Origin of the sequence: Streptomyces sp. R302 (assembly GCF_012927245.1) — a bacterium.
In the GTDB taxonomy this organism is placed as follows: Bacteria; Actinomycetota; Actinomycetes; order Streptomycetales; family Streptomycetaceae; genus Streptomyces.
In genome coordinates this window covers 338,581-453,923 of sequence record NZ_JABBGE010000001.1, presented here as the reverse complement: position 1 = coordinate 453,923, position 115,343 = coordinate 338,581, and the positions used below count along the sequence as shown (strand labels likewise).

Genomic DNA, 115,343 nt, shown 5'->3' with positions numbered 1-115,343 from the left:
GTCGTCGCCGATGTCGTCGGGCTCGTAGGTGGGGCCGACGGGGTCGCGGCCCTCGTCGTAGAGGTCGTCGTCGCCGGCGGCCCGGAGGGCGCGGGTGCGGGCGGATTCGGCCTCGGCGCGGGCCTGGGCCGAGGCGAGGAGGCGTTCGACGGCCGTGGGCTCGTGGAGGGTGGCGGCCCGGACGAACTCCTCGTCCAGGACCACGTCCCAGCGGCCCTCGGCGGCGCCTCCGCGCTCGTCGTCGGGCTCCCAGCCGTTCGGGGACGGCCTGTCCCCCACGTCGTCCGGCACGGATTCAGAGTAGACCGGGGATGTGGTTTTGGGCAGGGAGGATGCGAAGTCTCCCCGCCCGTACCTAAAGGCCGAAAGGAGGGATGCGGGGTGGTGTCACCGGATGTGACCGTCGCCGGTCACGATGTACTTGGTGGAGGTGAGCTCCGGAAGGCCCATGGGGCCGCGGGCGTGGAGCTTCTGGGTGGAGATGCCGATCTCCGCGCCGAAGCCGAACTGTCCGCCGTCCGTGAAGCGGGTGGAGGCGTTCACGGCGACCGTGGTGGAGTCGACCAGTTGGGTGAAGCGGCGGGCGGCGGCCTGCGAGGTGGTGACGATGGCCTCGGTGTGGCCGGAGGTCCACGCGCGGATGTGCTCGACGGCCTTGTCGAGGGAGTCGACGACGGCGGCGGCGATGTCGTAGGAGAGGTACTCGGTCTCCCAGTCCTCGGTGGTGGCCGGGACGACGGTGGCCTTGGTGCCTTCGGCGTGGGCGAGGACCCGCTCGTCGGCGTGGACGGTGACGCCGGCCTCGGCGAGGGCGTCGAGGGCGCGGGGCAGGAAGGCGGCGGCGACGTCCTGGTGGACGAGGAGGGTCTCGGCGGCGTTGCAGACGCTGACCCGATGGGCCTTGGAGTTGATCAGGATGTCGACGGCCATGTCGAGGTCGGCCTCGGCGTCGACGTAGACATGGCAGTTGCCGGTGCCGGTCTCGATGACGGGGACGGTGGACTCCTCGACGACCGTGCGGATGAGGGAGGCGCCGCCGCGCGGGATGAGGACGTCGACGAGGCCGCGGGCGCGCATCAGCTCGCGGACGGAGTCGCGGGACTCGCCGGGGACGAGCTGGATCGCGTCGGCGGGCAGGCCGGCGCCGTCGACGGCGTCGCGGAGGACGGCGACCAGAGCGGTGTTGGAGGCGTACGCGGAGGAGGAGCCGCGGAGCAGGACCGCGTTGCCGGCCTTGAGGCAGAGGGCGGCGGCGTCGACCGTGACGTTGGGGCGGGCCTCGTAGATGATGCCGACGACGCCGAGCGGGACGCGGACCTGGCGGAGGTCGAGGCCGTTGGGGAGGGTCGAGCCGCGGACGACCTCGCCGACCGGGTCGGGCAGGGCGGCGACGTGGCGGACGTCGGCGGCGATGGCGAGGATCCGCTCGGGGGTGAGGGTGAGCCGGTCGACGATCGACTCGCTGGTGCCGGCCTCGCGGGCCTTGGCGATGTCCTCGGCGTTGGCCTCGACGATCTCCGCGGTGCGGGCTTCGAGGGCGTCCGCGATGGCGAGGAGGGCCGCGTCCTTGGCCGCGCGCGGCAGTGGCGCGATCTGTGCGGCGGCGCCGCGGGCCCGGTGGGCGGCCCGGGTGACCGGGGTGAGGTCGTCGAGGGGCGTGAGCGAGGTCATGCCCGCAGGGTACTGGTACGGGCGGGTCGACCCCGTACGTACGACGGGCGCATCCCGCAGTGCGAGACGCGCCCGTGCCACCGTACGGACCTCGGTGGCCCGGCCCGTCAGGACCCGGGCCCCCGGCGGGTCAGTAGGGGTGGACTCCGACCGGGGCGGCGGGCGGCGGGCCGTAGCCCTCCGCGATCCGCTGGTGGTAGGTCTCCCGGTCGATGACCTCCAGGCCGACGATCTCCCACGGCGGGAGCTTCGCGGTCTGCCGGTGCTCGCCCCAGAGCCGGAGGGCGACGGCGGCCGCGTCGTGCAGGTCGCGGGCCTCCTCCCAGTACCGGATCTCGGCGTGGTCGTTGGCGTACCGGCTGGTCAGCAGGAAGGGGTGGTCGTGGGCGAGCTGTTCGAGCCCGCGCCGTACCTCCTTCAGCGGTGACTCGACGCCGGACACGCTGAGCGTGACGTGCCACAGCTTGGACAGCGGGCGCTCCCGCGCGCCGCCGTCGCCTGTGTCCGTCCCGGCTGCTGTGCTCCTGCCCTCCGTGGCCCTGTCCCGTGCCGCGTCGAAGTCGGCTCCGGCCTCGACACTCGTCAGGGCGCGTTCGGCCGTCCCGCGGGCCATGGCCCCTGGGCGCGCTCGTCTCACCGGCGGCCTCCTGTGTGATGCGTGTGCTGCTGTACCCCGCGTTGTTCGTTGCCCCCGAGACAAAGTTGACCAGCCCGAGCCGCCGCATGGGGCGGTTTTGGTAAAGGTCCCTTCCGGATGGCAGGAGTTTCAGCCGTTTCGGCGGCACTTTCGCAAGGGCTTCCGGACCCGTTTCCGGCCGGATGTCCGTTCGATCCTGGCGGGATCCGGCCTGGGGCCTGTCCGGATCCGGTGCGGCTCCGGTCCGGTTCCGGCCAGGGCCGGGCCCGGTGGGGGCCGCTCGGCGGCCGGTCGGGGCACGTGACGGCGCGGTGGCCGCCCGGCTCAGCCCAGGACGACGAGGTCGTCGCGGTGGACGACCTCGCGCTCGTACTCGGGGCCGAGTTCCCTGGCGAGTTCGTGCGTGGAACGGCCCAGCATCCGGGGGAGCTCCTTGGCGTCGAAGTTGACGAGGCCGCGGGCGACGGGGTGGCCGGCGGCGTCGCGGAGCTCGACCGGGTCCCCGGCGACGAAGTCGCCCTCGACGGTGGCGATGCCGGCGGCGAGCAGCGACTTCTTGCCCTCGACGACGGCCCGGACGGCGCCGTCGTCGAGCCCGAGGGAGCCCTGCGGGGTGGAGGCGTGGGCGAGCCAGAGGAGGCGGTCGGCGGAGCGGCGGCCGGTGCGCCGGAAGCAGGTGCCGGTGTCGCGGCCGGCGAGGGCGTCGGCGGCGCGGCTGGCGGAGGTGAGGACGACGGGGATGCCGGCGGCGGCGGCGATCCGGGCGGCCTCCACCTTGGTGACCATGCCGCCGGTGCCGACGCCCGCCTTGCCCGCGGAGCCGATCTCGACGTGGGCGATGTCCTGCGGGCCCGCCACCTCGGCGATCCGGGAGGTGCCGGGCCTGGCCGGGTCGCCGTCGTAGAGGCCGTCGACGTCCGAGAGGAGGACGAGGAGGTCGGCGCGGACGAGGTGGGCGACGAGGGCGGCGAGCCGGTCGTTGTCGCCGAAGCGGATCTCGTCGGTGGCGACGGTGTCGTTCTCGTTGACGACCGGCAGCGCGCCCATGGCGAGGAGCTGGTCGAGGGTGCGGTAGGCGTTGCGGTAGTGGGCGCGGCGGCTGGTGTCGTCGGTGGTGAGCAGCACCTGGCCGACGCGGACGCCGTAGCGGGCGAAGGAGGCGGTGTACCGGGCGACGAGGAGGCCCTGGCCGACGCTGGCGGCGGCCTGCTGGCGCGCCAGGTCCTTGGGCCGGCGGGTGAGGCCGAGCGGGGCGAGACCCGCGGCGATGGCACCGGAGGAGACCAGGACGATCTCCTTCTCGCCGCCGCTGCGGACCTTGGCGAGGACGTCGACGAGGGCGTCGACCCGGTCGGCGTCGAGGCCGCCCGCGGCGGTGGTGAGGGAGGAGGAGCCGACCTTGACGACGATCCGGCGCGCCTCGGTGACGAAGGGACGGGTGACCGTCGAGGTGGGCCGCGGGCTCGGGGACTGCGGGGTCACGTCCTGTCGGTTCAGGTTCATGTCCTGCTGCACCGCCGCCATATCCGTCGCCACCTGCGCCGTCCTCACTCGCTGTTCTGGCGCCGTGCGCTCCCGGCACGGTCGCGAGGGGCAATCTACGCGAGCCGGGACGCCTGCCGCTCCTCCGTTTCGCCCTCCGGACCAGCGCTCTGCAGTGCGGGGCCCCGGCTGACAAGAATCCGGCGGGAGATCACGTACGTGAAGGGGATGGCGACGACGGCGGCCACGAGTGGCGCGATCCGGTCGTCCATTCCGGCCCAGGCGACGAGCGCGTACAGGCCGGCGCTCTGCACCACGTAGTTGGTGACGTTGGTGAGGGGGAAGAGGGCGAACTTCTTCCAGGTGGGACGGGTGCGGTAGGTGAAGTACGTGTTGAGGAAGAAGGAGCCCACCATGCTGAGCAGGAAGGCGAGGGTGTACGCGGCGAAGTACGGCATCCAGGGGTGGAGCAGCAGGTAGCAGCCGAAGAAGGTGCCGGTGTTGATCCCGCCCACCACGCCGAAGCGGATGATCTGGCCGAGCTGGTCTCGCATGGGCCCATCAGATCGCCGTGAGATGAACGGGGCATGCCCGGCGGGCGACGCCCGCACGACGAACGGCCCCCTCGCACGAGGGGGCCGTCCACGAGGTCGTGCAGTTCCTAGGTCGTGCAGGTCCTAGGTCAGGCAGATCCTAGGTCGTGCAGGTCCAAGGTCGGGCAGGTCCTAGACGGCGGCGCCGCGGCGGGCGGTCCAGCCGGCCCAGGCGGAGTCGATCATGTCGCGGACGTCGTGCCGCGCCTTCCAGCCCAGCTCGGCGGCGATGCGGTCGGCGGAGGCGACGACGCGGGCCGGGTCGCCGGGGCGGCGCGGCGTGACGACGGGCTCGGTGGCGTGCCCGGTGATCTCGTTGATCAGCTCGACCATCTCGGTGACGGAGACGCCCTCGCCGCGGCCGATGTTGACGGTGAGGTCGCGCGGCTCGCCGGCCCCGGCCCACTCGGCGAGCTTGCGGGCGGCGACGAGGTGGGCGTCCGCGAGGTCCTCGACGTGGATGTAGTCGCGGACGCAGGTGCCGTCCGGGGTGGCGTAGTCGTCGCCGAAGATCCGGGGCGCCTCGTCGGCGTCGAGCCGCTCGAAGACCATCGGCACCAGGTTGAAGACCCCGGTGTCGGCGAGCTCGGGGGCGGCCGCGCCGGCCACGTTGAAGTACCGCAGGCAGGCGGTGGCGATGCCGTGCGCCTTGCCGGTGGCGCGGACCAGCCACTCGCCGGCGAGCTTGGTCTCGCCGTACGGGCTGAGCGGCAGGCAGGGGGTCTCCTCGGTGACGAGGTCGACGTCCGGCATGCCGTACACGGAGGCGGAGGAGGAGAAGAGGAAGCTGCGCACGCCCGCGGCGGCGACCGCCTCCAGGATGACGGTGAGCCCGACGACGTTCTCGCGGTAGTAGTGCAGCGGCAGCTCGACGGACTCGCCGACCTGCTTCTTCCCGGCGAGGTGGACGACGCCGGTGATGCCGTGCTCGGCGAGCGTCCGGTCGAGCAGCTCGCGGTCGAGGACGGAGCCGACCACCAGCGGCACGCCCTCGGGAAGCCGGTGTGCGTACCCCGTGGAGAGGTCGTCCAGGACCACGACCCGCTCGCCCGCCGCCGTCAGCGCCCGAACCACATGCGCGCCGATGTACCCGGCACCGCCGGTGATCAGAAAGGTCATGCTCGACCACACCCCTCGTCCGCCACTGTCCGTCACTGTCCGCGACGTCCCGCCGCCGTACGCGCGCTCCGCCACCGTACGCCGTCGTCCGCCGCGCTCCGCCGCCGTCCGCCGCGTGGTGCCCACGCACCGGCACCCCACCGTACCGACTGGGCCGGGCGGCCGGGTCCCACCGCTCCGAAGGGGCGTCGGGTCACGCGTCATACTGGACGAGTCCATTCTTCCGTCCGGTCCCGTTCAAGGAGTCGACCGCAGTGCGAAATCCCGAGGCACCCAGGCTGCTTGGGGTCTACCGCCGAGCCGTACCGGAACGTGTGAGGCGGGCCATCGTTTCGCAGGTCGACGCCGACATGCGCCGCCGGGTGAAGATGCGCATCGCCAGCGGCACCGCGGCCGCCGAGCGGCGCCGCGGCGGCCGTCTCGCCAAGCGTTACGGGGCCTACACCGCCGGCGCCGACCGTGCCGTGATCACGGTGGGCAAGGAGCCGAAGGTGGCGCTCGTCGCCGAGGGCATCACCCCGCTCCGGGCCCGCCGGGCCAATCTGGAGACCGTCCTCGCGGCGCTCGCCGGCGCCGGCGTCGAACACTTCGCCGTCCGCGGCCAGTCGGACACCGCCGCCGCCGTGGCCGTCCGCGCGGAGGACCGCACCGCCGTCCTCGCCGCCCTGGCGGAGGCCTGCAAGGCCCTGCCCGGCTACGTGACGCCGCTCAGCGCCAACGGCCCCGTCACCCGCGCCTCCGAGCCCGGCTTCGAGCCGTCGACCTGGCAGCGGCTGCGCAACTCCCCCGTCCTGCGCCTCACCTGGTACCACACGGACCCGACCCACCAGCTGACGCTCGGCGACACCTACGGCTGCGACGTCGAGTTCTGGACGCTGGAGGAGGGCGAGCTGACCGCGCCCCGCGCCGGGCGGATCGCCACGGCGCTGCCGCCGGCCGGGGAGATCGTCCCGGTCCCGGAGCCGTACTTCACCAGCCTCGCGCCCCGGGCGACCGAGGGCGCCCCGCTCGTCCCCGCCCGCGCGGAGACGGCCGTCGTCCCGACCGAAGAGGTCACCTTCCCGATCGACGTCGTCTACACCTGGGTGGACGGCTCCGACCCGGCCTGGCTGCGGCAGCGCGCCGAGTTCTCCGGCGAGGGCTACCACGCGGAGGCGGCGAACGCCGCCCGCTACCTGAGCCGCGACGAGCTCCGCTACTCGCTGCGCTCGCTCCACATGTACGCCCCCTGGGTGCGGAACATCTACCTGGTGACCGCCGACCAGGTCCCGGAGTGGCTGGACACCGACCGGCCGGGCATCCAGGTCGTGTCCCACAAGGACGTCTTCCGCTCCCCCGACCTGCTGCCGACCTTCAACTCGCACGCGATCGAGTCGCAGCTGCACCACATCGAGGGGCTCTCGGAGCACTTCCTCTACTTCAACGACGACGTGATGCTCGGGAACGAGGTGACGCCCGGCGACTTCTTCCACGCCAACGGCATCACCAAGTTCTTCCCCTCGCCCGCGCTGGTGCCGCTCGGCGAGCGGACCGTCGACGACCCGCCGGTGGCCGCCGCCGGCAAGAACAACCGCCGCCTGATCCAGGAGCGGTACGGCGCGGTGCTCGTCCAGAAGATGAAGCACATGCCGCATCCGCTGAGCCGGACCGTGCTGACCGAGATCGAGACGGAGTTCGCCGCCGAGTACCGCCACACGGAGGCGAGCAGGTTCCGTAGCATCGACGACATCTCCATCTCGTCCTCGCTGCACCACTACTACGCCTTCCACACCGGCCGCGCGGTCCCCTCCCAGCTGCCGTACTCCTATCTGGACCTGACCCACCCGTGGACGGAGACCCGGCTCGGCCGCCTCCTCGCCAACCGGGACAAGACGGTCTTCTGCGTCAACGACACGGTGTCCACGGAGCAGGAGGTGGGCGAGCAGAAGGACCTGATCACCCCCTTCCTGGAGGCGTACTTCCCGGTCCCGAGCCCGTACGAGAAGTAGCGCGCACACGAGAGAGGGGCGCCCGGACCCTGAGGTCCGGGCGCCCCTCTCTCATAGGCCCGTAGGCCCGTAGGCCGTGGGCCCGTGGGCGTCAGTCGCGCTCGTACGGGGAGCGGACCGGGAAGTACGCCTCCAGGAACGCCCGCAGCACGCGGTCCCGCTCGTCCAGCGGGACCTCCGCCTCGGCCGACTCGCCGATGCAGATGACGTCCCGGTGGCGCGCGGCGAGCAGCCGGCTGAGCGCCACGTGGTGCTTGTAGTCGCCGATGTTGACGTACGCGGCGGAGATGCTGCCCGGCGCGCCCTTGGCCGTCAGATAGGCGAAGTGGTGGTGGAGCGACGAGGTGATCGACAGGTCGGTCCGGCCGCGGAACGGCGTGGCCGCCGTGAGGGAGGTCTGCTCGGGCCAGCGCTCGGCGATCGCCTCCAGGACGCTGCGGCGCAGCGGGTGCGGCGTGTGGAGGAAGCCGTGCGTGGCGACCCGGCCGAACTCCTCCTCCAGGAGCGCCTGGTTGTTCTTCGCGGCGACGAAGTAGCCCTCGGTCTCCTCGGTGACCTCGCCCGGCGGCACGGCGGTCGGCGACCGGAAGAAGAGCGAATTGCCGTTCGACTGGAAGAACTTGCTCGGGGCCAGCGGACGTGCGAAGAACACGTCGTCGTTGACGTAGAGGAAGTGCTCCGAGAGCCCCTCGATGCGGTGCAGCTGGGACTCGATCGCGTGCGAGTTGAAGGTCGGCAGCCAGGACGGGTCGGCGAAGAGCTCCCGGTGGCTGACCACCTGGATGTCCGGGTGCTCGGTGTTCAGCCACTCCGGCACCTGGTCGTCCGTCACCAGGAAGACCTTGCGGATCCAGGGGGCGTGCGTGGCGAGCGAGCGGAGCGAGTAGCGGAGCTCGTCGCGGTTGCGGAAGCGGACGTCACCGGACTGGGCGTCGTCGGTGGCGAGTCCGGCGGCCTGGCGGGCCGCGTCGCGCTTCTCGCGCCAGGCCGGGTCGGTGTCGTCGACCCAGGTGTAGACGGCGTCGATCGGGAAGTCGACGTCCCACATCAGGCGCTTGGTCAGGACCTCCAGGGTCGGGTACGCGCGACCGCCGACGGAGATCCGGGCGGTGCCGTCGAGCGAGGGCAGGCGCGGGCCGACCAGGGTGGTGCCGCGGGGCGCGGTGAACCAGTGCGGCTCCACGTCCTCCTGGGGCCAGAACTCGACGCTGCAGCCGTAGACCGGTCCGTACCGGAGGATGCGGCTGTCGCTGACGACCGGCTTGAAGACCCGTACGGCCGCGACCTCGGGGGCGGCCGTCAGCGTCTCGGCGAGACGCGCGCCGGGCGCGGCCCTCTTCGGCGCGACGAGCTCGGCGTACACGGGCTTGCCGTGCAGCTCGGTGCCGAGGGCGCGCAGCGCCCGCTCGCGGTCGGTGTCCTTGACGGCGAGGCGGTGGCTGACGGTCGCCGGGTCGTGCAGCAGGACGTAGGGGACGTCGTGGCGTTCGAGGGCCTCGGCGCTGATCTCCAGGTTGATCTCCCCTATGCGCCAGGCCGGGATGTCGTCCCGTACCTCGGCGAGACGACCGGCGGAGCGCACCAGGTTCTTGCGGTCCTGGGCCTGGAGGATGACCTCCCGCGCCTTCTGCTCGTCGGCGGAGGGGGCGAGCTTGCTGATCGGCGCGGAGACGGCGAAGCTCTTGCTCCCGCCGGCGGCGACGCGGCGGGCCGTCCGGTCGGCGCGGGCGGCGGCGCGGACCGGCTCCGGCTCGGCGCGGAGCGCGGCGAAGAGCTCGTCCCACTGGGCGGTGATGACCTCGGGCGCGAAGCGCTCGCGTGCTCCCGCACGGGCGGCGGCGCCGTAGGTGGCGCGCAGCTCGTCGTCGCCCATGAGCCGGGCCAGCGCCGCGCCCAGCGAGGCGACGTCGTCGGCGGGGACGAGCAGGCCGTCCACCTCGTGGCGGACGATCTGCGACGGGCCGGTCAGGGCGTCGTACGCGACGACCGGGACGCCGGCGGTGAAGGCCTCCAGCATGACGAGGCCGAAGGACTCGACGCGGGAGGGCATCAGGCAGATCGCGGCCTTCGCCCACTCCTCGGCCATCTGCTGGCTGCGGCCGACGAGCTCGATCCGGTCGTGCATGCCGAGGCTCTCGACGAGTCGGCGCAGGTTGACCAGCTGGGGGCCGTCGCCGAAGAGGCGCAGCCGCCAGTCCGGGAACTCGTCGGAGAGCTCGGCGAAGGCCTGCACCGCGTGGTCGAGCTGCTTCTCCGGCACCATGCGGCCGGCGACGACGATGGTCTTGCCGCCGAGGTCGGAGCGCGGCCGGTAGCCGTCGGGCATCGCGTTCGGGATGGTGGCGAGGCGGGGCGCGGAGGCGCCCAGGGACTCGGCGAACCAGTCGGTGGTCAGCTCGGTGAGCGAGACGAGGGCGTCGAGCCGCGGGGCGTGCGTCAGGAGCGGTTCGCCGGTGGCGCCGCGCAGCTGGGAGACGCGGTGCTCCTGGTGGACGGTGGCCACCGAGGAGGGGACGAGCTTCACGGCCGCGGCCATCAGGGCCGGCGTGGTCGTCACGAGGATGTCGGTGTCCAGGCCCGAGAGGGCGGCCGTCATCTCGATGTCGGAGAGCCGGTCGAACGTGGGCTCCCAGGAGGCCTCGATGAGCTCGCTGGGCAGCTTGGCGAGGGCCGCGCACTCCTCCGGGGTGAGGGAGGTCTCGCGGACCGGGCGCGGGGTGCGGCCCGTACGGTCCACGAGGTAACGGACGGGCAGGGTCTTCGCCTCCGGAAGGAAGGGCTCCTCGGCGGTCTTGAAGACGCTGAGGATCTCGACCTCGTGGCGCGGCATCAGCTGGGCGGCCTGGGTGTAGGCAGCCATCTCGGTGCCGCCCATCGCATCGCCCCAGGTGAGCAGGATGGTGATCTTCATGCGACTTCCTCTGCGCCGTGGGGGGCGCCTTCGAACGCGACGCAGGAAACGGCGAGCGCTCCGGCCGACGTGATGTAGGCATGCGCTCGGAGGAGCGTGCCGTCTTCCAGGGCGATGATCCTGAACGTGGTGCGGATCACCTGATGGCGCCGCCTCACGTCCGTGAGCCTGCGGCCGATCTTGAGGCCGGTACGCCCGTGCGCGAGCTGCATGTCCCAGCGGTACGACCGCCCGCCCGCCACCATCTCGGCCAGCGGCACGTCGAAGGTGAACGAGTCACCCTGCCACTCCAGGGGGGCCTGCACCACCGTACCGCCGCCGCGCCGGACGGCCTGGGCGGTGTAGCCGGAGCTCGGGCCCTGGCGGGCGATGAGCCGGCCGTGGACCACTATGCGGTCCCAGCGGAGGTCGAACCGGTCGAGCTCCGCCTGGTGCACGGGGGCGCGCACCTTGAGAACGGCGAAGCCGTCGACGGAACGCATGATCCGGAAGTGGGCGCCGCTGTCCGGCGAGGGCGAGACGGGGGCCGTCGGTCCGTCCGCGGTGGGAAGCGCCACGGCGCCGACACCGGCGCGCACCTCCCGCCCGTCGGCGCCGGTGAGCACCACGCCGATGCGCCAGAGGCCGCCGAAGAGGGCCATGCCGGCGCGGCCGGGGCCGTGCTCGCCGGGGGTGTCGGGGAGGTCTCCCCGGTCCGTGTACCGCAGGGCGGTGGTGGCGGTGAGGAGGCGGGTTCCGTCGCCCTGCGACTCCACGTCGAGGTCGAGCCTGAGGTGGCGTCCGGCGCGCACGAACTCCAGGTGGGCGGCGGTGACGTCGACGGCCGGAGGGGCGACGAGGGCCACGTTCAGCGTGCGTCCGCCGAGGACGGAGAAGTGCACGGCCTTCAGGGCGGGGCGGGGCCTGATGCCGCTCGCGAAGGCGGGGGCCGTCTGCAGACGCTCGACCCTGCGGCGCATGCGGACGGCGACTCGGCGGGCTCGGTTGGCGGCACCCACCGCATAGGGCAGCAGTGAGTCACTCACGACGAATCCCGCGCTTCCACTCTGGACTGACAGTCAGCGCCACATAGTGTCAAGGGGGCAGAAGCCTTGGCAAGTCACGCCTCGGCAAGCAGCGCGTGACCGCAATCACGTCGTCAAGTGAACCCTGCATGGCGTTTTTCCCCTCTCCCTCAAGGGATCCTTGCTAGTCGAACACACAGGAAGCAACGGGGAGAAATGGGACGCTGGAGTTCGTTCGCCGACGTCGCGCTGTCTCGGCGCACTCTGCTGGCCTCGACCGCCGCCGTCACGGTGGCAGGAGTCGTCAGCGGCTGTGGGGAGACGACCGCGTCCCCCGTGCACATCCCGGCCCAGGCGAGCGGTGACGCCGAAGCCCGCGCGACGGTCCGCCGGCTCGCCGCCGCGGACGCGCAGGACGGGTTCGCGGCGGTCGGGGCGCCCGCCGTGGTGCAGATCGTGGCGCACCCCGACGACGACCTGTTCTTCATGAACCCCGACGTCGTCCAGAACCTCTCCGCGGGCATACCCGTGACGTCCGTGTACATCACGGACGGCGGCTCGTTCGGGGTGAACACGGTCCCGGGCCAGCCCGCCCCCGAGCCCGACATACCCGCGTACGTCTCCTCCCGCCAGCAGGGCCTCCGCCAGGCCTACGCGCTGATGCTCGGGGCCAGGCTCTTCACCCCGTGGCAGCGTTCCGTCCTCGCCCTGCCGGGCGGCCGCACCGCCGAGGTCAACCGGCTCGAGTACGGCGGCCGGACGGCCGAACTGATCTTCCTGAACCTGCGGATGCACGCCAAGAACGGCGCCAGGACCGTCAATCTGACCCGGCTGTGGAGCACCCCGGGCGTGACGCTTCCCACCCAGCCGGCGCCGGAGTCCCCGGTGCAGCAGAAGTACACGTACACGCGCAAGGACCTCATAGAGACGCTCGTCTTCCTGCTCTCCCGGCGCAAGCCCACCCTGGTCCGCACCCTCGACCCGGACCCGGACACTCAGGTCCACGACGAGCGCCATCCGATCGGCAGCGACCAGCACGGCTTCTCCGACCACCCGGACCACACCGCCGCCGCGCTGTTCGCCTGGCGCGCGCTCGCCGACTGGGGCGGGCGGACCGGGCGCGGCACGCAGGCGCCCGTCTTCCAGACGGAGGCCTTCCGCGGGTACTACAACCAGCGCTGGCCGAAGAACCTGCCGGCGTCGACCGTCGCCCTGAAGGCGCTGTACCTCAACGCGTACGGCGGCGAGCCCTCGTGGCAGTGCGGGAACGAGTCCGGCTGCGGCGACTACGCCTTCGGCCAGGACTCGGTCCTCAGGTCCATGAAGGGCTGGGCCCGCTCCACCCACCGCCGCTACCCGAACGCCGGACCCAAGGCGGTCGCCGGGACCGGCGGCGCGCTGACCGTGTACGGCGTCCTCGGCACCCGGCTCGCGCGCTGGACCGGTGACGTGTCCGGCCGGCAGAGCCCGCCCGAGGACCTCGGCGGCGGCCCGCTCGCCCCCTCCATATCCGTGGTGCGGATGCCCGACGGCAGGGACCTGGTCTTCGCCCTGCGCTTCTCCGCCCTGGAGGGGACCGCGGGGAAGAACCTGCGCGAGATCGTGATGCTGCGGCAGCGGACGGCCGGCGGCGCCTTCGAAAGCTCCTGGGTACGCCTCGGCTCACCCGAGACCAGGTCGTGGCGGACCCGGCTGACGGGGCCCCCGACTGCCGTGCTCGGCTCCGACGGACGGGTCCACCTCTTCGCGAGGAACGGCGCCAAGGGGGTCAGCACCCGGGTGCTGCGGACCGACGGCACGTGGACGCCGTGGACGGAGCTGCCCACCGGGCGCATACAGGAGGGGCTGACGGCCGCGGTCGACGGGCGCGGGCTCGTCCACCTCTTCGGCACCTCCGCCACCTGGGTCGAGCACTGGAGCCAGCGCACCCCGTCCGGGGACCTGCGCAAGGGCACCCGGCGCTTCGCCCACCAGCCCGGTGACGTCCCCGACGCGATCACCGCGCCGGACGGCTCGGTGCTGCTCGGCTACCGGAGCGTCGCCAGCGACGAGGTCGTCATCGAGCGGCTGCCCGCGGGGCGCGCCAAGCGGTGGACGACCGTGGCGAAGCCGAAGATGGGCGGCTTCGGCCGGGTCAGCCTCGTCGACGGCCGTACGACGGCCTCCAGCGGCGGGGTCCTGGCCGTCCCCTCCGGCTCGCGGGAGGAGCTGGTGTACGACATCACCGGCGGCGGCCGCACCTCGCTCGTGGGGACCGGGGCGCCCTCGCTCACGGTCGGCACGCCGGCCACCCTCACCGTCGGCACCGCCCCCGGCACCCCGGTCTCCGTCACCCTGGGCCTCGACGGCCGCCCCCACATCACCCCCCTCCGCGACATCCGCGCCGGCTGACCCCACACACCCGAGAACCCCCGCCCGGCCAAGCCGAGCGGGGGTTCTCGCGTATGCCCCGAAAAGGGACCGCCGGACAGGCCCGGGACCCCGGGGCCGGGGACCCGGGGGCCCGGGGACCCTAGAAGGGGTCGAACTCGTCGTACTCGCGGTCCGCGTCGTCGTGCTCGGCCTGGCGGTCGCGGCGGCGCTGGGCGGCCGGGCGGGGGGCTTCGAGGCGGTGGTCCTCGCCTCGGCGGCCGAGCATCTCGGCGCCGGCCATGAGGGTGGGCTCCCAGTCGAAGACGACCGCGTTCTCGTCGGAGCCGATGGCGACGCCGTCGCCGGCGCGGGCGCCCGCCTTGAGGAGGGCGTCCTCGACGCCGAGGCGGTTGAGGCGGTCTGCGAGGTAGCCGACGGCCTCGTCGTTGTTGAAGTCGGTCTGGCGGACCCAGCGTTCGGGCTTCTCGCCGCGCACGCGGTAGACCTCTTCGTGCTCGTCGTACGTCACCGTGAAGCCGGCGTCGTCGACGGCCTTCGGGCGGATGACGATACGGGTCGCCTCCTCCACCGGCTTCGCGGCGCGGGCCTTGCCGACGATCTCGGCGAGGGCGAAGGAGAGCTCCTTCAGGCCGGTGCGGGCGACCGCGGAGACCTCGAAGACGCGGTAGCCGCGCTCCTCCAGGTCCGGGCGGATCATGTCCGCGAGGTCCTTGCCGTCCGGGATGTCGATCTTGTTGAGGACGACGATGCGCGGACGGTCGTCGAGGCCGCCGTACTGCTTCAGCTCCTCCTCGATGACGTCGAGGTCGGAGACCGGGTCGCGGTCGGATTCGAGGGTCGCCGTGTCGAGGACGTGGACCAGGACCGAGCAGCGCTCGACGTGGCGCAGGAACTCCAGACCGAGGCCGCGGCCCTGGCTGGCGCCGGGGATGAGGCCGGGGACGTCGGCGATGGTGTAGACGGTCGAGCCGGCCGTCACCACGCCGAGGTTCGGGACCAGGGTGGTGAAGGGGTAGTCCGCGATCTTCGGCTTGGCGGCCGAGAGGACGGAGATCAGCGAGGACTTGCCGGCGCTGGGGTAGCCGACGAGCGCCACGTCGGCGACGGTCTTCAGCTCCAGGACGATGTCGTCGACGTCGCCGGGCTCGCCGAGCAGCGCGAAGCCGGGGGCCTTGCGGCGCGCGGAGGACAGCGCCGCGTTGCCGAGGCCGCCGCGGCCGCCCTGCGCGGCGACGTACGTCGTGCCGTGGCCGACGAGGTCCGCGAGGACGTTCCCCTTCTTGTCGTGGACGACCGTGCCGTCGGGCACGTACAGGACGAGGTCCTGGCCGTCCTTGCCCGCGCGGTTGCCGCCCTCGCCGGGCTTGCCGTTGGTGGCCTTGCGGTGCGGCGAGTGGTGGTACTCGAGCAGGGTGGTGACCGACTGGTCGACGACCAGGGTCACGTCGCCGCCGCGACCGCCGTTGCCACCGTCCGGGCCGCCGAGCGGCTTGAACTTCTCGCGATGGACGGAGGCGCAGCCGTGGCCCCCGTTACCCGCGGCGACGTGCAGCTCGACGCGGTCCACGAAGGTGGTCATGGTTCTGTGCCTCCAGAATGCGATGTACAGAAAAGCTATGTACGGGATTGTCTATCTAGTAACACGCGAAAGGCGGACCCGCTTCCCTGCCGGGAAGTGAGGTCCGCCTCCGCAAAGCGTCCGATCAGGCGACCGGAACGATGTTCACGACCTTGCGGCCACGGAAGGTGCCGAACTGCACCGAACCGGCCTGCAGGGCGAACAGCGTGTCGTCGCCACCGCGACCGACACCCGAGCCCGGGTGGAAGTGGGTGCCGCGCTGGCGGACCAGGATCTCACCGGCGTTGACGACCTGACCGCCGAAGCGCTTCACGCCGAGCCGCTGGGCGTTGGAATCGCGACCGTTCCGGGTGGACGATGCGCCCTTCTTGTGTGCCATTGCTCAGTCCCTCTTTACTTCGCGGCCGTCGGGATGGACGTGACCTTGATCGCCGTGTACTGCTGACGGTGACCCTGGCGACGGCGGTAGCCGGTCTTGTTCTTGTAGCGCAGGATGTCGATCTTGGCGCCCTTGGTGTGGTCCACGACCTCGGCCTGGACCTTGATGCCCGCCAGGACCCACGGGTCGCTGGTCACGGCGTCGCCGTCGACGACGAGCAGGGTCGAGAGCTCGACCGTGTCGCCCGGCTTGGCGGTGGAAATCTTGTCAACCTCAACGATGTCGCCGACAGCAACCTTGTGCTGGCGACCACCGCTGCGCACGATGGCGTACACGCGGATCTCTCTCTCACTCGGTAATGGGGACCTCTGACGCCAGCCGCCCACGCACGGGGCCCGGGGGCCCACGGCGATCCGGATCGGACGAGCGGCCTCTCCCGGCGAGCGGGAGGGGGATGCTCAGAGGCGCGGCGCGCCATTGACACGCCGACGGTCTAGGTTACGGGCGCCTGCCACAGAGGGTCAAATTCGCCCGTGCGGGTGCGGACCGTCCCGGCGGGCCCCCTTCCGAGGGCCCGCCGGGACGGCTCCGGCCTCAGTCCTGGGCCGGGGCCGCGGTCTTCTTGGCCGTGGCCTTCTTGGCGGTGGTCTTCTTCGCCGCCGTCTTCTTGGCCGCCGTCTTCTTCGTGGCGGCCTTCTTGGCCGTGGCCTTCTTCGCGGTCTTCCGGGCGGCCTTCTTGGCCGCCGGGGCGGCCTCGGGCTCCTCGGCGACCGGCTCGGCGGCCGGCTCCGCCTCGGGCTCCGCGACCGGGGCGGCCGTGGCCACCACGATCTCGGCGGCCTCGGCGCCGGCGGGGGCACCGGCCGGGGCGGTGGCCTTGCGGACCACCCGGCGGCGGGCCCGCGGCGCGGCGGCCGCGGGGGCCTCCTCGACGACCGGCTCGACGACGGGCTCGGCGGCCGGGGCGGCCTCCACGACCGGCTCCGGCGCCGGTACGGCCTCCGGCTCCGCGACCGCGGCGACGGTCTCGGCCTCGGCGGCGGGCGCCTCGGACGTGGAGACGACCGGCGAGGTCACCCGGCGGGTGGCACGGCGGCGGGTACGCGGCGCGGGCGCCGTCTCCACCGTCTCCGCCACGGCCGGCTCCTCCGCGACCGGCTCGGCCACCGGGGCGGGCTCGACCGCGGGCTCCGCGATCGGGGTCGGGGCCACCGGCGCCGTCACCTTGCGGGTGACGCGGCGGCGGCCGCGGCCGCGGGTCGCGGCGGCCTCGGCCTCGGCGACGGAGCCGTACAGCTCCTCGTCCGGGGCGATCGGGACCGGCACGGCCACCGGGGCGGCCAGCTCGGCCGCGACCTCGGCCTCGGTCTCCACCGGAGCCTCGGCCTCGTGCGCCTCGTGCGCGTGCTCGTGCACGTGCTCGTCGCCGCCGCGGCCGCGCTTCTTCGAGCGCTTGCCGCCACCGCCGCCACCGTGCGTGGCCGGCTGCTCCATGTGGACGATGACGCCGCGGCCGTTGCAGTGGACGCAGGTCTCGGAGAAGGACTCCAGGAGGCCCTGGCCGACCCGCTTGCGGGTCATCTGCACCAGGCCGAGCGAGGTGACCTCGGCCACCTGGTGCTTGGTCCGGTCACGGCCCAGGCACTCCAGGAGGCGGCGGAGCACCAGGTCGCGGTTGGACTCCAGGACCATGTCGATGAAGTCGATGACGACGATGCCGCCGAGGTCGCGCAGCCGCAGCTGGCGCACGATCTCCTCGGCCGCCTCCAGGTTGTTCCTGGTGACGGTCTCCTCCAGGTTGCCGCCCTGGCCGGTGAACTTGCCGGTGTTGACGTCGACGACGATCATCGCCTCGGTCTTGTCGATCACCAGCGAGCCGCCGGACGGCAGCCAGACCTTCCGGTCGAGCGCCTTCATCAGCTGCTCGTCGATCCGGTAGGTGGCGAAGACGTCGACCTCGCTGGTCCACCGCGTCAGGCGGTCGGCCAGGTCGGGCGCGACGTGCGAGACGTAGCCGTGGATGGTCTCCCAGGCGTCGTCGCCGCTCACGATGACCTTGGAGAAGTCCTCGTTGAAGATGTCGCGGACGACCCGGACGGTCATGTCCGGCTCGCCGTAGAGCAGGCTCGGCGCGGAGGTCGAGATCTGGCTCGCCTTCTTCTGGATGTCGGCCCACTGCGCCTGCAGGCGCTCGACGTCACGGCGCAGCTCGTCCTCGCTCGCGCCCTCGGCGGCGGTGCGCACGATGACGCCCGCGTCCTCGGGGACGATCTTCTTGAGGATGGTCTTCAGCCGGGCGCGCTCGGTGTCCGGGAGCTTGCGGCTGATGCCGGTCATCGAGCCCTCGGGGACGTACACGAGGTAGCGGCCGGGCAGAGACACCTGACTTGTGAGGCGGGCGCCCTTGTGGCCGATCGGGTCCTTGGTGACCTGCACCAGGACCGACTGGCCGGACTTGAGGGCGGACTCGATGCGGCGCGGGCCGTGGCCCATGCCGAGCGCCTCGAAGTTGACCTCGCCGGCGTAGAGGACGGCGTTGCGGCCCTTGCCGATGTCGACGAAGGCGGCCTCCATCGACGGCAGCACGTTCTGGACCTTGCCCAGGTAGACGTTGCCGACGTACGAGGTGGCCTGCTCCTTGTTGACGTAGTGCTCGACGAGCACGTTGTCTTCCAGGACGCCGATCTGGGTGCGCTCGCCGTTCTGGCGGACGACCATGACGCGCTCGACGGCCTCGCGGCGGGCGAGGAACTCGGCCTCGGTGATGATCGGGACGCGGCGGCGGCCCTGCTCGCGCCCCTCGCGGCGGCGCTGCTTCTTGGCCTCCAGACGGGTGGAGCCCTTGATGGACTGCACCTCGTCGGACGGCTCGGCCTTCTCGCGGGCCGGGCGGGGCTCGCGGACCTTGACGACCGTGCGGACGCCGTCCTCTTCGGTGGTCTCGGCCTCGCCGGCGGCGTCACCGCTGCGGCGGCGACGGCGGCGACGGCGACGGGAGCTGCTGGAGCCGCCGAAGCCGGACTCGTCGTCCTCCTCGGCCTCCTCGGCGGCCTCGTCCTCGGCATGGAGCTCGTCGGACTCGTCGGTCTCCTCGGCCTCCTCCGCCTCGGCGGACTCGCCGCGGCGACGGCGACGGCCGCCACGACGGCGACGGCGGGACGGGCGGTCGCCGTACTCGTCGGCGTCCTCCGCCTCGGCCTCGGCCTCCTCCGCCTCGGCCTCGTCGGCGACGTGCTCGACCTCGGGCTCGTCGGCGACGGTCGACGGGACGGGCTCGACGGCGACGGGCTCACCCCGGCGGCGACGGCGACGGCGCGAGCCGGTCTCGGCGCGCTCGACGGGCTCGACGGCCTCGACCGTCTCGACGACGGTCTCCTCCGGCTCCTCCTCCTCGGCCTCGACCTCGGTCTCCGCGGCGACGGCGGCGGCGAACGCGGCGGTCTCCGGCGTCTGGAACATGGGCTCGGCGAAGACCGGGGCCTGGAAGACGGCGACGGCCGGGCGCTCGGCGCGGCGGCGGCGCGGGGCCTCCTCGGCCGTGGCCGGCTCGGAGGTGAACTGCGGGGAGCTGACGCGGCGGCGGCCGCGGCCACGGGTGGCGGCGGTCTCGGCGGCGGCGACGTCGGCACCGTGGGAGGCGATCTCCTCGACGGTGTCGGCGGGCAGGGCCTCACCGGAGGTCGGCGCGGCGAGCTCGGCCGCGACGTCCGGGGTGACCGTGGTCTCGGGCGCGGCGGCGCGGCGGGTGGCGCGGCGGCGGGTACGGGCCGGGGCGGCCTCGACGACCGGCTCGGCGGGCGCCTCCACGGCGGCGGGCTCCTCCACGGCGGCCTCCTCGGCCGGGGCCGTGGCGGTCACCGGCGCGGTGGCCTTACGGGTCGCACGGCGGCGGGTACGCGCCGGAGCGGCCTCGACGACCGGCTCGGCGGGCTCCTCCACGGCGACCTGCTCGGCCGGGAGCGCCTCGGCGGCGGTCTCCTCGGCGACCGGCGCGGGCGCGGCCGTCTTGCGGGTGGCGCGGCGGCGGGTGCGGGCCGGGGCGGCCTCCGGCTCGGCGGCCGGGGTCTCGGCGACCGGGGCCGGGGTGGCCTCGACGACCTCGGCGGCCTCGGCCGTCTCGCCGACGGCCGTCACCGGCGGGCCGGCGGGCCGGGAGGCGGCGCGGCGCCGGCGGCGCGGCGGCAGCTTGTCACCGGGGGCGTTGTCGTTGTTCTCGTTGGTCTCTTCGAGCATGCGGGCGGTTCTCCCGTCACGCTCCCGGGCGCCGCGTCGGATTCCGGTGGGCGGCACGGACGCGCTTCGTGCGCGGTGCCGCCGTCCGGGGCGCGGGCGCCGCACGGGAGCTGAATGTCTGGCTCGCCGGTTCCGTACGCCCGATGCGTACGGCCTGGCGAAAGTCTCCTGGTCAGTGCGCTGCCCGACCCAGGTGGCTCCCGAGTGCCAGGGCTGCGCTCGACTCCGTCCCCTACGCGGGGCCTGCCTCCGGCGCCGTCGCCGGGGCGGTCGCGGCGGCCGTGGTTGCTGCGGCCGTGACTGCCTCGCGGTCGGGCGCGAGCGGGTCGGTCACCGTGCCGGACTCCTCGTCGAAGAGCCCCTGCGCCAGCCTGGTCACCGCTGCGGGGACCGGCGGCGCCAGGTCGGCCACAGCTCGGAGACCGGACAGGACGTCGTCGGGTCGCACGGCGGGTGTCACGTGCCGAACGACCAGCCGCAGTATCGCACAGGCATCGTCGGCGGGCCTATCACCCTGGGGATCGCCCTGGGGATCGACCTGGGGATCGGCCTGGGGACGGTCCGCGACGAGCTCGGCGACGGCGGAGCGGGTGTCGAAGGTGCGGATGCCGTTCTTGGTCTTGCGCTGGACCTCGACCGTCTCGGCCGCGAGGAAGGCCTCGACGGCCTTCCGGGCGTCGTCGACGGGGACGCCGTCGAGCCGGAGCTCCCACACGGAGGCGGTGAGCCGGTCGGCGAGGCCGGAGGTGCGGGCCTCGACGGCGTCGGTGATGTCGAGGCCGGCCGGGAGGGACTCGTCGAGCAGGACCCGCAGGGTCTCCGGGTCGCGGCGCTCGGTGAGGGCGATCTCCAGGAACTCGGCCTCGGAGCCCGTACCCGTGGGGGCGGCGTTGGCGTACGACACCTTGGGGTGCGGGGTGAATCCGGCCGAGTACGCCATGGGCACCTCGGCGCGGCGCAGGGCGCGCTCGAAGGCGCGCTGGAAGTCGCGGTGGCTGGTGAACCGGAGGCGGCCGCGCTTGGTGTAGCGCAGACGGATGCGCTGCACCGCCGGTGCGGGCGGCGGGCCTTCGGGCTGTCGCTTGCCCAGTGGTTCTTCTCCTCGGTGCGGGGCGGGCGCGGGTGGCGCTCCGCCCGGAAGCTCTCGGACGTCCCGTGGGCTCCCGCCCGGATCACCCCCGCTCGGAGCGGGGAGATCTCGGGGGCGGGCGCCGCGCCGGGGACGTTCCTTGTACTACCCAGAGTACGCGCCCGGGCCACCTCGGGTTCCCCGGCGGGGTCGGCGGCGGGGACGGGGGCGGGTCGGGGGCGGGGCCGGGGGCGGTTCAGCGGGCGGAGCCGAAGAGCGCGGTCCGCATCTCGCGGGCGGCGGCGCGCACGGCCCGGGCGACGGTGGCGACGGGTCCCCACACGTACCGGCGCAGCCAGTGGCCGACGGGGGTGAGGACCACCCGGTACACCCAGGCGAGGGGCCGGCCGATCGCGTTCCACAGCACCCAGCGGATGGCGCGGCCGACGGCCCGGGAGATCGTGCCGGCGACGCGCCAGGCCCAGGCGAGGGCTGCGCCGACGACGCGGCAGACGGGGCCGAGCACGTACCGCCAGAGCCAGGTGAGCGGGGTGACGAGCAGCAGGTCGACCACCCGCCACAGGGCCTTGCCGACGGGGACCAGGACCCATTCCCACAGCCACCGGAGGGGCACGACGAGGACGTAGTGGAGCAGCCACCCGAGCGCTCGGCCGATCGGGGCGAGGACCCACTCCCACAGCCACCGGAGGGGGACGACGAGCAGGTAGTGGAGCAGCCACCCGAGCGCTCGGCCGATCGGGGCGAGGAGCCGGCGCCAGAGCTGCCGGCCGGACCAGGCGAGGGCGTCCCGGAGCAGCCGGAAGGGCAGGACGACCACGAGGGCGATGGCGCGTGCCACTCCCGTGAGGCAGCCCGGGTTTTCCGTGTTCATGCCCAGATGGACGGCGACGGCCCGGCGGAGGGTTTCCCCTCCGCCGGGCCGTCACCAAGGCGTTACCCGTGCCGGGCGCGGACTACTTCACCACGCTGAGCGGCAGCAGCTTCTTGCCGGTCGGGCCGATCTGGATGTGGGTGTCCATCTGCGGGCAGACGCCGCAGTCGAAGCACGGGGTCCAGCGGCAGTCCTCGACCTCGGTCTCGTCGAGGGCGTCCTGCCAGTCCTCCCAGAGCCAGTCCTTGTCGAGGCCGGAGTCCAGGTGGTCCCAGGGCAGGACCTCCTCGTAGGAGCGCTCGCGGGTGGTGTACCAGGCGACGTCCACGCCGTACTCGGGGAGGGTCTTCTCCGCGCACTCCATCCAGCGGTCGTACGAGAAGTGCTCGCGCCAGCCGTCGAAGCGGCCGCCGTCCTCGTAGACCGCGCGGATGACGGCGCCGATGCGGCGGTCGCCGCGGGAGAGCAGGCCCTCGACGATGCCGGGCTTGCCGTCGTGGTAGCGGAAGCCGATCGAGCGGCCGTACTTCTTGTCGCCGCGGATCTTGTCGCGGAGCTTCAGGAGGCGGGCGTCCGTCTCCTCGGCCGACAGCTGCGGGGCCCACTGGAAGGGGGTGTGCGGCTTGGGCACGAAGCCGCCGATGGAGACGGTGCAGCGGATGTCGTTCTGGCCGGAGACCTCGCGGCCCTTGGCGATGACGTTGATCGCCATGTCGGCGATCTGGAGGACGTCCTCGTCGGTCTCGGTCGGCAGGCCGCACATGAAGTACAGCTTCACCTGACGCCAGCCGTTGCCGTACGCGGTGGCGACCGTCCGGATCAGGTCCTCCTCCGAGACCATCTTGTTGATGACCTTGCGCATGCGCTCGGAGCCGCCCTCGGGGGCGAAGGTGAGACCGGAACGGCGGCCGTTGCGGGTCAGCTCGTTGGCCAGGTCGACGTTGAAGGCGTCGACGCGGGTCGAGGGGAGGGACAGGCCCACCTTGTCCTCGGTGTAGCGGTCCGCGAGGCCCTTCGCGATCTCACCGATCTCGGTGTGGTCGGCGGAGGACAGCGAGAGGAGGCCGACCTCCTCGAAGCCCGTCGCCTTGAGGCCCTTCTCGACCATCTCGCCGATGCCGGTGATGCTTCGCTCCCGCACGGGGCGCGTGATCATGCCGGCCTGGCAGAAGCGGCAGCCGCGGGTGCAGCCGCGGAAGATCTCGACGGACATGCGCTCGTGGACGGTCTCCGCGAGCGGGACGAGGGGCTGCTTGGGGTACGGCCACTCGTCGAGGTCCATGACGGTGTGCTTGGAGACGCGCCACGGCACGCCCGAGCGGTTGGGGACGACGCGGCCGATGCGGCCGTCCGGCAGGTACTCGACGTCGTAGAACGCCGGGATGTAGACCGAGCCGGTCTTGGCGAGGCGGAGGAGGACCTCCTCGCGGCCGCCCGGACGCCCCTCGGCCTTCCACCGGCGGATGATCTCGGTCATGTCGAGGACGGCCTGCTCGCCGTCGCCGATGATCGCCGCGTCGATGAAGTCCGCGATCGGCTCGGGGTTGAAGGCCGCGTGGCCGCCGGCGAGCACGATGGGGTGGTCGATCGTCCGGTCCTTGGACTCCAGCGGGATGCCCGCCAGGTCGAGGGCCGTGAGCATGTTGGTGTAGCCCAGCTCGGTGGAGAAGGACAGGCCGAACACGTCGAACGCGCCGACCGGGCGGTGGCTGTCGACCGTGAACTGCGGCACCTTGTGCTCGCGCATCAGCTCTTCGAGGTCCGGCCACACGCTGTAGGTGCGCTCGGCGAGGACGCCCTCGCGCTCGTTCAGTACCTCGTAGAGGATCATGACGCCCTGGTTGGGCAGGCCGACCTCGTACGCGTCCGGGTACATCAGCGCCCAGCGGACGTCGGCGGACTCCCACGGCTTGACCGTGGAGTTCAGCTCTCCACCGACGTACTGAATCGGCTTCTGCACGTGCGGGAGCAGAGCTTCGAGCTGCGGGAAGACAGACTCGGCAGCAGACATCTCGAACCTTCGTGAGCTGGCAGGGGGGCGACTCTCAAGCGTACCCCGGTGCTCAGCGGCTCAGCGCCGCGCGGAGATCCGGGGCCGAGGCCCGCTCCCAGACACCGGGCAGTTCCCGCTCCCGGGCCGCCGCGGCCGCTTCCTGCCGCGCGTACAGGACGCCCCAGGTGAAGGAGGGTTCGCCGGCCTCCTCCGCCTCGGCGGCGAGGTCGCGCAGGGCCCCGCGGGCGACGACGGCGTCCTGGTGGTCGCCGAGGAGGGACTGGACGGACTTCATCCTCTTGGAGAACCGTTTGGCGGGCTTGCCGAGGGTCGGTACGGCGGCGTCGGCGGCGTACCGGGCCCGTTTGGCGGCCTTGCGGGCCTCGTGGAGGGCGAGGTCGCGGTCGTGGCCGGGGGCGAGGTCGAGGGCGGGGCCGATCCGGTCGGCGAGCCGCCGGTAGTCGCGCCGGATCGCCTTCGGCAGCACCTTCTCGGCCTTCTTCCGGGCGCCCGGCCTCAGCGGCGGGTCGGCGAGGAGTCCGTCGAGGGCGTCGAGGAGGGCGAGGTGGCGGGGCGAGTCGAGGGCGTCGAGGGCGCGGCGGCGGGAGCCGGTGGAACGGGCCCGGTCCCAGGTGCGCAGCCGGCCGCGGACCGGGCCGTGGAGCTGTTCGCGGTCGAGCCCGTCGAGGGCGTCGCCGAGGCGGGCGGCGAGGACCTCCTGGTCGCGGGCGTGGCCGAGCTCGCCGGCGAGCCACTTCAGCTCGGCGCCGATCGGGTCGGTGACGTCCCGGTCGAGGACCTTGCGGTAGGTCTTGAAGGCGCTGCGCAGCCGCCGGCAGGCGACCCGGAGCTGGTGGACGGCGTCGGGCAGGTCGCGGCGGACGGCGGGGTCGAGGCGGACGAGGGCCTCGGCCTGTTCCCGTACGTACGCGAGGACGGCGGCGCGCGCCGTGCCGTCGGCGTCCGTCTCCGCGGGCCGCTCGGGTTCCAGGCCGGTCTCGCTCAGGGCGCGGGCGAGCTTGGAGGGGGCGTCGGAGGGGTGGATGCCGGCCTTCCTCAGGCGTTTCTCGACGGCGTCGAGGACGGCCGGGTCGGCGTCGTCCGCGAGCTCGACCTCGATCTCGGTCCAGGCGGCGGTGGCGTCGCCGGAGCCGCCGGCGAGGAGGCGGTCGGCGCGGACGGTGTCCACGGAGAGCTCGGCGAGGATCGTGCCGTGCCCGTCCCTGAGGTGGCGTACGTCTCGGGAGGAGCGGAGGCGGACCACGGGGATGACTCCGGCGTGGCGGACGCGGGAGCGCAGGAGCCCCGCCAGGGAGGGCGGGAGCGCCTCCGTGAGCGGGGCCCTGATCTCGTCGCGGACGCCGGCGGCGACCGGGAACTTGAGGTGCCAGCCGGCGTCCGAGCCTCCGGTGCGGCGCCGGAGGGTGAGGGAGTCGGCGGCGAGCCGGAGGCCGGCCGTGTCGTAGTAGACGGCGTCGAGTTCGGTGACGCCCTCGGCCGTCACGGACGCGACCCCGGCCGCGCGGGTGAGGTCCGGCAGCCGGGTGTCCGCGGTGGCTTCGTACTTCCGCTCGATCTCGCGCTTGGTCTCGGCCATGGATCGAATCTAGCCCCCGGGGCGGCCGGGCGTCAGGCGGTCATCGGCCGTTGCACCCGGATCGACTGGAGGAGTCCGACGGCGACCCAGACGGCGAACATGGAGGAGCCGCCGTAGGAGACGAAGGGCAGCGGGAGGCCGGCGACGGGCATGATGCCGAGGTTCATGCCGATGTTCTCGAAGGCCTGGAAGGCGAACCAGGCGATGATGCCGGCGGCGACGACGGTGCCGTACAGCTCCGTGGTCTCGCGGGCGATCCGGCAGGCCCGCCACAGGATGACGCCGAGCAGCAGCAGGATGAAGCCGGAGCCGATGAAGCCCAGCTCCTCGCCGGCGACGGTGAAGACGAAGTCGGTCTGCTGTTCGGGGACGAACTGTCCGCTGGTCTGGTGGCCGTTGAAGAGGCCGGCGCCCCTGAGGCCGCCGGAGCCGATGGCGATGCGGGCCTGGTTGGTGTTGTAGCCGACGCCGGACGGGTCGAGGTCGGGGTTGGCGAAGGCGGCGAAGCGGTTGATCTGGTACTCGTCGAGCATGCCGAGGGTGGTGACGAGGACCGCGCCGGCGATGCCGGAGCCGATGAGGCCGAGGACCCAGCGGTTGGAGGCGCCGGAGGCGAGCAGGACGCCGAGCACGATCACGATCATCACCATGACCGAGCCCAGGTCGGGCATGAGCATGATGATGCCCATGGGGAGGGCGGCGAGCACCAGGGACTTGGCGACGGTGCCGTGGTCCGGGTGGAGCTGGTCGCCGGCGTCCACCTTCGAGGCCAGCAGCATCGCCATCACCAGGATGATGGTGATCTTCACGAACTCGCTGGGCTGCAGCGAGAAGCCGCCGCCGACCACGATCCACGCGTGCGCGCCGTTGATGGTGGCGCCGAGCGGGGTGAGGACGGCGAGGATCAGCACGATCGACAGGCCGTAGAGGACCGGGACGGCCCCGCGCAGGGTGCGGTGGCCGAGCCAGACGGTGCCGATCATCAGCGCCACGCCGATGCCGGTGTTGAGCAGGTGCCGGAAGAGGAAGTAGTACGGGTCCCCGTTGTTCAGCTCGGTGCGGCCCCGGGTCGCCGACCAGACAAGCAGCGAGCCGATCAGGGAGAGCGCCAGGGCCGAGAGCAGGATCGACCAGTCGAGCCGGCGCAGCACCGAGTCGCGGGCGGTCAGCCGGGCGACGGCGCCGCGCTCGGGGGCGTAGCGGGAGACGAAGAATCTCCTCCGCTTCTTCATCGGGTCAGTCCCTCCTGTTGGCGGGCGTGCCCGCGAGCGGCGGCGGCGCGGCGCCGTTCCGCTCGGCCGGGTCGACCAGCTGGGACTTGGGGTCGTACGCCTTGATCGTCGGAGCGTCGATGGTGCCGTCGGCGTTGACCTTCGGCAGCGTCTTCTGCGGCCCGGGCAGCAGGGCGCGCTTGAGGTTCTGGTTGCCCGCGTCGTCGAGGCCGTAGAGGGCGTCGTAGATGTTGCGGACGGCGGGGCCGGAGGCGCCGGAGCCGGTGCCGCCCTGGGAGATGGTCATGACGATGGTGAAGTCGTCGGTGTAGGTCGCGAGCCAGGAGGTGGTCTGCTTGCCGTAGACCTGGGCGGTGCCGGTCTTGGCGCGCATCGGGATCTTGTCCTGGGGCCAGCCGCCGAAGCGCCAGGCGGCGGTGCCGCCGGGCTCGACGACCGAGCGCAGGCCCTTGTCGAGGTCGCGGATGGTCTTCGCGTCGACCGGCAGCTTGCCGTGGGCCTTGGGCTCGATCTCGCGGACCTGCTTGCCGTCGGGGCTGATGACCGCCTTGCCGACGGAGGGGTCGTAGAGGGTGCCGCCGTTGCTGATGGCCGCGTAGATGGTGGCCATCTGGATGGGGGTGACGAGGACGTCGCCCTGCCCGATGGCGAAGTTGATGCTGTCGTACGCCTTCAGCTGGTTGCCTTCGAGGCAGTTCTCGTAGGCGATCTGCTCGACGTAACTGCCGCCCTTCTTGCCCTGCTTGCACCAGCCGTCCTTGTTGGCCTCCCAGAACGCCTGCTTCCACTGGCGGTCGGGGATGCGGCCCTTGACCTCGTTGGGCAGGTCGACGCCGGTCTCCGAGCCGAGGCCGAAGTCGCGGGCGGTCACGTAGAACCAGTCCTTGGAGTCCTTGTTCGCCGTGATGCCGCCGTCCTTCTGCCACTCCTTGTGGCCGAGGGCGTAGAAGACGGTGTTGCAGGAGTACTTGAGGGCTTCGCCGAGGGTGATGGGGCCGTGCCCCTGGGACTCGAAGTTGGCGAAGCTGCGGCTGCCGAGGCTGTAGGAGGCGCTGCAGTTGTACTTGTCGTTGAAGTCGTAGCCGGCCCGGACGGCGGCGCTCGCGGAGATCACCTTGAAGATGGAGCCGGCCGGGGCCTGGCCCTGGATGCCGCGGTTGAGCAGCGGGTAGTTGGACTTCTTGCTGGTGAGGGCGGCGTAGTCCTTGGCGGAGATGCCGCCGATCCAGACGTTGGGGTCGTAGTCGGGCTGGGAGGCCATGGCGACGACCCGGCCGGTCTTGGTCTCCATGACGACGACGGCGCCGGAGTCGGCCTCGTACTTGCGGCCGGTGATCTTGTCGGTCTCGCCGCGGACGGTCTTCATCGCCTGCGCGAGCTCGTACTCGGCGACGGCCTGCACGCGGGCGTCGATGCTGGTGACGAGGGTGGAACCGGCCACGCCCGGGTCGGACTTGGTCTGCCCCATGACGCGCCCGAGGTTGTCGACCTCGTACCGGGTCACGCCGGCCTTGCCGCGCAGCTCCTTGTCGTAGGTGCGTTCGATGCCGGAGCGGCCGACCTGGTCGGAGCGGAGGAACGGGGAGTCGGTGTCCTTGGCCTTGGTGATCTCGTCGTCGGTGACGGGCGAGAGGTAGCCGAGCACCTGGGCGGTACGGGCCTTGCCGGGGGCCGGGTAGCGGCGGACGGCGGTGAGCTCGGCGGTGATGCCGGGGAAGTCCTCGGTGCTCTCCCGGATGGTGAGCGCCTGCTGGACGGTGGCCTCGTCGGTGACCGGGATCGGCTGGTAGGGCGAGCCGTTCCAGCAGGGCTTGGGCGTCTTGGAGTCGCAGAGCCGGATCTTGTTGGCGACGTCCTCGGGCTTCATGTTCAGGACCCCGGCGAGCCGGGTGAGCACGGCCTTGCCGTCGTCCTTCATCTTCATGAGCTCGGTGCGCGAGGCGGAGACCACGAGCCGGGTCTCGTTGTCGGCGAGCGGGACGCCGCGGGCGTCGAGGATGGAGCCGCGGACGGCCGGGGTGACGACCTGCTGGATGTTGTTGCTCTTGGCCTCGTCGGCGTACTCCTTGCCGTTGCGGATCTGGAGGTACCAGAGCCGGCCGCCCAGAGTGAGCAGCAGCGAGAAGACGAGGACCTGGATGACGACGAGCCGGGTCTGGACCCGGGGGGTCCTGCCGGTCTCGGGGATGTTGCTCATGCTGCCGTTGCCCCCTCGGTCACAGTCGCTTGACTCCCTTGATGCGTCCGGCCCGGCCGGCGCGGGTACGGGCGGCCTTGACGCGCAGGCCGCCGCGCTGGGTGCCGATCCTCAGGCCCGTGCCGGAGGAGAGCCAGCCGGAGGCGACGTCGCCCGCGCCCGTCCCCGTGGCGTCGGCGACCGGGTCGTTCTCGGCGCGCCGGGCCAGGGCCATGACGAGCGGCACCGTGAAGGGGGCGAGCAGCAGGTCGTAGAGGACGGCGGTGAAGAGCAGGGAGGTGAGACCGACGTGGCGGGCGGCGTTGTCGCCGACGAGCGCGCCGACGCCCGCGTAGAGCAGGGTGGAGCCGACGGCCGCGCCGACGACGGCGGCCATCGGGCCGACGGCGGAGGTGAACCGGCCGTTCTCGGGCCGGACGAGGCCCACCAGGTAGCCGACGACGCAGAGTACGAGGGCGTAGCGGCCGGCGGCGTGGTCGGCGGGCGGGGCCAGGTCGGCGAGGAGGCCGGCGGAGAAGCCGACGAGCGAGCCGGTGACGGGCCCGTGCACGAGGGCGAGGGCGACGACGGTGAGGAGGACGAGGTCGGGGACGGCGCCGGGGAGCTGGAGCCGGGCGAGGACGGAGACCTGGACGACGAGGGCGACCACGATCAGGGTCGCGGAGAGGAGGATGCGGTTGAACTTCACGGTGTCGCGTCCCCCTGGTCGTCCGGGTTCTGATCCTGTACGGGGTCCTGCGCCTGGTTCTGCGCCTGGTTCTGGTCCTGCGCGGGCTGCTGGGCCTGGTTCTGGTCCTGCGCCTGGTCCTGCGCCTCGTTCTGGAGCGGCTGTTCGGCCTTCTCCCCCTGGGCCTGCTCGCCCTCGGCCGGCGGCTTCGCGGTGACCGTGACGGTGACGGTCGGCGCGGGCTTCGGCTTCTGCGGCAGCACCGTGTCGCGCGGGTCGGAGCGGGGGGCCTGGACGACGACGCCGACGATGTCGAGCTTGCTGAAGCCGACGTACGGGCGGACGTAGACGTTGCGGGTCAGTCCGCCGCCCATCGGGTCGACGCGGACGATCTCGCCGACGGGCACCCCGGGCACGAAGGGCCGGGCGCCGGCCGAGCCGAAGGTGACGAGGCGGTCGCCCGGCTTCACCTTGGCCTTGCCGTTGAGGAGCTGGACGAGCAGCGGGCGGTCGCCCCGGCCGGTGGCGAAGCCGAGTTCGTCGGACTTCTCCATGCGGGTGCCGACCGTGAAGTCGGGGTCGTTGGCCAGGAGGACCGTGGAGGTCGTCGGGCCGACGGTGGTGACCCGGCCGACGAGTCCGGCGCCGTTGAGGACGGTCATGTCGCGCTGGATGCCGTCGCGGGCGCCCACGTCGATGGTGACGGTCCAGGAGAAGCCCTGGGCCGACCCTATGGCGATGACCTGGGCGCCCTTGATGCCGTACTGTCCGGCGCCGGCGGTCTTGAGCAGGGAGTCGAGCTCGCGCAGCCGGTTGCGGTTGCGGTCGTCGCTGCCGAGCTCGGCCTTGAGCTCGGCGTTCTCCTTCTCCAGGGCGGCGATCCGGGTGTTGCGTTCGCCGGAGTCGCGGACGGCGCCTATGGCGTTGCCGATCGGGTCGACCGCCGCCGCCACTCCGTTCTCGACCGGGCCGAAGACGGCGGCGGCGGCCTGCCGGGCGCCGTCGACCGGCGACTCCTGGCCGCCGCGGATGTCCACCGTGATCAGCGCGAACGCGATGGCGACCAGCAGCACCAGGAGCAGCCGGCTCTCTCGTGTGTCCCTCACGTGCGGCGGCCGTGCCCTTCCTCGTGGTTCGTTGTGCAGATGTTCGTACCGTTGCGTACCGCTTCGTACCGTACGGGCTCACGCCCGGCCGGTGGTTCAGCGGCGCGGCTGGGCGTCCAGGACCTGCTGGAGCGCCTCGAACTCCTCGACGCACTTGCCGGACCCGAGGGCCACCGAGTCCAGCGGGTCCTCGGCGATGTGGATCGGCATGCCGGTCTCACGGCGCAGCCGCTCGTCGAGGCCGCGCAGCAAAGCGCCGCCACCGGTGAGAACGATGCCGCGGTCCATCACGTCACCGGAGAGCTCCGGCGGGCACTTGTCGAGGGTGGTCTTGACGGCGTCGACGATCGCGTTGACCGGCTCCTCGATCGCCTTGCGGACCTCGGCGGCCGAGATGACGACGGTCTTGGGGAGACCGGAGACGAGGTCGCGGCCGCGGATCTCGGTGTGCTCGTCCTGCTCCAGGTCGTAGGCCGAACCGATGGTGATCTTGATCTGTTCGGCGGTGCGCTCACCGAGGAGGAGGGAGTACTCCTTCTTGATGTGCTGGATGATCGCGTTGTCCAGCTCGTCGCCGGCGACCCGGATGGACTGTGCCGTGACGATTCCTCCGAGGGAGATCACCGCGACCTCGGTGGTGCCGCCGCCGATGTCGACGACCATGTTGCCGGTGGCCTCGTGGACGGGGAGGCCGGAGCCGATGGCGGCGGCCATGGGCTCCTCGATGATGTGCACCTGGCGGGCGCCGGCCTGGGTGGACGCCTCGATGACGGCGCGGCGCTCGACGCCGGTGATGCCGGAGGGCACGCAGACCACGACCCGGGGGCGGGCCAGGTAGCGCCGCTTGTGGATCTTGAGGATGAAGTAGCGGAGCATCCGCTCGGTGATCTCGAAGTCGGCGATGACGCCGTCCTTCAGCGGGCGCACGGCGACGATGTTGCCGGGGGTCCTGCCGATCATCTTCTTCGCCTCGGCACCCACCGCGAGGATTCCGCCGGTGTTGGTGTTGATCGCGACGACGGACGGCTCGTTGAGGACGATGCCTCGACCCCTGACGTACACCAGCGTGTTGGCGGTCCCGAGGTCGACAGCCATGTCACGGCCGATGAACGACATGAAGTTCCCCTTGTTTCCCATGGCTGAGGGTGGTGCGGCGAAGAGTTTTCATCGTAGTGCCGCTCACGCGGATGGCGCGCGCTGGCCCACCTCTGTACTAGGTGACGGTAGGACGCGGCGATCCGTTCCCGGGATTGGCGTTCATATGCCTGGGGGCGACCGAATTCCATCGGTCGCCCCACAACTGGCTGCCGTTCGGCTGACGGCGGGTCAGCGGAGGGTCAGGCGAGACCGGGGAAGAAGATCTTCAGCTCGCGCGCGGCGGACTCCTCGGAGTCCGAGGCGTGGATGAGGTTCTCGCGGACGATGGTGCCGAAGTCGCCGCGGATGGAGCCCGGGGCGGCGGCGATCGGGTCGGTCGGGCCGGCCAGCTGGCGGACGCCCTCGATGACCCGCTCGCCCTCGACGACGAGCGCGACGACCGGACCGGAGGACATGAAGCCCATCAGCGGCTCGTAGAAGGGCTTGCCCTTGTGCTCGCCGTAGTGCTGCTCCAGCGTCTCCTGGTCCAGCTCGCGCAGCTCCAGGGCCGCGAGGGTCCAGCCGGCCTTGCGCTCGATGCGGCCGATGATCTCGCCGACGAGGCCGCGGCGGACCGCGTCGGGCTTGAGCAGGACGAGCGTGCGCTGGCTCACGGGGGGAACTCCTTCGGGAGGGATGTGCGGGCCTGACGAATCTACAGGGCCCGCACCGCCCTCCGTCACGCAGCGTCAGGCCCTGCGGAGCCCTGGGCCGTGGCGTTCGAGGCGGCCCAGCGGGCCTTGATCTCGTCCACCTTGCGCCCGTAGTGCACCGAACACCACCACAGCACGGCGAAGACGGCCCCGAGGAAGTACATGACGGGGACGAAGAAGCCGCTGGCGATCAGCCCGATCTGGAGCGCCCAGCCGAGCTGGACGCCACCGGGGCGGGTGATCATCCCGCAGAGCAGCACGGAGAGGGCCATCGCGACGCCGCACACCCACCAGACGGTGGAGCCGGCGAGCGAGTCGTCCTTCATGGCGACGAGACCGGCGAAGCCGATGACGAAGAACTCGCCGATGAGGGTGGAGGAGCAGAGCGTGCGCATTCCGGGTCAGCCCCTCTTGAGCAGCAGCCGGGCGTCGCCGACCGTGAAGATCGAACCGGTCACGAGCACACCGGCGCCGCCGTACTCGGCCTCCTCCTCGGCGAGCGTGATCGCCGTCTCCAGGGCGTCGGGCAGCCGCGGCTCCACGACGACCCGGTCCTCGCCGAAGACCTCGACGGCGACCGCGGCGAGCGCGTCGGCATCGGTGGCGCGGGAGGTGGAGTTCTGGGTGACGACGACCTCGGCGAAGATCGGCTCGAAGGCCTCCAGGAGCCCGCGGGCGTCCTTCTCGCCGCTGGTGGAGACGACGCCGATGAGCCGGGAGAAGCCGAAGGCCTCGGAGACCGCCTCGGCGGTGGCGCGGGCGCCGTGCGGGTTGTGCGCGGCGTCGAGGATGACCGTCGGGGAGGAGCGCACGACTTCGAGACGGCCCGGCGAGACCGTCTGGGCGAAGGCGCGCCGGACGGTCTCGACGTCGAGGGTGCGGGCGTGCTCGGCGCCGATGCCGAAGAAGGCCTCGACGGCGGCGAGCGCCACGGCCGCGTTGTGCGCCTGGTGGGCGCCGTGCAGGGGCAGGAAGATGCCGTCGTACTCGCCGCCGAGGCCGCGCAGGGTCAGCAGCTGGCCGCCGACGGCCACCTCGCGGGAGACCACGCCGAACTCCATGCCCTCGCGGGCCACGGTCGCGTCGACCTCGACGGCCTTCTTCAGGAGCACCTGGGCGGCGTCCACCGGCTGCTGGGCCAGGACGACCGTCGCGCCCTGCTTGATGATCCCGGACTTCTCGACGGCGATCTCGCCGGTGGTCGCGCCCAGCCGGTCGGTGTGGTCGAGGTCGATGGGGGTGACGACGGCGACGGAGCCGTCGATCACGTTGGTCGCGTCCCAGGTGCCGCCCATGCCGACCTCGACGACGGCCGCGTCGACCGGGGCGTCGGCGAAGGCCGCGTACGCCATGCCGGTGAGGACCTCGAAGAAGGAGAGGCGGTACTCCTCCCGGGCGTCGACCAGCTCCACGTACGGCTTGACGTCCTGGTACGTCTCGATGAACCGCTCGGCGGAGATCGGGGCGCCGTCCAGGCTGATCCGCTCGGTGATCGTCTGCACGTGCGGCGAGGTGTAGCGGCCGGTACGCAGCTCGAAGGCGCCGAGCAGGGACTCGATCATGCGGGCGGTCGACGTCTTGCCGTTGGTGCCCGTGATGTGGATCGAGGGGTACGCGCGCTGCGGCTCGCCCAGCACGTCCATCAGCGCCGCGATCCGCTGCACCGAGGGGTCCAGCTTGGTCTCGCCCCAGCGGGTCGAGAGCTCGGTCTCGACCTCGCGCAGCGCCTTGTCCAGCTCCGGGTCCTCGGGGCGGGTCGGCACGGGGTCGCCCTGCGGCGGACCGGCGACGGCACGCAGGGTGCGGCTGCCGGCCTCGATCACCGCCAGGTCGGGGTCTCGGTCGGTGGCTTCGCCGACGAGGTCGTCGAAGTCCTCGTCGATGTCGTCGGCGGGCTCGTCGGCAAAGTCTCGCGGGTCGCTCGGGTCACTCACGGGGTCAAGTCTACGGAGCCGCACCGACAGGACGACGGACCCACCCCTCCCGGCGCATCCGGCGGACCCGCCCTGCCCTCCCCGCGAACGGCCCCCGCGCCCGGCGGGGGGCCGTTCGCGGGGCGGTTCAGGTCGGCAGGCCCGAGGGGAGGACGGCGCGGACCGCGTAGGCGGCGTCCTTCTCGCCGGCCGTGAGGGTGCCGCCCATGCTGGCGACGCGTTCGTCCATCGAGACGAGGCCCGTGCCGGTGGAGACGGGGGCGCGGTCGGGCGGGGTCCCGGGGAGGGGGTTGCGGACCTCGATCCACAGGTCCGGTCCCGCGACGCCGATCACGACCCGGACCGGCAGGCCCGGGGCGTGCTTCGCCGCGTTCGTCAGGCACTCCTGGACCACCCGGTACACCGCGGTCTGCCGCAGCGGCGAGAGCGCCTTCACCTCCTCGGCCACGTCCAGCTCCACCGGGCTGCCCATCCGCTCGCTCTCCTCGGCGAGGTCCGCGAGCCCCTCCAGGCCGGGCGTGGCGCCCTCCCGGTCGGCGCGCCGCACGAGCGTCTCGTTCAGCATGAGGTGGGCGCGCCGGGCGGTGTCGGCGAGCTCCTCGAAGTCCTTCTGGTGGGCGTCGCCCCTGGCCCGTACGGCGAGCACCTCGGCCCGCACCGCGAGGACGGTCAGCTCGCGGCCGACCAGGTCGTGGACGTCCCGGCCGACCTGGATCCGCTCCTCCTGGACGGCCTGCCGGGCGGCGGCCTCGCGCCGCTGGACCTCCAGGGCGCGGACCAGGTCGTGGCGGTGGGCGGCGATGCCGACGCCGGCCGCGAGCACGCCGATCGGGACGACGAGGCTGAGGAAGTCGCTGAGCGTGGCGCCGTGCTGGACGGGCCAGCCGGGCGTCAGGAAGTAGCCGTACGCCACGCCGATGTAGAGCAGGGTGGCGGCGACGGCGGCCCGCCGGCCCCGGAAGCGGCCGATCGAGTACAGCGCGAACTGGATCAGGGTCACCTCGTGCAGCCAGCCCATCAGGCCGAGCGCCACGAGATACGGCACCCAGGGCGCCCGCCGGCGCAGGGCCAGGGTGGACGCGCCGGCGGCGAGGACGAGGGTGGCGGTGGCGCCGGTGAGCGAGTTGTCGCCGCGGGCGAGCCCCGGCACGTCGAGGAGCATCAGCGCGAAGGCGCTGAGCGCGGCGACGACGTCCAGGGCGCGCGGTGAGGCGGCCCACCGCTCCGCGCGGCGGCGCAGCGCGGGGACGGTGGGGAAGCGGAGCATGCCCCCATCATCCAGGGTCCTTGGTCCCGGCGCCGTGGACCCGAAGTCCCGTCTGCTGTGAGATCAGGCACTTCGTCCCCATACCTGTTTGACTCGGAGACGTGTCCGATTCCCCTCCCCCGGATCCGGCGGTCGCGGAGCCGACCGTCGCGGAGCCGACCGTCGCGGAGCCGACCGTCGCGGAACTCCTCGACGCGCTGCCCCAGGCGGCCGCCGTCGTCGGCGACGGCCCGCGGGTCCTCAGGGCCAACCGGCGCTTCCGCGCCCTGCTCCGACTGCCCGACGCCCTGGACCCGACCGGGCGGGACGGCGGCGAGCGGCTCCTCGCCCACGCCGCCGCGCTGCTCGCCCGTCCGGAGGAACGCGCCCGCTTCCTCGCCGACGCCCGCGCCCACGGCCCCGTCACCCGGACCGCCGACTACCACCTGGCGGACGGGCGGATCCTGCGCCGCCGCCGCTCCCCCGTCGGCGCCACCGCGCACCTGCTCCTCATCGAGGACGTCACCCGCCGGCACGAGGCCCGCGACGACCTCGACCAGCGGGTCCGCCGCCTCGCCGAGCTCACCGACGAGCGGACCGCCTTCGCCGGCCGCGCCCTGCACGAGCTGCGCACCCCGCTCGCCACCGTCGTCAGCTTCGCCGAGCTCCTCCTGGACCCGGCGAGCGGCCCGCTCGACCCGGAGCGGACCTCCTACCTGGAGGCGATCCTGCGCAACGCCCGCCGGATGACCTCGATCGCCGCCGCCCTGCCCCGGGCCGCCGCCGGCGAGGACCCGCCGGACCCGCGCCGCGCCGAGCCCCGGCGCGGCCGGGTCCTCGTCCCCGAGCTGGTCGAACGGGTGGCCCTGGAGGCGCTCCAGCGGACCGGCGGAGCGGGGCCGTACCTCACCGTCGACGCCCCGGCCGGCGGCCCCCCGCTGCTCGCCGACGGCTGGCTGCTCACCGGCGCCCTGGAGGAGCTGGTCGCCAACGCGCTGCGGTTCACCCCCGCCGACGGCCGGGTGGAACTGACCGCGCGGCCGTCGGACGGCCACTGGACCGTCCAGGTGAGGGACACCGGGATCGGCGTCCCGCTGGAGTACCAGGAGGAGGTCTTCACCCCGTACGTCCGCGCCCCCAACGCCCGGCGCGGCGGCTACCCCGGCACCGGCCTCGGCCTGGCGACCGCCCGGGAGGCGATCCGGCTGCACGACGGCACCCTCACCGTCCACAACCGCCCCGACGGCCCGGGCGCGATCTTCACCCTCCGCCTCCCGATACCGAGCACGCAGGACGTCTGCGACCCACGGACCGGTACGAGGGACAGCCGGGGCCCGCGGACCGGCGCGGCAGACAGCCGGGATGCACGGACCGGCACGACGGACAGCTGGGATGCGTGGACCGGCACGACGGACAGCCGACGCCCGCAGCCCGGCACGACAGACAGTCAGGACCCACGGACCGGCACGACGGACAGCCGGGATGCGTGGACCGGCACGACGGACAGCCGACGCCCGCGAACCGGCACGACAGACAGTCAGGACCCACGGACCGGCACGACAGACAGTCAGGACCCACGGACCGGCACGACGGACAGCCGGGATGCGCGGACCGGCACGACGGACAGCCGACGCCCGCGAACCGGCGCGGCCGACCTCCCAGTGCCGGACGCCGTGGACCTCACGCGACCCGGCGCGGCCGGTCTCCCGGTGCCGGGCGTCGAGGGGCTTGCTCGGCCCGGCGGCGCGGCGGACGGCCCGGACCCCGGACCGTGACCCGGTTGCTCGTCGTCGAGGACGACGCCGATCTCGCGCTCGCGCTGCGTGTGCTGCTCACCCGTGGCGGACACGACGTCTCGCTCGCCGCCGACGGCCGCGAGGCGCTGCGGCTGCTCTTCGCCGAGCGCCCCGCACTGATGGTGCTCGACCTGGTCCTGCCGGGCCTCGACGGCTGGGAGGTGCTCGACCGCACCCGGGACATGAGCGATCTTCCGGTCCTCGTCCTCTCCGGCCTCGGCGAGGTCGACGACCGGGTCAGGGGGCTGCGCTCCGGCGCCGACGACTACCTGGTGAAACCGTTCGCCCAGGCCGAGCTGCTCGCCCGGATCGACGCCCTCCTCCGGCGTACCGGACCGGGCGCCTGGGCCGGCGAGACCGTCGAGGAGGACCTCCGCCTCGTGCCCGAGCGCCGCTCCGCGCTCTGGCTGGGCGCCGAGGTCCGGCTCAGCGACATCGAGTACCGCCTCCTGCAGCTCCTGGTCCGCAACCGCGGCCGGGTCGTCACCACCGAGCAACTGCTCGACCAGGTGTGGGACGACGCCTCCGCCGTCGGCCGCGACCGGGTGAAGTTCGGCGTACTGCGGCTGCGCCGGAAGCTGCGGTACGCGGGCGGGCCGCACTCCCGCGACCCGATCGAGTCCGTCCGCGGCCTCGGCTACCGCTACGACTCCGGGTGACGGTGACGGTGACGGTGACGGTGACGGTGACGGTGACGGAGAACACCGGGGTCCGGGACGAAGGTCCCGGGCCCACCGTCACGAAACCGCCCGGAACGGCCTGAGCAACCGTCCGGCAACCATCCGCCACCGGCCCCCGCCACCCGCCCCGGCCACCGTCGAGGGCATGCACACCCTTCCCGCCCGCAGCGTCGCCCTCGTCCTCGGTACCCGCCCCGAGCTGGTCAAGCTCGCCGAGCTCATCCGGATCCTCGGGCCCGCCGCCCGGGTCGTCCACACCGGACAGCACTACGACGAGGAGCTGTCGGGCGGCTTCCTGACCGAGCTCGGGCTGCCCGAGCCGGAGTACCTCACCGGCGTCGGCGGCCGCCCCCGCGCCGTCCAGGTCGCCGCCGCGCTCGGCGCCCTCGACGGGCTCTTCGCCACCGAACCGCCGCTCGCCGTGATCGTCCAGGGCGACACCAACGCCGCCCTCGCCGGCGCGCTCGCCGCCAACGCCCGCGACCTGCCGCTCGTCCACGTCGAGGCCGGGCTCCGCAGCCACGACCGGGCCATGCCCGAGGAGCACAACCGGGTCCTCATCGACCGCCTCGCCGACGTGCTGTGCGCCGCCACCCCCGACAACCGCGCGCTGCTGCTCGCCGAGGGCCTCCCCGAGGAGCGGATCGCGGTCACCGGCAACCCGGTCGTCGAAGCCGTACGCGACCACCTGCCGCCCGCAGGGGAGCGGGCCCGGCTGCTCGCCGCGCACGGCCTGACCGCCGACGGCTACGTCCTGGCCACCGTGCACCGCCCCGAGAACACCGACGACCGCGAGGCGCTGCGCGCCGTCCTCACCGAGCTCGCCGCCCTCGCGGACCGGCTCCCGGTCGTCCTCCCGCTCCACCCCCGCACCCGGGCCCGGATCGACGCGGCCGGACTGGGCGGACTCCTCGACGCCGTCACCGTCCTCCCGCCCGCCGGCTACGGCACCTTCCTGGCGCTCGCCCGGCACGCGGCCGTCCTCGTCTCCGACTCCGGCGGCGTCCAGGAGGAGACCACGGTCCTCGGCCGCCCGCTGATCGTCGTCCGCCGCTCCACCGAACGCCCCGAGGCCCTGGCCGACTTCGCCGAACTCGTCGCCCCCGGCCCGCGGATCGGCGCCGCCGTCCGCGCCCGCCTCGACGAGGGCCCGCTCGGCCTGCGCCGCCTCGCCGCGCTCCCCAGCCCGTACGGCGACGGCACCGCCTCGCAGCGGATCGCGACCCTCACCGCGCACCTCGCCAAGGAGCGCGCGGTCCCGGCCGCGTCCCACGCGATGGCCGCCTGACTCCCTCTCCCCCTCCCCCTCCCCTCCCCCTCCTGCCCCCACCGGAGTCCGCCCCCATGAGCCTCCAACTCCTCCTCTACGCCTTCCCGTTCCTCCTCCTCGGCGGCTTCCTCGTGTACTGGGCCGGGGCCCGGCACGCGTACGCCCGCCGCAGGCCCACCGAGCCGGGCGAACCCGCCGCGTACGACTGGCACTTCTTCGTGCCCTGCCGCGACGAGGAGGCCGTGATCGCCACCACCGTCGCCCGGCTGCGCGCCGACTTCCCCGCCGGGCACGTCTGGGTCATCGACGACGCCAGCGACGACCTGACCGCCCCGATCGTCACCTCGATGCGCGCCCGCGACCCCCGCGTCCACCTGGTCTCCCGCCACCGCCCCGACGCCCGCGTCGGCAAGGGCGCGGCGCTCAACGCCGCCTACGACGCGCTGAACGCGCACCTGCCGGCCGGCACCGACCGCGCCCGGGTGGTCGTCTGCGTCGTCGACGCCGACGGCCAGGTCTCCCCCGACGCCCTGGCCCGGGTCAGCGGCCCGGACGCGTTCGGCGACCCGGACATGGGCGGCGTGCAGATCGGCGTCCGGATGCGGAACGTCGACGACGAGCGCCCGCTGCCCGACCGGGGCCGGCTCGCCAACACGTACGCCCGCCTCCTGATCCGCATGCAGGACGCGGAGTTCGCCGTCTCCAACACCGCGATGCAGCTGCTGCGCGTCCGCACCGGCTCCGTCGGCCTCGGCGGCAACGGCCAGTTCACCCGCCTCACCGCGCTCGACCGGATCGCCGCCGCCGAACGCCGCCCCTGGCAGCGGGACGCCCTCCTGGAGGACTACGAACTCGGCCTGCACATGCGGCTCGCCGGCTACAGGGTCACCCACGTCCACGACACCTGGGTGAGCCAGGAGGCGCTGCCGTACACCCGCCGCTTCCTCACCCAGCGCACCCGCTGGGCGCAGGGCAACATCGCCTGCGTCCGCTACACCGGCCGGATCGTCTCCTCCCGGCACTACCGGGCCCGGGGCGTCCTGGAGTCCCTCTACACCTTCTTCCAGCCGCTCGCGCACCTGGCGACCCTGCTGCTGACCGCCGTCATGCTGGTCGCGCTCGTCCTCGGCGGCAGCGCGGCCGAGGTCGTCCTCGCCGCCTGGCCCCTCGCCCTCGCCCTCGCACTCCTCTCGATCGTCCCCTTCGTCCTGTGGGGCCCGGTCTACCGCCGCGAGTTCGCCCCCGACCGCTCCCGCCTCAAGGGCCTCCTCTGGGGCCTCGCCCTCTGGCTCTACGCCTACCACCTGTTCCTCGTCTCCACCCGCGGCTTCATCCGCCTCCTCCGCGGCCGCACCGGCTGGGCCAAAACCCGCCGCAACGCGGAAACAGCAGGCGTCGGCCCGGTGGCGACGGAATCCTGACGCGCCCCTGGGCACGCGGAAGGGCCATCGCGGATCCGATCAGCCGCCCAGCAGTGCTGCCATGGCACTGGCGGAAACCGCACAACGGAACCCCGTGTCGTCGTCGAGCATCTCCGTGGAGGCGTCGTTGAAGACGGCGGGTGTGGCGCGGGCGAAGGGGCTGGTCCAGGCGCCGGCCTTGAGCTCGTAGCGGCCTGGCTCGGAGCGGGTCGAGCACCACTCCCAGGTGTTGCCGCACAGGTCGTAGACGCCGTAGGGGGAGACTCCGCTGTGGTAGCGGCTCACCGGGGTCGTGGAGCCGATGCCGCTCTCGCGGGAGTTGCACTTGGCCGGGGTGGCGTTGTTGCCCCATGGGTATGCATCGCCGCGCGTGCCACGGGCCGCCTTCTCCCATTGCTGGGCGGTCGGCAGCTCCTTGCCCGCCCACGCCGCGTACGCCGAGGCGTCGTGCCAGGTCACGAAGACCACCGGGTGATCGAGGATGGCCTCGGGGCACTTGCCGCGGTGCCAGTGCTGGGGCGGCTCGTGGCCGGTGGCGGCCACGAAGCGCGCGTAGTCGTTGTTGGTGACCGGGAAGACGTCGATGTAGAAGGACGGGAGCCAGACAGGCTCGTTCTTCTCGCCGCACAGGAACGTGCCGGCCTCGACCAAGGCCATCTTCTTGCCGTCGCGAGGATGGCGGACCTGGTGCTGCTGAGGCTGGGGCCCTGGGCTTGGGGTTTCCTGTGTGGGGAGCACCGTGCCCAGCGAGCGGGCGAGGCTCGCGAACCGCTCGTGGACGTCGGGGGTGGAGCCGGCGAGAAGTGTGTCCAGAGCCGCTTGGTTCACCTGCCTGAGCCGGATCGTGTCCTTGCGTGATTCCCACTTGGACACCATGCGGTCGCTGACACCGAGGCGTGCCGCGAACTCCTCCGTACTCATCCGCGATGCCTCGCGTAAGGCCCGGACCTCCAGTCCGGACCATCGCTCAACTGTCGCCACCCCAGGACTCCTTGTTGCTGGACGGTCCTGTGCAGCCTAGCCAGTGGGAGCCCGGCTTCGGAGCGTTACAACAAGTCGCCCTCGATCTCCATGTACTCCTTGCGGAGCGTGTCGATGATCGCGTGGGATTCGGGCAGCTCGATTCCGTCGATCGCGCTGACGGCGCGGACGCCGATCGCCGCGTTGGTCGCGAATGCGGCCCGCATGTTCGTCAGGTCGTCCAGGCGGACCGAGCGGGTCTCATGGTCATGGGCGGCCTTCAGCAGGTCCATGGTCACACCGACGAGGCAGTCGGCGTTCGGCCAGATCACGCGGCTTCCGTCGAAGAAGCCGATGTTCCAGGTGCCTCCCTCCGAGATCACGTGCTCCTGGTCGACGAAGAGGGCGTCGTCGAATCCGTTCAGCTGGGCCTGACGGCGGTGGTGCAGGGTCGCGAAGAGGCCGACGCTCTTGACGCTCGGTACGTCGCGTACGTAGGTCGTGGACTGCACCTTGAGCGGCGGCAGCGGGAGGGCCCCAGCCGGCCGGGACGTCACCAGGATGTGCGGGTCGTCGGCCTTGTCCGGATGGCCGAGGTCGAGGCTGGGGTCGAAGACGGTGACGCGGACCGTGGTCGATCCGGTGGAGGGAGCGGCACGCCTGGCCAGCTCGCGTACGCGCTGCGGGTCGAGGTCGGTGCCGAAGAGCGTTCGGCAGTCGCGCTGAAGTCGCTCCATGTGCAGCGACAGGCCGCGTACGCGCCCGTCGTCCACTCGCATGGACGTGAAGTGGCCGTAGTTGGTCAGGGCCAGGTTCTGAAGCTGGGCCGGCTCGACCGGTTCTCCGTTGAGTTCTGCCATGCGGCCAGCGTGCCACCTGGTTCACGTCTCTCAGCTATGAACGGCCTGGTAGGGCGCCTAAGTTCGGTGAAAGTTCGGTCCTGGGGCGGTGGGAGGACGTTCCGACGGGGCGGCCCAGACAGCAGCCTTGTGGTGTGAACACGAGCCCCCGCCGCCTCCTCGCCGGCGCCGGGGAGGACAGCTCCGTCTCCGGCTGGTACGCCACCTTCGCGATCTTCAGAAGAAGGCGATCACGGCCGGGGCCACCAACGTCCGATCTGCTTCGGAACAGCTCCGAACAGTCACAGCACGAGTGGGAGCAATGCGGATGAGAACCGACTCTCGAACGTCTCCGGCGACCTCGACGCCGATCCCCATGCAGCCGACCCTCCGCTGCATCGAGGAGCCCGGAGGACGAGCCGCCGCTCCCGGTCCCCGCCCCGACACGCGTCGCCACAACCTCGTCGTGGTCGGCTTCGACGAGATCGTCGCCAACAAGTACCTGCCCTGCATCAAGAACGCCATCGAGGCCGGCCACGTCGACTCGTACTCCGTCATCGACCTGGAGTCGGAGCGGCCGACGATCGAGGAACGCATCCAGGGCGTCGACTTGAAGCCCCGGGAGGTCGTCTACCTCCCGGAATCGGGCCGTGGCGTGACCGCCCAGCAGGGGCAGCCAGAGCTGATCGGAGCCGCATTACGGCGCCTCTGCCTGCCCGAGCTGCCGACGAAGGTGTACATCGCGACCGAGGTGCGGGCGCACGAGGCGTACCTGCGCTACTGCGTCGAGAACGGGATCGACTCCCTGGTGGAGAAGCCGGTCCTGGCGCCCATGGCGGATGGCCGGTTCGCGCCGACCCGCATCACCGAGGTCATGCGGGAGCTGATCGCTCAGGCCGGTCGTACCGGTGCCAAGCACTCCGTGATGACACTGAGCCGGTACCACCGCATCTACAACGGGGAGGTGCTGCGCTCGCTCGAAGAGCGAGTACGGGACTGGCAGGCCCCCGTCACCTCGTTCCACCTGCGCGCCGCCGGCGGTGTGTGGAACCTCCAGCACGAGTACGAGACGCGGGACGATCACCCCTACCGGTACGGCTACGGGATGATGATGCACGGCGCCTACCACTACGTGGACCTCGCCGTGCAGTGCCTGTCCCTCAACAAGCTCGTGTTCCCCGACCGCCGCTTCCGGCTCGAAGTCAGCTCCTTCGGAGCCTTCCCCGCCGATCAGCACCTCCGGATCCCGAAGCCCGCCGCCAGCCGGTTCGAGGACGGACACCCCCGCTGGCCGCACTCCGCGATCCTGGAGAACGCCTTCGGCGAGACGGACATCACCGCAGCGTTCCGCCTGGTCGACGTCGAGTCGGAGCGGACCCTGACCATCGGGACGCTGTCCTTCGAGCAGACGACGCCGTCCGTCCGCAGCTGGCGTGACCTCCCGGACGACGTCTACAACAAGAACGGCCGCACCTCCAGCGTCGACCTGGAAGCGCAGCTGTCGACGCTCTACTCCGCGCACGTCCACTGCTACGACGTGCCCCGCGGACAGAACGCGGACCGGATCGACGCCTTCGCCCGGCTGACCACGAGGGCGAACGCCTCCCTGCTGCCGGAAGAGCAGTACACGTCGGTCAGGACGTTCGACGGGCTGTTCCACAGTGACAGCAACCGGCAGCTCATGGAGAACTGGCTGCGGGGCACCGAGAACAGGAGCTCGCTCGCCGCGCACCTGCTGCCGATGCAGGTCACCGAAGCGCTGGCGGCCTCCCTGCTCACGCCCGGCCGGCCCGTCGAGATCACCGACTTCTAGATGCCTCCCCTCGCTCATCCCTCCAGCCCCAGGTGGTGCCCCTTGCCTGTACAGCACTCGAAGGCGTCACTCCACGCCTTCTACGCGGACGCGTTACGGAACGGTCGAAGCACCGGCGAGCAGCTGCATGCGCCCGTCTCGGTGAGGTTCCGCGCCCTGCTGACGTCCCTCCCCGCCGACATCCCGCGTCGCGCTCTCGACCTCGGATACGGCGCCGGGGCCTACACCATCGCCTTGGCGAAGGCCGGCTTCACCGTCGTCGCGGTGGACCAGGCCCCGGCCGAACCGCTGCTCCGGCGACTCTCGCCGCACGAGGACCTGGCGGAGCGCGTCACGGTGGTGGAGTCCCTCATCGAGCAGTACGTGGTCGATGAGGACTTCGGCCTGCTCGTCGCCAAGGACGTGCTCCACTACCTGTCCCAGCGCGACGTTGAAGCCGTGCTCACCCAGGCCGTACAGAGCTCCCTATCGGTCAACGTGCACTACCTGGAGGTCTTCACCGGGATCTCCCGGACGGACGCCCATGGCGGTCAGATCCACATCGAAGGCGAGGCCCGGTACACGCCGGACACTCTCAGCCGCGCGCTGGAGCGGATCTACGAGGGCTGGAACGTGGCCGTGAGCTGCGACGACCACGCCGAGCAGGACACACGCTCGCGGCGCACCTACTTCGAAGCGACTCGTGCGACCGTCACCGCGGTGCGGAGGTGCCGCGCTTCCGCCGGCACAACGACCACGAAGGGACGGGAAGCCTCGTGACGACCACGGGCCATGGAGGCATCAGCTTCGTCATCCCCTGCCACAACGCCGGCGACTACCTCATCGAGGCCGTGGAGTCCGTCGTCGAGCAGCCTCTTCGGCGTCCGTACGAGGTGGTGATCGTCGACGACGGGTCGGACGATGACACGACCCGGAAGGCCGTCGACACCTGCGCCGAGCTGCCCGGCGTACGCGTCGTCCGACTCGAACAGCGCCAGGGGCACCACGCGGCCAGGAACGCCGGCCTGGCGGCCGCCCGGCTGGAGTACGTGATGCAGGTGGATGCCGACGACCGGCTGGCCACCGAGCCGTTCCTCCTTGCGGAAGGTTCCTATCCGGACAGGGCGGTGGCGGTCCTCGAGTCCGACCCCGACACCGCGTTCGTGCACACGATGTCGTGGATGTTCGGTGTCTTCGAGGGTTTCACCATCTCCTCGTACCCGTGTCGAGAGGACCTGGTGGTGCGCAAGCACCACGTGCCGACGTCGATCGTCTGCCGCAGGGCTGACGCCCTGGAATGCGGCCTGTACGACCCGAGGGTCCTCAAGTGGGGAGACTGGGCCTTCGCTGTCAACCTGCTGGCCAGCCGTTTCAGGCGAGGGGCGGCCAACAACATCCACTGCGTCGCCGGCCCCTTCTATGAGTACCGGGTGCACTCGCGAGTCGACCGAGTGTCTGATGCGGAGGTCTCGGAGCTCGACATGACTCGCCTCGTCGTGGAGAAGAACCTCGACTTCTTCCGGGATCGGCTGGAACGAAACGACAGCGCTGCCGAGATCGCCCTCGATGTGCTGGAGCAGAAGCCGACTCGTCTTGACGACCTTCTGTACGTGGCGCAGTTCGATCTCCACCAGGCCCAGATCGTCGCGCAACAGCGCGAGTTCTCTCTGTCGAGCCCGTACGAGGCTCTGGGGATTCCGTAGGGCCAGCGCCGGAGTGGCGTGTCACTCTCCAGGAAAGCTGTCGCGGTGCCCTTGATCATCCTGATACGACATGGGGATGGACAGTGAAGCGCTGAGTCCCACAGAACGTCTGCTTGCCGAGCGAGCGTGCGAACGCCTTATCGTCGAGTTCGTCCACAATCTTGACCTCGGTGATCCGGGCGACGTGGCCGATCTCTTCACGGATGCCGGGTTCTGGGAGTGGGCGGAAGGCGACCGCCGGATTGAGGGCCGTGACGCACTTCGGTCGTATTTCGCCGGTCGGCCCGCGGACCGGCTCTCGCGCCGGATCTGCACGAACATCCTGGTCACCGTCACGTCGGAGTCGACGGCCATCGCGACCACCTACTTCACCACGTACCGTGTCGACGGACATGCCGGCGGTTTCGTGCCCCCGCGGGCCCCGACGCAGGTCGGCCACTACGAGGACACGTTCCTCAAGGTCGAAGGCCGTTGGCTCCTCAGTTCTCGGTCCTTGCATCTGGCCTTCGCCGGACCGACCGAGCGGATTGAAGCACGATCCGCCGTCCGGGAGGCGTAAGAACCCGAAGGGGGCCCAGACCAGACGGTCTGGGCCCCCTTCGGGCATGCTCCCGGCGCCTACTGCGGCGGCAGCTTCTCCAGCTGGGCCTGGATGCGGGCGATGTCCTCGTCCGCCTTGGCGAGGCGGCCCTTGATCTTGTCCACGACGTTGTCGGGCGCCTTGGCGAGGAACGCCTCGTTGCCGAGCTTGGCCTCGGCCTGGGCCTTCTCCTTCTCGGCGGCGGCCAGGTCCTTCGCGAGCCGCTTACGCTCGGCGGCGACGTCGATGGTGCCCGACAGGTCGAGCGAGACCGTCGCACCGGCGACCGGCAGGGAAGCGGTGGCGGCGAACCCGTCGCCCTCCGGCTGGAGGCGCAGGATCTGGCGGATGGCGGCCTCGTGCGGGGCGAGCGCGGTGCCGGCCATCTCCAGGCGGGCCGGAACCTTCTGGCCGGGCTGGAGGCCCTGGTCCGAACGGAAACGGCGAACCTCGGTGACGACCCGCTGGACCAGCTCGATCTCCTTCTCCGCGACCTCGTCGCGGAAGCCCGAGTCCTTCGGCCACTCGGCGATGACGACCGACTCTCCGCCCGTCAGGGTGGTCCACAGGGTGTCCGTGACGAACGGGACGATCGGGTGGAGCAGCCGCAGGGTGACGTCGAGGACCTCGCCCAGGACGCGGGCCGAGACCTTGGCCTGCTCGCCGCCGTCGAAAAACGTCGTCTTCGACAGTTCGACGTACCAGTCGAAGACCTCGTCCCACGCGAAGTGGTAGAGCGCGTCGGCGAGCTTCGCGAACTGGTAGTCGTCGTAGTAGGCGTCGGCCTCGGCGACGACCTTGTTGAGGCGGGACAGGATCCAGCGGTCGGTCGCCGACATCTGAGAGGCGTCGGGGAGCGGGCCCTCGACCGTCGCGCCGTTCATCATCGCGAAGCGGGTCGCGTTCCAGATCTTGTTGGCGAAGTTCCGGGACGCCTGGACCCAGTCCTCACCGATCGGGACGTCCACGCCCGGGTTGGCGCCCTTGGCCAGGGTGAAGCGCAGGGCGTCGGAGCCGTACTTGTCCATCCAGTCCAGCGGGTTGACCGTGTTCCCGAACGACTTCGACATCTTCTTGCCGAACTCGTCACGGACCATGCCGTGGAACGCGATCGTGCGGAACGGCGGCTGCCCGTCCATCGCGTACAGGCCGAACATCATCATCCGGGCGACCCAGAAGAACATCAGGTCGTAGCCGGTGACCAGGACGGAGTTCGGGTAGAACTTCTCCAGGTCCGGCGTCTGCTCCGGCCAGCCCATCGTCGAGAACGGCCACAGGCCGGACGAGAACCAGGTGTCGAGGACGTCGGTGTCCTGCGTCCAGCCTTCGCCCGTGGGCGGCTGCTCGTCGGGGCCGACGCAGACCAGCTCGCCGTTCGGGCCGTGCCAGACGGGGATCCGGTGGCCCCACCACAGCTGGCGGGAGATGCACCAGTCGTTCAGGTTGTCGACCCAGTCGAAGTAGCGCTGCGACATGTCGGCCGGGTGGATGTCGACCCGACCGTCGCGGACCGCGTCGCCTGCGGCCTTGGCGAGGGTCTCGACCTTGACCCACCACTGCAGGGACAGACGCGGTTCGAGCGTCGTCTTGCAGCGCGAGCAGTGGCCGACGGAGTGGACGTACGGGCGCTTCTCGGCGACGATCCGGCCCTCGGCGCGCAGGGCGGCGACGATGGCGGAGCGGGCCTCGAAGCGATCCAGGCCCTGGAAGGGGCCGTGGACGGTGATCACGCCACGCTCGTCGAGGACCTCGATGGATTCGAGGTTGTGGCGCTGGCCGATGGCGAAGTCGTTCGGGTCGTGGGCCGGGGTCACCTTGACGGCGCCGGTGCCGAACTCCGGGTCGACGTGGGTGTCGGCGACGACCGGGATGGTCCGGTCGGTCAACGGCAGCTTGATCTGCTTGCCGATCAGGTGGGCGTACCGCTCGTCGTCGGGGTGGACGGCGACGGCGGTGTCACCGAGCATCGTCTCGGCGCGGGTCGTCGCGACGACGATGGTGTCGTCACCCTCGCCGTACTTCATGGAGACGAGCTCGCCGTCGTCCTCCTGGTAGTCCACCTCGATGTCGGAGATGGCAGTCAGACAGCGCGGGCACCAGTTGATGATGCGCTCGGCGCGGTAGATCAGGCCGTCGTCGAACATCTTCTTGAAGACGGTCTGGACGGCCCGGGACAGGCCCTCGTCCATGGTGAAGCGGTCCCGGCTCCAGGCCAGGCCCTCACCGAGGCGGCGCATCTGGCCGGCGATCTGACCGCCGGACTCCGCCTTCCACTCCCAGACACGCTCGACGAACGCCTCACGGCCCAGGTCGTGGCGGGACTTGCCCTCCTTGGCGAGCTCACGCTCGACGACGTTCTGGGTGGCGATGCCGGCGTGGTCCATGCCCGGCTGCCACAGCGTCTCGAAGCCCTGCATGCGCGCACGGCGGGTGAGGGCGTCGATCAGCGTGTGCTCGAAGGCGTGGCCCAGGTGGAGCGAGCCGGTGACGTTCGGCGGCGGAATGACGATGGTGTACGGCGGCTTGTCGCTCTTCGCGTCGGCCTCGAAGTACCCGCGCTCTACCCAGCGCTCGTACAGCGGGCCCTCTACCTCGGCCGGCGTGTACTGGGTCGGCAGTTCGGTGGTGGGCGCTGTCTGCTGCTGAGTGTTCTCGGTCACGGGCCCAGTTTAGGGGGGTGAGGGTCGAGTCCTGAAACGCGATGGTTCGGTAACGGTGTGCCCCCCGCCGCCCCATCGCCGAAAGCTTTCCGCCAGGATGTTTGCAACGCATAAACGTCCTGTGAGGGGAAGCAGTCGATGAGCTACAACCAGCCGGGTCCGTACGGGGGCCAGCAGCCCCAGCAGCCCGGGCCCTACGGCCAGCAGCCCGGCCCGTACGGCCAGCCGCAGGGTCAGCCCGGTTACGGCTACCCCCAGCAGGCCCCCCAGGGCGTGCCGCCGCAGCAGCAGCAGCAGCCGTACGGCTACCCGCAGCAGCAGCAGAACCCGTACGGTCAGCAGCCGCAGTACGGCGCCCCCCAGGGCCCCGGCGGCTACGTGCCGCACCCGCCGGCCCCGAAGAAGTCCAAGGCCCCGATGATCATCGGCGCGGTCGCGGTCGTCGCGGCGATCGCGGTCGGCGGGTACTTCCTGATCGGCGGCGGTGGCGGCGCCGACATCGCGAACGACGGCCCGCACAAGCTGGTGACGCCGGCGACGGTGCTGGGCGAGTACGCGAAGTCCCCGGGCAGCGACAAGAAGTCGAACGACGACGACTTCCTCAAGAACGCCACCGGGTTCGGCGTCAAGAACCCCCAGCGGGCCAACGGCTCCTGGGAGGTGAAGGACAAGTCCAACCCGCTCGGCGGGAAGATGCTCATGTTCGGCGGCGCGTACGGCGAGATCGACGACCCGGAGAAGGCCGTCGACAACGTCTTCGCCGGGATGAAGGCCGACGTCGACAAGGACAAGGGCGAGCTCGTCGGCGAACCCCGGACGGTCACGCCCGCGGAGCTCGACGGGGCCGTGCTGAAGTGCCAGGAGGTCAAGTCCAAGCCGGACGCCGACTCCTCCGGGGGCCTCGGTCCCAAGGAGGTCACCATGCCCGTGTGCGTCTGGGGCGACCACAGCACACTCGGCTACGTGATGCACTTCAACGTCTCCGACATGATGCTCGGCAAGGGCGGGACCATCGACGAGGTCGCCGCGATCACCGCCAAGCTCCGCAAGGAAGTCCGCGTCAAGAAGTGACGCACCGGGCACACGCGAAGGGGCGCCCCGCCGGATTCCGGTGGGGCGCCCCTTCAACGTGTGTGACGGTTACGCCGACTTCTCGTGGCGGCCGTCGTTCTTGACGATCCTGGGGACCAGGGTCGGGTTGACGTTGTTGCGGACGACGTCGGCGGTGATGACGACGCGGGCCACGTCCTTGCGGGACGGGACCTCGTACATCACCGACTGGAGGACCTCCTCCATGATGGCGCGCAGGCCGCGTGCGCCGGTGCCGCGGAGGATGGCCTGGTCGGCGATGGCCTCCAGGGCCGGGCGATCGAAGTCCAGCTCGACGCCGTCGAGTTCGAAGAGGCGCTGGTACTGCTTCACCAGTGCGTTGCGCGGCTCGACGAGGATCTTGAGGAGCGCCTCGCGGTCCAGGTTGTGGACCGAGGTGATGACGGGGAGGCGGCCGATGAACTCGGGGATCATCCCGAACTTCACCAGGTCCTCCGGCATGACCTCCTGGAACTGGTCGCTCGCCTCGATCTCGCGCTTGGAGCGGATGGTCGCCCCGAAGCCGATGCCCTTGGCGCCCGCCCGCGACTCGATGATCTTCTCCAGGCCGGCGAAGGCGCCGCCCACGATGAAGAGCACGTTCGTCGTGTCGATCTGGATGAACTCCTGGTGCGGGTGCTTCCGGCCGCCCTGGGGAGGAACCGAGGCCGTCGTGCCTTCCAGGATCTTCAGGAGGGCCTGCTGCACGCCCTCGCCGGAGACGTCTCGCGTGATCGACGGGTTTTCGCTCTTACGGGCGACCTTGTCGATCTCGTCGATGTAGATGATGCCGGTCTCGGCCTTCTTGACGTCGTAGTCCGCGGCCTGGATCAGCTTGAGCAGGATGTTCTCGACGTCCTCGCCGACGTAGCCGGCCTCCGTCAGCGCCGTCGCGTCGGCGATGGCGAACGGGACGTTGAGCATCCGGGCCAGCGTCTGGGCCAGCAGCGTCTTGCCGGAGCCCGTGGGGCCCAGCAGCAGGATGTTGGACTTGGCCAGTTCGATGGCGTCGTCACGGCCCTGCGCGCCGCCGTTCTCGCCGGCCTGGACGCGCTTGTAGTGGTTGTACACAGCGACCGAGAGGGCCTTCTTCGCCGGCTCCTGGCCGACGACGTAGCCCTCCAGGAACTCGTAGATCTCGCGGGGCTTGGGAAGTTCCTCCCAGCGCACCTCGCTCGTCTCCGCGAGTTCCTCTTCGATGATCTCGTTGCAGAGGTCGATGCACTCGTCGCAGATGTACACACCGGGTCCCGCGATGAGCTTCTTCACCTGCTTCTGGCTCTTTCCGCAGAACGAGCACTTGAGCAGATCGCCGCCATCACCGATGCGTGCCACGAGGTGCTTCCCCTTCGCCTGGGAGCGCTTGGTTCAGCGACTCCTGGTGCCTCATATTCGACGGTACCTTGCCGGGCCCCCCGTTCGGGCCCCCCTTGGCACGGTTCACATGGTCGTGATTCGGCCATGCGAGCCGCGTGAACCGTGCCGAGGGAAGGTCGGGCGTCAGTGCGCCACGGCGGCCGTGCTCTTGCGGGTCGAGACGATCTGGTCGATCAGGCCGTACGCGAGGGCGTCCTCGGCCGTCAGGATCTTGTCGCGCTCGATGTCGTCGCGGATCTTCTCGATCGGCGTCGTGGAGTGCTTGGCCAGCATGGTCTCCAGCTGGTCACGCATGCGCAGGATCTCCTTGGCCGCGATCTCCAGGTCGGAGAGCTGCTCGCGGCCGGTGCCGCCGGAGGGCTGGTGGATCAGCACACGGGCGTTCGGCAGGGCCATCCGCTTGCCGGGGGTGCCGGCGGCGAGCAGCACGGCCGCGGCGGAGGCCGCCTGGCCCATGCAGACCGTCTGGATGTCCGGCTTCACGAACTGCATCGTGTCGTAGATGGCCGTGAGCGCCGTGAAGGAGCCGCCGGGGCTGTTGATGTAGATGGAGATGTCGCGGTCCGGGTCCATCGACTCCAGGCACAGCAGCTGCGCCATGACGTCGTTGGCGGAGGCGTCGTCGATCTGCACGCCGAGGAAGATCACGCGCTCCTCGAAGAGCTTCGCGTACGGGTCGTACTCGCGCACGCCCTGCGAGGTGCGCTCGACGAAGCGGGGCACGACGTAGCGGTTGTCCATCGGCGCGCCGGTGTACAGGCCGCTCGGGGAGAGGTTGTTCTGCATGTGGGTGTTCACCGTCCTGGTGGCGTTCGGCGGGGGGCTGGGGCTCTTCGGGGGCTGCCGGCGCCTCAGGCGCCCGTGCCGCCGCCGCCCGGAACACCCGCGGCGTGCGTGATGATGTCGTCGATGAGGCCGTACTCCTTGGCCTCGTCCGCGGTGAACCAGCGGTCGCGGTCGCCGTCGCGGATGATCGCCTCGACGGTCTGGCCGGAGTGGTGCGCGGTGATCTCGGCCATGCGCTTCTTCGTGCGAAGGAGGTACTCGGCCTGGATCTTGATGTCGGAGGCGGTGCCACCGATGCCGGCGGAGCCCTGGTGCATCAGGATGTCGGTGTTCGGCAGCGCGAAGCGCTTGCCGGGGGTGCCGCCGGTGAGCAGGAACTGGCCCATGGAGGCCGCCATGCCCATACCGATGGTGACGACGTCGTTCGGGATGTACTGCATGGTGTCGTAGACGGCCATGCCCGCCGTCACCGAGCCACCGGGGCTGTTGATGTAGAGGAAGATGTCCTTCTCCGGGTCGGCGGCCAGGAGGAGCATCTGGGCGGTGATCTTGTTGGCGATCTCGTCGTCGACCTGCTGGCCGAGGAAGATGATGCGCTCGCCGAGCAGCCGGTTGTAGACATGGTCGCCGAGGCCGCCACCGATGGACGGCTCACCCGCGGCGTAAGGCTTCAGATTCGTCACGTATCCACCTGCTCGTCTCCGACGGCCCCCGGGCCGTCTCAGCGTCTCGTTCAGAGGGCAGTGCCCCCGTATCCATGGACCCTAACGCGCAGGTAGGACAACGCCATCCCGGTTCCCGAACTGTTCGCTGGGAGCGCAAGGTAGTTGGCGGCGCATAAAGGGCCGGCGTACGTCCACGGGCCCGGCCGCACAGCAGTGCGTCCGGGCCCGTGGCGCGGTACAGAGCGCGCGAGGCGGGGCCTCGGCGTCGGCCTGGTGGGGCCTTACTTCTCCTCGGCGACCTCGGCCTCGCCGGTGACGGCCTCGACCGTCTCGGCGGCGGCCTCGACCTCGTCCTCGTCGTCGGAGAGGTCGACGACCTCACCGTTGGTGTCGACGACCTTGGCGGCCTCGACGACGACCGCGAGGGCCTTGCCGCGGGCGACCTCGCCGACCAGCATCGGCACCTGGCCGCCCTGGACGACGGCCTGGGCGAACTGGTCGGGGGACATGCCGGAGGAGGCGGCACGGCGGAAGAGGTGCTCGGTGAGCTCCTCCTGCTCGACGTTCAGCTCCTCCTTGGAGACCAGCTCGTCGAGGAGGAACTGGGTCTTGATGCCCTTGACCGCCTGCTCCTTGGTCTCGGCCTCGAACTCCTCGACCGTCTTGCCCTGGAGCTCCAGGTACTTCTCCAGGCTCAGGCCCATCTGGCCGAGCTGGTGGTGCTCCAGGTTGTGCTTGCGGGTGTTGACCTCGTCCTCAAGGAGCTTCTCGGGGACGGGGATCTCCGCCAGCTCCAGGAACTTCTCCAGGACGCGCTCCTGGGCCTGGGTGGCCTGGTCGAACTGCTTCATGTTCTCGAGGCGCTTGCGGCTGTCGGCCTTGAGCTCGTCGAGGGTGTCGAACTCCGAGGCCATCTGCGCGAACTCGTCGTCGAGCTCGGGGAGCTCGCGGGCGGCGACGGCGGTGACCTTGACGGTGACCTCGGCCTCCTTGCCCGCGGCCGAGCCGCCCTTCAGCTCGGAGGTGAAGGTGGCCTCGCCGCCGGCCTCCAGGCCGGTGACGGCGGCGTCGATGCCGTCGAGCAGCTCGCCGGAGCCGATGGTGTACGAGACACCGTCGGCGATGCCGTCGGGCAGCACCTCGCCCTCGACCTTGGCGGTCAGGTCGACGGTGATGACGTCGCCCTCGGCGGCGGCGCGCTCGACCGGGTTCGTCGAGGCGAAGCGCTCGCGGAGCTGCTCCACGGACTTCTCGACGTCCTCGTCGGTGACCTCGATGGCGTCGACCTCGACCTCGATGCCGGAGTAGTCCGGGATCTCGATGGCCGGGCGGACGTCGACCTCGGCGGTGAAGGAGAGCAGCTCGCCGTCCTTCAGCTCCGTGATGTCGACCTCGGGCTGACCCAGCGGGTTGACCTCGGCCTCGGTCACGGCCTCGTTGTAGAACTTCGGGAGCGCGTCGTTGACGGCCTCCTCCAGCACGGCGCCGCGGCCGAACCGCTGGTCGATCACACGAGCCGGGATCTTGCCCTTACGGAAGCCCTTGACCGTGACCTGCTGGTTGATCTTCTTGTACGCCGCGTCGAGGCTGTCCTTGAGCTCCTCGAAGGGCACCTCGACAGTGAGCCGAACCCGGGTCGGGTTCAGGGTCTCCACGGCGCTCTTCACGGTTCGGTCTCCTTGGTGGCTGATTCCTGGATTCCGGACGGGCCGCGCGGTGCGGTTCCGGCCGATGGGCCCGGTCAGAAAGACACACGGGCACGCAGCTTGCATAGTAACCGCACGTGGGATGGGGCCCACAACGTGATCAAGAACCCGCGAGGTCGGAGCCCCGGGCGCGCAAGGCACGGATCATGCTGGTCGGGGTGGCGGGATTTGAACCCACGGCCTTCCGCTCCCAAAGCGGACGCGCTACCAAGCTGCGCCACACCCCGTCGGTGCGACACGTAGGGTACATGCACGAAGACGCTGCGACGCCCCCCGTTTCATGGGGCGTGCACGGACGGCTCCGGACCGGCTACGATGCTTCCCGTGCCGCCCTGGTTCCGACCTGCGGCGCATGCTGTGCGGGCGTAGCTCAATGGTAGAGCCCTAGTCTTCCAAACTAGCTACGCGGGTTCGATTCCCGTCGCCCGCTCTGTGTACGGCTCCGGGCCCGGTTCCTCGACGAGGAACCGGGCCCGGAGCCGTTTCCGAACCGCCCCCGTCAGAACCTGACGGCGCTGATCGTCTGGGTCACGGAGTTCAGGAAGCGTTCGATGTCGTCGGCCATGCCGGTGGAGGCGAGGAAGAAGCCGAAGAGGACGGCGACCACGGCGGGGCCTCCCTTGAGGCTGCCTCCGCGGATCAGCACCACGAGGACGATTCCCAACAACAGCACCACGGACAGCGATATCGCCACAACTGATCACACCCTAGGTCGGTCCCACCTGGCCCCGGGGTGCATATCCGGACACCCCCGCGCCTCTATCGTGCCACCAACCCCGTTGCCCCCGACGGGGGGTGACGAATCGTGGGACGCCGGGCGGGGGCGAAGGGTTCAGGCCGGGCGGGAGATGATCAGGAGGGCGCGATCGTCGTTGACGTCCTTGGCGACCGCCTCGATGAGGTGCCAGGCGACGCCCTCGAAACCGGCCGGAACGCACCGGTCGGCCTCGCCGGTGAGGCGGTCGATGCCCTCGGCGAGGTCGCGGTCGGCGGCCTCCACCAGGCCGTCGGTGAAGAGCATCAGGACGTCGCCCGGGTGCAGGGTTCCCTTGACCGGGTGGAACTCCGCGCCGTCGTAGACGCCGAGGAGGGGTCCGTCGCCGTCCTTCTCTTCCCAGCGGCCGGTGCCGGAGTGGAGCTGGAGTGCGGGGAGGTGGCCGGCGGAGAAGAGCTCGTAGTCGCCGGAGTCCAGGTCGAGGACGAGGTGGATGGAGGTGGCGAAGCCCTCGTCCCAGTTCTGCCGGAGCAGGTAGCCGTTGGCGGCGGGCAGGAAGCCGTGCGGCGGGAGCGAGCCGAGGAGGCCGCCGAAGGCGCCGGAGAGCAGCAGGGAGCGGGAGGCCGCGTCCATGCCCTTGCCGGAGACGTCGGTGAGGACGACCTCCAGGGTGCGGCCGCCGTGGGTGCGGGCGGCGACGACGAAGTCGCCGGAGAAGGACTGGCCGCCGGCCGGGCGCAGCGCCATCTCGCGGTGCCAGCCGCGCGGCAGCCGGGGCAGCGCGCTCTGCACCCGGAGCCGTTCGCGCAGGTCGAAGAGCATGGTGCCGCCGCGCCGCCAGGGCACCCCGACGCGGGCCCGGAACTGGGCGATGAGCAGCCCGAAGAGGCCGCAGGCGGCGACCACCAGGACGGTGCCCGGGGTGACGCGGGCGGGCCCCTCGCCGTACGGGCCGAGGATGACGGACTCGACGATCAGGCCGCCGGCGGACGCCGCGTACAGGCCGAGGAGGCTGGCGGGGCGCAGCAGCAGCCCGCCGGCCACGATCGGCAGGACGAGGGCGGTGGGCGAGCACCAGACCGGGTCGAGGACGGTGCCGCAGACGATGGCGGGGATGGTGAGGAGCAGCCCGGCGAGGGCGAGGCGGTCGGAGGCGCCGCCGCGGAAGTAGTCGACCCCGGTCCGGCGCAGCGCGACGCGGGCCCGGCGGGCGCGCCTGCGCAGCCGGGCCGCGTACGTGTCGATCGCCGTGCTGTCACCCATTGGCCTGGACCCTATCCACCCCGGCCGGTCCCGTGCAGGGGTACCCCCGTGACAAGGTGCGTGAAATCGGGTCGCCTCGGGCAGGGGCCGCTGATATCGATGGCATATGACGAATGAGATGCGGGTGCTCGACCCTTCGGAGTGGGATCGCTGGTTCGCGACGCTGGAGCTCGCCTTCGGGGGTGTGCCGGAGGAGCCGGAGGAGCGGGCGCTGTGGCGGGACCTCACCGAGTGCGGGCGTTCGCTGGCGGTCTGGGACGGCGGCGAGCCGGTCGCGACGGCGGGGGCGTTCTCGTTCCGGGTGACCGTGCCCGGCGGGGCCTCGGTGCCGGCTGCGGGCGTCACCATGGTCAGCGTGGCCGGAACGCATCGGCGGCGCGGGATCCTGACCTCGATGATGCGCCGGCAGCTCGACGACGTACGGGAGCTCGGCGAGCCGCTGGCCGTGCTGACCGCCTCCGAGTCGGCGATCTACGGCCGGTTCGGGTACGCGGCGGCGAGCTGGACGCAGCGGGCGGTCGTCGACACCACCCGGGTGCGGCTCGACGTGCCGGCCGGGACGGACGCGGTGACGCTGCGGAGGGTGCCGCTCGCGGAGGCCTCGGCGGTGGTGGAGTCGGTGTACGCGCGGATGGTGCCGCGCCGGCCCGGGATGCTGGCCCGCCGGCCCGGCTGGGAGCGGCTGCCGCTGCTCGACCCGCCGGGCTCGCGGGAGGGCGCCTCGCCGCGGCTGTGCGTCCTCGCTGAGCGGGACGGGGAGGTCGTCGGGTACGCCGTCTACGCGATCAAGGCGGACTGGAGCTGGGCCGGCGCGGACGGCGTGGTGACGGTGCACGAGCTGTACGGGCTCGACCCGGTGGCGGAGGCGGCGCTGTGGCGGTACGTCTGCTCGGTCGACCTGACGTCGAAGGTGCGGGTGAACAGCGCGCCGGTGGACTCGGCGTGGCTGCACCTCGTCTCCGACGTCAGGCGCTGCGAACCGACCGTGCGGGAGCAGCTGTTCGCGCGGCTCGTGGACGTGGGGGCGGCGCTGGAGGCGCGGACGTATCAGGCGCCGGTGGACGTCGTGTTCGAGGTCGAGGACGCGTTCTGTCCGTGGAACGCGGGGCGGTGGCGGCTGTCCGGGGACGCGAAGGGGGCGGTGTGTTCGCGGACGTCGGATGCGGCTGATCTCGCGCTGTCCGTGCGGGAGTTGGGGGCGGTGTATCTGGGCGGTACGAGCCTGGGCGCGCTTGCCCTTGCCGGGCGGGTCACGGAGTTGCGGGGCGGTTCTCTGGCGGAGGCGTCGGTCGCTTTCGGGTCTCAGGTGGCGCCCTGGTTGCCGCACGGCTTCTAGGGCGTGCCCGCAACGCGGTTCAGCGCGTCTGGCAGGCGGGGCACCAGAAGAGGTTCCTGGCTGCCAGGTCGGCTGTCCTGATCTCCGTGCCGCAGATGTGGCAGGGCTGGTTCGCCCGGCGGTAGACGTAGACCTCGCCGCCGTGGTCGTCGACTCTCGGGGGGCGGTTCATCGCCTCGGGGGTGTGTTCGGGGCGGACCGTGTCGATGCGGTTGTCGCGGACGCCTTCGCGCATGAGGGCGGCCAGGTCCTGCCAGATCGCGGTCCACTCCCCCGCCGTCAGGTCCTTGCCCGCGCGGTACGGGTCGATGCCGTGGCGGAAGAGGACCTCGGCGCGGTAGACGTTGCCGACGCCCGCGATGACCTTCTGGTCCATGAGCAGGGCGGCGATCGTCGTACGGGACTTGGCGACGCGGCGCCACGCCTTGTCGGGGTCGTCGCCGTTCCGCAGCGGGTCCGGGCCCAGGCGGGCGTGGATCGCCTGCTTCTCGGCGTCGGTGATCAGCGCGCAGGTGGTGGGGCCGCGGAGGTCGACGTACGACTCCGGGTTCGCGAGCCGCAGGCGGACCGTGTCGGTGGGCGGGGGCGCGGGGGCGTCGCCGATGTTCACCTTGCCGAAGAGGCCGAGGTGGATGTGGACCCATTCGTCGCGCGGGAAGCCGAGGAAGAGGTGTTTGCCGTGGGCCTCGGCGGTCTCCAGGACGGAGCCGTCGAGGAGCGCCGCGCTGTCGGAGAACTTGCCCTGCGGGCTGCTCGCGCGGACGGGCCGGCCGCCGAAGCGCCGCAGGTGGTCCTGGGCGAGGCGGTGGATCGTATGCCCTTCGGGCACGGCGGTTCTCCTGGGTGACGGGACGGCCCGTCCGCGCCGCCGGGCCCGGGGGCCGGCGGCGCGGACGGGCGCGGGCTCAGCCCTGCTGCGGGTGGTGGGCCGGGATCGGGGGCATGATGCCCTCGGTCTCGTACGCGCTCAGCATCTCGATGCGGCGGGTGTGGCGCTCGTCGCCGGAGTACGGGGTGGAGAGGAAGATCTCGACGAACTTCGTCGCCTCCTCCTCGGTGTGCATGCGGGCGCCGACCGCGACCACGTTGGCGTTGTTGTGCTCGCGACCGAGGGCGGCGGTCTGCTCGCTCCAGGCGAGGGCGGCACGGACGCCCTTGACCTTGTTGGCGGCGATCTGCTCGCCGTTGCCGGAGCCGCCGATGACGATGCCCAGGCTGTCCGCGTCGGCGGCCGTCTTCTCGGCGGCGCGCAGGCAGAACGGCGGGTAGTCGTCGAGGGCGTCGTAGATGTGGGGGCCGCAGTCGACGGGCTCGTGGCCGTGGGCCGTGAGCCACTCCACGAGGTGGGTCTTGAGTTCGTAGCCGGCGTGGTCGGAACCGATGTAGACGCGCATGGCTTCGAGTGTGGCACGGCCGGGACGGGGCGGGGGGCAGCGGGGTCGGGACCTTGGTCCCGGCGGGTCGGGGACCTCCGGCCCGGTTGGTCCGGACCTGATGGCCCGAGTATGTCCTGAATCACGATCCGGATTCAAAGCTTCCGTACTGACCGGTCGCCGGGTTTCATATCTCAGGCTCGCGACCCGAGTCACCCCCACATCCGAAGGAAGCGTTCATGAACACGCAGCCGACCCTCGCCAAGGAAGGCGGCACCACCGGCAACCCCGGTGGGACCCCGCGGTCCGACGGCCTCCAGGCCGGGCTCAAGAACCGCCATCTGTCGATGATCGCGATCGGCGGCGTCATCGGCGCCGGCCTGTTCGTCGGCTCCGGCTCCGGCATCGCCGCCGCCGGTCCCGCGATCCTCCTCTCCTACGCGCTCGTCGGCGCGATGGTCGTGTTCGTGATGCGGATGCTGGGCGAGATGGCCGCCGCGCGGCCGTCCTCCGGCTCCTTCTCCTCCTACGCCGACCAGGCGCTCGGCCGCTGGGCCGGTTTCACCATCGGCTGGCTGTACTGGTTCTTCTGGGTGGTCGTGCTGGCCGTCGAGGCGACTGCGGGCGCGGTCATCCTGGAGAGCTGGATCCCGGCGGTGCCGCAGTGGGCCTGGGCGCTGATCGTGATGGTGGTGCTCACCGCGACGAACCTGGCCTCGGTGGCCTCGTACGGCGAGTTCGAGTTCTGGTTCGCCGGCATCAAGGTCGTCGCCATCGGCGCCTTCGTGGTGATCGGCATGCTCGCGGTCTTCGGCGTGCTGCCGGGATCGGACAACCCGGGCGCGGGCTTCGCGCACCTCACCGACGCGGGCGGATTCATGCCCATGGGCGCGGGCGCGATCCTCACCGGTGTGCTGATGGTGGTCTTCTCCTTCATGGGCAGCGAGATCGTGACCCTCGCGGCCGGTGAGTCGGAGGACCCGCAGCGGGCCGTGACCAAGGCGACCAACAGCGTGATCTGGCGGATCGGCGTCTTCTACCTGGGCTCGATCTTCATCGTCCTGACGCTGCTGCCGTGGAACGACCCGTCGATCGTGGAGAAGGGCTCGTACGTCGCCGCCCTCGACTCCATCGGCATCCCCGCGGCCGGCCAGATCATGAACGTGATCGTCCTGACCGCCGTCCTGTCCTGCCTCAACTCGGGCCTCTACACGGCCTCCCGCATGGCCTTCTCGCTCGGCCGGCGCGGCGACGCGCCGAAGGGCTTCGCCAAGGTCGACAGGCGGGGCGTGCCGAAGGCCGCGATCCTCTCCTCGGTCGTCTTCGGCTTCGTCGCGGTGTTCTTCAACTACCAGTGGCCGGACACCGTCTTCGCCTTCCTGCTGAACTCCTCCGGCGCGGTGGCGCTCTTCGTCTGGCTGGTCATCTGCGTGACCCAGCTGCGGATGCGCGGCATCATCCTGCGCGAGTCGCCGGAGAAGCTGGTCGTGAGGATGTGGCTCTTCCCGTACCTGACCTGGGCGACCATCGCCATGATCGTCTTCGTCCTCGGCTACATGATCTACGACGGCGGCGGCGCCCGGGAGCAGGTCGTGCTCTCGCTCCTGGTGGCCGCGCTCGTGCTGGCGATCGCGCTGGTCCGGGAGCGGGCCAGGAAGACCCGCGTCTAGACACGCCGTACGGGAATGGGCCCGCCGCTCTGGGGAGGAGCGGCGGGCCCTTCGCGTACGCGTACGGCTCCGGAGGCGTCAGCCCTTGCGGCCGACGAGCTTCCAGGCGGCCGGGAGGGCGCCCATGGCGAGGGCGGCCTTGAGGGCGTCGCCGATGAGGAAGGGCGTCAGGCCGGCGGCGACCGCCTGGCCGAGGGTCATGCCGGTGGCGAGGGCCAGGTAGGGCACGCCGACCGCGTAGATGATCGCGGAGCCGAGGACCATGGTGCCGGCGGTGCGCAGGACCGAGCGGTCGGCGCCGCGGCGGGCGAGGGCGCCGACGACGGTGGCGGCGAGCAGCATGCCGAGGATGTAGCCGAAGGACGGCATCGCGTAGCCGGAGCTCGCCTGCGCGAACCACGGGACGCCCGCCATGCCGACGACGGCGTACAGGGCGAGGGAGAGGAAGCCGCGGCGGGCGCCGAGGGCGGTGCCGACGAGCAGGGCGGCGAAGGTCTGGCCGGAGACCGGGACCGGCGAGCCGGGGACCGGGACGGTGAGCTGCGCGGCCAGGCCGGTGAGGGCGGCGCCGCCGACGACGAGGGCGACGTCGCGGACGCGGCTCGACGGGAGGAGGTCGGCCAGGACGGTGCCCGCACGGAGGGTGCGGACGGGGGCGGCGGCGGTGCTCATCGGTACTCCGCGGGGGTGAGGGGGTCGGGACAGGTCGACGCTATGCCAGGAGTGAGCGGCCGATCACCGTCAGCCGCCGACAAAGCCTCGGGCCGGGGCTTCATCGGTTTCCGACAAAGAGCCGGGAGGGCAGCACACGCCACGTGACGCTTGTCACTGGTGAAAGACAACTTCTGGTCCCTTTTGCGTCAAGGGTCGGTCAGCGGAGAGACTGTGGGGTCTCTATAAAGTCCCACCACTCCCAGAGCACGAGTCCCCCCACCATGCGCGACGCGGCACCGTCCACCCCGCCCACCCAGCTCACCCCGCTCACCGAACCGGAGCCGCTCTCGCACGGCCTGAAGCAGCGTCATCTGACGATGCTCGGGCTCGGCGGGGTCATCGGCGCCGGCCTCTTCGTCGGCTCGGGCGCGGGCATCGCGGTGGCCGGGCCCGGCATCGTGCTCTCGTACCTGATCGCGGGCGCGCTCGCGATGCTGGTGATGCGGATGCTGGGCGAGATGTCGGCGGCGATGCCCGCGTCCGGCGCGTTCTCGGTGCACGCGGAGCGGGCGCTCGGCCGCTGGGCCGGGTTCTCGGTGGGCTGGCTGTACTGGTTCCTGCTGGTCGTCGTCCTCGCCGTGGAGGCGACGGGCGCGGCGCGGATCGCGCACGGCTGGGTGCCGGGGGTGCCGCAGTGGGGCTGGGTGCTGCTCTTCATGGTCGTCTTCACCCTGGCCAACCTGGCGGCGGTGAAGAACTTCGGCGAGTTCGAGTTCTGGTTCGCGGCGCTGAAGGTCGGTGCGATCGTGCTCTTCCTGGCCCTCGGCGCGCTCGCGATCGTCGGCCTGCTGCCGACGGCGCCGATCTCCTCCGGCGATCCGGTCGGGCTCGCGAACCTGACCGGGCAGGGCGGTTTCCTGCCGAACGGCTGGTCCGGGGTGACCTCCGGGGTGCTCGCCGTGGTCTTCGCCTTCGGCGGCCTGGAGGTCGTCACGATCGCCGCCGCCGAGTCGGAGGACCCGGCGCGGAACGTGGCGCGGGCGGTGCGCAGCGCCGTGTGGCGGATCCTCCTCTTCTACGTGGGTTCGATGCTGGTGATCGTGACCCTGCTGCCGTGGACGTCGATGGTGCCGGGCGAGTCGCCGTACGTGGCGGTGCTCGACGCGATCGGGGTGCCGGGCGCGGGCCAGATCATGAACGTGGTGGTCTTCGTGGCGCTGCTCTCGGCGCTCAACGCCAATCTGTACGGCTCCTCCCGGATGGTCTTCTCGCTGGCCGAGCGCGGCGAGGCCCCGAAGGGGCTGCTGAGGGTGTCGGGGGGCGGGGTGCCGCGGCGGGCGGTGCTCGCCTCGGTGGCCTTCGGCTTCGTCTCCGTGCTCCTCAATCTGAAGTGGCCGGATTCCGTCTTCCTCTACATGCTCAACGCGGTCGGCGCGGTGCTGCTCTTCGTGTGGGCGCTGATCGCGGTGTCGCAGCTGCGGCTGCGGCCGAGGATCGAGCGGGAGGCGCCCCGGACGCTGACGCTGCGGATGTGGGGCTTCCCGTGGCTGACGTGGACGGCGCTGGCGGCGATGGGCGCGGTGCTCGTCCTGATGCTCACCGACGACGGGGCGCGGCCGCAGGTGCTGTGGTCGGCGGGGGCGACGGCGGCGGTGCTGCTCGTGGCGTGGCTGCGCGAGGTGCGGGCGTCGCGGGCGGCCCGCTCGTCCGCGACGCCCGCGACGAAACGGAACTGAATCTTCACCTTGTGTGAAGGTAGTGCCCGTATAGCGGACACCTGTTCCCTCTGAGCGGTGCGGGCACCCAGACTGTGGCCTTCCCTCCGCGTCTCAGCCGATGAACAGGGTTGCCCATGTCCCGGACCACCGCGCCCGCGCAGGCCGACCGCGAGGGCGGCACCGCCGCTCCCGCCGAGGGCCTCTCCCATGGCCTCAAGCAGCGCCATCTGTCGATGATCGCCCTCGGCGGCGTCATCGGCGCCGGCCTCTTCGTCGGCTCCGGCGCCGGCATCGCCGCCGCCGGCCCCTCGATCGTCGTCGCCTACGCGATCTCCGGCGTGCTCGTCATGCTGGTGATGCGGATGCTCGGCGAGATGTCGGCGGCCAACCCCGCCTCCGGCTCCTTCTCCGTCCACGCCGAGCGCGCCTTCGGCCCCTGGGCCGGCTTCACCGCCGGCTGGGCCTTCTGGTTCCTGCTCTGCGTGGCCGTCGGCCTGGAGGGCATCGGCGCCGCGAACATCATGACGGGCTGGTTCCCGGGCACCCCCGCGTGGGCCTGGGTGGCGCTCTTCATGCTGGTCTTCTGCGGCACCAACCTGGCCGCGGTGAAGAACTTCGGCGAGTTCGAGTTCTGGTTCGCCGCGCTGAAGGTCGGCGCGATCGTCCTCTTCCTCGGCATCGGCGTGCTCGCCATCGCCGGCGTCCTGCCCGGCACCGACGCCCCCGGCGCCGCCAACCTCACCGGCGACGGCGGCTTCTTCCCGCACGGCTCCGAGGGCCTGATCGTCGGCCTGCTCGCCTCCGTCTTCGCGTACGGCGGCCTGGAGACGGTCACCATCGCGGCCGCCGAGTCCGAGCACCCGGTGCAGGGCGTCGCCAAGGCGGTCCGTACGGCGATGTGGCGCATCGCGCTCTTCTACATCGGCTCGATGGCGGTCATCGTCACCCTCGTTCCGTGGAACGACCCGGCGGTCGTCGAGAAGGGCCCGTACGTCGCCACCCTCGACCACCTGGGCATCGAGTCCGCCGGCCAGATCATGAACGTGGTCGTCCTGGTCGCCCTGCTCTCCGCGATGAACGCCAACATCTACGGCGCCTCCCGCATGGCCCGCTCGCTGGTCGGCCGCGGCCAGGGCCCGCAGGCGCTGGGCCGCACCTCCGGCGGCGTGCCGCGCCCGGCGGTGCTGGCCTCCTCGGTCGTGGGCTTCGGCGCCGTCCTGCTGAGCTACTGGTCGCCGGACAAGGCGTTCGTCTGGCTGCTCAACACGATCGGCGCGATCATCCTCGTCGTCTGGTTCTTCATCGCCGCCTCCCAGCTGGTGCTGCGCCGCCGCACCGAGCGCGAGGAGCCGGAGAAGCTGGTCGTGAAGATGTGGGCCTTCCCGGTACTGACCTGGGTGGCGCTGGCCGGCATGGCCGCGATCTTCTTCCTGATGGCCCGCGAGGAGGGCACCCGGATCCAGCTGTACGCGACGGGCGCGCTGACGCTCGGCCTCGCCGTCGTCGGCTTCGCGCTCCAGAGGACCCGCGAGAAGGCGGTCGGGACCGAGGCCGAGAGGGTCTGAGCCCTCCGCCGCTCCTCGTACGAACGCCCCGCCGGGCACGGAACCGGCGGGGCGTTCGCGCGTACGGGACCGGGTCAGCCGCCGCAGTAGGGCGCCGTGCGGACGTGTCCGCCCCGGTTCTCGTCGTCCGTGCCGAGGAGGGCGTCGCCGGTGCCGGGGAGGCACTCGACGGCCTCGGTCTTGTAGCCGGGGAAGGTGCCGAGCGGGACCGGGCGGGCGGCGAGGGAGATCCGTACCCGGCCGGTGGCGGTGAGGACGACCTGCCCGGCGTCGGTGACGGCGGAGTCGAAGGGGCCGTCGTCACCGGCGTCCGACGCCGAGCTCACCAGGATCCGGCCGGAGTCGGTGACGGAGATGTCGGAGATGTGCCGGGTCCCCGCGCCCGTGGGGTACGGGGCGGTGAAGGGGCGCCGGGTGACGGCGCCGAACTTCGGCTCGCCCCAGGCGGCGAAGGCGAGCGGGGCGGCGTAGAGGGTGGCGGGCCGGTCGGGGCCCTCGCCGCGGTCGGCCCAGAGGGCGGCGAACCGGCCGTCGCGGGCGACGAGCGCGAAGCTCTCGACATCGTCGCCCTCGCCGATCGCCGGCAGCGGGGTGTACTCGACGACCGTGGCCGTGGTGCCGGCGACCCTCAGCCGGTAGACGATCCCGCGCGCGGCGACGGCGAGGTACTCCCCCGGCGCCCCGGGGATCGCCTCGACGGCCTCCAGGTCGACGGGTTCGGCCCCGTCCCAGGTCAGCGGGGTGACGGTGGCGGGGTCGGCGCCGTACGCGAGCCGGGAGAGGCGCTGCTGTCCGGAGCGCTTGTTGTCGTGGACGACGAGGGCGGTGCCGCTGCCGTCACCCTCGGCGGCGAGGCCGCTGACGCCACTGCGGGCGTCCGCGCCGACCTGGCGCCAGGGGGCGGCGGCCTGGGCGGTACCGGCGAGCAGGGCGACGAGGACACCGGCGGCGGCGAGTCTCAGGGGGAGCTTCATGCCCGCACGTTATTGATCTTGAAAGGGGTGGGGACAGCCCCGGTGTCCGCCGTTCGGCGGAGCGCGCGGAAGCGGACGGGAGAACGGCGGACCTAGGACCAGGGACTGATCAACTTCTCCCGCAAGTGCTGTTAGCCTGCACTTGCATAGAGGTTGCAATAAGAAGTCGGTCGAAGGGCTTGGCACACATGGCGATCTACACACTTCCGGAGCTGCCGTACGACTACGCGGCGCTGGAGCCGGTGATCGATCCGCAGATCATCGAGCTGCACCACGACAAGCACCACGCCGCCTACGTCAAGGGCGCGAACGACACCCTGGAGCAGCTGGAGGAGGCCCGCGACAAGGACCAGTGGGGAGCGGTCAACGGCCTGGAGAAGAACCTCGCGTTCCACCTCTCCGGCCACATCCTCCACTCCATCTACTGGAACAACATGGCGAGCCCGAAGGGCGGCGAGGGCGGCGGCGAGCCGCTCGCGGCCGACGGCGTCGGCGAGCTCGCCGACGCGATCACCGAGTCCTTCGGCTCCTTCGCGAAGTTCAAGGCCCAGCTGACCAAGGCCTCGGCGACCACCCAGGGCTCCGGCTGGGGCGTCCTCGCCTACGAGCCGGTCAGCGGCCGCCTCATCGTCGAGCAGGTCTACGACCACCAGGGCAACGTCGGCCAGGGCTCGGTCCCGGTCCTGGTCTTCGACGCCTGGGAGCACGCCTTCTACCTCCAGTACAAGAACCAGAAGGTCGACTTCATCGAGGCCATGTGGCAGGTCGTCAACTGGCAGGACGTGAACAAGCGCTACCAGGCCGCGAAGGCCAGCGTCCCGCTGATCTCGTTCTGACCCCCGCTCGTCCCGCCCCCGCTCGTCCTGCTCGTGATCGTCTTCTCAACCTTCACCGGGCAGGCGGATGAAAGAAGAACCCCCGCGACGACCTGAGTCGCGGGGGTTCTTCCGTGCCGGGGGGCGCCTACTCGAAGCTCGGTCCCGCCGTCCGCGTGCGCTTGATCTCGTAGAAGCCCGGGGTGGACGCCACGAGCAGCGTGCCGTCCCACAGCCGGGCCGCCGCCTCGCCGCGCGGGGTGGGGGTGACGACCGGGCCGAAGAAGGCGACCTCGTCGCCGTCCGGGCCGGGCACCGCGATCACCGGGGTGCCGACGTCCTGGCCGACCTTCCCGATGCCCTCCGCGTGGGAGGCGCGCAGCTCGGTGTCGTACGTGTCCTTGTCGGCGTACTCCACCAGGTCCTCGGGGAGGCCGACGTCCTTCAGCGCGCCGGCGACGGCCTCGCGGGTGGGCCCCTCGCCGTTGTTGTGGAAGCGGGTGCCGAGCGCGGTGTAGAGCTTGCCGACGACCTCGTCGCCGTGCAGCTGCTGGGCTGCCGTGACCACCCGGACCGGGCCCCAGGCCTTGGTCTCCAGCATCTCCCGGTACTCGGCGGGGACCTCGTCCAGCCGGTCCTCGTTCAGGACCGCGAGGCTCATCACCTTCCAGCGCACGTCCACCGGGCGGACCTTCTCCACCTCCAGCATCCAGCGGGAGGTCATCCACGCCCAGGGGCACAGCGGGTCGAAGAAGAACTCTGCGGTGGTCCTACTCTCGGACATGTCACTCCTCGGGGCGGTCGAAAAGGGGGATGCGCGCCGACTCGCCGCAACACCCGGGGGCCGTGTCGGCATTCCCGTGCGCCCGGTGAAAGGTACGCATGGGAGGATCGGTGCTGTTTCGAACACGCCACGAAGGAGTGACCGTGCCCGGTGAGAACCTGTCCCGCGACGAGGCCCACGAGCGGGCGGCGCTGCTGTCCGTCGACGGCTACGAGGTCGCCCTCGACCTGCGGTCGGCGGTCGGCGAGTCCACGGAGGCGGTACGCACCTTCCGCTCGGTGACGACGATCCGCTTCCGCCGCACCGGCGACGGCGACACGACCTTCGCCGACCTGGTCGCGCCGTCGGTCACCGCCGTCACCCTCAACGGTCGGGAGCTCGACCCGGCGGTCGTCTTCGACGGGGCCCGGATCGCCCTGGACGGCCTGGCCGACGAGAACGTCCTGGTCGTCGACGCGCAGTGCGCCTACAGCCGCACCGGCGAGGGCATGCACCGCTTCGTCGACCCCGAGGACGGCGAGGTGTACCTGTACACCCAGTACGAGCCGGCCGACGCCCGCCGGGTCTACGCCAACTTCGAGCAGCCCGACCTGAAGGCGCCGTACCGCTTCGAGGTGACCGCGCCCGACGCGTGGACGGTGTGGAGCAACGGCGCCGGCGAGCGGGGCGCCGACGGAGTGTGGCGCTTCGCCGAGACCGCGCCGATCTCCACGTACATCACCTGCGTGGTGGCGGGGCCGTACCACTACGTCACCGACACCTACCGGCGCGGCGACGTCGAGATCCCGCTCGGCGCGATGTGCCGCAAGGGGCTCGCGAGGCACTTCGACGCGGACGACGTCTTCCTGATCACCAAGCAGGGCTTCGACTTCTTCCACGACAACTTCGACTACCCGTACCCCTTCGGCAAGTACGACCAGGCCTTCGTGCCCGAGTACAACCTCGGCGCCATGGAGAACCCCGGCATGGTCACCTTCACCGAGGAGTACATCCACCGGGGCAAGGTCACCCAGGCGGCGTACGAGCGGCGCGCCAACACGATCCTGCACGAGATGGCCCACATGTGGTTCGGCGACCTCGTCACCATGGCCTGGTGGGACGACCTGTGGCTGAAGGAGTCCTTCGCCGACTTCATGGGCTCCTTCTCGCTCGCCGAGGCCACCCGCTTCACCGACAGCTGGGTCACCTTCGCCAACAACCGCAAGGCGTGGGCCTACCGCGCCGACCAGCTGCCCTCCACCCACCCGATCACGGCCGACATCCACGACCTGGAGGACGCCAAGCTCAACTTCGACGGCATCACCTACGCCAAGGGCGCCTCCGTCCTCAAGCAGCTCGTCGCCTACGCCGGCCGGGACGCCTTCCTGGAGGGCGCCCGCCGCTACTTCAAGCGCCACGCCTACGGCAACACCCGCCTGAACGACCTGCTGTCCGTCCTGGAGGAGACCTCGGGGCGTGACATGAAGGCCTGGTCGAAGTCCTGGCTCCAGACCTCCGGCGTCAACGTCCTCGCCCCCGAGGTCACCTACGACGCCGAGGGCCGCGTCACCGAGCTCGCCGTCCTCCAGGAGGGCGCCGAGCTCCGCCCGCACCGGATCGCGGTCGGCCTCTACCGGCTCACCGACGGCGCGCTCGTGCGGTACGCGCGCGTGGAGACCGACGTCGCCGGGCCCCGCACGGTCGTCGACGGCCTCGCCGGCAGCGAGCGGCCGGACCTGATCCTCGTCAACGACGACGACCTCACCTACTGCAAGGTCCGCTTCGACGAGCGCTCCCTCGACACCCTCCGCGAGCACCTCGGCTCCATCACCGACCCGCTGGCCCGCGCCCTGTGCTGGTCGGCGCTGTGGAACCTGACCCGGGACGGGCTCATGCCGGCCCGTGACTTCGTCGCCGCCGTCCTCGCCTTCGCCGGCCGCGAGACCGACATCGGCGTCCTCCAGATGGTGCACGCCTGGGCGCGGACCGCCGTCACCCACTACGCGGCCCCCGCGTGGCGCGCCGAGGGCGGACGGCAGCTCGCCGAGGGCGGACTGCGCGAGCTGCGGCTCGCCGAGCCGGGCAGCGAGCACCAGCTGACCTGGGCCCGCTTCCTCGCCGCGACCGCCTCCTCCGACGCCGACCTCCAGCTCCTGGAGGGGCTGCTCGCCGGCACCGCCCGGATCGACGGCCTCGACGTCGACCAGGAGCTGCGCTGGGCGCTGCTCTCCCCGCTCGCCGAGTACGGCCGGGCCGACGAGACGCGCATCGACGAGGAGCTCGCCAGGGACGACACCGCCAGCGGCAAGCGCCACCAGGTGCGGCTGCTCGCCGCCCGGCCCTCGGCGGCCGTCAAGGCGCAGGCGTGGGCGCAGGTCGTCGAGTCGGACACCCTGTCGAACGCGCTGGTCAGCGCGGTCATCGCCGGTTTCGCGCAGCCCTCGCAGCGCGAGCTGACCGCCCCGTACGCGGAGAAGTACTTCGCGGCGATCGAGCGGATCTGGGCCGAGCGGTCGATCCAGATCGGCATGACCGTGGTGCGCGGGCTCTTCCCGGCGCACCAGGACCGCCCGGAGACCCTGGCGGCCACCGACGCCTGGCTGAAGGAGCACGCGGACGCGGCCCCGGCCCTTCGCCGCCTCGTCCTGGAGTCCCGCGACGACCTGGCCCGCGCGCTGCGGGCGCAGGAGTGCGACGCGCTGGAGGACTGAGCCGGCGCTAAGGAGGGGTCCGCGGCTCCGCGGGCCCCTCCCGGCCGTCGCGCCCGGCCCGCTGTCCGCGGGCCCTCCCCGGCGGGCCCCCTCTCGGCAGTCGAACGCGCGTACTTTAGTGCGGGCTTGTCCGGGTTCGGCCACCGCCTTGTAACAGGCCGTTAGGGCCGGTCCGGGGTGCGGAAGACCCCCGGCATGAACCACAACACCCCCATCACCCCCCGCCCCCGCCCCCTCGCCTCCCCCGCGGGCATCGCCCAACGTCTCGCCTCCACCGGCCAGTTGCGGGCCATGGGCGTGCCCGCCGCCGAGGTCGCCGGACGGGTCGCGGCCGGCGGCGACTGGCAGCAGCTGCTGCCCGGCGTCTTCCTGCTCCACCCCGGCGCTCCCACCAGCGACGACCGGATGCGGGCCGCGCTGCTCTACGCCCGCAGGGACGGCGAGGCGCCCCTGCACGGCCCCGGCGCGATGCTCACCGGGCTCGCCGCGCTCGCCCTGCACGGCTTCTCCTCCACTCCCCCGCCGGCCGCCCTGGACCGCATCGACGTCCTGGTGGGCCGCACCCGGCGCCTGCGGACGACCGGCTTCGTCCGGATCGTGCGGGCGCCGGACTCCCCGGAGCCGGTGGAGCTCGACGAGCTGCCGGTGGCGCCGGTCGCCCGGGCGCTCGCCGACGCGGTCTCGGGGCTGCACGACGCGGAGACCGTGCGCCGGCTGCTCACCGAGGCGGTGCGCGACGGCCACTGCGAACCGACCGTCCTGGTCCGGGAGCTGAGCCGGCTGCGGCTGCTGACCCGGCCGCACGTGGTGGACGCGGTGGACTCGCTCCTCGTGGAGGGGCGGGCGCTGTCGGAGGAGCGGCTGTACGAGATGGTGCGGGACTTCGCGCTGCCGGACCCGCTGTGGAACGTGGACCTGCGGCTGCCGGGCGGCCCGCACCTCGGCGGGGTGGACGCCTACTGGCCGGACCAGGCGGTGGCGGTGGAGCTGGACACCCGGGCGCCGCGGCAGGACGAGGACGCGCTGTGGTCCGAGTACACCCGCAAGCGGGAGCACCTGGAGCGGCTCGGCATCACGGTGGTCCACCTGACCCCGCGCAAGCTGCGCGAGGCGATGGACCAGCAGGCCACCGTGGTCCGTACGGCCCTGATGGCCGCGGCGGAGCGGCAGCCCGCCGCGTACGTCGTCGTCCTGCCCCGGTGAGGTGCCTCAGGTGAGCTACTTCTCGGGGAAGGTGCCGCAGAACTCGCCCTCGATGATGGCCTGGGTGTCGCCGGTCCAGTCGGCGTTGATGTTGGCGGCGAGCGAGTGCCGGCCGTCGCGGGTGGTGTACGCCTCCGAGAGCGAGCCGTGGATGCCGCCGCCGTGGCCCCAGACCTCCTTGCCGCAGTCCAGCTTCTGCTTCATGATCCCGAGGCCGTAGCCCGCCCCGAGGCGATGCTCGGAGAGGTCGACGGTCGTGGTCATCTCCCGCAGGGCGGCCTTCGGCAGCAGGCGGCCCTGGAACAGGGCGCGGTAGAAGGTCTGGAGGTCGCGCGAGTCGGAGATCATCTCGCCGGCGGCGTAGGCGAGGGTGGGGCTGAGCTCGCTGACGTCGTGCACGGGGGCGTTCCCGTCGGCGGAGAGCGTGGAGTACGCGGGGGAGCTGGGGTTCGGCATGGTCGGGTCGGTGCCGGGGACGCTGGTCGCGCGGAGCTTGAGGGGCTTGATGATCCGGTTCTCGACGGCCTTGCCGTAGGGGCGTCCGGTGACCTTCTCGATGACCATGCCGGCGAGCACGTAGTTGGTGTTCGAGTAGTTCCAGGAGGTGCCGGGGGCGAAGTCGGGGGCGTGCTCCATGGCGACGGCGACGAGCTGCGCGGGCGTCCAGCGGTCGTAGCGGTGCTCCAGGAAGCCGGGGCCGAAGACCTTCTCCTGGAAGACGGGGTCGGCGGTGACGTTGTAGATGCCGCTGGTGTGGTTGAGGAGCTGACGGACGGTGATCCTCCGGCCGTCGTGGCCGTTGCCGCGGACGACGCCGGGGAGCCACTTCTCGACCGGGTCGTCGAGGTCGAGACGGCCCTCGGCCTGGAGCTGGAGGAGGACGGTGGCGGCGAAGGTCTTGGTGATGGAGCCGACGCGGAAGCGGTCGTCGCCGCCGCGCTCGCCGGCGGTGCCGGTCCAGGAACGGCCGCCGACGCGGGCCTGGGCGACGGCGCCGGGGACGCCGTCGACGACGGCGGCCCGGAGCGCCGCCTGGGTGGCCGCGTGGTCCTTCTTCGCGGCGGCCGCGGGGGCCGCGGGGGCCGCCGGGCCGGCCGCGAGGGCGGGCGCGGCGAGCGCGGTGACGGTGAGACCGGCGGCGAGGGCGGTGGCGACGACGGTACGGGCGGTGCGGGCGGTGGCCATGCGGAGTTCCCCTGTTCCGTGGTGAACCGGTGAGCCGGTGAGCCGGTGGTTCCGGCGTCTCCGGTGTTCCGGTGTTCCGGTGTGGTCGGCGGGGAGGACCACGGGGGGTGCGGGGAAGGTTGAGCGGCGGTGGGACGGTTGAGCTCTTTTCAGCCGTTCGCCGGGCCCGCGAGGCGGGAGCGGCCCACGGGGGGTCGCTCCCGCCACAGGTCGAGCCCGATGTCGACGAGTTCGACCCGGGGCAGGTCCGGCACGGAGTCCAGCGGGTGCCAGGCCGCGAGATCGGTGGAACCGCCGGTCTCGTTGCGGAGTTCGCCGCCGGTGATCCGGGCCTCGTAGAGGATCCCGAGCCCCTGGAAGGAGCCGGGCGCGCCGATGCGGGCGATCCACTGGCGCATGATCGAGTCGATGCCGAGGAGGGCGGTCGGCTCGACCGTGTACCCGGTCTCCTCCTCGACCTCGCGGACGACGGTCCCGACGGGTTCCTCCCCGTGCTCCATGCCGCCCCCGGGCAGCGTCCACCGCTTGGTGCCGTCCCTGGCCACCCAGCGGGCGAGCAGTATCTCGTGGTCCCGGACGACTACGGCGTAGGCCGCCACCCGCAGCTCCTGCTTCATGCGCAGCAGGCTAGGGGGATGGCTAGATCCAGTACACGGGGTACGTACGGCGGGTGGCGCGGGCGGCGAGCAGGCCGACCGCGACGAGTACCGCGCAGGAGGCGAGCAGCAGCCCGGTGAAGGTCCAGAACGGCGGGCTGCCGAGGGCGACGATCACCGCGGTGGCGGCGGCCGGGGAGTGCGGGGCGCGGGCGAGCATCATCGCGCCGAGGGCGAGCCCGCCGGCGACGGCCGCGCTCCACAGGCCGGGGCCCGCGACCGCGAGGACGGCGAAGCCGGCCAGGGCGGAGAGGAGCTGGCCGCCGACGACCGAGCGCGGCTGGGAGAGCGGCAGGTCCGGGGAGGCGGCGACCAGCGCCATGCTCGCGGCGAGCGGCGGGATGAGCAGCGGGTGGTGCAGGACGGTGCCGAGGGCGACCAGCAGGAGGAGGGCGGCGGTGCTGGTGCCGGTGGCGACGAGGACCGCGACCGGGCGGGGCCGGGGCGGCGGCCCGGGGCGGCGTGCGGGGGCGGGTTCGGGTGCGGGGACGGTCGCGGGCGCGGGCGCGGTGGCCGCGATCGTCTGGGTGGCAGTGGTCACGGGTTCCTCGGGATCGGGGATCGGGAGTCCGCGTGCGGGCGGCAGGGCAGGGTGCGTGATCAGGGGGTGGTCGGATTGGCCGGGGAGTATTCCGGCGTGGACCAGCGCAGGGGGCTGGCGGCCGGGGTCTCGACGACGCTGTCGACCCGGAAGCGGACGAACCGCTCCTCCAAACGGTATACCGTTTCCGCCCGGCCGCTGAGCTGGAGGGTCGTGCCCGTCTCCCAGTCCAGGAAGAGGAGACCCGCCCTTTCGTCGGTCTCCAGGTTGCCGAGTGTGAGGAACATCGCGTTGCCGGGGTAGTCCCGCCAGAGGAGTTCGCGGGGGCCCTCGGTGTGGACGAAGCCGGGGTTGCCGCCGCGGTGGCTGGCGTCGGCGCCGTCCGGTCCGACGGTGGCGACGAAGAAGGTGTCGGCCGCGCGGACGGCGGCGAGCTGGGCCTCCGTCAGCGCGTCGCCCCGGTGGGCGGTCAGCGGGCCCGGGCCGGCGGGATCGGGGGCGTACAGCTCGCGCTTCTGGAGGTACTTGGGGCAGTTGGCGAAGACCTGCTCCGCCTCGATCAGGAGGCCGCGGGCGCTGGGGCGGGCGGTGCCGTTGAGGCGCATGCGGCGGCGGGTGCGGGGGTCCAGGGCGAGGGTGCCGACGGGGGTCTCGGTCGTCAGGACCTCCGCGAGCGGGTCGTCGGGGCGGGGTGCGGCCGCGACCGAGATCGCGTGCGGGTCGGTCGCACGGGCGAAGCCGGGGGCGCCGGTCAGCAGGCTCGCCCAGACGTGGCCGTCCGGGGCCGCCGCCCCCAGGACCAGCATGGGCTGGAGCTCCAGGAAGGCGGCGGCGACCGGACGGATGCCGGGGCGGATGCTGGGGGCGATGTGGGCGGCGGCGTCTCGGAGGCCGAGGCGTTCCTGTACGGCTACCGAGCCGTGGTGGTACGCGGTCTGCATGGCGGGCTCCAGGTGGGTGCGGGTTCTTGGGTGCGGGACAGCCCCTGAGCGCGGGAGGCGCGTTCGGCGGTGTGCCCACCCGTTCCTCCCCCAAGGACTTCGTCCAGGGGGACCCCCAAGCGGAACGCCTGCCCACACCGAGGGGGCGGCTAGAAGAAGCCGCAGGTGGGGGCCGTGGCGCTCGGGGCCTGGGCGCCTTCCGCGCCCTTGGGGACGTTGATCTCCAGGCGGGTGCCGTCGGGGTCGTGGAAGAAGATGCCGGCGGCGGTGGCGCCTTCGCGGAGGGCGACGACGCCGTCGTAGGCGAAGGCGACGCCCTGGGCCTTGAGCGCGGCCTCGGCCTCGCGGACCTTCTCGATGGACTCGGCCTCGAAGGCCAGGTGGTGGAGGCCGGCGCGGTTCGCCTCGTATCCGCCCTCGGCCTGCTGCCAGAGGGTGAGCGTGAGCCGGCCGTCCTGGCCGAGGAAGGCGTAGCGCCGGCCGTCGGCGTCGCCGACGCCGATCGTCTCGAAGCCGAGGACCTCCCCGTAGAAGCGGAGCGAGCGGTCCAGGTCGGTGACGTTGATGCCGATGTGTGCCGTGTTCAGCGTGCCGATCGCGGACATGACGGTCCCCTCGTTTCCGGTCGCCCCCTTCGGGCTAACCGCTTAACTCGACTTTAGAGGTTAGAACTCTCCAGGCGCAACCCGTCACGTACGCTTGAGGGGTTAGAACGCCCCGGGGCCGAGGAGGACGCCCGTCATGACCGTCACCGACCCGCGGCCGCTGACCGGCGAACCCCTCTCCCTGGACCTGCTCAACACCCGGTGGATGAGAGAGGGGGAGCCCCAGGACCTCCTCGCCGGCGTCGAGGGGCTCGCGGTCTGGCTCGCGGCCAACGGGCTCGGCGGACGGTTCGCCGCCGACGAGGCCACGCTCCGCCACACCCGTACCGCCCGCGAGGCGCTGAAGGCGCTGGTCGACCGGCCCGGCGACCCGGGCGCGACCGCGCGGGTCGACGCCGTCCTGGAGCACGGCCGGATCCGCGCGGAGCTCACCGCCGAAGGGCCCGGCGAGCGCGCCGAGTTCGCCGATCCGGCGTGGGGGCCGGGGTGGACGGCCGCCCGCGACTACCTCGACCTGCTGCGGACCGCGCCGGACCGGATCAGGGTCTGCGCGCACGAGGCGTGCATCCTGCACTTCCTGGACACCTCACGGAACGGCACCCGGCGCTGGCACTCGATGGCGACCTGCGGCAACCGCGCGAAGGCGTCCCGGCACTACGCCCGCACCAAGGAGCAGTGAGAGCGGGGAACCACCCGTCGAATCGCCCTCATTGAGGGCGATTCGTGCTCTGTGGCGGAGGATGCGCGGTGGCGGATGTCCGCCATGGACACAACATGCGCTCCAGGAACTCTCCACAAAACCCTGTCACTTGCGAAAGGCTGAGCGGTCATCCGGTACCGGATTCCGGACTGTCTCCTTTCACAACAGGGATGTAAATGACCACCCCCGAAACCCAGAGCTCCATACCCGGGCGCTCGACCGGGACGAGACGAGCGGCCAGGATTGCCGCCGCCGCCGGCCTGGTGACCGCGCTCGTCGCGGCCGGTGCCGCACCGGTCCTCGCCGCCGACGACCCGGCGGCCACCACTCCCCCGGTGAAGACCGCGGAGCCCGCCGACAAGCTCGGCGCCATCGACGCGCAGCGCCTGACCGAGGCCGAGGCCGCCGGCGAGCCGCACGTCACGATCCTGGTCGCCACCGCGCCCGGCGCGACCGAGCAGGTCGCCGGCCAGCTGGACGCCGTCCCCGGCGCCTCGGTCGGCAACCGCAACGACGAGCTCGGCTACGTCCGCGCGACCCTGCCGACCGGCAAGGCCGACGCCGCCATCAAGGCGGCCACCAAGCTCTCCGCCGTCCAGTCGGTCGACCTCCAGGCCGAGATCGAGCTGGACGACCCGCGCCCCGACGCCGGTGTCTCCGGCGCCGTCGAGGGCACCACGGTGACCCGGACGTACCCGGCGCCGTCGAAGTCCACCCCGGCGAAGAACCCGTACAACCCGTCCCACGAGACGGGCGCCGTCGAGTTCGTCGAGGACCACCCGCGCGCCGACGGCCGCGGCGTGACCATCGGCATCCTCGACTCGGGCGTCGACCTGGCCCACCCGGCCCTGCAGAAGACCACCACCGGCGAGCGCAAGATCGTCGACTGGGTGACCGCCACGGACCCGCTCACCGAGGGCGACGCCACCTGGCGCGCCCAGGTCACCCCGGTCACGGGCCCGGTCTTCACCGCCGCCTCGCAGTCCTGGAAGGCGCCCGAGGGCTCCTACCAGTGGAGCCGGTTCAGCGAGTCCGTCACCGCGGGCGGCGACCCGGCCGGCGACATCAACCGCGACGGCGACACCACCGACGTCTTCGGCATGCTGTACGACCCGGCCGCCGGGACCGTCCGGGTCGACACCGACCAGAACGGCGACTTCACGGACAACGAGCCGATGAAGCCGTACAAGGACGGGTACCAGATCGGCTACTTCGGTACCGACGACCCGGCCACCGAGGTCGCCGAGCGCACCCCGTTCGTCGTGGAGATCCGCAAGGACGTCCCGATGGACCCGCTGGGCGGCTCCTGGGTCGGCCAGAAGCGCGACTTCGTCAACATCGGCCTCGTCGAGTCCTCGCACGGCACCCACGTCGCCGGCATCACCGCCGCCAAGGGCCTCTTCGGCGGCAGGATGAACGGCGCCGCGCCCGGCGCGAAGATCGTCTCCTCGCGCGCGTGCACCTGGACCGGCGGCTGCACCAACACCGCCCTCACCGAGGGCATGGTCGACCTCGTCGTCAACCGCGGCGTCGACATCGTCAACATGTCGATCGGCGGCCTGCCCGCGCTGAACGACGGCGACAACGTCCGCGCCCGCCTCTACACCCGTCTCATCGACGAGTACGGCGTGCAGCTGGTGATCTCGGCCGGCAACTCCGGCCCCGGCACCAACACCATCGGCGACCCCGGCCTGGCCGACAAGGTCCTCTCGGTCGGCGCGGCCGTCTCCCGGTCGACCTGGGCCGCCAACTACGGCTCGGCCGTCGAGAAGAAGTACGCCATGTTCCCGTTCTCCTCGCGCGGTCCGCGTGAGGACGGCGGCGCGGCCCCGGTGATCACCGGCCCGGGCTCGGCCGTGAACACCATCCCGACCTGGCAGGCCGGCTCCGGCGTCGCCGAGGCCGGCTACGCGCTGCCCGCCGGCTACGGCATGCTCAACGGCACCTCGATGTCGTCCCCGCAGGTCGCCGGCGCGAGCGCGCTGCTGCTCTCCGCCGCCAAGCAGCGCGGCATGGAGCTCTCCCCGCTGACCCTGCGCACCGCGCTCACCTCGACCGCCAAGCGGATCAAGGGTGTCGCGGCCCACGAGCAGGGCGCCGGTCTCATCGACATCGTCGAGGCCTGGGAGTCGATCAAGGACGGGGCCACCGCCCACTCCTACAAGGTCGAGGCCCCGGTCGACACCGTGATCTTCCCGGCCCCGCACACCGGCACCGGTGTGTACGACCGCGAGGGCGGCCTCAAGGTCGGCCAGAAGAAGGTCTACGACGTCACCGTCACCCGCACCAGCGGCCCGGACCGGACCCTCTGGCACGAGCTCGACCTCAAGTACAACGACGGCACGTTCCGGATCCTCGGGAGCCGCTGGGTCGCCCTGCCGCTGAACAAGCCGGTCACCGTCAAGCTCCAGGCCCAGCCGCGCACCGCCGGTGTGCACAGCGTGATCCTGGAGGCCGACGACTGGCGCACCGAGGGCGTCGACAAGCAGATCATGGCCACCTCGGTCGTCGCGAGCGACCTGGTCGCCCCCGGCTACGGCTTCTCCGCCGCCGGTTCGGTGCAGCGCAACAGCACCAAGTCGTACTTCGTGACCGTGCCGGCGGGCGCGACCTCCCTGGAGGTGGCGATCGGCGGCCTGAAGGGCAAGAGCCAGACCCGGTTCATCGCCATTCACCCGTACGGCGTCCCGGTCGACTCGACCTCGACCATCAACTGCTACCCGCACTACAACCCGGCGAACACCTGCCGTCCGGACCTGCGGTCGTACGCCAACCCGCAGCCCGGCGTCTGGGAGATCGAGGTCGAGTCGCGCCGCACCTCGCCGTACCTGGACAACCCGTACAAGCTGGACGTCGCCGTGCTCGGCGCCTCCTTCGACCCGGCCGTCCAGACGGTCGCCGAGGCGAAGGTCGGCACCCCGGCCGCCGTCGAGTGGACCGTCACCAACGGCTTCGCCGGCATCGACGGCAAGCTGAAGGGCGGCTCGCTCGGCTCGGCCAAGGTCGAGACGCCGACCATCCAGCACCACGAGACGCAGACGAAGACCGTCACCATCGGTGAGGGCGTCGAGCGCCTCGACATCGCGATCGGCAACACCTCCGACAAGGCCGCCGACCTCGACCTGACCGTGCTCCTCGACGGCGTCAAGGTCGGCCAGTCGGCCGACGGCGACTCGGAGGAGTCCGTCTCCCTCGTCAAGCCGAAGGCCGGCACCTACGAGGTCGTCATCGACGGCTACGCGGTCCACGCCGAGGGCGGCACGACCTACGACTACAAGGACGTCTACTACTCGTCCGCGCTCGGCACCGTGAAGGTCGACGAGACGAAGACGTACCCGCTGGCCAACGGCGCGACCACCAAGGTCCCGGCCGAGGTCGTCGTCGGCGCCCCGGCCCCCGAGGGACGCCAGTTCTTCGGCCAGGTCCAGCTGCTCAACGCGCGCGACACCGTCGCGGGCACCGGCAGCGTCCTGATCGGCGGCGTCACTCCGTAGCACCGCGATCACGCATGAGGGGGCGGGCGCCGGAACCGGCGTCCGCCCCTTTCTCGTCCCGGTCCTCGGACAAAGGATTGGACAAGGCGTTACGGGTGATACGCATCATGGAACGCACCACCCTGCACAAACGTACGGAGGAATCCCCGTGAAGGTCGGAATCGTCGGAGCCACCGGTCAGGTCGGCACAGTCATGCGCAAGATCCTGGCCGAACGGAACTTCCCGGTCGACGAGCTGCGGCTCTTCGCCTCCGCCCGGTCCGCGGGCACGGTCGTGGACGGCGTCACGGTCGAGGACGCCTCGACCGCCGACTACACCGGCCTGGACATCGTGCTCTTCTCCGCCGGCGGCGCCACCTCCAAGGCCCTCGCCGAGAAGGTCGCCTCCCAGGGCGCCGTCGTGATCGACAACTCCTCCGCCTGGCGCCGCGACCCCGAGGTCCCCCTCGTCGTCTCCGAGGTCAACCCGCACGCGATCAAGGACCGCCCCAAGGGCATCATCGCCAACCCGAACTGCACCACGATGGCCGCCATGCCGGTCCTCAAGCCGCTCCACCAGGAGGCCGGCCTCACCGCGCTGATCGCCACCACCTACCAGGCCGTCTCCGGCTCGGGCGTGGCCGGTGTCGCCGAGCTGCGCACCCAGGCCTGTGCCGTGGCCGAGCAGGCCGACCGGCTGGCCTTCGACGGCGAGGCCGTCGAGTTCCCCGAGCCGGCCGTCTACAAGCGTCCGATCGCGTTCAACGTGGTCCCGCTGGCCGGCTCGATCGTCGACGACGGCACCTTCGAGACCGACGAGGAGCAGAAGCTCCGCCACGAGTCCCGCAAGATCCTGGAGATCCCTGAGCTGAAGGTCTCGGGCACCTGTGTCCGCGTCCCGGTCTTCTCGGGCCACTCGCTCCAGGTGAACGTCCGCTTCGAGCGCCCGATCGGCGTCGAGCGCGCCTACGAGCTGCTGAAGGACGCCGAGGGCGTCGAGCTGTCCGAGATCCCGACCCCGCTCCAGGCGGCCGGCAAGGACGCCTCGTACGTGGGCCGCATCCGCGTCGACGAGACCGTCGACAACGGCCTCGCGCTCTTCCTCTCCAACGACAACCTCCGCAAGGGCGCCGCGCTGAACGCGGTGCAGATCGCGGAGCTGGTGGCGGCCGAGCTCAAGGGCTGACCCCGCCTCCACGCGAAGAACGGCGGCCATCCGGGTGGACGGCCGCCGTTCTTGCGTGTTCGCCCTGGGAAATGTGCCGTGCGTCTGCGACACACCCCGTGGAAGGATGGCCCAAACGTCACGAAACCGAGGAGTTGACCGGGTGCCTGGTACGAACCTGACCCGTGAAGAGGCCCAGCAGCGGGCGGCGCTGCTGACCGTGGACGCGTACGAGGTCGAACTGGACCTCACGGGTGCGCAGGGTGGGGGTACCTACCGGTCCGTCACCACCGTCCGCTTCGATTCCGCCGAGGAGGGCGCCGAGAGCTTCATCGACCTCGTCGCCCCCGCCGTGCACGAGGCCGTGCTCAACGGGCACTCCCTCGACGTCGCCGCCGTCTTCCGCGACTCGCGGATCGCGCTGCCCCGCCTGAAGCAGGGGCGCAACGAGCTGAAGGTCGTCGCGGACTGCGCGTACACCAACACCGGTGAGGGCCTGCACCGCTTCGTCGACCCGGTCGACGGCCAGGCGTACCTGTACACCCAGTTCGAGGTGCCGGACGCGCGCCGGGTCTTCGCCTCCTTCGAGCAGCCCGACCTGAAGGCGACCTTCCAGTTCACCGTGAAGGCGCCGGAGGGCTGGAGCGTCATCTCCAACTCTCCGACCCCGGAGCCGAAGGACGGGGTGTGGGCCTTCGAGCCGACGCCGCGGATCTCCTCGTACATCACGGCCCTGATCGTCGGCCCGTACCACTCGGTGCACTCGGCGTACGAGGGCCCGGACGGGCAGGTCGTCCCGCTCGGCATCTACTGCCGCCCCTCGCTGGCCGAGTTCCTCGACGCGGACCACATCTTCGACGTGACCCGGCAGGGCTTCGACTGGTTCCAGGAGAAGTTCGCCTACGCGTACCCGTTCGCCAAGTACGACCAGCTGTTCGTGCCGGAGTTCAACGCGGGCGCGATGGAGAACGCGGGCGCGGTCACCATCCGCGACCAGTACGTCTTCCGCTCCAAGGTGACGGACGCCGCGTACGAGAGCCGCGCCGAGACCATCCTCCACGAGCTGGCCCACATGTGGTTCGGCGACCTGGTGACGATGGAGTGGTGGAACGACCTGTGGCTGAACGAGTCGTTCGCCACCTACACGTCGGTCGCCTGCCAGGCCTCCGTCGCGGGCACCCGCTGGCCGAACGCCTGGACCACCTTCGCCAACGCGGAGAAGACCTGGGCCTACCGCCAGGACCAGCTGCCGTCGACGCACCCGATCATGGCCGAGATCAACGACCTGGAGGACGTGCTCGTCAACTTCGACGGCATCACGTACGCCAAGGGCGCCTCGGTCCTCAAGCAGCTCGTCGCCTACGTCGGCCAGGACGAGTTCTTCAAGGGCGTACAGGCCTACTTCCAGCGCCACGCCTTCGGCAACACCCGCCTCAGCGACCTGCTCGGCGCCCTGGAGGAGACCTCCGGGCGCGACCTGAAGACCTGGTCGAAGGCGTGGCTGGAGACCGCCGGCATCAACATCCTGCGCCCGGAGATCGAGACCGACGAGAACGGCTCGATCACCGCCTTCGCGGTGAAGCAGGAGGCCCCGGCGCTGCCCGCCGGCGCCAAGGGCGAGGCCGTGCTCCGCCCGCACCGCATCGCGATCGGCTTCTACGACCTCGACGCGGCCGGCAAGCTGGTCCGCGGCGAGCGCCTGGAGCTGGACATCGAGGCGGCCGAGCTGACGCAGGTGCCGGCGCTGATCGGCAAGTCCCGCCCGGCGGTCGTGCTGCTGAACGACGACGACCTGTCGTACGCCAAGGTCCGCCTCGACGAGGTGTCGCTGCAGAACGTGACCGCGCACCTCGGCGACTTCGCCGAGTCGCTGCCGCGCGCCCTGTGCTGGGCCTCGGCCTGGGACATGACCCGGGACGGCGAGCTGGCCACCCGCGACTACCTGGAGCTGGTGCTCTCCGGCATCGCCAAGGAGTCCGACATCGGCGTGGTGCAGTCGCTCCAGCGCCAGGTGAAGGCGGCCCTCGACCTGTACGCGGCGCCGGAGTGGCGCGCCGAGGGCCTGGCCCGCTGGGGCGCCTTCGCGCAGGAGCAGCTGCGGGCGGCCGAGGCGGGCGGCGACCACCAGCTGGCGTGGGCGCGGGCCTTCGCGGCGACCGCCCGTACGGACGCCGAGCTCGACGTGCTGGCCGGGCTGCTCGACGGCGGCCAGGTCGTCGAGGGCCTGGCGGTCGACACCGAGCTGCGCTGGGCGTTCGTGCAGCGGCTCGCGGCCACCGGCCGCTTCGACGAGCCGGAGATCGCGGCCGAGCTGGAGCGGGACCGCACCGCCGCCGGCGAGCGGCACGCGGCCACGGCGCGCGCGGCCCGTCCGACCGAGGCCGCGAAGGCCGAGGCGTGGGCGGCGGTCGTCGAGGACGACAAGCTGGCCAACGCGGTGCAGGAGGCGGTGATCGGCGGCTTCGTCCAGGCCGACCAGCGCGAGCTGCTCGCCCCGTACACGGAGAAGTACTTCGCGTCGATCAAGCGCGTCGCGGAGACCCGCAGCCACGAGATGATCCAGCAGATCGTGGTCGGTCTCTACCCGACGCTCCAGGTCTCCGAGGAGACGCTGGAGGCCACGGACGCCTGGATCGCGGCCAACGACCCGGTCCCGGCCCTGCGCCGTCTGGTGACCGAGTCGCGCGCCGGTGTCGAGCGGGCCCTGAAGGCCCGCGCGGCGGACGCGGCGGCCGCGAAGTAGCGCCGTAGGGCGGTACGGCGAAGGGGCGTCCCTCCCCCGTGGGGGCGCCCCTTCGCCGTGCCCGGGGGTTACCGGCTCGCGCGGTCGAAGCGGGCGCGCAGGTCGGCGGCGCCCTCCTCGGTGAGGGAGCCGTGCAGGCGCATGCGGGCGACGCCGCCGTCGGGGAAGGCGTCGAGCCGGACGTGGGTGACGACCGCGTGGGCGGGGAGCTTGAAGCGGTGCAGGGTGTCGGGCTGGAGGCGGGTGCGGGGGACGATCTCGAACCACTCGCCCGTGTCGCCGTTGCGGCCGTGGAGGGCGATCCAGCCGGCCGAGTTGCCCTTGAGGTAGGCGGTGTCGATCTCGACGGCGCGGACGGCGCCCTGGGCGGGGAGGCGGAAGCGGACCCAGTCGTTGGTGCCGCGGACCCGGCGGCGGCGGTTCTCCCAGCCGTCGTCCATCTTGCGGGAGGTGCCGGGCAGGATGATCTGCGTGGGCGAGGAGTAGAACCGGTCGGAGGCGTCCTCGTACGACCCGCCGTTGAGCACGGAGAGCAGGTCGATCGTGCCGAGGAGGTCCAGCCACTCGGGGTCGGGCAGTACCTCGCCGTGGACGCGGAGGCGGGCGATGCCGCCGTCCGGGTGCTGGCAGAGGCGGACGTGGGTCCAGCGGCGGTCGCTGTCGATCGTGAAGCCGTTGGCGGCGTGGCCGCGGACGGGGGTGGGCGGGACGAGCTCCTCCCACGGGGCGTCGAGGAGTTCCTGGGGGCTCGGGGTGCCCTCGACGGCGGTGGCCTGGACGCTGACCTTCTGCGGGTAGTTGCCGCGGAAGTGGGCGGTGTCGACGATGAGGCCCTTGATGACGCCGGGGGCGCCGAGGCGGACGATCGCCCAGTCGTGGTCCTCGGGGGCGGGGAAGACGTGGTCGGCGTCGGCGCCGCGGCGGCGGCGGGTCTCCCAGCCGTCCATGATCTTGCCCTTGTGGCCGAAGTGCTCCGGGTCGAAGACGGCCCGCTCGCGGACGAGGAGGTTCTCGCGCTCGGCGAAGAACTCGTCGTCGGCGGCGACGACACCGGCGCCGAGGCGGCGGTCGGCGAGGTCGACCAGCTCGGTGAAGGGGAAGTCGCCGGCGCGGTAGTCGGCGTACGGGTCGCCTCCACCGTAGGGGGCGGCGTCGTTGGCGTGCGGGTCCTGGGTGTCCTCGGTTCCGGTCATGGTCCGACTGTCGCGCGCCTCGGGCCCGGGGTCCATCGAATGTTTTCGACGGTGTCGTTCAGTTCCGCTGAACGGTCTGGCGGGCGGCGGCCTCCTGGCGGAGCGCGGCGAGGACCCGGGCGACCGCCGGCCCGTCCTCGGCGCCGCGCCGGACGGCCGCGACGACGTGGCGGCGCGGCTGGTCGGCGGAGAGCACCCGCATGACGACCCCGGTGCCGCCGCGCCGGTCGGCGGAGGCCATCCGGGGCACGAGGGCGATGCCGAGCCCGGCCTCGACCATGGCGAGGATCGCGGTCCAGCCCGAGGCGCTGTGGGCCTGCTCGGGGACGAAGCCGGCGGCCTCGCAGGCGGCGGTGGTGATCTCGGACCAGGGTCCGGAGCCGCCGAAGATCCAGGGTTCGGCGGCGAGGTCGGCGAGGCGGAGGCCCGGGGCGTCGGCGAGCGGGTGGCCGGCCGGCAGGGCGATGTCGAGGGGGTCGGCGAGCAGCGGCAGCCGGGTGTACTTGGGGTCGCGCGCGGTGGGGGCGTGGGCGGCGAGCGAGAGGGCGAGGTCGACCTCGCCGGCGGTGAGCAGCTCGTACGCCTCCGCCGCCTCGGCCTCCCGGATCCGGACCGCGAGCCCGGGGTGGGCGGTGCGGAGCCGGCGCACGGCGGGGACGAGGAGCGCGGGCACGGAGGTCGAGAAGGCCGCGACCCGGACCTGGCCGGCCTCGCCGCGCAGATACCCGTCGAGTTCGGCGTCGGCGCGCTCCAGCTGGGCGAAGACGGCCTCGGCGTGGCGCAGGACGAGGTGGGCGGCGTCGGTGAGCCGGACCCGCCGCCCGTGGGCCTCCAGGAGCGGCACCCCGAGCTGTCTGGCGAGGTTGGTGAGCTGCTGGGACACGGCCGAGGGGGTCATGAGCAGCGTCTCCGCGGTGGCGGTGACGGTGCCCCGGTCCCGCAGGGTGCGCAGGATGTGCAGCTTCTTGATGTCCCACTCGGTCATGGGCGCAACCTATCCGGCCCCGCTCACCGGGCCGAACCGAGCGCCACCCCGCCGAGGATGAGCGCCATGGCGGCGCCGCCGGTGAGGCCGAGCTCCTCGCCGAGGAGGGCGTGGGAGAGGAGGGCGACGCAGACGGGCTGGAGGTGGTAGACGACTCCGGCGCGGGCGGCGCCGACCAGGGAGACGGCCTTGTTCCAGGAGAGGAAGGCGACGGCGGAGGAGAGCACGCCGATGTAGAGGAGGGGGCCGACGGTGCCGGGGGTGACGGGGAAGCCGCCCTGGACGGTGAGGGAGGCGGCGTAGGCGGGGGCGAGCATGAGCGTGCCGAGCACGAAGGTGGTGAAGAGGAAGGCGAGTCCGTCGATCTCCGGGGGCCGGCGCTTGAGGAGGGCGCTGTACGAGGCGAAGGAGACGGCGGCGGCGAACATCCAGAGGTCGCCGGCGGAGAGGTCGATCGCGAGGGAGCCCTTCCCGACGAGGAGGAGCACGCCGAGGACGGCGATCGCCATGCCCAGGAGGCGGCGGGCGCCGAGGCGTTCGCCGCCGAGCCGGGCGTAGACCGCCATGATCACCGGGGAGGCGGCCATGATCATGCCCATGTGGGTGGCGGAGGTGGTGAGGCCGGCCTGGTGGACGAGGGTGTTGTAGAGGGCGACGCCGAAGAGCGAGGCGAGGGCGGTGTGGCCGAGGTGGCGGCGGAGGAGGGCGCGCTGCCGCCAGAAGGCGCGGGCGGCGAGCGGGGCGACGGCGAGCAGGGCGATGGTCCAGCGCCAGAAGACCGCCTGGACGGGCGGGACGGTGTCGGCCATGTCGCGGGTGGCGACGAAGCTGCCGGACCAGACGACGGTGGCGAGGAGGGCGAGGAGCAGACCGGGACCGGCGCCCTTGGCGGGCGCCGGCCTCCGGGTGGCGTCTTCAGTCGCGGTGGTGGGGTGGCGGGCGGTGGTGAGGGTCATGTCCGCTACCGTCGCACCTCCGAAACCTCCAGGTCCATCGAAACTTCCAGACCGTTCTTTTCAGTAGAACTGAACGATACGGGAGCGGGAGCGGGAGCGGGAGCGGGGGCGGGAGCGGAGGCGGTGACGGCGGACTTGGGCGCGGCGGGGGCCAGCTGGCCCGCCAGCGTGGCGCCGAAGGCGATCGCCATGCCGAGCACCTGCACCGGGCCGAGGGCCTGGCCGAGGGCGGCCCAGCCGATGACGGCGGCGGTGATCGGGGAGAGCGGGCCGAGCAGGGTGACCGAGGAGGCGCTCAGCCGCTCGATGCCGCGGAACCAGAGGAAGTAGGAGATCGCGGTGTTGCCGAGGGCGAGGTAGGCGTAGCCGGCGAGGTTGGTGCCGGTGAGGGCGGGCGGGGCGCCCTCGACGAGGAAGGCGACGGGGAGGATGACCAGGCCGCCGGCCGTGAGCTGCCAGCCGGTGAGGGCGAGCGCGCCGACGCCCTCGGGGCGGCCCCAGCGCTTGGTGAGGACGACGCCCGCGGACATCGAGAGCGAGGAGAGCAGTCCGGCGCCGACGCCGATCGGGTCGAAGGCGGCACCCGCCCTGAGGACCACGAGGCTGACGCCGAAGGCCGCGGCGACGGCGGTGAGCAGGGTCCTCGTCGTGGGCTTCTCGCCGAGGAGGAGGGCCGCGAGGCCGACGACGAAGAGCGGGCCGACCGAGCCGACGACGGCGGCGACACCGCCGGGCAGCCGGTAGGCGGCGAGGAAGAGGAGCGGGAAGAACGCTCCGATGTTGAGGGCGCCGAGGACCGCCGACTTCCACCACCAGGCGCCGGTCGGGAGCTTGCGGGTCAGCGCGAGGAGCAGCAGGCCGGCCGGGAGGGCCCGCACGAGGCCGGTGAAGAGCGGCCGGTCGGCGGGCAGGAACTCGGTGGTCACGAAGTAGGTCGAGCCCCAGGAGATCGGGGCCAGGGCGGTGAGCGCGACGACGGCGGCCTTGCGTGACATGACAGGTCTCCCCCTGGAGCGCGGCGCCCCGGCGGTCCGGAGCGCGACTGACTTGGCGGTAATTAACTTAGCACTAAGCTACTTACTTGCAAGTGGCTTTCTTGCCATCGACCGAGAAGGAGCGGAACACTGAGGCCATGAACACGCAGCCGCCCACGCACGACCCCGTCGACGCCATCACCGCCCAGTGGGCCGTGGTCCGCCCCGATCTCGACACGCTCCCCATGGCGGTCTTCGGGCGGATCTACCGGCTGGCCGCCGCCATGCGCGGCAAGGTGGACAAGGCGTACGCGCCCTACGGCATGGCACTCGGGGAGTTCGACGTCCTGGCGACCCTGCGCCGCTCCGGGGAGCCGTACACGCTCTCGCCGCGCGAGCTGACCGCCACCCTGATGATCACCACCGGCGGCATGACCGGGCGCCTGGACAAGCTGGAGAAGGCCGGGCTGCTCACCCGCAGCCCCGACCCGAACGACCGGCGCGCACTGCGCGTCACGCTCACCGAGCGCGGCCGGGAGCTGGTGGACCAGGCGGTCGGCGCGGGCCTCGCGCAGCAGCGGGAGGCGCTGGAGGGCGCGCTGACCGAGGAGGAGGCGGAGCAGCTGGCCGGGCTGCTGCGGAAGCTGCTCGCGACGACCTGACCGGGCCTGGACGCACGAGGGCGCCGCACGGCCGGTGTGGCCGTGCGGCGCCCTCGGAAACGGACGGAGGGGCGGTCGCGCCCCCTGCGGTTACGCCTTCTTGCGGGACTTGTCGAGGACCATCACCAGGCCGGCGATGACCAGGAACAGCACCAGCGGGGCCGCAACGAACAGGCCGAGGGTCTCGATGACCTCCAGCTTGGGGGCCGGGTCGTCACCGTCGTCGCGGGTCAGCGCGAGCGCGGGGGACGACATGAGCAGCATCATCAGCGTCGTACCGGCCGCGACGGCGCCGGCGCGCAGGGCGTTCTTCTTGTCCACGGTGCCAAAGTAGCGAACACCTAAACGGACCGCGCGCCCGGGGGTGCCGTACGGGCTCCGACCCCCTCGGCGGCGGTCCGCAGCAGGGCGTGCGCGCGGGGCGAGGCGGCGATCCGCTCCAGGGTGACGGGCTGTCCGTCGGGGCCCGCGACCGGCAGCCGCCAGTTGGGGTACTCGTCCCAGGTGCCCGGGAGGTTCTGCGGCCTGCGGTCCCCCACCAGGTCCGGCAGCCACACCCCCACCATCCGGGCCGGGGTGCGGGCCAGGAAGCGGTGGACGGCCCGGATCTCGGCCTCCTCGCCGCCCGGCCCCTCCGGGAGCAGCCCGAGCCGCTGGAGGGCCGCGCGCCACTCGGCGGTCTCCGCCGCGTCCGCCGCGCGCTCGCGGGCCAGGTCGCCGGGGAGCAGCCCGAGCCGGTGGCGCAGGAGCACGTGGTCGCCGGAGAGCCGGGCGGCGGTGGACGGCAGGTCGTGGGTGGTGGCGGTGGCCACGCAGTCGGCCCGCCACGCCTCGGGCGGCAGCGGGGCGCCGCCGCCCGCCCAGTCCCGTTCGAACCAGAGCACGGAGGTGCCGAACACGCCGCGCGCGGCGAGGGCCTCGCGGACGCCGGGCTCGACGGTGCCCAGGTCCTCGCCGACGACGAGGGAGCCGGCCCGGTGCGCCTCCAGGACGAGGACGGCGAGCATCGCCTCGGCGTCGTACCGGACGTAGGTGCCCTCGACGGGCTCCCGGCCCTCCGGCACCCACCACAGCCGGAACAGGCCCATGACGTGGTCGATGCGCAAGGCGCCCGCGTGACGAAGGAGTTCGCGGAGCAGGCCGCGGTACGGGGCGTAGCCGGCGGCGGCGAGGGCGTCGGGGCGCCACGGCGGCAGGCCCCAGTCCTGGCCGCGGGAGTTGAAGGCGTCGGGCGGGGCGCCGACCGACATCCCGGCGGCGAAGTCGCCCTGCCGGGCCCAGACGTCGGAGCCCTCCGGGTGGACGCCGACGGCGAGGTCGTGGACGATCCCGACCGCCATCCCGGCCTCCCGGGCCGCGTCGGCGGCCTCGCCGAGCTGCCGGTCCGTCAGCCAGGCGAGCCGGCAGTGGAAGTCGACCCGGGCGGCGAGGACCGCGTCGGCGCGGACCGCCGACGCGGCGCCCTCGGGGGTACGCAGTGCCTCGGGCCAGGAGCGCCAGTGGGGGCCGTGGAGTTCGGCGAGGGCCTGGTAGGTGGCGTGGTCCTCCAGGGCGCGGCCGCGCTCGGCGAGGAAGTCGTGGAAGTCGGCGCGCCGGCCGGGGCCGAGCTCGACGGTGGCGAGGAGTTCCAGGGCGCGGAGCTTGAGCGCCCAGACGGCGTCCCGGTCGATGGCGGTGCCCTTGCCGAGGACGCTCTCGCGGAGTTCGGCGGCGGCGGCGAGGATCCGGTCGAGCTCCTCGCGGTGGCCGGGGCCCAGGTGGGCGTACTCGGGGATCCGCTCGATCCGCAGGTGGACGGGGTCGGGGAAGCGCCGCGAGGAGGGGCGGTACGGGGAGGGGTCCGAGGGCTCCCCCGGCACGCCCGCGTGCAGCGGGTTCACCTGGACGAAGCCCGCGCCGTGCGCGCGGCCCGCCCAGGAGACGAGTTCGCGCAGGTCGCCGAGGTCGCCCATGCCCCAGGAGCGTTCGGAGAGCAGCGAGTAGAGCTGGACGAGCAGGCCGTACGCGCGCGTGGCGGGGGCCGGGACGCGCGGCGGGGCGACGATCAGGGTGGTGCGGGCGGTGCGCCCGTCGGGGGCCTCGGCGTCCACGGTGTGCACGCCGAGCGGCAGCCGTTCCCAGTCGCCGCCGGTGTGGACGGCGCCCGACTCCGTGGTGACCCGCAGCAGGGTCCCGCCGGGCAGCCCGTCCGGGGGGCGTACGGGGCCGTCGCCGGTGTGCCGGACGAGGGTGGGCGGGAGCAGCCGCTCCCGGTCGGCCCGCTCCGCCGCGCCGAGGGAGGCGGCGACCGCCTCCGGGGTGGTCGCGTCGACCCCGAGGGCGCCGAGCACCGCGACCACGGTGGACTCGGGCACGGGCGTGGTGACGCCCTCGGACGGACTGAACGCGGTGGCGACGCCGTGACGGGCGGCGAGGCGGGCCAGGGTCACTTCACACTCCGGGGGGCTGCTCCGTGCCGCACCGGCTCGCGGCGGCGGTGGGCTCGCTGGTGAGGGGTGCCGCGCCGGTGAGGGGCGGCTCGCTGGTGAGGGGCGCGGCGCCGGCGAGCGGGGGCTCGCTGGTCAGCGGCGCGGGGCCGGCGCTCGGGGGTTCGCTGGTCAGCGGTCCGGTGGCCGGGGCGGGTCCGCCGGAGGCGGCCTGGCGCGGGATCCGTATCCGCTCGGAGGACTGGCGGGCGGTCGTGGTCACGGGGGTCTCCCGGGTCTGGTGTCGACGGGCGGCCGGGCGCGCGGCTGGTGGCCGGCGTCCGCGGGGTGGGACAACTGAGCCCTACCCACCGCGCCTGCCTTTGCCCCTTTTACCGGTGAGACGTGGCGAAAGGGCGACAGCTCGCCGGAGGTTCACCGGACAAAGCCGACACTTCGCCCCCTCGCATTGACACCTCCGTGCGACGGGTGGTGGGCTCGTAACCCCCTCGTTATCAACCTGCCGGGTGGGGCCCGCTCCTGACGGACCGGCGGGCCCGGGGCCCCGGCGAAGGGAGCCCCCGTGACCCCCGTGCGTTCCGGACGCGGACCGCGCACGGCGACCGCGGTCGCCGCCGCCGTGATCGGCGGCCTGCTCGGCGGTGCCGTGCCCGGCTCGGCGGGCGCCGTCCCCCTCCCGGTGGCGGTGCCCGACCTGGCCGTCGCGCCCCAGGACCTCGTGCGCGCGCCCGCCGGGCCCGCCGCGCGCCCGGACGTGCCCGCGCCCCGGATCGGGGCCGCGTACACGGCTCCGGCGCCGCCCGCCGTCTGGCCCCGGCCGCAGTCGCTGACGGCCGCCGGGCCCGCCGTGCGCCTCGGGGACCGGGTGACGCTGGTCGCGGACGAGGACGCCGATCCGTACGCGCTCGCGGCGCTGCGGGGGCTGCTCGCCGCCGCCGGGGTGCGGACCGTGCACGAGGGGCTGCCGGGCGCGGGCCCGGTCGTCCGGGTCTCCGGGCCGTCCGGGGAGGCGGCGCAGGAGGCGCTGGCCTCCTTCGGGGTGGCCGAGCGGGCCGATCTGCCGTCCGGCGGCTACCGGCTGGCCACCGGCCGCTTCGGCGGGCGGGACACGGTGGTCCTGGACGGGACGGGCGGGGACGGCCTGTTCCACGCCGTGCAGACGCTCCGCCAGCTCCTCGGCGAGGGGCCGCGGGGCGTCGGCGGCGAGGTGCCGGGCGTCGTCGTGCGGGACTGGCCGGGCACCGCCGAGCGGGGGCTCGCGGAGGGCTTCTACGGCACGCCGTGGACGACCGGGCAGCGCCTCGCGATGCTCGACTTCCTGGGCCGCACCAAGCAGAACCGCTATCTGTACGCGCCGGGTGACGACCCGTACCGCGCGGCGCTGTGGCGCGAGCCCTATCCGGAGGCGCAGCGGGCCGGGTTCCGGGCGCTCGCCGAGCGGGCCAGGGCCAACCACGTGACGCTGGGCTGGGCGGTGGCGCCCGCGCAGTCGATGTGCCTGTCGTCCGACGAGGACGTGGCGGCGCTGACGCGGAAGCTGGACGCGATGCGGGAGCTCGGCTTCCGCTCCTTCCAGCTGCAGTTCCCGGACGCCGGGTACGGCGAGTGGACCTGCGACGAGGACGCCGACGAGTTCGGCCGGGACGCGGCGGGCGCCGCCCGGGCGCACGCGCGCGTGGCGAACACGGTGGCCCGGCACATGGCCGAGCGCTTCGGCGACGACTCCGCCGCGGAGCCGCTGACGGTGCTGCCGACGGAGTACTACCAGGAGGGCACCAGCGAGTACCGCTCGGCGCTCGCCGGCGCCCTGGACGCGCGCGTGCGGGTGGCGTGGACGGGCGTCGGGGTGGTGCCGCGCACCATCACCGGCACCGAACTGGCCGGGGTGCGGGCGGCCCTGGGGCAGCGCCCGCTGGTCACCATGGACAACTACCCGGTGAACGACTACGCGCAGGACCGGCTCTTCCTGGGTCCCAGCCGGGGCCGGGAGCCGGTCGTGGCGGCCGGTTCCGCCGCCTATCTGGCGCACGCGATGGAGCAGCCCGCCGCCTCCCGGATCCCGCTCTTCACCACCGCGGACTTCGCCTGGAACCCGCGCGGCTACCGGCCCGGGGAGTCCTGGCGGGCGGCCGTCGCCGACCTGGCGGGCCCCGAGCCGGCCGCGCGGGCGGCGCTCGGCGCCCTGGCGGGGAACGCGGCCTCGTCGATCCTCGCCCCGGACGCCGAGTCGGCCGGCCTGAAGCCGCTGATGAGCGCCTTCTGGTCGGCCCGTGCCGGGGGCTCCGCGGCCGCCCGGGAGAAGGCCGGAAGAGAACTGCGGGCCGCGTTCACCGTGATGCGGGAGGCGCCCGGGCGGCTGGCCGGCACCGCGGACGGCGCGCTGAGGGCCGAGGCCGGGCCGTGGCTGGAGCAGCTGTCCCGGTACGGGGCGGCGGGCGAGGCGGCCGTCGACATGCTCCTCGCGCAGGCGCGCGGCGACGGCCCGGCGGCCTGGCAGGCGCAGCTGCGCCTGGAGCCGCTGCGGCCGAGGATCGAGGCGAGCGGGGCGACGGTCGGCGCCGGGGTCCTGGACCCGTTCCTGGACCGGGCGGCGAAGGAGGCGGCGGCCTGGACGGGCGCCGACCGGGACCCGGAGCGCGCGGTGGACCGGGCCACCGGCTCGTACACGGTGAAGCTGGACCGGGCGCGTCCGGTGGAGTCGGTGACGGTGCTGGCCGGGAAGCCGGCCGGGGCCTCCGCCGGCGGCGACGCGAAGCCGGGCGCGGAGAAGGCGGCGCACGCGCGCGTGGAGGCGCTGGTGACGGGCGAGGGCTGGCGGTCGCTCGGACCGCTCGACTCCTCAGGCTGGACGCAGACCGAGCTGAAGGGGCTGCGCGCGGAGGCGCTGCGGATCGTCTGGGACGGCGAGGGCGCGGCGCCCGACGTGCGGTCGCTGGTGCCGTGGTTCGCGGACGGCCCGAAGGCGGGCCTGGAGCTGGCCCGCACCGAGACGGACCTGGAGGCGGGCGGCCCGGCGGGCCGGGTGGACCTGGAGCTGACGGGGCGGCGGGCGGCCGAGGTGCGGGGCCCGCTGACCGCGCGGGCGCCGAAGGGCATCACCGTACGGCTGCCGAAGGAGGCCTCGGTGGAGCGCGGCGGCACGACGACGGTGCCGATGGAGGTGTCGGTGGCGCCGGGCACGCCGTCCGGGGAGTACCGGGTGCCGGTGGCGTTCGCGGGCGAGGAGCGGGTGCTGACGGTGCGGGCCTTCCCGCGTACCGGCGGCCCGGACCTGGCCCGGTCGGCGACGGCCTCCTCCTCGGGCGACGAGACGCCGGACTTCCCGGCCGCGCTGGCCGTGGACGGCGATCCGGCGACCCGCTGGTCCTCGCCGGCGGAGGACGGCGCCTGGTTCCAGCTGGAGCTGGCCGAACCGGCCCGCATAGGGCAGCTGGTGCTGCACTGGCAGGACGCGCACGCCTCCCGCTACCGGGTGCAGGTCTCGGCCGACGGCCGGAACTGGCGGACCGCGGCGACCGTCACGGACGGGCGCGGCGGCCGGGAGTCGGTGCGGATGGACGCGGCGGACACCCGTTTCCTGCGGGTGCAGGGCGAGAAGCGGGCGACGGAGTACGGGTACTCGCTCTGGTCGGTGGAGACGTACGCGGTGACGCCGGAGGAAGGGCCGGAGAAGCCGGAGGCACCCGAGGAGGAGACGCCGGAGAAGGACGCGCCGGAGGCGGACGCGCCGGATCAGGGCACGCCGGATCAGGGCACGCCGGAGGCGGACGCGCCGGAGGAGGGCACCGCCCCCTGAGCGGCGCCCTCGCCTCCGCGCCCTGTCCCGGGGACGCGAATGGCCCGGATCTCAGCCGGTCGTCAACGCCCCCGCGGGGGTGTCGGCGACGGAGTCGATCCGGGCCATCGCGTCCTCGGCGCCGTACGGCGTGAGGTAGGGCAGCCACCGTGGGTCCCGGTGGCCGGTCCCGATGATCCGCCAGGCCAGGCCGGTGGGCGGCGCGGGCTGGTGGCGCAGCCGCCAGCCGATCTCCCGCAGGTGCTTGTCGGCCTTGAGGTGGTTGCAGCGGCGGCAGGCCGCCACCACGTTCTCCCAGGCGTGCGTCCCTCCCCTGCTGCGCGGGATGACGTGGTCGACGCTGGTCGCCACTCCCCCGCAGTACATGCAGCGCCCGCCGTCGCGTGCGAAGAGGGCCCTGCGGGTCAGGGGAACGGGCCCCCGGTAGGGGACCCGCACGAACCGCTTCAGCCGTACCACGCTGGGCGCGGGGACGATCTGATGCTCGCTGTGCAGGAAGGCGCCGGACTCCTCGATGCAGAGGGCCTTGTTCTCCAGTACGAGGACGAGTGCGCGGCGGAGCGGTACGACGCCCAGGGGCTCGTACGACGCGTTGAGGACCAGGACATGCGGCACGGATGCCTCCTATGACGCCGGCGGCGCGTGGCTCGCGCCGGGACGAACTGCTCTCAGTCTCTCCTCATGCCTGGTCGGAGCGCCACCACGTTCGTGCGATCCCCGGGGGCGGGCCGGACGTGTTCTCGACCACATCGGCATGTCTCCCGGGTATGTGCCCGGGTGAGGTCGCTCTCTCCCTCGAACAGGGCAACGGGTGCGCGTCCGATGCCCCGTTAGGCTGGATGGCCTGCGTCCGCGATGCCTGGAGGTTGTCCCGTGTCCTGGTCCGTCCTGGCCGCCGCCACCGAACCCGAGCCCCTCCCGGTGACTCTGGACGAGGCGGCGGAGAAGGCCACCAACGCGGCGAGCTGGGTGGAGGAGAACTGGTCCACCTGGCTCAACACCGGCCTGCGGATCCTGCTCATCGTGATCGTCGCCCTGCTGCTCCGCTGGGCCGTCCGGCGCGCCCTGACGAAGCTGATCGAGCGGATGAACCGCTCCGCCCAGGCGGTGGAGGGGACGGCGCTCGGCGGACTGCTCGTCAACGCGGAGCGCAGACGGCAGCGGTCGGAGGCGATCGGCTCGGTGCTGCGGTCGGTGGCCTCGTTCCTGATCCTGGGCACGGCGGGCCTCATGGTCCTGGGCGCCTTCGACATCGACCTGGCGCCGCTGCTCGCCTCGGCCGGTGTGGCCGGTGTGGCGATCGGTTTCGGCGCGCGGAACCTCGTGACGGACTTCCTGTCCGGCGTCTTCATGATCCTGGAGGACCAGTACGGCGTCGGCGACTCGGTCGACGCGGGCGTCGCCTCCGGCGAGGTCGTCGAGGTGGGGCTGCGGGTGACGAAGCTGCGCGGCGTCGACGGCGAGGTCTGGTACGTGCGCAACGGCGAGATCAAGCGCATAGGGAACCTCAGCCAGGGCTGGGCGACGGCGGCGGTGGACGTGACCGTCCGGCCGACGGAGGACCTGGACAAGGTGCGGTCCGTGATCACGGCGGCGGGCGAGGCGATGGCCAAGGACGAGCCGTGGAACGAGCGGCTGTGGGGCCCGGTGGAGGTGCTCGGCCTGACCGAGGTGCTCCTCGACCAGATGACCGTCCGGGTCTCGGTGAAGACCATGCCGGGGAAGAAGCTGGGCGTGGAGCGCGAGCTGCGGTGGCGGATCAAGCGGGGCCTGGACGAGGCCGGGATCCGGATCGTCGGCGGGCTGCCCGCGCAGGCGTCGGAGGAGAAGCCGGCCGATCCGACGGCGGGCATGGCGGCGCCCTCGGCGTTCTCCAGCACGGTCTCGCCGCAGTCGGTGGCGACCACGCCGCTGCCGAGGACGGACCTCGGCAAGCCCTGATCAAGCCTGCCCACGACGCCCCCGCCGGTAACGCTTCGGTTGCCGTCGGGGGTGTCGTGCGTCCGTGGGTATTGACGCCCGGCGACGCCCGTCCTACCTTCCTCCCACCGGATAGGAAACTTTCCTAACAGTGCAGCGCATACGGTGTGACGAACAGCGTGACGAGGAGAGCGGCATGGCAGGCACCCAGGGAACCCCTGGCACCCCGCGCGTCCTGCGGGCCATGAACGACCGCGCCGCGCTCGACCTCCTCCTGGAGCACGGCACCCTCTCGCGGACCCGGATCGGCAAGCTCACCGGCCTCTCCAAGCCGACCGCCTCCCAGCTCCTCGCCCGCCTCGAAGCGGCGGGCCTGGTCCGGGTCACCGGCACCACCGAGGGCCGCCCAGGCCCCAGCGCCCAGCTGTACGCCCTCGACCCGGGCGTCGGGTACGCCGCCGGGCTCGACGTCAACCAGCACCGCATCCGCGCCGCCGTCGCCGACATCACCGGCGCCGTCGTCGGCGAGTACGAGCTCCGCACCGGAGGGCGTACCGGCGACGGTGTGGTCCGGCAGGTCACCGACGCCCTCGACGGGGCCGTCAAGGCCGCCGGGCTCTGCCGGGCCGACGTCCGGCGCCTGGTCATCGGCACCCCCGGCGCCTTCGACCCGGCCACCGGACGGCTCCGGTACGCCTCCCACCTGCCCGGCTGGCACTCCCCCACCCTCCTGGAGGAGCTGGCCGCGGTCCTGCCCATGCCCTTCGAGTACGAGAACGACGTCAACCTGGTGGCCATCGCCGAGCGGGCCGTCGGCGCCGCCCGCGGCCACGAGGACTTCGTCCTGCTGTGGAACGAGGAGGGCCTCGGCGCCGCCCTCGTCCTCGGCGGCCGGCTGCACCGGGGCTTCACCGGCGGCGCCGGCGAGGTCGGCTTCCTGCCGGTCCCCGGCACCCCGCTGGTCCGCCAGGTCACCAAGGCCAACTCCGGCGGCTTCCAGGAGCTCGCCGGCGTCCAGACGGTGCCCCGGCTCGCCCGCGCGGCCGGCCTCGACACCCCCGACCACCCCTATGTGCCGGTGGCGTCCGGGCTGCTCGCCCGGGCCGCCGAGACGCCCGACGAGGGGCCGTACGCGGAGCTGCTCGACCGCTACGCCGAGCGGCTCGCCACCGGTCTCGCCTCGCTCACCGCCGTCCTCGACCCCGAACTGATCGTGCTCTCCGGGGACGTCCTCGTCGCCGGCGGCGAGCCGCTGCGGGCCCGCGTCCAGGCCGAGCTCGCCGACCTCGCGGCCTCCCGGCCGCGGCTCGTGCTCACCTCCGTCCCCCGCGAACCCGTGCTGCGCGGCGCGCTGGAGAGCGCGCTCGCCACCACCCGCGACGAGGTCTTCGACACCTCGCGCTGACCCCGCACCACCGCACCGCCCTTCCCCTCAGCCCGCCCAGGGAGACCCCGCCATGTCCGTACGCCCGCGCGGAGCCGCAGCCGCGCTCGCCGCCACCGCCTCCATCGCCCTCTTCGCCTCCGCCTGTACCGGCTCCGCCGGCGACGCGGCGAGCGACGACCCCAAGGCCGAGACGACCATCACCTTCTGGCACGGCTGGACGGCCCCGGCCGAGGTGAAGGCCATCGAGGAGAACGTCGCCCGCTTCACGAAGGCCCACCCGAACATCAAGGTGAAGGTCGTCGGCAACATCAACGACGACAAGCTCGGCCAGGCGCTGCGCGCCGGCGGCTCCAACGGCCCCGACGTGGTCGCCTCCTTCACCACGGCCAACGTCGGCAAGTTCTGCCACACGGGCGCGCTCGCCGACCTCAAGCCCTTCATCGAGAAGGACGAGCTGGACCTCGACAAGACCTTCCCGAAGGTCCTCCAGGACTACACGCAGTTCGAGGGCAAGCGCTGCACGCTGCCGCTGCTCTCGGACGCGTACGGGCTCTACTACAACAAGGACGCCTTCCGGAAGGCCGGGCTGGACCCGGAGGCGCCGCCGAAGACCTGGTCCGAGTTCACCGAGACCGCCAAGAGGCTGACGAAGCCGAAGGGCGACTCGTACGAGCAGCTCGGCTTCATGCCGAACTACCTCGGCTACGAGACGGTCCTCTCACACTACATGTCGCAGTGGGGCCACGGCGGTTACTTCGACGAGGACGGCAAGTCGACGGCCGCGTCCGACCCGGCGTTCGCCGAGATGATGACGTACCAGAAGTCGCTGGTGGACGCGCTCGGCGGCTTCCCGAAGCTGGACAAGTACCGCACCACCTTCGGTGACGAGTGGGGCGTCAAGCACCCCTTCCAGACCGGTCAGGTCGCCATGCAGCTGGACGGCGAGTGGCGGCTGAACTTCATCAAGGACGCCAAGGTGCCCTTCGAGGTCGGCGTCGCGCCGCTGCCGGTCGCCGACGACGAGGCCGCCGAGTACGGCAAGGGCTACCTCTCCGGCACGATCATGGGCATCGCGCCGCAGTCGAAGAAGCAGAACACGGCCTGGGAGCTGGTCAAGTTCATGACCACCGACACCGAGGCGGTGGTGGGCTTCGCCAACGCCATCGGCAACGTCCCCTCCACCCTGGAGGCCCTGAAGTCCCCGGACCTGAAGTTCGACCCGCGCTTCAAGACCTTCCTGGAGATCGCCCAGCACCCGAAGTCCACCACCTCGGACGGCGCGGTGAACGGCTCCGCCTACCAGGACACCCTCCAGAAGTTCGCCCAGCAGTACGAGAAGGGCCAGGTCACCGACCTGAAGAAGGGGCTCGCCGACACCGCCGCCCAGATCGACCGCGACATCGCCGCGGCGAAGTGACGGCCGGAACCCGCCCATGAGCACGGACACCCTGCCCCCGACGGAGGCGGCCGCCCCGGCCGCCTCCGTCCGCGGCGCCGCCGCCGGGGGAAAGAACACCCTGCGGGCCCGGCGCCGCCGCGGCGCGCTGCGCACCCTCGCCTTCATGGCGCCCTGGCTGATCGGCTTCGGCTTCTTCTTCGTCTATCCGCTCGTCTCGACCGTCTACTTCTCGCTGATGAAGTACGACGGGATCAACCCGCCGGAGTGGCGGGGCGCCGGGAACTGGGAGTACGTCTTCACGTCCTTCCCGCAGTTCTGGCCCGCCCTCCGGAACACCCTCTGGCTCTGCGTCGTCATGGTGAGCTGCCGGGTCGTCTTCGGACTCGGCGTCGGCATGCTCATCACGAAGATCAAGACGGGCGCGGGGATCTTCCGCACCCTCTTCTACCTGCCGTTCCTGGCCCCGCCGGTGGCGGCGACGCTCGCCTTCGTCTTCCTGCTCAACCCCGGCACCGGGCCCGTCAACGCCCTCCTGGAGGGCATCGGGCTGCCCGCCCCCGCCTGGTTCACCGACCCGGCCTGGGCCAAGCCGGCCCTGACCCTGCTCGCCGTCTGGGGCATCGGCGACCTCATGGTCATCTTCATGGCCGCCCTGCTCGACGTGCCCAAGGAGCAGTACGAGGCCGCCGAGCTGGACGGCGCGAACGCCCGGCAGCGGTTCCGGCACATCACGCTGCCGAACATCTCGCCGATCATCCTCTTCGCGGTCGTCACCGGGATCATCGGCGCGATGCAGTACTACACGCAGCCGATCGTGGCCGCCAAGGTCGCCTCGGGCAAGATGGGCGGCTCCGGCGAGACCTTCGTCCCCGGCTATCCGGACGACTCCACGCTCACCCTGCCGCAGCTCGTCTACAGCCTCGGCTTCAGCCAGTTCAACTACGGCGCGGCCTGCGTGGTGGCGCTGGTGCTCTTCGCCCTCTCCATGGCCTTCACCGCGCTGCTCATGCGCCGGCGCGGCGGCCTGATCGGCTCGGGTGACTGAACCATGACCGTGTCCCTGACCGCACCCGCCGCCCGGACGGCCCGGCGCAAGGCCCTGCTGCACTGGATCGCCGTGCACTCCCTCGGGATCGCCGCGGCCCTCTTCTTCGTCCTGCCGTTCGTCTTCGTCCTCCTCACCTCGCTGATGAGCGACCAGCAGGCGCTCACCCGCGATCTCACCCCGGACTCCTGGCACTTCGAGAACTACCTGAAGGTCTTCGAGACCGACGGCTTCCTCACCTGGTGGAAGAACTCGCTGCTGTACGCGGGCCTCGGCACCGTCCTCGTCGTGGTGTCGTCGATACCCGTCGCGTACGCGCTCGCCAAGTTCCGCTTCCGCGGCCGGCACCTGTCGCTGCTGCTCGTGATCTCGATGATGATGCTGCCGCCGCAGGTCGTGATCATCCCCATGTACCTGTTCTGGGCCAAGCAGATGGACCTGTCCGGGACGCTGTGGCCGCTGATCGTCCCGATGGCCTTCGGCGACGCCTTCGCGATCTTCCTGCTGCGCCAGTTCCTCCTCACCATCCCCGACGAGTACGTCGAGGCGGCCCGCATCGACGGCTGCGGCGAACTGCGCATCCTGCTGCGGGTCGTGCTGCCGATGGCGAAGCCGGCCGTCGCCGCCGTCGCCCTCTTCCAGTTCTTCTACTGCTGGAACGACTACTTCGGGCCGCAGATCTACGCCTCCGAGAACCCGGCCGCCTGGACGCTCAGTTACGGCCTGGAGTCCTTCAAGGGCGCGCACCACACCGACTGGAACCTGACCATGGCCGCGACCGTCCTGGTCATGGCCCCCGTGATCCTCGTGTTCTTCTTCGCCCAGAAGGCGTTCGTCGAGGGAGTCACCCTGACCGGAGTGAAGGGCTGATACCGGAATGAAGCTCGCTGTCGTGGGGGGCGGGTCCACCTACACCCCCGAACTGATCGACGGATTCGCGCGGCTGCGCGACACCCTGCCCCTCACCGAACTCGTCCTCGTCGACCCGGCCGCCGACCGGCTCGACCTCGTCGGCGGGCTCGCCCGCCGGATCTTCGCCAAGCAGGCGCACGAGGGCCGGATCACCACCACGACCGACCTCGACGCCGCCGTCGAGGGCGCCGACGCCGTCCTCCTGCAGCTCCGCGTCGGCGGCCAGGCGGCCAGGAACCAGGACGAGACCTGGCCCCTGGAGTGCGGCTGCGTCGGCCAGGAGACCACCGGCGCCGGCGGCCTCGCCAAGGCGCTGCGCACCGTGCCCGTCGTCCTCGACATCGCGGAGCGGGTCCGGCGCGCCAACCCGGACGCCTGGATCATCGACTTCACCAACCCCGTCGGGATCGTCACCCGCGCCCTGCTCGACGCCGGGCACAAGGCCGTCGGCCTGTGCAACGTGGCCATCGGCTTCCAGCGGAAGTTCGCGAAGCTCCTCGACGTGGCACCCTCCGAGGTCCACCTCGACCACATCGGCCTCAACCACCTCACCTGGGAGACCGGCGTCCGGCTCGGCGGCCCCGACGGCGAGGACGTGCTGCCGCGGCTGCTCGCCGAGCACGGCGACGCCATCGCCGCCGACCTGCACCTGCCGCGCCCCGTCGTGGACCGGCTCGGCGTCGTGCCCTCGTACTACCTGCGCTACTACTACGCGCACGACGAGGTCGTCGAGGAGCTGCGGACCAAGCCCTCGCGGGCCGCCGAGGTCGCCGCGATGGAGAAGGAACTCCTGGAGATGTACGGCGACCCGGCGCTCGACGAGAAGCCGGCGCTGCTCGGGAAGCGCGGCGGCGCCTTCTACTCGGAGGCGGCCGTGGACCTGGCGGCCTCGCTCCTCGCCGGCGGCGGCTCGCCGCACCAGGTGGTGAACACGTACAACAACGGCACGCTGCCGTTCCTGCCGGACGACGCCGTCATCGAGACGCAGGCGGCGGTCGGCACGGGCGGGGCGGTGCCGCTGCCGGTCGCACCGGTGGACCCGCTGTACGCCGGGCTGATCGCGAACGTGACGGCCTACGAGGACCTGGCGCTCGACGCGGCCCTGCGGGGCGGCCGGGAGCGGGTCTTCAAGGCGCTGCTCGCCCACCCGCTGGTCGGGCAGTACGCGTACGCCGAGCAGCTCACCGACCGCCTGATCGCGCACAACCGGGAGCACCTGGCGTGGGCGTGAACGGGACGCTGCTCGCGGTCGACGCGGGCAACAGCAAGACCGACGTCGCGGTGCTCGCGCCGGACGGCACGGTGCTTGCCTCGGCGCGCGGCGGGGGGTTCCAGCCGCCGGTGGTGGGGGTGGCACCGGCGGTCGACGGGCTCGCGGAGATCGTGGGGCGGGCGGCGGCCGACGCCGGCGTCCCGCTGTCCTTCGCGCACGTCACCGCCTGCCTCGCCAATGCCGACCTTCCGGTCGAGGAGGCGGCCCTGGAGCGGGAGTTGCTCGGGCGGGGGTGGAGTGCCTCGCTACGGGTCCACAACGACACCTTCGCGATCCTGCGGGCCGGGCTCGACGAGCCGCGCGGCGTGGCCGTGGTCTGCGGGGCGGGCGTGAACTGCGTGGGCATGACCCCGGACGGGCGGACCGCCCGCTTCCCGGCGATCGGGAAGATCTCCGGCGACTGGGGCGGGGGCGGCGGGCTCTCCGAGGAGGCCCTGTGGTTCGCGGCCCGCGCCGAGGACGGGCGGGGCGAGCCGACCGCGCTGGCGCGGGCGCTGCCCGCGCACTTCGGCCTGGAGTCGATGTACGCGCTGATCGAGGCGCTGCACCTGGAGCGCATCCCGCAGGGGCGCCGGCACGAGCTGGCACCGGTCCTTTTCCGGGTGGCGGCGGAGGGCGACCCGGTGGCGCTGGGTCTGGTGCACCGGATGGCCGAGGAGGTCGTGGCCCTGTCGGCGGTGGCGCTGCGGCGGCTCGGACTCCTCGGCGAGGAGGCGCCGGTGGTCCTCGGCGGCAGCGTCCTCGCCGCCCGGCACCCGCAGTTGGAGGAGCGTATCCGTGAACTCCTGGCCGTACGGGCCCCGAAGGCGGCGGTGCGGTTCGTGACGGCGCCGCCGGTGCTCGGCGCGGGGCTGCTCGCGCTCGACGAGTGGGGTGGCGCGGAGCCGGGGGCGGCGGAGCGGCTGCGGGGGCAGTACCCGGGCTGACCCCACGACATGTTCACCTGTTCGAGCGATCCCCCGGGCGGAACCGATCCGGGGGATCGGGCGTTTTCAGAACGAGAGTGTTCGAGTCGAGTTCGAGCCGAATCCAAGCTGGATCCGAGCTGGATCCGAGCTGGATCCGAGCTGGATCCGAGTTGAATCCGATGGGAGTTCGAGTTGGATTCGAGTGGGATTCGATTCGGGTTCAAGTTGGACTTGAGGAGAGTTCGAGGGGACTTCGAGGAGGGTTCGAGAAGGGTTCCAGCGGGGGCCGGGGCGGCGGCGAAGGGGGCTCGCCCGCGGAACTCCCCAGCGCGTGGGGCACGATAGGCACAAGATCGTGTCATTCCCGGTGTGCGGGCGGGCCGCCTGCGGCCATACTGCTCGCCGGGGTCGATCGACGTCGAGACCGAGGGGGAGGTCACGTGACACAGCCACCGAGCGCGCCCGCCGCGGCGCCGCACGGCCCGGCGGCCGCGGCCGCGCGGCCGGTCGTGCCGGGGCAGGTCTCGCGCGCCGCCGCCGGGACCGACGGGGCCGCATCGCCGCCGCCCGCGCGGGGCGCGTGGGCGACCGGGCGCGAGGTGCTGCGCGAGGCCGCGACGACCGAGCCGGGACGGCTGCGGATCCTCGGGGCCGTCCTGGCGCTGCTCGTCCTCGCCCTCGGCACGGTCGCCGGCCTTGAGGCGGCCGACCGGGCCGGCTCCGCCGAGGCCGTCGTCGGACGCAGCCAACCGCTGAGCGCCGACGCCGCCGCGATCTACCGCTCGCTGGCCGACGCCGACTCCACCGCCGCGGCCGGCTTCCTCGCCGGCACCCTCGAACCCGCCGAGTCCCGCGCCCGCTACGACCGCGACCTCGCCACCGCCTCCCGGCTCCTGGTGAAGGCCGCGGCCAACACCGACGGTTCGGACGAGTCCGCCCGCGAGATCACCGCGCTCAACGAACTGCTGCCGCGCTACGCCGGACTGATGGAGCGGGCCAGAGCCGCCAACCGGCAGGGCCTCCCGCTGGGCGGCGCCTATCTGCGGTACGCCAACCAGGAGATGACCACCCGGCTGCTGCCCGCCGCCGAGCGGCTCTACGCGGCCGAGACCGCCCGGCTGCACCGGGACGACGACGACGCCCGCGCCTGGCCCTACCTGGCGCTCGGCGCCGGGGTGCTCGCCCTCGGCGTCCTCGTGTGGGCGCAGCGGCGCGAGTACCGCCGGACCAACCGCGTGTTCAGCCGGGGGCTGCTCGCCGCCACCGCCGCCACCGTGGCGGTGCTGCTCTGGCTCGCCGGGGCGCACGCCGTGGCCCGGGCCGGTCTGGGCTCGGCGCGGGCCGAGGGCCAGCAGTCGCTCCAGCTGCTCAACGAGGCGCGGATCAGCTCCCTCAAGGCCCGCGCCAACGAGAACCTCACGCAGGTCGCCCGGGGCGCGGTGCTCACCGAGGACGGCAAGGACGACAAGTACGAGGCGGAGTACGCGAAGGGCATGGCGGCGCTCGTCGACGCGCTGGCCCGCGCGACGCGGCTCGCCGAGGACGAGGCGGGCCGGGCGCCGCTGGCCGAGGCCACGGCCCGGGCCGGCGAGTGGCGGGAGCGGCACGCCGCCGCGCGGGAGCTCGGCGAGGCGGGCGACTACCAGGCCGCCCTGGACCGGATCATCGGCCCGAAGGGGACCGGCGAGGCGAAGGAGTCGGCCGGCTGGTCCTTCGACCAGGTCGACGCGGCCCTGGAGCGGGCCCTCACCCACGAGCAGGAGCAGTTCACCGGCTCCGCGCGCGGCGCGGTGGACGCGCTGACCGGGCTGCCGCTCGGCGCGGCCGCGCTCGGCGCCCTCGGCGCCCTCGGCGCGGTGCTCGGCATCAACCGAAGACTGTCGGAGTACCGGTGAGAGGAGGCGGAATGACACCCGACGACGCGTCGGTGGCACGGCGGGCGGCCCGGCGGCTGCGCGGCTGGGGCGGGGTGGCGGCGATGGGCGTGGCCTGCGCGCTGACCGCCTCCCTCACCCTGCTGCCGCTGGCCCGGGGCGGGGACGGCGCGCCCGCGCCCGCCGGCCCGTTCGGGCCGGGACCCGGCGTGGGCACCGCCCTGCAGGTCAAGGCCGACACCTGCGAGCACCCGGAGGCCTCGCTGCGGCCCTCGGCCGAGGACGGGCCCTCGGTCGCCGCGATCAAGCGGCGGGGCAAGCTGATCGTGGGCGTCGACCAGTCCAGCTACCGCTGGGGCTTCCGCGACCCGGAGACCGGCACCCTGGAGGGCTTCGACATCGCCCTGGCCCGGGCGATAGCCGAGGACCTGCTGGGCAGCGAGGACGCGGTCGTCTTCCGCGCGGTGCCCACCAACCAGCGGATCGCCGCCCTGGACACCGGCAAGGTGGACCTGGTGGTCCGCACGATGACCATCAACTGCAAGCGGATCAAGCAGGTCGCCTTCTCCACCGCCTACTTCCGGGCGGGCCAGCAGGTCCTCGCCCCGAAGACCTCCCCGATCACCGGCCACGACGCCTCCCTGAAGGGCCGCCGGGTGTGCACCGCCGAGGGCTCCACCGCCCACGAGGCGCTGGAGGAGCGGTCCTTCGGCGCGATCATCCGGGACGAGGGGGAGGGCACCCCCGCCGACCGGAACCTGCTGACCGTGCCGAACCAGCTGGACTGCCTGGCCCGGCTCCAGATGGGCGAGGTCGACGCGATCGTCACCGACAACGCCCTGGCGGCCGGACAGGCCGCGCAGGACCCGGCGGTGGAGCTGAAGGGGAAGCCGTTCACCGAGGAGTACTACGGGGTGGCGGCCAGGCTCGGCAACGACGACCTGGTGCGCCGGGTCAACAAGGTCCTGGAGGAGTACCGCAAGGGCCGCTGGCAGGAGGCGTACGGGGTCTGGCTGGAGGCCGGGCTCGGGAAGGCCGAACCGCCCGAGCCGCTGTACAAGTAGGCCCCCCGCAAGGCCCGCACGGAGCGAAGGAGATGAGGAGAGCGATGGGCGTCACGGGACCCCCTGGGCCGGTGATGGACCGGGACGAGGTGGACCGTGCGCTGGCGCGCCTCGGCGCGGAGCACAAGGCGGTCGAGGACTCGCTCCTCGCGCTCCAGGACCACGCCGGCCGGCGGCTCCTCGAAGGCGCCGGGCTCACCGGCACCACCCGGGAGCGCTGGGCGTCGACCGAGCGGACCATCACCGTGCTCTGGAGCTGCTTCGACGCGTACACGGCGGCGCTGCGGGAGGCCCGCGAGGTCCGCTCGCGGCACAAGTGGCCGAACCGCGAGGAGCTGGCCGAGCTGACCGAGCGGCTGCGCGGCGACTCGGTGCACGTGCCGGGCGGCGCCGGCGAGGAGGCCCTGCTCGCCGAGCGGTTCACCCTCGACGGCCTGGTGCGGCGGATGAACGAGCTGTACGCGGCCTCCCTCGACGTGGTGGTCACGGCGGACGCGGTGTGGTCGGCGCTGCCCGCGCGGATAGACCTGCTCGCCGCGGAGCTGGGCCGGACGCGTTCGCTGGCGCACTCGGTGGGGGTGCGTCCCGGAGAGCATCCGGCCGGGGACGAGCTGGAGTCGATCACCGCCGAGCTGACCGAGCTGCGCTCCCTGGTGGTGACCGACCCGCTGGCGTTCTGGCGCCCGGCGGCGGGGAGTTCGGCGCCCGGCGGCGGCCGGCCGGACACCGCGCGGTACGACCGGGCGGCGCTCGCCCTGGAGGACGTACGGCGGGAGATCGAGGCGGTCCTCGCGGTGCGGCAGGACTCCGAGGAGCGGCTGCTCCGGCTGCGGGACGTGCTGTCCCGGGCGGACCGGACGCTCGCCGAGGCGCGGGTGGCGCGCGGCGAGGTCCTCGCGAAGATCGCCGCCTCGGAGGTGCCGGCCGTGAGCGGGCCGCCGACGGCGCTCCAGGAGCGGCTCCAGACCGCCGCCGAGTACCGCCGGCACGCCCGGTGGCACCGGCTTTCGCCGCTGCTCGACGCGCTGGAGCGGGAGGCGGAGGAGGAGTTGCTGCGCGCCCGCGACGAGCTGACGGCGGTGACGGCGCCGCTCGCGGTGCGGGCGGAGCTGCGCGGCCGGCTCGACGCGTACCGGGCGAAGGCGGCCCGGCTCGGCGGGGCGGACGACCCGTTCCTGACCGAGCGGTACGACACGGCGCGCCGCATGCTGTGGAGCGCGCCCTGCGACCTGCGGGCGGCGGAGCAGGCCGTGCTGCGCTACCAGCGGGCGGTGGCGGACCTGCTGTCCGGCCCGTCGGACGGTCCGTCGGACACGGGAGGACGACAGTGGTGAGCGGTCTCAGAGCGCCGGGGGGCTGCCAGCGGCCCAGCTGCGAGGGCGCGTACGAGGACGTGGGCGGCGGCGAGCTGTACTGCGACACGTGCGGGCTGGCGCCGGTGGTGGCGCCGAACGGCCGGCTCCAGGCCAATCCGACCGGGGTCGCCGTGCCCGGCAAGCCCGGCACCGGGACGGGTACGCGCACCGGGGCGGGCGCGGGCTTCGGCGCGCCGTCCGAGGCGGCGGCCTGGGGGCCCGACTCGGCGTCCGCGCGCAGCGGTTCGCGGGCGTCCTCGCGGGCCTCGTCCCGCTCGTCGTCCTCGCGCCGCTCGGTGTCCGGGCGCCTGTCGCGGGCGCTGTCGGGGCGGGGCACCGGCCGTTCGGTGTCGGTGCGCAGCTCGGGTTCGTCGGCCGGGCAGTCGGCCCGGAAGCGGCTGGGCGCGGGGCTCGTCGCGATCCCGGAGGTGCCGCGTCCGGATCCGCGCGCGGCGGTGATGGCGAACCCCGAGGTGCCCGAGCGGAAGCGATTCTGCTCGCGTTCCGACTGCGGGGCGCCAGTGGGCCGTCCGCGCGGCGGGCGGCCGGGCCGCACCGAGGGCTTCTGCACCTCGTGCGGGCACCCGTACTCCTTCGTGCCGAAGCTGCGCTCCGGCGACGTGGTGCACGGGCAGTACGAGGTGGCGGGCTGCCTCGCGCACGGCGGCCTCGGCTGGATCTACCTCGCCGTCGACCGGGCGGTCTCCGACCGCTGGGTGGTCCTCAAGGGCCTGCTCGACACCGGCGACCAGGACGCCATGGCGGCGGCGATCTCGGAGCGCCGCTTCCTCGCCGAGATCGAGCACTCCAACATCGTCCGGATCTACAACTTCGTCGAGCACCTCGACCCGCGCACCGGCTCACTCGACGGCTACATCGTCATGGAGTACGTCGGCGGCAAGTCCCTCAAGGAGATCGCCAACGACCGGCGGACCCCCGAGGGCCGGCGCGACCCGCTCCCCGTCGAGCAGGCCTGCGCGTACGGCATCGAGGCCCTGGAGGCCCTCGGCCACCTGCACAGCCGCAACCTGCTGTACTGCGACTTCAAGGTCGACAACGCCCTGCAGACCGAGGACCAGCTGAAGCTCATCGACATGGGCGCGGTCCGGCGGATGGACGACGACGAGTCCGCGATCTACGGCACGGTCGGCTACCAGGCGCCCGAGGTCGCCGAGGTCGGGCCCTCGATCGCCAGCGACCTGTACACGGTGGCCCGCACGCTCGCCGTGCTCACCTTCGACTTCCAGGGCTACACCAACGTCTTCGCGGACTCGCTGCCGGAGCCGGAGCACATCGAGGTCTTCCAGCGGTACGAGTCCTTCTACCGGTTGCTGGTGCGGGCCACCGACCCGGACCCGGCGCGCCGCTTCGCCTCCGCCGAGGAGATGGCCGAGCAGCTCACCGGGGTGCTGCGGGAGGTCGTCGCCCTCCAGTCGGGGCGGCCCCGGCCCGCGCTCTCCACGCTCTTCGGCGCGGAGGTCCGGGTCACCGACACCGTGCTCTTCGCCGAGGACTCCGGCGACGTGTCGGTGCTCGGCGCGCGCCGCACCGGCCGGGCCCGCCGCTCCGCTCCCCCGGCCGCCGCCGGCGTGCCGGCCGGGGAGGGCCTCGGCGCGCTGCTCACCCCGCTCGACGTGGCGGCCACCGCGCTCGCGCTGCCGGTGCCGCGGGTCGACCCGGCGGACGCCAACGCCGGTTTCCTCGCCGGACTGCTCGCCGCCGCGCCCGCCGAACTCCTCGGCGCGCTGCGGGCCGCGCCCGCCGACACCCCCGAGCTGCGGCTGCGCGCCCTGCGGGCCCAGCTCGACCTGCGGGACCTGGTCTCCGCCGGGCAGACGCTCGCCGCCCTGGAGCAGTGGGACGCCGACGACTGGCGGGTGGTGTGGCACCGGGGCGTCGCCTCGCTGGTGGGCGGCGACCTGACACACGCGGCGCTCGCCTTCGACGCGGTCTACGACGCCTTCCCCGGCGAGCCCGCGCCGAAGTTGGCGCTCGGCGTCTGCGCGGAGGTCCTCGGCCAGCTCGACAACGCCGCCGAGTACTACCACCTGGTGTGGGCGACCGACCCCGGCTTCGTCAGCGCCGCCTTCGGCCTCGCCCGGGTGCGGCTCGCCGCCGGGGACCGTACGGGGGCGGTCGCCGCCCTCGAATCCGTACCGGAGTCCTCCATCCACTACACGGCCGCCCGCGTCGCGGCCGTCCGGGCCCGGCTGCGGCGGCGGCCGCCGCGCGAACCGCTCGGCGCCGACCTGACCGCGTCCGCCGCGCAGGTCTCCGCCCTGGGCGGCTTCGGCCTCGACCCGGTGCGCCGGGAGCGGTTGGCGACGGAGGTGCTCGGTACCGCCCTCGACTGGGTACTCTCCGGAAGTCCCGGTGCCGCGCCGGGCGGCGGGCAGCCGCTGCTCGGAAGCGCACTGGACGAGAACGGGCTCCGCTTCGGCCTGGAGCGCGCCTACCGGGCGCTGGCCCGGCTCGCCCAGCGGGGCGAGGAGAGGATCGAACTGGTGGAGCGGGCCAACCGCTACCGCCCCAGGACGTGGGTGTGAGGATGGACCAGAAGCCCCAGCCGCCGTCGCACGGCCTCGCCGTCTGCCCGGACCCGGAGTGCGGGGAGCCCGTGGACCCGAGAGACCGCTTCTGCGGTGCCTGCGGCCACGAACTGACGGCCGCCGCGGAGCTGCCGGCCGGGCAGGACCGGCCGACCATGCCGATCGCCGCGCCCGTCTGGCCCGAGGCCCCGCCCCGGGACCCCGGCTCGCTGTCGACGCTCACCCAGCACCCGGGCGAACTGCCGGGCACCGACTCCGGCGGGCGCGACCTGCCGACGGGCCCGGTGCGCACCGACGAGCCGGTGCCGGCCGCCGCTCCGCCGCGCGGGGAGACGGTGCGCGGCGGCGGCGACTTCGAGCTGGCCGCGCCGGATCCGCGGGCGGCGGAGCGGGTGGACGCGGACGTACCCGTGGTCCCGGAGGGCTCCGAGGGGCTCTGCGTGGCCTGCCGGGCCGGGCGGGTCGACGGCGACGGCTACTGCGAGAACTGCGGGCACGCCCAGCCCCGCGAGCGCGACCACATGGAGCGGGAGCTCCGCACGGTGGCCGCCGTCAGCGACCGGGGGCTGCGCCACCACCGCAACGAGGACTCGTTCGCGCTCGCCGAGACCAGCCTGCCCGACGGCCGGCCGGCCACCGTCGCGATCGTCTGCGACGGCGTCTCCTCCGCCCACCGGCCCGACGAGGCGTCGGCCGCCGCCGCCCGCGCGGCCGGGGCCGTACTCGGCGAGGCCCTGCCCCGGGGCACCCACCCGCAGCAGGCCATGCACGAGGCGATCGTCGCCGCCGCCGAGGCCGTCACCGCGCTGGCCGGCGCGGAAGCGGCGGGCCCCGACGCCCCGCCCGGCGGCAACTCCCCCGCCTGCACCATCGTCGGTTCCGTCGTCACCGACGGGCTGCTCGTCGTCGGCTGGGTCGGCGACAGCCGCGCCTACTGGGTGCCCGACGACCGCACCGCGCCCGCCGCCCGGCTCACCGAGGACGACTCGTGGGCCGCGCAGATGGTCAAGGCGGGCCTGATGAACGAGGCGCAGGCGTACGCGGACGAGCGCGCCCACGCCATCACCGGCTGGCTCGGCGCCGACGCGTACGAACTGGAGCCGCACACCGCCGCGTTCAAGCCCGACCGGGCCGGGGTCGTCGTGGTCTGCACCGACGGGCTGTGGAACTACGCGGAGGCCGCTGGGGCGATGGCCGGGGCCGTCCCCGCCGACGCGGCGCTCCGTCCGCTGCACGCGGCCCGGGTCCTCGTCGGCCACGCCCTCGACGGCGGCGGACACGACAACATCACGGTCGCGGTGACGCCGTTCGCCCCGACGCCGTCGGGGGCACCCTCCCCCTGACCGCCCGTCACCTTCCTTCGTCGCCCCCGAGGAGCCGAAACCAGATGGCGAACTTCGCCAAGCCGTCCGTGCCGCAGTTCTCGGTGGACGTCTACCAGAACGAGTACCTGCCGGTCGGCGGGCGGGACGTCGACGCCGTCGTCACCGTGACGGCGACCGGCGGCGGCACCAGCGGCACGCGGGGCGTCACGACCGGCGGACCCGCCGGCGTGGTGATCATGGTCGACTGCTCGGGCTCGATGGACTACCCGCCGACGAAGATGGAGGGCGCCCGGGCCGCGACCGCCGCCGCGATCGACACCCTCCGCGACGGCACGTCCTTCGCCGTCGTCGCCGGCAACCACGTCGCCGTCCCCGTCTACCCCGACCACGGCCGCCTCGCCGTGGCGGGCGCGCGGACCCGGGCGGAGGCCAAGGAGGCCCTGACCCGGCTGAAGGCCGACGGCGGCACCGCCATCGGCACCTGGCTGCGGCTCGCCGACTCGCTCCTCGGCGGCGAGGACCTCGCCATCCGGCACGCGGTGCTGCTCACCGACGGGCGCAACGAACACGAGACGCCCGAGGCGCTGCGGGCCGCGCTCGACGCCTGCGCCGGCCGCTTCACCTGCGACGCGCGGGGCGTCGGCACGGACTGGGAGGTCAAGGAGGTCACCGGGATCGCCTCGGCGCTGCTCGGCTCCGCCGACATCGTCGCCGATCCGGCCGGGCTCGCCGCCGACTTCACGGCCATGATGGAGAACGCCATGGGCAAGGGCGTCGCCGACGTGGCGCTGCGGCTGTGGACGCCGGTCGGCGCGGAGCTCGTCTTCGTCAAGCAGGTCGCCCCGACGGTCGCCGACCTCACCGCGCGCCGTACGGACACCGGACCGCGCTCCGGCGACTACCCCACCGGCTCCTGGGGCGACGAGTCCCGCGACTACCACGTGCGCGTACGGGTCCCGGCGAACGCGGTCGGCCAGGAGATGCTCGCGGCCCGCGCCTCCCTGATCGTCCCCGACCCGCTGGGCGGCGACGCCCGCCCGGTGTCCCAAGGACTGATACGGGCGGTGTGGACACACGACGTGGCGATGACCACGGCGATCGATCCCCAGGTCGCGCACTACACCGGCCAGGCGGAGCTCGCCGACGCCATCCAGGCCGGCCTGGACGCCCGCAAATCGGGCGATCAGGACGGAGCGACCGCGAAACTGGGCCGCGCGGTGCAGCTCGCGGCGGCCTCCGGGAACGCGGACACCGCGAAACTCCTTTCGAAGGTGGTGGACGTGGTCGATGCGGCGGCGGGTACTGTGCGGTTGAAGGCGAAGGTCGCGGAGGCGGACGAGATGACACTCGAAACGCGCTCCACCAAGACCGTTCGCGTCAAGAGATAGGCGACGAGAGGGGGAAGCACCGACATGCCGACCTGCCCGAACGGACACCAGTCGGTCTCCGACGACTGGTGCGAGGTCTGCGGCCACCGCATGGCCGGGGCGGGCGCACATCCGGCCGCCCCCGCACCCCCACCACCCCCTCCCGCCCCGCCTGGCCCTCCCGCCCCTCCGCCGGCGTACGGCTACCCCCAGCCGGGAAGCCCTGACGCGCCCGGTACGCCCGGCGCCCCCGGCTTCCCCAGCGCTCCGGGCCGCCCCGGTGCACCCGGCTTCTCCGACGGCCCCGGCGGCGCCGGTCGACCCAGCGGATCCGGTGGCCCCGGCGGGCCCAGCTTCCCCGACGGCCCCAGCGGGGCCGGTCGGCCCGGCGGCCCTGACGGTCCGGGCACACCCGGCGGTCCCGGCTTCCCCAACGCTCCGGGCGGTCCCGGTGCACCCGGCTTCTCCGACGGCCCCGGCGGCGCCGGTCGACCCGGCGGATCCGGTGGCCCCGGCGGTCCCGGCTTCCCTGACGGCCCCGGCGGCGCCGGTCGGCCCGGCGGGTCGGGCTTCCCCGGCGGGCCCGGCGGCAACGGCTTCCCCGACGGTCCGGGCGGGGCCGGTCGGCCCGGCGGATCCGGTGGTCCCGGCGGTCCCGGCTTCCCTGACGGGCCCGGCGGGGCCGGTCGGCCCAGCGGCCCTGGCTTCGCCGGCGGCCCGGGTGGTCCCGGCGGCAACGGCTTCTCCGACGGTCCGGGTGCGCCCGGCGGCCCCGGCGCACCTGGGGGACCCGGTGCGCCCGGCTTCCCCGATGGCCCGAGCGGAGCCGGTCGGCCCGGCGGTCCGGGGGGACCGGGTACGCCCGGCGGACCTGGTGCGCCCGGCTTCCCGGGTGGATCCGGCTTCTCCGACGGCCCCGGCAGGCCGGGGGGACCGGGCGGTCCCAACGCGGCCGGCTTCTCCGACGGCCCGGGCGGGACCGGTCGGCCCGGCGGTCCGGGCGGTCCCGCTGGTCCGGCGGGTTCCGGCTTCCCCAGTGTTCCCGGCGCCCCTGCCGGCCCCGGTACACCCGGCGGCCCCGGCTTCCCCGGTGCCCAGGCCGACGGTCCCGGTTACCCCAACGGTCCCGGCGGCTCGGGTGCGCCCGGCGGACCTGGTGCGCAGGGCGGTCCCGGTGTGCCCGGCGGCTCCAGTGGCTCCGGCTTCCCCGGCGCCCCCGGCGCCCCTGCCTTCTCCGGCGCTCCGGGTGGTCCCGGTACCCCGGGCGGACCCGGCGCGCCCACCGGCCCGGGCGGCCCCGGTGCTCCCGCAGGCCCCGGTGCTCCCGGCGGCCCCGACTTCTCCGGCGGCTCCGGTGCCCCGGGTGCTCCCGAGCGTCCCGGCTTCCCCGGTGGTCCTGGTGCTCCCGGCGGCCCCGGCGGTGCTCCTGGGTTCCCCGGGGCGTCCGGTGGTTCCGGCGGCCCTGCCGGTCCGGGGGGCGGGCCCTCGTTCTCCGGTGCACCCGGTGGTCCGGGTGGGTCCGACCGGCCCGGTGGGTTCGGTGGGGATCCGAATGCGACCGCGCAGGCGGAGTTGTGTCCGCAGTGTCGGACGCCGCGGGAGCACATGGCGCCGTTCTGCGAGGAGTGCCGGTGGAACTTCCTGACCGGTACCGCGACCTCGTACACGCCGATCGCGCCCCCGCCGCAGGCCCAGCGTCCCTCGGCGCCGCCGCCGGGGTTCCCGGCCGCGCCCCCGGGGCCCGGGCCGGCCGCGCCGCAGGATCCGTTCGGGTACCACGACTCGCGGCCCTCGCAGGTGAACCGGCCGGCCGAGCCGCTCGGTGCCGAGCCGACGCACCACCAGGCTCCGCCGCGCGCCGCCGCCGACGACGACTGGGTGCTGTCGCCGCCGTCGCAGGCGCAGCCCCCGCAGCCGCAGGCCCCGCAGGGGTGGACGGCGTACGTCGGGCCGGACCGTGACTACTTCATGGCGATGATGCGGCGCAGCGGCCCGGAGGCGTCGGGGCTCAACCTGCCCGCGTACGCGCCGCCGAAGCAGCTGCCGCTGCGGGGCAACCAGGTGTCCATCGGGCGTCGCCGGCACTCCACGGGCGAGGCGCCGGACATCGACCTGGCCGTGCCGCCGGAGGATCCGGGCGTCTCGCACCAGCACGCGGTGCTGGTGCAGCAGCCGGACGGCTCGTGGG

90 protein-coding genes and 2 tRNA genes (2 of these 92 only partly in view) are annotated in these 115,343 nt (G+C 72.7%); 39 read left to right on the top strand and 53 right to left on the bottom strand.

What is annotated here, in order from left to right; all coding sequences use genetic code 11:
- The 6 genes from HHL19_RS01970 to galE form a co-directional block, all read right to left on the bottom strand.
- Positions 1 to 291: the 5' end (the start) of a hypothetical protein gene (locus HHL19_RS01970; RefSeq protein WP_169084879.1), read on the bottom strand. Its footprint begins 354 nt before the window's first position; only the first 291 of its 645 coding nucleotides appear in the window; the start codon lies at positions 289 to 291; its stop codon lies off the left edge, out of view.
- Between the two features lie 96 nt (positions 292 to 387).
- A complete protein-coding gene (locus HHL19_RS01965; RefSeq protein ID WP_169084877.1) occupies positions 388 to 1,671 on the bottom strand; it encodes a glutamate-5-semialdehyde dehydrogenase in 1,284 nt (427 codons plus the stop codon).
- 130 nt (positions 1,672 to 1,801) lie between these two features.
- On the bottom strand, positions 1,802 to 2,308 hold the full coding sequence (locus tag HHL19_RS01960; RefSeq protein WP_169084875.1) for a hypothetical protein: 507 nt from the start codon (positions 2,306 to 2,308) through the stop codon (positions 1,802 to 1,804).
- 324 nt (positions 2,309 to 2,632) lie between these two features.
- Positions 2,633 to 3,811, bottom strand: coding sequence for a glutamate 5-kinase (gene proB, locus HHL19_RS01955; protein WP_240981379.1), 1,179 nt, complete (start codon positions 3,809 to 3,811; stop codon positions 2,633 to 2,635).
- A gap of 95 nt (positions 3,812 to 3,906) precedes the next feature.
- Complete coding sequence (locus HHL19_RS01950; RefSeq protein WP_169084873.1) at positions 3,907 to 4,344, bottom strand: GtrA family protein; 438 nt, start codon at positions 4,342 to 4,344, stop codon at positions 3,907 to 3,909.
- A gap of 171 nt (positions 4,345 to 4,515) precedes the next feature.
- Complete coding sequence (gene galE / locus HHL19_RS01945; RefSeq protein ID WP_169084871.1) at positions 4,516 to 5,502, bottom strand: UDP-glucose 4-epimerase GalE; 987 nt, start codon at positions 5,500 to 5,502, stop codon at positions 4,516 to 4,518.
- A 254-nt stretch (positions 5,503 to 5,756) separates the two neighbouring features.
- Here galE and HHL19_RS01940 point away from each other — a divergent pair, with 254 nt between their 5' ends.
- Positions 5,757 to 7,490, top strand: coding sequence for a stealth family protein (locus HHL19_RS01940; protein WP_169084869.1), 1,734 nt, complete (start codon positions 5,757 to 5,759; stop codon positions 7,488 to 7,490).
- Between the two features lie 91 nt (positions 7,491 to 7,581).
- On the opposite strand, the gene HHL19_RS01935 is transcribed toward HHL19_RS01940, so the two are convergent.
- Both HHL19_RS01935 and HHL19_RS01930 read right to left on the bottom strand, forming a co-directional pair.
- Positions 7,582 to 10,401: a stealth conserved region 3 domain-containing protein gene (locus HHL19_RS01935; RefSeq protein ID WP_169084867.1), complete on the bottom strand. Its 2,820-nt coding sequence runs from the start codon at positions 10,399 to 10,401 to the stop codon at positions 7,582 to 7,584.
- On the bottom strand, positions 10,398 to 11,426 hold the full coding sequence (locus HHL19_RS01930) for a hypothetical protein (protein WP_346768230.1): 1,029 nt from the start codon (positions 11,424 to 11,426) through the stop codon (positions 10,398 to 10,400). Before HHL19_RS01930 ends, HHL19_RS01935 begins: the two co-directional genes overlap by 4 nt.
- Positions 11,427 to 11,621: 195 nt before the next feature.
- Between HHL19_RS01930 and HHL19_RS01925 the strand changes: the two genes are divergently transcribed.
- Positions 11,622 to 13,796 carry a PIG-L family deacetylase gene (locus tag HHL19_RS01925; protein WP_169084865.1) on the top strand — a complete coding sequence of 725 codons (2,175 nt, stop codon included), beginning with the start codon at positions 11,622 to 11,624 and terminating at the stop codon, positions 13,794 to 13,796.
- Between the two features lie 121 nt (positions 13,797 to 13,917).
- Here the strand turns inward: HHL19_RS01925 and obgE are convergent, their stop codons facing one another.
- From obgE to HHL19_RS01840, 17 genes are all read right to left on the bottom strand, one after another.
- Positions 13,918 to 15,357 carry a GTPase ObgE gene (obgE, locus tag HHL19_RS01920; protein WP_169084863.1) on the bottom strand — a complete coding sequence of 480 codons (1,440 nt, stop codon included), beginning with the start codon at positions 15,355 to 15,357 and terminating at the stop codon, positions 13,918 to 13,920.
- A 124-nt stretch (positions 15,358 to 15,481) separates the two neighbouring features.
- Positions 15,482 to 15,736, bottom strand: coding sequence for a 50S ribosomal protein L27 (gene rpmA / locus HHL19_RS01915; RefSeq protein WP_030494090.1), 255 nt, complete (start codon positions 15,734 to 15,736; stop codon positions 15,482 to 15,484).
- Between the two features lie 14 nt (positions 15,737 to 15,750).
- Entirely contained in the window at positions 15,751 to 16,071 is a 321-nt protein-coding gene (rplU, locus tag HHL19_RS01910) for a 50S ribosomal protein L21 (RefSeq protein WP_030494089.1), read from the bottom strand.
- Positions 16,072 to 16,330: 259 nt separating this feature from the next.
- On the bottom strand, positions 16,331 to 19,969 hold the full coding sequence (locus tag HHL19_RS01905) for an Rne/Rng family ribonuclease (protein ID WP_169084861.1): 3,639 nt from the start codon (positions 19,967 to 19,969) through the stop codon (positions 16,331 to 16,333).
- 232 nt (positions 19,970 to 20,201) lie between these two features.
- Positions 20,202 to 21,017, bottom strand: a complete 816-nt coding sequence (locus HHL19_RS01900; RefSeq protein ID WP_169084859.1) for a TIGR03936 family radical SAM-associated protein — start codon at positions 21,015 to 21,017, stop codon at positions 20,202 to 20,204.
- Between the two features lie 277 nt (positions 21,018 to 21,294).
- Positions 21,295 to 21,930 carry a hypothetical protein gene (locus tag HHL19_RS01895; RefSeq protein ID WP_169084857.1) on the bottom strand — a complete coding sequence of 212 codons (636 nt, stop codon included), beginning with the start codon at positions 21,928 to 21,930 and terminating at the stop codon, positions 21,295 to 21,297.
- Positions 21,931 to 22,012: 82 nt separating this feature from the next.
- Positions 22,013 to 23,941 (bottom strand): TIGR03960 family B12-binding radical SAM protein, encoded by a 1,929-nt coding sequence (locus HHL19_RS01890; protein ID WP_169084855.1) that lies wholly within the window; start codon positions 23,939 to 23,941, stop codon positions 22,013 to 22,015.
- 52 nt (positions 23,942 to 23,993) lie between these two features.
- Entirely contained in the window at positions 23,994 to 25,520 is a 1,527-nt protein-coding gene (locus HHL19_RS01885; RefSeq protein ID WP_169084853.1) for a CYTH and CHAD domain-containing protein, read from the bottom strand.
- A 32-nt stretch (positions 25,521 to 25,552) separates the two neighbouring features.
- Positions 25,553 to 26,752: a rod shape-determining protein RodA gene (rodA, locus tag HHL19_RS01880; protein WP_169084851.1), complete on the bottom strand. Its 1,200-nt coding sequence runs from the start codon at positions 26,750 to 26,752 to the stop codon at positions 25,553 to 25,555.
- 4 nt (positions 26,753 to 26,756) lie between these two features.
- Positions 26,757 to 28,949, bottom strand: coding sequence for a penicillin-binding protein 2 (mrdA, locus tag HHL19_RS01875; protein WP_169084849.1), 2,193 nt, complete (start codon positions 28,947 to 28,949; stop codon positions 26,757 to 26,759).
- 19 nt (positions 28,950 to 28,968) lie between these two features.
- Complete coding sequence (mreD, locus tag HHL19_RS01870) at positions 28,969 to 29,637, bottom strand: rod shape-determining protein MreD (RefSeq protein ID WP_169084847.1); 669 nt, start codon at positions 29,635 to 29,637, stop codon at positions 28,969 to 28,971.
- Positions 29,634 to 30,722 (bottom strand): rod shape-determining protein MreC, encoded by a 1,089-nt coding sequence (gene mreC, locus HHL19_RS01865; RefSeq protein ID WP_169084845.1) that lies wholly within the window; start codon positions 30,720 to 30,722, stop codon positions 29,634 to 29,636. The genes mreD and mreC overlap by 4 nt, the downstream gene beginning before the upstream one ends.
- Before the next feature lie 96 nt (positions 30,723 to 30,818).
- On the bottom strand, positions 30,819 to 31,838 hold the full coding sequence (locus HHL19_RS01860; RefSeq protein WP_019886273.1) for a rod shape-determining protein: 1,020 nt from the start codon (positions 31,836 to 31,838) through the stop codon (positions 30,819 to 30,821).
- A 221-nt stretch (positions 31,839 to 32,059) separates the two neighbouring features.
- Entirely contained in the window at positions 32,060 to 32,473 is a 414-nt protein-coding gene (ndk, locus tag HHL19_RS01855; protein ID WP_169084843.1) for a nucleoside-diphosphate kinase, read from the bottom strand.
- 65 nt (positions 32,474 to 32,538) lie between these two features.
- Positions 32,539 to 32,907 (bottom strand): DUF4233 domain-containing protein, encoded by a 369-nt coding sequence (locus HHL19_RS01850; protein WP_169084841.1) that lies wholly within the window; start codon positions 32,905 to 32,907, stop codon positions 32,539 to 32,541.
- Positions 32,908 to 32,913: 6 nt separating this feature from the next.
- Positions 32,914 to 34,446: a folylpolyglutamate synthase/dihydrofolate synthase family protein gene (locus HHL19_RS01845; protein WP_346768229.1), complete on the bottom strand. Its 1,533-nt coding sequence runs from the start codon at positions 34,444 to 34,446 to the stop codon at positions 32,914 to 32,916.
- 127 nt (positions 34,447 to 34,573) lie between these two features.
- Positions 34,574 to 35,713 carry an ATP-binding protein gene (locus tag HHL19_RS01840; RefSeq protein WP_169084839.1) on the bottom strand — a complete coding sequence of 380 codons (1,140 nt, stop codon included), beginning with the start codon at positions 35,711 to 35,713 and terminating at the stop codon, positions 34,574 to 34,576.
- 101 nt (positions 35,714 to 35,814) lie between these two features.
- Between HHL19_RS01840 and HHL19_RS01835 the strand changes: the two genes are divergently transcribed.
- The 4 genes from HHL19_RS01835 to HHL19_RS01820 all read left to right on the top strand — a co-directional run bounded on the left by HHL19_RS01835 (position 35,815) and on the right by HHL19_RS01820 (position 40,859).
- Positions 35,815 to 37,467: a PAS domain-containing sensor histidine kinase gene (locus tag HHL19_RS01835; RefSeq protein WP_169084837.1), complete on the top strand. Its 1,653-nt coding sequence runs from the start codon at positions 35,815 to 35,817 to the stop codon at positions 37,465 to 37,467.
- On the top strand, positions 37,464 to 38,147 hold the full coding sequence (locus HHL19_RS01830; protein ID WP_169084834.1) for a response regulator transcription factor: 684 nt from the start codon (positions 37,464 to 37,466) through the stop codon (positions 38,145 to 38,147). The genes HHL19_RS01835 and HHL19_RS01830 overlap by 4 nt, the downstream gene beginning before the upstream one ends.
- Positions 38,148 to 38,313: 166 nt before the next feature.
- Positions 38,314 to 39,456 (top strand): UDP-N-acetylglucosamine 2-epimerase (non-hydrolyzing), encoded by a 1,143-nt coding sequence (gene wecB, locus HHL19_RS01825; RefSeq protein WP_169084832.1) that lies wholly within the window; start codon positions 38,314 to 38,316, stop codon positions 39,454 to 39,456.
- Between the two features lie 56 nt (positions 39,457 to 39,512).
- Complete coding sequence (locus HHL19_RS01820; RefSeq protein WP_169084831.1) at positions 39,513 to 40,859, top strand: glycosyltransferase; 1,347 nt, start codon at positions 39,513 to 39,515, stop codon at positions 40,857 to 40,859.
- A gap of 39 nt (positions 40,860 to 40,898) precedes the next feature.
- Here HHL19_RS01820 and HHL19_RS01815 read toward each other — a convergent pair whose 3' ends face one another.
- Positions 40,899 to 41,840 (bottom strand): SUMF1/EgtB/PvdO family nonheme iron enzyme, encoded by a 942-nt coding sequence (locus HHL19_RS01815; protein WP_169084829.1) that lies wholly within the window; start codon positions 41,838 to 41,840, stop codon positions 40,899 to 40,901.
- Between the two features lie 65 nt (positions 41,841 to 41,905).
- Positions 41,906 to 42,679 carry an aminotransferase class IV family protein gene (locus tag HHL19_RS01810; protein WP_169084826.1) on the bottom strand — a complete coding sequence of 258 codons (774 nt, stop codon included), beginning with the start codon at positions 42,677 to 42,679 and terminating at the stop codon, positions 41,906 to 41,908.
- A gap of 355 nt (positions 42,680 to 43,034) precedes the next feature.
- Between HHL19_RS01810 and HHL19_RS01805 the strand changes: the two genes are divergently transcribed.
- From HHL19_RS01805 to HHL19_RS01790, 4 genes are all read left to right on the top strand, one after another.
- Positions 43,035 to 44,471 carry a hypothetical protein gene (locus HHL19_RS01805; RefSeq protein ID WP_169084824.1) on the top strand — a complete coding sequence of 479 codons (1,437 nt, stop codon included), beginning with the start codon at positions 43,035 to 43,037 and terminating at the stop codon, positions 44,469 to 44,471.
- 42 nt (positions 44,472 to 44,513) lie between these two features.
- Positions 44,514 to 45,230: a class I SAM-dependent methyltransferase gene (locus HHL19_RS01800; RefSeq protein WP_169084822.1), complete on the top strand. Its 717-nt coding sequence runs from the start codon at positions 44,514 to 44,516 to the stop codon at positions 45,228 to 45,230.
- Complete coding sequence (locus tag HHL19_RS01795; protein WP_169084820.1) at positions 45,227 to 46,153, top strand: glycosyltransferase; 927 nt, start codon at positions 45,227 to 45,229, stop codon at positions 46,151 to 46,153. The genes HHL19_RS01800 and HHL19_RS01795 overlap by 4 nt, the downstream gene beginning before the upstream one ends.
- 76 nt (positions 46,154 to 46,229) lie before the next feature.
- Complete coding sequence (locus HHL19_RS01790) at positions 46,230 to 46,712, top strand: nuclear transport factor 2 family protein (RefSeq protein WP_169084818.1); 483 nt, start codon at positions 46,230 to 46,232, stop codon at positions 46,710 to 46,712.
- A 59-nt stretch (positions 46,713 to 46,771) separates the two neighbouring features.
- Here HHL19_RS01790 and HHL19_RS01785 read toward each other — a convergent pair whose 3' ends face one another.
- Positions 46,772 to 49,393, bottom strand: coding sequence for a valine--tRNA ligase (locus HHL19_RS01785; RefSeq protein WP_169084816.1), 2,622 nt, complete (start codon positions 49,391 to 49,393; stop codon positions 46,772 to 46,774).
- 138 nt (positions 49,394 to 49,531) lie between these two features.
- Between HHL19_RS01785 and HHL19_RS01780 the strand changes: the two genes are divergently transcribed.
- Positions 49,532 to 50,464 carry a hypothetical protein gene (locus tag HHL19_RS01780; protein ID WP_169084814.1) on the top strand — a complete coding sequence of 311 codons (933 nt, stop codon included), beginning with the start codon at positions 49,532 to 49,534 and terminating at the stop codon, positions 50,462 to 50,464.
- Positions 50,465 to 50,533: 69 nt separating this feature from the next.
- On the opposite strand, the gene clpX is transcribed toward HHL19_RS01780, so the two are convergent.
- The 5 genes from clpX to HHL19_RS01755 form a co-directional block, all read right to left on the bottom strand.
- On the bottom strand, positions 50,534 to 51,817 hold the full coding sequence (gene clpX / locus HHL19_RS01775) for an ATP-dependent Clp protease ATP-binding subunit ClpX (protein WP_030494070.1): 1,284 nt from the start codon (positions 51,815 to 51,817) through the stop codon (positions 50,534 to 50,536).
- A 165-nt stretch (positions 51,818 to 51,982) separates the two neighbouring features.
- Entirely contained in the window at positions 51,983 to 52,645 is a 663-nt protein-coding gene (locus tag HHL19_RS01770) for an ATP-dependent Clp protease proteolytic subunit (protein ID WP_169084811.1), read from the bottom strand.
- Between the two features lie 65 nt (positions 52,646 to 52,710).
- On the bottom strand, positions 52,711 to 53,328 hold the full coding sequence (locus HHL19_RS01765; protein WP_169084809.1) for an ATP-dependent Clp protease proteolytic subunit: 618 nt from the start codon (positions 53,326 to 53,328) through the stop codon (positions 52,711 to 52,713).
- Between the two features lie 263 nt (positions 53,329 to 53,591).
- Positions 53,592 to 54,977, bottom strand: coding sequence for a trigger factor (gene tig, locus HHL19_RS01760; RefSeq protein ID WP_169084807.1), 1,386 nt, complete (start codon positions 54,975 to 54,977; stop codon positions 53,592 to 53,594).
- Positions 54,978 to 55,166: 189 nt separating this feature from the next.
- Positions 55,167 to 55,243 (bottom strand) — tRNA-Pro (locus HHL19_RS01755).
- Between the two features lie 132 nt (positions 55,244 to 55,375).
- On the opposite strand from HHL19_RS01755, the gene HHL19_RS01750 reads away from it, so the two are divergent.
- Positions 55,376 to 55,446 (top strand) — tRNA-Gly (locus tag HHL19_RS01750).
- A gap of 69 nt (positions 55,447 to 55,515) precedes the next feature.
- Here HHL19_RS01750 and HHL19_RS01745 read toward each other — a convergent pair.
- Entirely contained in the window at positions 55,516 to 55,710 is a 195-nt protein-coding gene (locus HHL19_RS01745; protein WP_169084805.1) for a hypothetical protein, read from the bottom strand.
- 138 nt (positions 55,711 to 55,848) lie between these two features.
- Positions 55,849 to 56,994 (bottom strand): PP2C family protein-serine/threonine phosphatase, encoded by a 1,146-nt coding sequence (locus HHL19_RS01740; protein WP_169084803.1) that lies wholly within the window; start codon positions 56,992 to 56,994, stop codon positions 55,849 to 55,851.
- A gap of 106 nt (positions 56,995 to 57,100) precedes the next feature.
- Between HHL19_RS01740 and HHL19_RS01735 the strand changes: the two genes are divergently transcribed.
- Positions 57,101 to 58,330: a GNAT family N-acetyltransferase gene (locus HHL19_RS01735; RefSeq protein ID WP_169084801.1), complete on the top strand. Its 1,230-nt coding sequence runs from the start codon at positions 57,101 to 57,103 to the stop codon at positions 58,328 to 58,330.
- Between the two features lie 19 nt (positions 58,331 to 58,349).
- On the opposite strand, the gene HHL19_RS01730 is transcribed toward HHL19_RS01735, so the two are convergent.
- Both HHL19_RS01730 and HHL19_RS01725 read right to left on the bottom strand, forming a co-directional pair.
- Entirely contained in the window at positions 58,350 to 59,159 is an 810-nt protein-coding gene (locus tag HHL19_RS01730; RefSeq protein ID WP_169084799.1) for an Fpg/Nei family DNA glycosylase, read from the bottom strand.
- Between the two features lie 76 nt (positions 59,160 to 59,235).
- Entirely contained in the window at positions 59,236 to 59,724 is a 489-nt protein-coding gene (locus HHL19_RS01725) for a ribose-5-phosphate isomerase (protein ID WP_169084797.1), read from the bottom strand.
- 218 nt (positions 59,725 to 59,942) lie between these two features.
- Here HHL19_RS01725 and HHL19_RS01720 point away from each other — a divergent pair, with 218 nt between their 5' ends.
- On the top strand, positions 59,943 to 61,373 hold the full coding sequence (locus HHL19_RS01720) for an amino acid permease (RefSeq protein WP_169084795.1): 1,431 nt from the start codon (positions 59,943 to 59,945) through the stop codon (positions 61,371 to 61,373).
- Between the two features lie 78 nt (positions 61,374 to 61,451).
- Here HHL19_RS01720 and HHL19_RS01715 read toward each other — a convergent pair whose 3' ends face one another.
- Positions 61,452 to 62,045, bottom strand: a complete 594-nt coding sequence (locus tag HHL19_RS01715; RefSeq protein ID WP_169084793.1) for a biotin transporter BioY — start codon at positions 62,043 to 62,045, stop codon at positions 61,452 to 61,454.
- Positions 62,046 to 62,308: 263 nt separating this feature from the next.
- On the opposite strand from HHL19_RS01715, the gene HHL19_RS01710 reads away from it, so the two are divergent.
- Together HHL19_RS01710 and HHL19_RS01705 are read left to right on the top strand one after the other, a co-directional pair.
- The gene (locus HHL19_RS01710) at positions 62,309 to 63,763 is read left to right on the top strand and encodes an amino acid permease (protein ID WP_169084791.1); all 1,455 of its coding nucleotides are present in this window, start codon (positions 62,309 to 62,311) and stop codon (positions 63,761 to 63,763) included.
- Positions 63,764 to 63,879: 116 nt separating this feature from the next.
- Positions 63,880 to 65,310 carry an amino acid permease gene (locus tag HHL19_RS01705; RefSeq protein ID WP_169084789.1) on the top strand — a complete coding sequence of 477 codons (1,431 nt, stop codon included), beginning with the start codon at positions 63,880 to 63,882 and terminating at the stop codon, positions 65,308 to 65,310.
- Positions 65,311 to 65,384: 74 nt separating this feature from the next.
- Here the strand turns inward: HHL19_RS01705 and HHL19_RS01700 are convergent, their stop codons facing one another.
- Entirely contained in the window at positions 65,385 to 66,284 is a 900-nt protein-coding gene (locus HHL19_RS01700) for a hypothetical protein (RefSeq protein WP_169084788.1), read from the bottom strand.
- Positions 66,285 to 66,472: 188 nt separating this feature from the next.
- Between HHL19_RS01700 and HHL19_RS01695 the strand changes: the two genes are divergently transcribed.
- On the top strand, positions 66,473 to 67,120 hold the full coding sequence (locus HHL19_RS01695) for a superoxide dismutase (protein ID WP_169084787.1): 648 nt from the start codon (positions 66,473 to 66,475) through the stop codon (positions 67,118 to 67,120).
- 127 nt (positions 67,121 to 67,247) lie between these two features.
- Here HHL19_RS01695 and HHL19_RS01690 read toward each other — a convergent pair whose 3' ends face one another.
- The gene (locus HHL19_RS01690) at positions 67,248 to 67,883 is read right to left on the bottom strand and encodes a DsbA family protein (RefSeq protein WP_169084785.1); all 636 of its coding nucleotides are present in this window, start codon (positions 67,881 to 67,883) and stop codon (positions 67,248 to 67,250) included.
- A 143-nt stretch (positions 67,884 to 68,026) separates the two neighbouring features.
- Here HHL19_RS01690 and pepN (HHL19_RS01685) point away from each other — a divergent pair, with 143 nt between their 5' ends.
- Together pepN (HHL19_RS01685) and HHL19_RS01680 are read left to right on the top strand one after the other, a co-directional pair.
- Positions 68,027 to 70,573 (top strand): aminopeptidase N, encoded by a 2,547-nt coding sequence (gene pepN / locus HHL19_RS01685; RefSeq protein WP_346768228.1) that lies wholly within the window; start codon positions 68,027 to 68,029, stop codon positions 70,571 to 70,573.
- Positions 70,574 to 70,768: 195 nt separating this feature from the next.
- Entirely contained in the window at positions 70,769 to 71,776 is a 1,008-nt protein-coding gene (locus HHL19_RS01680) for a hypothetical protein (protein ID WP_169084781.1), read from the top strand.
- Positions 71,777 to 71,791: 15 nt separating this feature from the next.
- Here the strand turns inward: HHL19_RS01680 and HHL19_RS01675 are convergent, their stop codons facing one another.
- The 5 genes from HHL19_RS01675 to HHL19_RS01655 all read right to left on the bottom strand — a co-directional run bounded on the left by HHL19_RS01675 (position 71,792) and on the right by HHL19_RS01655 (position 75,704).
- The gene (locus tag HHL19_RS01675) at positions 71,792 to 72,961 is read right to left on the bottom strand and encodes a serine hydrolase domain-containing protein (protein WP_169084779.1); all 1,170 of its coding nucleotides are present in this window, start codon (positions 72,959 to 72,961) and stop codon (positions 71,792 to 71,794) included.
- Between the two features lie 149 nt (positions 72,962 to 73,110).
- Entirely contained in the window at positions 73,111 to 73,578 is a 468-nt protein-coding gene (locus tag HHL19_RS01670; protein WP_169084777.1) for an NUDIX hydrolase, read from the bottom strand.
- A gap of 22 nt (positions 73,579 to 73,600) precedes the next feature.
- Complete coding sequence (locus HHL19_RS01665) at positions 73,601 to 74,158, bottom strand: HPP family protein (RefSeq protein ID WP_346768227.1); 558 nt, start codon at positions 74,156 to 74,158, stop codon at positions 73,601 to 73,603.
- 59 nt (positions 74,159 to 74,217) lie between these two features.
- On the bottom strand, positions 74,218 to 75,099 hold the full coding sequence (locus HHL19_RS01660; RefSeq protein ID WP_169084776.1) for a pyridoxamine 5'-phosphate oxidase family protein: 882 nt from the start codon (positions 75,097 to 75,099) through the stop codon (positions 74,218 to 74,220).
- Positions 75,100 to 75,248: 149 nt separating this feature from the next.
- A complete protein-coding gene (locus HHL19_RS01655; protein ID WP_169084774.1) occupies positions 75,249 to 75,704 on the bottom strand; it encodes a VOC family protein in 456 nt (151 codons plus the stop codon).
- A gap of 136 nt (positions 75,705 to 75,840) precedes the next feature.
- Here HHL19_RS01655 and HHL19_RS01650 point away from each other — a divergent pair, with 136 nt between their 5' ends.
- The 4 genes from HHL19_RS01650 (at position 75,841) to pepN (HHL19_RS01635) (ending at position 83,785) form a co-directional block, all read left to right on the top strand.
- Positions 75,841 to 76,383 (top strand): CGNR zinc finger domain-containing protein, encoded by a 543-nt coding sequence (locus HHL19_RS01650; RefSeq protein ID WP_169084772.1) that lies wholly within the window; start codon positions 75,841 to 75,843, stop codon positions 76,381 to 76,383.
- 197 nt (positions 76,384 to 76,580) lie between these two features.
- Positions 76,581 to 79,898: a S8 family serine peptidase gene (locus HHL19_RS01645; RefSeq protein ID WP_169084770.1), complete on the top strand. Its 3,318-nt coding sequence runs from the start codon at positions 76,581 to 76,583 to the stop codon at positions 79,896 to 79,898.
- Between the two features lie 148 nt (positions 79,899 to 80,046).
- The gene (locus tag HHL19_RS01640; RefSeq protein ID WP_169084768.1) at positions 80,047 to 81,063 is read left to right on the top strand and encodes an aspartate-semialdehyde dehydrogenase; all 1,017 of its coding nucleotides are present in this window, start codon (positions 80,047 to 80,049) and stop codon (positions 81,061 to 81,063) included.
- A 142-nt stretch (positions 81,064 to 81,205) separates the two neighbouring features.
- Entirely contained in the window at positions 81,206 to 83,785 is a 2,580-nt protein-coding gene (pepN, locus tag HHL19_RS01635; protein WP_169084766.1) for an aminopeptidase N, read from the top strand.
- Between the two features lie 68 nt (positions 83,786 to 83,853).
- Here the strand turns inward: pepN (HHL19_RS01635) and alc are convergent, their stop codons facing one another.
- Genes alc through HHL19_RS01615 form a run of 4 tightly spaced genes read right to left on the bottom strand, consistent with a single transcriptional unit; the run spans position 83,854 to position 87,914 of the window.
- Positions 83,854 to 84,978 (bottom strand): allantoicase, encoded by a 1,125-nt coding sequence (alc, locus tag HHL19_RS01630; RefSeq protein WP_169084764.1) that lies wholly within the window; start codon positions 84,976 to 84,978, stop codon positions 83,854 to 83,856.
- A gap of 58 nt (positions 84,979 to 85,036) precedes the next feature.
- Positions 85,037 to 85,963 (bottom strand): LysR family transcriptional regulator, encoded by a 927-nt coding sequence (locus HHL19_RS01625; protein WP_169084762.1) that lies wholly within the window; start codon positions 85,961 to 85,963, stop codon positions 85,037 to 85,039.
- Between the two features lie 23 nt (positions 85,964 to 85,986).
- Positions 85,987 to 86,919, bottom strand: a complete 933-nt coding sequence (locus HHL19_RS01620) for a DMT family transporter (RefSeq protein WP_169084760.1) — start codon at positions 86,917 to 86,919, stop codon at positions 85,987 to 85,989.
- Between the two features lie 5 nt (positions 86,920 to 86,924).
- Positions 86,925 to 87,914: an EamA family transporter gene (locus tag HHL19_RS01615; protein ID WP_169084758.1), complete on the bottom strand. Its 990-nt coding sequence runs from the start codon at positions 87,912 to 87,914 to the stop codon at positions 86,925 to 86,927.
- Between the two features lie 137 nt (positions 87,915 to 88,051).
- Here HHL19_RS01615 and HHL19_RS01610 point away from each other — a divergent pair, with 137 nt between their 5' ends.
- Complete coding sequence (locus HHL19_RS01610; RefSeq protein WP_169084756.1) at positions 88,052 to 88,555, top strand: MarR family transcriptional regulator; 504 nt, start codon at positions 88,052 to 88,054, stop codon at positions 88,553 to 88,555.
- A 90-nt stretch (positions 88,556 to 88,645) separates the two neighbouring features.
- Here HHL19_RS01610 and HHL19_RS01605 read toward each other — a convergent pair whose 3' ends face one another.
- From HHL19_RS01605 to HHL19_RS01595, 3 genes are read right to left on the bottom strand one after another with little or no spacing between them, the layout of a single operon-like run.
- Positions 88,646 to 88,876, bottom strand: coding sequence for a hypothetical protein (locus HHL19_RS01605; RefSeq protein ID WP_169084754.1), 231 nt, complete (start codon positions 88,874 to 88,876; stop codon positions 88,646 to 88,648).
- 20 nt (positions 88,877 to 88,896) lie between these two features.
- Complete coding sequence (gene malQ / locus HHL19_RS01600; protein ID WP_169084752.1) at positions 88,897 to 90,984, bottom strand: 4-alpha-glucanotransferase; 2,088 nt, start codon at positions 90,982 to 90,984, stop codon at positions 88,897 to 88,899.
- Position 90,985: 1 nt separating this feature from the next.
- A complete protein-coding gene (locus tag HHL19_RS01595; protein ID WP_346768262.1) occupies positions 90,986 to 91,210 on the bottom strand; it encodes a hypothetical protein in 225 nt (74 codons plus the stop codon).
- A gap of 342 nt (positions 91,211 to 91,552) precedes the next feature.
- Between HHL19_RS01595 and HHL19_RS01590 the strand changes: the two genes are divergently transcribed.
- On the top strand, positions 91,553 to 94,777 hold the full coding sequence (locus tag HHL19_RS01590; protein WP_169086200.1) for a beta-N-acetylglucosaminidase domain-containing protein: 3,225 nt from the start codon (positions 91,553 to 91,555) through the stop codon (positions 94,775 to 94,777).
- A gap of 51 nt (positions 94,778 to 94,828) precedes the next feature.
- Here HHL19_RS01590 and HHL19_RS01585 read toward each other — a convergent pair whose 3' ends face one another.
- On the bottom strand, positions 94,829 to 95,392 hold the full coding sequence (locus HHL19_RS01585; RefSeq protein WP_043230089.1) for an HNH endonuclease: 564 nt from the start codon (positions 95,390 to 95,392) through the stop codon (positions 94,829 to 94,831).
- Positions 95,393 to 95,650: 258 nt separating this feature from the next.
- Here HHL19_RS01585 and HHL19_RS01580 point away from each other — a divergent pair, with 258 nt between their 5' ends.
- The 14 genes from HHL19_RS01580 to HHL19_RS38395 form a co-directional block, all read left to right on the top strand.
- Positions 95,651 to 96,718, top strand: a complete 1,068-nt coding sequence (locus tag HHL19_RS01580; RefSeq protein ID WP_346768226.1) for a mechanosensitive ion channel family protein — start codon at positions 95,651 to 95,653, stop codon at positions 96,716 to 96,718.
- A gap of 175 nt (positions 96,719 to 96,893) precedes the next feature.
- Entirely contained in the window at positions 96,894 to 98,102 is a 1,209-nt protein-coding gene (locus tag HHL19_RS01575; RefSeq protein WP_169084748.1) for an ROK family transcriptional regulator, read from the top strand.
- Positions 98,103 to 98,154: 52 nt separating this feature from the next.
- Complete coding sequence (locus HHL19_RS01570; RefSeq protein WP_169084746.1) at positions 98,155 to 99,501, top strand: ABC transporter substrate-binding protein; 1,347 nt, start codon at positions 98,155 to 98,157, stop codon at positions 99,499 to 99,501.
- 145 nt (positions 99,502 to 99,646) lie between these two features.
- Positions 99,647 to 100,528, top strand: a complete 882-nt coding sequence (locus HHL19_RS01565; RefSeq protein ID WP_240981409.1) for a sugar ABC transporter permease — start codon at positions 99,647 to 99,649, stop codon at positions 100,526 to 100,528.
- 3 nt (positions 100,529 to 100,531) lie between these two features.
- Positions 100,532 to 101,398 (top strand): carbohydrate ABC transporter permease, encoded by an 867-nt coding sequence (locus HHL19_RS01560; protein WP_169084742.1) that lies wholly within the window; start codon positions 100,532 to 100,534, stop codon positions 101,396 to 101,398.
- A gap of 7 nt (positions 101,399 to 101,405) precedes the next feature.
- Positions 101,406 to 102,671, top strand: coding sequence for a 6-phospho-beta-glucosidase (locus HHL19_RS01555; protein ID WP_169084740.1), 1,266 nt, complete (start codon positions 101,406 to 101,408; stop codon positions 102,669 to 102,671).
- The gene (locus tag HHL19_RS01550) at positions 102,662 to 103,639 is read left to right on the top strand and encodes a BadF/BadG/BcrA/BcrD ATPase family protein (RefSeq protein WP_169084738.1); all 978 of its coding nucleotides are present in this window, start codon (positions 102,662 to 102,664) and stop codon (positions 103,637 to 103,639) included. Before HHL19_RS01555 ends, HHL19_RS01550 begins: the two co-directional genes overlap by 10 nt.
- 581 nt (positions 103,640 to 104,220) lie before the next feature.
- Positions 104,221 to 105,516: a hypothetical protein gene (locus HHL19_RS01545; protein WP_346768261.1), complete on the top strand. Its 1,296-nt coding sequence runs from the start codon at positions 104,221 to 104,223 to the stop codon at positions 105,514 to 105,516.
- An 11-nt stretch (positions 105,517 to 105,527) separates the two neighbouring features.
- The gene (locus HHL19_RS01540) at positions 105,528 to 106,559 is read left to right on the top strand and encodes a glutamate ABC transporter substrate-binding protein (protein WP_169084734.1); all 1,032 of its coding nucleotides are present in this window, start codon (positions 105,528 to 105,530) and stop codon (positions 106,557 to 106,559) included.
- A gap of 44 nt (positions 106,560 to 106,603) precedes the next feature.
- The gene (locus tag HHL19_RS01535) at positions 106,604 to 107,893 is read left to right on the top strand and encodes a hypothetical protein (RefSeq protein ID WP_169084733.1); all 1,290 of its coding nucleotides are present in this window, start codon (positions 106,604 to 106,606) and stop codon (positions 107,891 to 107,893) included.
- On the top strand, positions 107,890 to 110,460 hold the full coding sequence (locus HHL19_RS01530) for a tetratricopeptide repeat protein (RefSeq protein ID WP_346768225.1): 2,571 nt from the start codon (positions 107,890 to 107,892) through the stop codon (positions 110,458 to 110,460). Before HHL19_RS01535 ends, HHL19_RS01530 begins: the two co-directional genes overlap by 4 nt.
- Positions 110,457 to 111,806, top strand: coding sequence for a protein phosphatase 2C domain-containing protein (locus tag HHL19_RS01525; protein ID WP_346768224.1), 1,350 nt, complete (start codon positions 110,457 to 110,459; stop codon positions 111,804 to 111,806). The genes HHL19_RS01530 and HHL19_RS01525 overlap by 4 nt, the downstream gene beginning before the upstream one ends.
- A gap of 44 nt (positions 111,807 to 111,850) precedes the next feature.
- Complete coding sequence (locus HHL19_RS01520; protein ID WP_169084727.1) at positions 111,851 to 113,176, top strand: VWA domain-containing protein; 1,326 nt, start codon at positions 111,851 to 111,853, stop codon at positions 113,174 to 113,176.
- A gap of 1,584 nt (positions 113,177 to 114,760) precedes the next feature.
- A protein-coding gene (locus HHL19_RS38395) for an FHA domain-containing protein (protein WP_346768223.1) crosses the window boundary here: on the top strand, positions 114,761 to 115,343 show its 5' portion. Its footprint extends 143 nt past the window's final position; 583 of the gene's 726 nt are visible here — the first part of the coding sequence; the start codon lies at positions 114,761 to 114,763; its stop codon lies off the right edge, out of view.

What these genes read in the sequence shown, in the direction of transcription:
- HHL19_RS01965 (WP_169084877.1), bottom strand. Translation starts at nt 1,671, where the DNA reads ATGACCTCGCTCACGCCCCTCGACGACCTCACCCCGGTCACCCGGGCC.
- proB (WP_240981379.1), bottom strand. Translation starts at nt 3,811, where the DNA reads ATGAACCTGAACCGACAGGACGTGACCCCGCAGTCCCCGAGCCCGCGG.
- HHL19_RS01950 (WP_169084873.1), bottom strand. Translation starts at nt 4,344, where the DNA reads ATGCGAGACCAGCTCGGCCAGATCATCCGCTTCGGCGTGGTGGGCGGG.
- galE (WP_169084871.1), bottom strand. Translation starts at nt 5,502, where the DNA reads ATGACCTTTCTGATCACCGGCGGTGCCGGGTACATCGGCGCGCATGTG.
- HHL19_RS01935 (WP_169084867.1), bottom strand. Translation starts at nt 10,401, where the DNA reads ATGAAGATCACCATCCTGCTCACCTGGGGCGATGCGATGGGCGGCACC.
- HHL19_RS01925 (WP_169084865.1), top strand. Translation starts at nt 11,622, where the DNA reads ATGGGACGCTGGAGTTCGTTCGCCGACGTCGCGCTGTCTCGGCGCACT.
- obgE (WP_169084863.1), bottom strand. Translation starts at nt 15,357, where the DNA reads ATGACCACCTTCGTGGACCGCGTCGAGCTGCACGTCGCCGCGGGTAAC.
- rpmA (WP_030494090.1), bottom strand. Translation starts at nt 15,736, where the DNA reads ATGGCACACAAGAAGGGCGCATCGTCCACCCGGAACGGTCGCGATTCC.
- HHL19_RS01905 (WP_169084861.1), bottom strand. Translation starts at nt 19,969, where the DNA reads ATGCTCGAAGAGACCAACGAGAACAACGACAACGCCCCCGGTGACAAG.
- HHL19_RS01895 (WP_169084857.1), bottom strand. Translation starts at nt 21,930, where the DNA reads ATGAACACGGAAAACCCGGGCTGCCTCACGGGAGTGGCACGCGCCATC.
- HHL19_RS01890 (WP_169084855.1), bottom strand. Translation starts at nt 23,941, where the DNA reads ATGTCTGCTGCCGAGTCTGTCTTCCCGCAGCTCGAAGCTCTGCTCCCG.
- HHL19_RS01885 (WP_169084853.1), bottom strand. Translation starts at nt 25,520, where the DNA reads ATGGCCGAGACCAAGCGCGAGATCGAGCGGAAGTACGAAGCCACCGCG.
- rodA (WP_169084851.1), bottom strand. Translation starts at nt 26,752, where the DNA reads ATGAAGAAGCGGAGGAGATTCTTCGTCTCCCGCTACGCCCCCGAGCGC.
- mrdA (WP_169084849.1), bottom strand. Translation starts at nt 28,949, where the DNA reads ATGAGCAACATCCCCGAGACCGGCAGGACCCCCCGGGTCCAGACCCGG.
- HHL19_RS01860 (WP_019886273.1), bottom strand. Translation starts at nt 31,838, where the DNA reads ATGTCGTTCATCGGCCGTGACATGGCTGTCGACCTCGGGACCGCCAAC.
- HHL19_RS01850 (WP_169084841.1), bottom strand. Translation starts at nt 32,907, where the DNA reads ATGCGCACGCTCTGCTCCTCCACCCTCATCGGCGAGTTCTTCGTCATC.
- HHL19_RS01840 (WP_169084839.1), bottom strand. Translation starts at nt 35,713, where the DNA reads ATGCTCCGCTTCCCCACCGTCCCCGCGCTGCGCCGCCGCGCGGAGCGG.
- wecB (WP_169084832.1), top strand. Translation starts at nt 38,314, where the DNA reads ATGCACACCCTTCCCGCCCGCAGCGTCGCCCTCGTCCTCGGTACCCGC.
- HHL19_RS01820 (WP_169084831.1), top strand. Translation starts at nt 39,513, where the DNA reads ATGAGCCTCCAACTCCTCCTCTACGCCTTCCCGTTCCTCCTCCTCGGC.
- HHL19_RS01810 (WP_169084826.1), bottom strand. Translation starts at nt 42,679, where the DNA reads ATGGCAGAACTCAACGGAGAACCGGTCGAGCCGGCCCAGCTTCAGAAC.
- HHL19_RS01805 (WP_169084824.1), top strand. Translation starts at nt 43,035, where the DNA reads ATGCAGCCGACCCTCCGCTGCATCGAGGAGCCCGGAGGACGAGCCGCC.
- HHL19_RS01790 (WP_169084818.1), top strand. Translation starts at nt 46,230, where the DNA reads ATGGACAGTGAAGCGCTGAGTCCCACAGAACGTCTGCTTGCCGAGCGA.
- HHL19_RS01780 (WP_169084814.1), top strand. Translation starts at nt 49,532, where the DNA reads ATGAGCTACAACCAGCCGGGTCCGTACGGGGGCCAGCAGCCCCAGCAG.
- HHL19_RS01770 (WP_169084811.1), bottom strand. Translation starts at nt 52,645, where the DNA reads ATGCAGAACAACCTCTCCCCGAGCGGCCTGTACACCGGCGCGCCGATG.
- HHL19_RS01740 (WP_169084803.1), bottom strand. Translation starts at nt 56,994, where the DNA reads ATGGGTGACAGCACGGCGATCGACACGTACGCGGCCCGGCTGCGCAGG.
- HHL19_RS01735 (WP_169084801.1), top strand. Translation starts at nt 57,101, where the DNA reads ATGACGAATGAGATGCGGGTGCTCGACCCTTCGGAGTGGGATCGCTGG.
- HHL19_RS01725 (WP_169084797.1), bottom strand. Translation starts at nt 59,724, where the DNA reads ATGCGCGTCTACATCGGTTCCGACCACGCCGGCTACGAACTCAAGACC.
- HHL19_RS01720 (WP_169084795.1), top strand. Translation starts at nt 59,943, where the DNA reads ATGAACACGCAGCCGACCCTCGCCAAGGAAGGCGGCACCACCGGCAAC.
- HHL19_RS01715 (WP_169084793.1), bottom strand. Translation starts at nt 62,045, where the DNA reads ATGAGCACCGCCGCCGCCCCCGTCCGCACCCTCCGTGCGGGCACCGTC.
- HHL19_RS01710 (WP_169084791.1), top strand. Translation starts at nt 62,309, where the DNA reads ATGCGCGACGCGGCACCGTCCACCCCGCCCACCCAGCTCACCCCGCTC.
- HHL19_RS01705 (WP_169084789.1), top strand. Translation starts at nt 63,880, where the DNA reads ATGTCCCGGACCACCGCGCCCGCGCAGGCCGACCGCGAGGGCGGCACC.
- HHL19_RS01700 (WP_169084788.1), bottom strand. Translation starts at nt 66,284, where the DNA reads ATGAAGCTCCCCCTGAGACTCGCCGCCGCCGGTGTCCTCGTCGCCCTG.
- HHL19_RS01695 (WP_169084787.1), top strand. Translation starts at nt 66,473, where the DNA reads ATGGCGATCTACACACTTCCGGAGCTGCCGTACGACTACGCGGCGCTG.
- HHL19_RS01690 (WP_169084785.1), bottom strand. Translation starts at nt 67,883, where the DNA reads ATGTCCGAGAGTAGGACCACCGCAGAGTTCTTCTTCGACCCGCTGTGC.
- HHL19_RS01680 (WP_169084781.1), top strand. Translation starts at nt 70,769, where the DNA reads ATGAACCACAACACCCCCATCACCCCCCGCCCCCGCCCCCTCGCCTCC.
- HHL19_RS01675 (WP_169084779.1), bottom strand. Translation starts at nt 72,961, where the DNA reads ATGGCCACCGCCCGCACCGCCCGTACCGTCGTCGCCACCGCCCTCGCC.
- HHL19_RS01670 (WP_169084777.1), bottom strand. Translation starts at nt 73,578, where the DNA reads ATGAAGCAGGAGCTGCGGGTGGCGGCCTACGCCGTAGTCGTCCGGGAC.
- HHL19_RS01660 (WP_169084776.1), bottom strand. Translation starts at nt 75,099, where the DNA reads ATGCAGACCGCGTACCACCACGGCTCGGTAGCCGTACAGGAACGCCTC.
- HHL19_RS01655 (WP_169084774.1), bottom strand. Translation starts at nt 75,704, where the DNA reads ATGTCCGCGATCGGCACGCTGAACACGGCACACATCGGCATCAACGTC.
- HHL19_RS01650 (WP_169084772.1), top strand. Translation starts at nt 75,841, where the DNA reads ATGACCGTCACCGACCCGCGGCCGCTGACCGGCGAACCCCTCTCCCTG.
- HHL19_RS01645 (WP_169084770.1), top strand. Translation starts at nt 76,581, where the DNA reads ATGACCACCCCCGAAACCCAGAGCTCCATACCCGGGCGCTCGACCGGG.
- alc (WP_169084764.1), bottom strand. Translation starts at nt 84,978, where the DNA reads ATGACCGGAACCGAGGACACCCAGGACCCGCACGCCAACGACGCCGCC.
- HHL19_RS01625 (WP_169084762.1), bottom strand. Translation starts at nt 85,963, where the DNA reads ATGACCGAGTGGGACATCAAGAAGCTGCACATCCTGCGCACCCTGCGG.
- HHL19_RS01620 (WP_169084760.1), bottom strand. Translation starts at nt 86,919, where the DNA reads ATGACCCTCACCACCGCCCGCCACCCCACCACCGCGACTGAAGACGCC.
- HHL19_RS01615 (WP_169084758.1), bottom strand. Translation starts at nt 87,914, where the DNA reads ATGTCACGCAAGGCCGCCGTCGTCGCGCTCACCGCCCTGGCCCCGATC.
- HHL19_RS01610 (WP_169084756.1), top strand. Translation starts at nt 88,052, where the DNA reads ATGAACACGCAGCCGCCCACGCACGACCCCGTCGACGCCATCACCGCC.
- HHL19_RS01575 (WP_169084748.1), top strand. Translation starts at nt 96,894, where the DNA reads ATGGCAGGCACCCAGGGAACCCCTGGCACCCCGCGCGTCCTGCGGGCC.
- HHL19_RS01570 (WP_169084746.1), top strand. Translation starts at nt 98,155, where the DNA reads ATGTCCGTACGCCCGCGCGGAGCCGCAGCCGCGCTCGCCGCCACCGCC.
- HHL19_RS01565 (WP_240981409.1), top strand. Translation starts at nt 99,647, where the DNA reads ATGGCGCCCTGGCTGATCGGCTTCGGCTTCTTCTTCGTCTATCCGCTC.
- HHL19_RS01560 (WP_169084742.1), top strand. Translation starts at nt 100,532, where the DNA reads ATGACCGTGTCCCTGACCGCACCCGCCGCCCGGACGGCCCGGCGCAAG.
- HHL19_RS01555 (WP_169084740.1), top strand. Translation starts at nt 101,406, where the DNA reads ATGAAGCTCGCTGTCGTGGGGGGCGGGTCCACCTACACCCCCGAACTG.
- HHL19_RS01540 (WP_169084734.1), top strand. Translation starts at nt 105,528, where the DNA reads ATGACACCCGACGACGCGTCGGTGGCACGGCGGGCGGCCCGGCGGCTG.
- HHL19_RS01535 (WP_169084733.1), top strand. Translation starts at nt 106,604, where the DNA reads ATGGGCGTCACGGGACCCCCTGGGCCGGTGATGGACCGGGACGAGGTG.
- HHL19_RS01520 (WP_169084727.1), top strand. Translation starts at nt 111,851, where the DNA reads ATGGCGAACTTCGCCAAGCCGTCCGTGCCGCAGTTCTCGGTGGACGTC.